A 113,088-nucleotide genomic window follows, 5' to 3' on the forward strand; every position below is an offset into this window, starting at 1 on the left:
GTCGTCGTCGCCAGCAGCGCCGCCGCCCTCGTCAGTGATCGGGCTTATAGACCCCCATCCCCGAACACGTCAACAGCAACCTTCAAAAAAACTTCCAAAATCGACAACGCACTGATTATAAACAATAATTCCAGCTGTTGATAAACTAGGTCGATTTTGATCCGCGCGGCCACGGTCTTCGGCCCGCAAATCACCGCCCATTGGTTGCACGATCTTATATCGCCACAATCTGGCAGGATTTAGGAGCGCGACAGGCGCCGAACGTCAGTCGTCGGCAACGCCAATTCGCGGGTGAAATGGCCGCGGTCTTCCCTGACACTCTGCATCAGGAATTCGCGCACCGCCCTCACCCGCGGCACGGCCACCAGATCCCTATGGCAAACCAGCCAGTAGGTGCGCTTGAGTTCGATCTCTTCCGGCAGGACGATCTCCAGGTCCTCTTCCTGCTGCGCGATGAAGTGCGGCAAGACGCAAAGACCCAGCCCCTGCCGCACCGCCTTCAGCTGCGTCAGGATGCTCGAACTCTGGAAATGGGCATGCAGGCCTGGCTGCAGCTCCCCCAGGTAATCGAGACCGGGCGCAAAGATCATGTCCTCGATATATCCGACGAAGCGGTGGGCCGCGAGGTCGTTGCGCCCGGTGATCGGCGGATGCTTCGACAGGTAGCTGCGCGCGCCATAGACATGCAGCGTATAGGGGGTCAGCACCTCGGATTGGTAAGGCCCGGCCTTCGGCGCCGTCAGCGCCACCTGGATATCCGCCTCCTTGCGCGACAGCGACATGATCTGCTGGATTGCCAGCATTTCCAGGGAGACGTTCGGATAGCGCGCCGCAAAGTCCCCCAGCCGGTCGGCCAGGAAGAAGTTTCCGAAGCCTTCGAGCGTGCTCAGCCGGACGACGCCGCGCTGTGCCGTCAGGCCGTCATTGATGTCGAGCTGCAACTGTTCGGTCTCGCGCTCGATCCGCTCGGCGGTTTCGACGAAGCGCTGGCCCATGCCGGTCAAGACGTAGCCGCGCGGATTGCGCTCGAACAGCTTGACCTTCAGCGCGAACTCCAGCCGGTCGATGCGACGCGACACCGTGGCATGGCTGGTCCTCAGGCGCCGCGCCGCCGTCGACAGCTGCCCGGTACGGGCCACCGCCAGAAAGAACTGCAGATCGTCCCAGGTGAAATTCGGATTCATGCTCACTCCCTGTCTGTCCGAAAATGAACAGATCCTGTTTTGCAATTTACGGTTCCGCACGCTTGCATCCAAGCGGTTTTTTCCCGATGGTACGTGCCAGAGCGGACATCTGAGGAGCATGTCTGGCCAAATATGAACAGAGCGAGACGAACGCCCCCGGCGGCCATCATCCGGCGCCGGAGCATTCCTGCATTCGTTCGCGACGGCTGGCGGTTTGGGAAGAGGGCATGACGCGAAGGGATGCGGCGCCGGGGCGCGGCTGAAGGAGCGATCTCGCGCAAACCCCGGATCTGAAGGGCCGAGCCGTAGATATCGAGGGAGAACCATGGACATATACGACTTCATCGTCGTCGGGGCAGGCAGCGCCGGTTGCGTGCTTGCCAACCGCCTTTCGGAAAACCCGCGGCACCGCGTGCTGCTGCTCGAAGCCGGCGGCCGCGACAACTACCACTGGATCCACATTCCCGTCGGCTATCTCTACTGCATCAACAATCCGCGTACGGACTGGTGTTTCACGACCGCAGCCGAAGAGGGCCTGAACGGCCGGGCGCTCGGCTATCCCCGCGGCAAGGTGCTCGGCGGCTGCTCGTCGATCAACGGCATGATCTATATGCGCGGCCAGGCGCACGACTACGACCACTGGCGCCAGCTCGGCTGCACCGGCTGGGGCTGGGACGACGTGCTGCCGCTCTTCAAGAAATCCGAGGACCATTATCGCGGCGCCAACGAGATGCACGGCGCCGGCGGCGAATGGCGGGTGGAAAAGGCGCGCGTGCGCTGGGACGTACTCGACGCATTCCAGAAGGCGGCAAGCGAAGCCGGCATTCCCGAGACGCCGGATTTCAACCGCGGCAGCAATGAAGGCTCCGGCTACTTCGACGTCAACCAGCGCTCCGGCATCCGTTGGAACACCGCAAAGGCGTTCCTGCGCCCCGCGCAGAAGCGTGGCAACCTTGCGGTTCTGACCAAAGCGCATGTGCGCAAGCTGATCATCGAGGGCGATCGCGTCGCCGGCGTCGAATTCCAGCACGACGGCACAGTCAAGCGCGCCTCGGCCACACGCGAGACGGTGCTTTCCGCCGGCGCGATCGGCTCACCGCACATACTAGAACTCTCCGGCATCGGTCGCGGCGACGTGCTGCAGGAAAACGGCGTCGCGCTTCGTCATGAGCGGGCCGGCGTCGGCGAGAACCTGCAGGATCATTTGCAGTTGCGCATGGCATACAAGGTGACAGGCGTACCGACGCTCAACGAAAAGGCAAACTCGCTGTTCGGCAAGGCGTCGATCGGGCTCGAATATCTCTTGAAACGATCCGGCCCGATGGCGATGGCGCCGAGCCAGCTCGGCATCTTCACCCGCTCCGGGCCGGAAAAGGAAACGCCGGATCTGCAGTATCACGTGCAGCCGGTGTCGCTCGACAAGTTCGGCGAGCCGGTTCATTCCTTCCCGGCGATCACCGCCAGTGTGTGCAACCTTCGTCCGGAAAGCCGCGGTTCGGTGCATCTCAAAGGGCCGGACTTTGCCGCCGCACCGGACATCCGGCCGCGCTACCTGACGGCGGAGGCCGACCGAAACGTCGCTGTCAGCGCCATTCGCCTCACCCGGCAGATCGTCAGGCAACCCTCCTTCGCCCGCTTCAACCCGGTCGAGTTCAAGCCGGGGCCTTCCTACGAGACCGAGGAGGACCTGAAGCGTGCGGCCGGCGACATCGGCACGACGATCTTCCATCCGGTCGGGACCTGCCGCATGGGCGCCGACCCCGACAGCGTCGTCGATCCGGAACTGCGCCTGCGGGGGCTCAAGGGATTGCGCATCGCCGACGCTTCGGTCATGCCGACGATCACCTCGGGCAACACCAATTCACCGACGATCATGATCGCCGAAAAGGCGGCGACGATGATCCTCGCGGCCAATCGCTAGGTGTCTCGGGCAAGAGCGGGCGGCGTTCGGGCGCCCGCCGAAGATGCTGATTCCACGTCGGATTCGGTGTCGGATAACGGTAAACTGGCCGAAAAACGACGCGAAAAGCTTAAATCTCAGGCGTCGAGCCCCTATATCAGGCCCTGATGGCTCGGTTTGAGCCCAAGCAAGATTTAGGGGTTGTGATGGCAATGCAGCGATTTGGGCGTTTTGGACGAACTCTGGCAATGATGGCGATCGGCATGGTCGTCGCGCTGACCGTTGTGGACGTCGCCGAAGCGCGGCGTTCGGGTGGCGGCTTCGGTAGCCGCGGCACCCGCACCTTCTCGCAGCCGGCAACCACCAACACCGCGCCGACCAGCGCGGCACCGATCAACCGTTCGATGACGCCGCGCCAGGACGCAGGCCCCGCCGCCGCCACTCCGGCAGCCGGCCAGACGCGTCCGAACGCCGCCCAGCCGAACGCCCGTCCGGGATTCTTCAGCGGCTTTGGCGGTTCGCTGCTCGGCGGCCTGATGGTCGGTGGCCTCATCGGCATGCTGATGGGCGGCGGCTTCGGCGGCGCTGCCGGCTTCCTCGGCCTGATCGTGCAGATGCTGCTGATCGGCGGCCTGATCATGCTCGCCATGCGCTTCTTTAACCGCAACCGCCAGCGGACGGCCTATGCCGGTCCGTCCGAGCGCTCGTCGGGTCAGCAGCCTTCGAACGGCATGCCGTCGTTCAAGATCCCGAGCATCGGCGGTGGCCAGGCAAGCGGCCAGCCGCAGGCGCGGCCCCAGGCTGCCCCTCAGGCAGCGCCCGTTGCCGACGGCTCGACCGATGAGATCGGCATCCAGGGCTCCGACCTCGAGCAGTTCGAAAAGATGCTGAAGGACGTACAGGCCGCTTATGCTGCGGAAGACTACGGCACGCTGCGTCGCCTGACGACGCCGGAAGCCATGTCCTACCTCGCCGAAGAGCTCAGCGACAACGCCACGAGCGGCGTCAAGAACGATGTGCGCGATGTGCACCTGGTTCAGGGCGACGTCGCCGAGGCCTGGTCGGAAAACGGAACGGAGTTCGCGACCGTCGCCATGCGCTACGAGAGCATCGACGTCATGCGTGACCGCACCACCGGCAAGGTAATCAGCGGCGATCCGGACAATCTGACGGAAGCCGTCGAACTCTGGACCTTCGTGCGCAAGCCGGGCGCCGAATGGCAGGTTTCGGCGATCCAGGGCGTCAGCCACTGACGCGCTAAACAAAGCCTATAAGAAAGGCCCGGTCGGCATCGCCGTACCGGGCCTTTTCGTTTTCACGCGTCACACGGCGGCGGGGGCCGCAGTCGACGGCGCCAGAACACCGGCGATCAGGTCCCGCAGCCAGCGATGGGCCGGATCGCCGTCGCGCCGCCGGTGCCAGATCTGCCGGAAGGCGAAGGGTGGGATCGCGAAGGGCGGCGGGAAGATGGCAAGCTGCCCGGCCTCCCCGTCGCGGGGCAGGATACGGCGCGCGACCGTCAGCACGAGGTCGGTTCCGGCAACGAGACCCGGCGCCGCACTCCAATGGGGCAAGGCCAGCGCGATACGGCGCTTGTGCCCGATAGCCGAAAGCGCAAGGTCGATCTCGTTACCGGTATCGCCGCGCAGCGAAACGAGGATATGCGGCCGCTGCAGATAGGCGGAAAGATCCATCGTCGGTTCGCCGCCGAGGCTCGCACGGTCGGCCAAGCAGGCGAAGTGCTCCTCAAACAGCAAGGATGTTCTCAGATCCTCGGCAAGCGTCGGGAAAACCCCGAGCGCCAGATCGATCTCCCCATCGACAGCCTGCGCCATCATCACTTCGCGGCTCGCCTGGCTGACAATGAGATCGACGTTGGGCGCCTGCCGGCGCAGCACTGCCGTCAGTTGCGGCAGCAGCACAAGTGCTGCGTAGTCGGACATCGCCAGCCGGAAGACATGGCGCGCGCGCGCCGGATCGAACGGCTGAGACCCCATGAGCTGACGCATATGCGCGAGCGCTTCGGCAAGCTGCGGCGCGATCTCCAGCGCCCGCACCGTCGGCTCGAGCTTGCCGCCGTGGCGCACCAGCAACGGGTCGTCGAACAGTGCGCGCAACCGCGCCAGCGCATGGCTGACGGCAGGCTGGCTCTTGTTCAGCCGGAGAGCCGCGCGCGAGACATGGCGCTCCGCCAGGAGGGCGTCGAGCACCACGAGCAGGTTCAGGTCGATAGCGCCAAGATTATTCATCGCACGAATATAGCACGTGCAAAATCGGAATTTCCATTCTCCAAACAAATGAAAGAGGATCACGGCAACAAAAGGAAAAAACAATGCCCAATCTCTCCTCCCTCCTGTTGCTTGCCGTGGCGATCTTCGCCGGCGCCGTCGTCCCCCTCCAGGCCGGCGCCAATGCCAACCTTGGCCGCCTCCTCGGCCATCCGCTCTGGGCGACGGTTGTCTCGCTCGGCGCCAGCCTCGCGCTCATCCTGCCGATGCTGATTGCCTTCCGGGCGCCGTTGCCCAACCTGGCTGTGGCATTCAAGGGTCCGTGGTGGATCTGGATCGGCGGCCTCGCCGGCGTGATCTACATTACCGCGGCCCTCCTCCTTGCGCCGAAGCTCGGCGCGGCAAGCTTCATTGTTGCCGTCATTGCCGGCCAGATGGTCGTTTCCATGCTGATCGACCACTACGGCCTGATGGGTTTTCCGCAAAAGCCAGTCAATGCGGCGCGGCTGACCGGCCTGTTCTTCATCGTCGGCGGCATGCTGATCACGCAGATCGCCAATGTCACGCCGGCCTTGGCCAACGCACCGCGATAGCGCAGAGCCGCCTATCCATCGCGGCAGCCATCACCATGAAGGCTGCCGCTTGTCACCTGATAAGCGCCCATGGTAGATGGCGGGCCATGTCGAGCGAACCCCATTTGATGGCCTGATTAGCCCCGCAAGGCGGGGCTTGCATCTGTGAGCCCAGAACCGTCCGCCTCTCGCGCGGGCTTATCCTGTTCGCGTCGATCTCATCAAACCTGCCAATGCAGCAGACCCGAGATCGATGGCGTCTCATCGGGCTCTCCTATGGAAAATTCCAATCTTTGGTACGATGCCGCCTTCCGGCGCATCAGCATTGTCCTCACCGTCGATTCCTTCTGCTCCTGGATGCTCGTCGCCGCGTTGCCGCTCGTCGTCGCAGCGCGTTTCGGCGCCGGTGCGGAACTGGTCGGCAGTCTTGCCTTGCGCCTGCTGCCGAGCCTCCTGCTTGCGCCGATCGTCGCCGCGCTCCTGCGGCGGAGCGGCCCTAGGCTTCCGGTGCTATACTCCCTGTTGGTGACCGCCGTCGCCATTCCCGGCCTTTCATTCGCGCCGGACGCGATGACTGTGCAGATGACCGTGTTGGTCATCGGCGCTGCGGATGCGGTGATCACGCCGGGCCTCCTGATGCTGCGCGCCGCCGTCGTTCCCGCCGGTCGCAACATGGAGGCCAATACCGCCTTCCAGGCGATCGACCGCTTCGGCAAGATTTTCGGACCGCCGGCAGCGGGTCTCGCAGCCGCCTCCATCTCGATCGAGGCAACGCTTACTGCGCTGGCGCTCGCCCAGATCGCGGCGGCCCTTCTGCTCGTGCTTCAACCAAGTGACAGGCAGGAGCAAGAGAACGCGGCCCCCTCGCACGCTTCGGGCTTCGGACGGGAAATCCTTGCGATGTTCCGCGAAAACCCCGTGCTCTGGGCCTTGCTGCTACCGGCCTTCGGCTACATGATCTCGCTCGGGGCGCTGCAGCCGTTCCTGTTCTGGCTCAATCGTGACCAGTTTCATCTGGGTCCCGAGATGTGGACCTTGCTGCTGGCGGCGCAGGGTGCCGGCGCCCTGATGGGCGCCATCGTCTCGCATCGATTGGCAGGGGCTTTGGCCAGCACGCAGGCGCTGCTTCGCGCCTATCTCATCTCCAGCCTGCTCGAGGGCCTTTCGACCTTCGCGCTGATTTTCGCGCCCAACTATCTGGTCGCGAGCGCACTGCTGATCGTCGGTGGCATACCGGAGATGATCGCCTTCGCCACCTACTTTACCCTCGTGCAGCGCTGCCTGCCTCTGGAGCGCCAGGCCGTGTTTTACGCCGTCAGCTTGCCACTCATGGATGCCTGCTTGATCGCCGGCATCGTCTCGGGAGCCTTGTATACCAGCGATCTGGTGACGCTCGGGCAGTTCTGGCTCTTTGCCAGCGCCTGCGCCGTGCTGCCGGTTTTGCCTTTCCTTGCGTGGCGCGGGTCCGCGACCAACCGTTAGAGCCGTCTCCCCGCGGGAAAAAGATCAACGCCAGCCGTAACTTACGGCTGGCGCGTTTCACTTTGACTGGCCATACTCGCACCGGGCTATAAAGGGGTATTGCATGCAGGACCGGTTGTTCATCGACGGAAAATGGGAAAAACCGCGCCGCGGCGGCACGCTCGACGTGATCGATCCGGCGACGGAAGAGGTCATCCATCGTGCACCTGCCGCAACCTACGAAGACGTGGACCGGGCCACAAAGGCTGCCCGCATCGCCTTCGACAGCGGTCCCTGGCCGAAACTGTCGGGAACCGAGCGCGCCGCCTATCTTCGCGCGATCGCTGCCAAGATCGAAGAGAAGCGCCACTCGCTGGCCCGGCTCGAAGTCGCCGACAACGGCAAGCCGCTGCCGGAAGCATTGTGGGACATCGACGATGCCGCAGGCTGCTTCCGCTATTATGCCGGGCTCGCCGAGGAACTGGACGCCAACCCGGAGGAGGCGATCACCGTCGGCGACAGCCGCTTCACGTCACGCGCCGTGCGCGAACCGCTGGGCGTCGTCGGCGCGATCACACCCTGGAACTATCCGCTGCTGATGGTGTCGTGGAAGGTGGCGCCGGCGCTCGCCGCCGGCTGCACCATCGTGCTCAAACCGTCGGAGTTGACACCGCTGACAGCGCTTGAGCTCGGCGTCATCGCCGAGGAGGTCGGGCTGCCGGCCGGCGTACTCAACATCCTCACCGGCACCGGCCAGGACGCCGGCCAGCCGCTGACCGAGCATCCGCTGGTCGACAAGCTCGCCTTCACCGGCTCCGTGGTCACCGGTCGCAAGGTAATGATGGCCGGCGCCCAGGACATCAAGAATGTCAGCCTCGAACTCGGTGGCAAGTCGCCCTTCGTCGTCTTCGCCGACAGCGATATCGACAAGGCCGTCGAATGGATCATGTTCGGCATCTTCTGGAACCAGGGCCAGGTCTGCTCGGCGACCTCACGCGTGCTTGTCGAGGAGACGATCTACGAGACCGTCGTCAAGCGCCTCTGCGAGGAGGCAGCGAAAATCACCATCGGCAACGGCATCGATGACGGCACCCTGCTCGGGCCGATCGTCTCCAAGGGCCAGTACGACAAGATCATGGGCGCGATCGACCGCGCCCGCCAGGACGGCGCCACCGTGGCTGCCGGCGGAGGCCGCCCGGCCGGCCTCAACAGCGGCTACTTCATTGAGCCGACGGTGCTGACCGATATGCGCGAGGACAGCTACGTCTGGCGCGAGGAGATCTTCGGCCCGGTGGTCTGCGTCAAGCCGTTTGGCGAAGAGGCAGACGCGATCCGCATGGCCAACGACAGCCGCTTCGGTCTTGCAGCCGCCGTCATGTCGGCCGACAGGGACCGCTGCGAGCGCGTCGCCCGGGCTTTTCGCGCCGGCATCGTCTGGATCAACTGCTCGCAGCCGACCTTCACCGAAGCGCCCTGGGGCGGCTACAAACAATCGGGCATCGGCCGCGAACTCGGCCGCTGGGGCCTTTCGAACTATCTGGAGACCAAGCAGATTACCAGTTTCGACGCCGACGAGCCTTGGGGCTGGTACATCAAGGGATAGTGCCGATCGAGGGTGGAGGTACCAGCGTCAAATTCCCTTCATGCGGCTGTGAAATAAGCCGACTAACGATGGCATCACGCAAAGCTGTCGTTGAGCACACGGAATCCGGAGGGTCAGATGAACAGGTCGAACGACGAGATCGAAACGCAGGACTGGCTGGAAGCGGAACTGGCCGACACGCTCGACGAGGATTACGAACTCGAGCTTTCCGAGCCGGCGCTGTCGGAAGAAATCCGCAAGATCTACCGCAAGAACCATCCGCCATCGATCCCGCGCATCGACTACTTTCGCTCTCTACTCAGACTGCAATCAGAACTGATCAAGCTGCAGGACTGGGTGGTCCACCACAAGGAAAAGGTGGTGGTGATCTTTGAGGGCCGCGATTCCGCCGGCAAGGGCGGCGTCATCAAGCGCATTACCCAGCGGCTCAATCCTCGCGTCGTGCGCGTCGTCGCACTGCCGGCCCCGTCCGACCGCGAAAAGACGCAATGGTACTTCCAGCGCTACGTGCCGCACCTGCCGGCCGGTGGCGAGATCGTGCTCTTCGACCGCTCCTGGTACAACCGCTCCGGCGTCGAGCGCGTCATGGGCTTTGCCACCGAAAATCAGGTCGAGCAGTTCTTCGACGACGTGCCGGAATTCGAGCGCATGTTGGTTCGCTCCGGCATCCGTCTGGTCAAATACTGGTTCTCGATCACCGACGAGGAGCAGCAGATGCGCTTCCTCGTGCGCATCCATGATCCGCTGAAGCAGTGGAAGCTCTCGCCCATGGACCTGCAGTCGCGGGTGCGCTGGGAAGCCTATACCAAGGCGAAGGAAGAGACCTTTGCCCGCACCAACATTCCTGAAGCGCCCTGGCATATCGTTGAAGGCAACGACAAGAAGCGTGCCCGGCTGAACTGTATCGACCATCTGTTGGCGCAGATCCCCTACGAGGATGTGCCGCACGAGGAAATCTCGCTGCCGGAACGCGTCTTCAACCCGGACTACGAGCGCAAGGTGCTGCCGCCGGAACTCTACGTGCCGTCCAAATACTGACGCGCGCGAGCAACTGCCCGCGTCGGCCGCAGTTGAAAGCGGGGCGGCATCCGCCCGCCTCGCTTGCAATATCCCCGCGAAAATCAGAGATTGCCGTGAAACGCCAGTTTCATGGACATCGCATGAGCCCGAAAGAACGTTCCTTCCTCACCCGTGTTCGCCAAGTGCTGCCAGAGCTGCATCCGGCCGAGCGGCGGCTGGGCGATTTCCTCTGCGATTTTCCAGGCGAGGTCGCCAGCTACTCCGCCCAGGAACTGGCGGCGCTGGCGCATGTGTCGAAGGCGACGGTGTCGCGCTTCATCCAGCGGCTCGGCTACGACAATTACGAGGAAGCGCGCCGGCATGCCCGCGCCGACAAGCAGACGGGGTCGCGCCTGTTTCTCGCGACCGCCACCGACAGCGGCGGCGAGCAGTCGCTCACCTCGCACGTGGCGCAGGGCGTCGCCAATATCGAAGCGACGTTCCTCGCCATTTCCGAAACCCAGGTGACGGCGGCCGCCACCGCCATCCTCGGCGCCCGCAAGGTCTGGGTTATCGGCTTTCGCGCCAGCCATTCCTTCGCCACCTATCTGCAATGGCAGATGACCCAGGTGGTCGAGCACATATCGGCCATCCCCGGTGGCGGCCAGACGCTCGGCGAGCATCTGGTCAGCATCGGCAGCGACGACGTCGTGATCCTTTTCGGCCTGCGCCGGCGCGTCACCTTGATCGAACCGATCCTCGCGCAGCTCGAAAAATCGGGCGCACGGCTGCTCTACATCACCGACGAAGGCGTTCCCTTCCTCAACCAGGCGGAATGGCACTTCCGCTGCCAGACGCTGGCGCCGGGGCCTCTGTTCAACCATGTCTCGGTGATGGCGCTCTGCCATCTGCTCACCACCCGATGCATCGAAATCGCCGGCCCCGCCGGCCGAAACCGCCTGCGCGGCATCGAGGCGATCAACGACGCACTCGACGAACTGTGAGCGCCGATTGGGCATTTGCCTGAAACAGCAGAACATTTCTCAAGCAGACGAAATCTGAGTTTCAACCGCTCGTTCGAGCGCAATCTGTCGCCAAGCGTTTGACGATAAATGAGAAACTGCCGTTTCTCATAGAATGGCATGAAATCTGCTTTCCCTAACCTGGGTTGCGAGCGGCCATTTCCTTTCGCAGCGCGTCATAGAATCTCCTATGAAACTGTGATTTCATAATGTAGATTTCATGAAACTGAGTTTTCACATTTTCACGTTGTTAAGCCATAAAGGGGAACGAACCATGGCAGCGGAAAATATGGTACCGTCCGGCAGGTCATCGCCGGTCATCAGACAGTTGGAATCAGCCTTCACCAAGATCGGCGTCACCGGCGCCCACAAGCAGATCCTCGCCCTCGTGCTCATCGGCTGCCTGTTCGACAGTTTCGAGCAGAACACCATCGGCGTCGCCGGCCCGATCCTGAAAGAACATTGGGGCCTGACCGGCACCGACATCGGCTTCCTCAACACCATCACCTTCGGCAGCGCAGCGATCGGCCGCCTGCTTTCCGGCATTCTTGGCGACCGCTACGGCCGCCGCGTGATGCTGACCATCAACCTCCTGCTCTTCACCATCGGCTCGGCCGCCTGCGCCATGGCGCCGAATTTCGCCACGCTCTGCTTCGCTCGCGCCATCGTCGGTTTCGGCGTCGGCGGTGAGATCTCGACGGCCGTCACCATGCTGTCGGAATTCTGCTCGCCGAAATTCCGCGGCACCGCAGCCGGCCTCGTCAATGTCGGCGCCGGCGGCTTTGGCAACTTCCTCGCACCCGCCTTCGGACTGATGATCTTCACCCTCTTCCCGGGTGAAAACAGCTGGCGCTGGCTGTTTGCCTCGCTCGCCTTGCCGGCGCTGCTCGTCGTCTTCTACCGCCGCTTCGTGCCGGAGACCCCGCGCTTCCTGGCATCGCAAGGCAAGATCGACGAAGCCAACAAGGTGCTTTCCATCCTTGCCTCCGGCTCGTTGCGCCCGCGCAATCTCAAGGTCCAGGAGTACCTCACCAAGGATCACCTGAAGGACGAAGAGCCAGCCAAGAGCGACTGGAAGGAACTCTTCCGTGCGCCCTTCATCGGCCGCACCATTCCCGTCGCCATCGCCATCCTGATGAGCTACGGCGCCCAGCTTTCGGTGCTGACGCTGATGCCGATCATCTTCGTCTCCATGGGCTACACGCTGCAGGGCAGCCTGCTCTACAGCATGATCATCCAGAGCGGCAGCGTGCTCGGCGCCATCGCCGCCTCGATGTTCGGCTACTACTTCCCGCGCAAGAAGGTGCTGACGCTGGGTGCGGTCTTCGCCTGCCTCGCGGCAGTCTCGATCGCCTATCTCGGCACCAACATCTATCTGGTGCTGATGTTCGGCGCGATCTTCCAGTTCTTCGTGCTGCTGCTCAACACCTCGATCTGGATCTATGCGCCGGAACTCTTCCCGACCCGCATCCGTGCCTTCGGCGTGGCGCTGATCCTGGCTACCGGCTCGGCCGCAGGGTCCTTCGTCCCCACCATCGCCGGCGCCCTCTTCGACGTCTACGGCATGGTCGGTGTCTTCGGTCTTGCCGCCGGCATGTATGCGGTCTTCGCCTTCTGCATCCAGCTCGGCCCCGAGACCTACGGCATGTCGATGGAAGACCTCACCCAGCCTGCCGATGCCGACCTGGCGAAGGCTGACACTTCTGAAATCAAAGTCGGCGTGGAACTGAGAACGTGAGCGCACATATCCTTCTGATCAACCCGAACAGTTCGCGTGCCACCAGCGACATGATGGTCGCCATCGCACGCCGGGCAGCATCAGGACGCATGGCCGTGGCAGTTGCCACGGCCATGCGGAACCCGCCGATGATCGTCACTCCGGAGCAGCTGGATGCGTCCGCTGCCGAGGTCGTCGAGATCGGCGAGAAGCATGAAGCCGGATGCCTCGGCATCGTCGTCAGCGCGTTTGGCGATCCCGGCCTTGCCGCGCTCAAGCATCGGCTCGAAATCCCCGTCATCGGTATCTGTGAGGCCTCGATGATCGAGGCCTCACAGGGTGGCCGCAAGTTCGGTGTCGCCACCACGACGCCGGAACTGATCCAGGCGATCGACGACCGCGCCCGCGATCTCGGCGTCTGGGAGCAATATACCGGCATCCGCTGCACTTCGGGCGACCCGCTGGCGCTCTCCGCCCACCCGGACCGGCTGCTTTCGGCCCTCGGCGAGGCGGTCCGCCAATGCATCGAGCTCGACGGCGCCGACGCCGTCATCATCGGCGGCGGCCCGCTCGGCCAGGCGGCCGACGCGCTCCAGCCGATGTTCTCCACGCCGATCATCGCGCCCATTCCCAGCGCGATCGGCCGCATGCTCGACCTGATGCAGGTCGCCGCCTGACAGGCATTCCTCCTCGCAGACACCCAAAAGGAGTATGGATCGGGCGGCGCTAATGCCTGTTTCCGCCGGCCGCCCTGTGGTATTTTCGCCCTTCCTACTTGGCGAGACCGAAGCTGGGGCGGAGGTTACGCGATGAAATCTCTCTTTGCTTCGCTGGCCGCGGTGGCGTTCTTCGCCGCGGCGGCGAACGCGGGTCCCTTGCATGACGCGGCACGGGACGGCGACACGGAACGTGTCAAACAGTTGCTCGATCAGGGAACCGACATCACCGAGCCCGATGCGGCCGGTGAGCCGGCACTGTTGATTGCCGCTCTCAAGGGGCGCGCCGAGGTCGTCGCCCTTCTCATCGACCGTGGCAACGACATCGAGATCCGCAACAAGGGCGGTCTCACCGCACTGCATGCCGCGGCCTATGGCGGCAATCTCGAAACCGTCAAACTGCTCGTCGCCAAGGGTGCTGCAGTCAACGACGTCTCCAATTTCTACAAGATGTCGCCGCTGCACGCGGCAGCCGAAGAGGGCCACGCCGAGGTGGTCGCCTTTCTGCTCGCCAACAAGGCCGACATCGAAGCCAAGGAGCGCAACGGCTACACGCCGCTCACCCAAGCCGGCTGGCGATCCTATTGGCCGGCCGCCGAACTTCTGCTGAAGGCCGGCGCCACCTGCCAGAAGGCCGAACTGGTCGGCGACTGGCTCTACGGCGAATGCACGAAACGGCAATAGATCAGATCCGGAAACGGAGGATACGGCATGTCTCGACACTCCATACGATTTGCAATCGCGGCGACGGCGGTCCTGCTTGGGTCCGCCATGCCGTCGCTGGCGGAAGAGCCCGTCAACACCGGCTACTTCGGTGACGTCGCGATCAAAGGCTACGATCCCGTCGCCTATTTCACCGAGAACAAGGCTGTCGAAGGATCGCCCGAGTTCAGCTACCGCTGGCTCGGCGCGACCTGGCAGTTTGCCAGCGCCGAACATCGCGACCAGTTCATTAAGGAGCCCACCCGCTACGCACCGCAATATGGCGGTTACTGCGCCGATGGCGTTTCCTTCGGTACGGTCACGACCAACATCGACCCGAAGGCGTGGCGCATTATCGAGGACAAGCTCTATCTCAGCTACGATCCCGGTGCGGCCGACGGGCTGGTGAAGAACCCGAACAAGGTGGTCGATTCGCGCAAGCACTGGTCCGAGGTCGAGCAGACGCTGCTCACCGAAAAGGCGAACATCAACTGGACCAAGCCTTCGCGCTGATCCGGCCGCCCGCTGGACGACAACAGCGATCACTTCTCGATCGAGAAGAATTTTAGCGCCTGCGGCGTGACGTTGATGTAGTCCGCCGTGCGCTCACCCTTGGCGGTGTTGCGGTAAACGTAGCCGCAGACCATGCGGTCGAGAAAATAGCCGTCGTATTTCTCGCAGAGCTGGTTGCCCTTCACTTCGATGCGTCCGGTGATGTTGGTGTTGCTGGTCCGATAGGCGGTATTGCCGTCCTTGTCGAAGAACTGCGCGAAGCTCGTGCCGTTCTTGTGGACCCCGACCCAGGACTTGTCGGTGGTCAGTTGCTTCAGTTCTGCCGGACCGAGCCGATCGCTGGCAGCGCCGACAAAACCGAAAGGCCATTCCGGGATGCCGGCGACGCGCAGGCCGAAGAGATGGCGGTAAAGATCCTCCTCGCGCCAGTAGTCGTAGAGATAGCCGTAGTAGGTAAGGTTGGTATCGGGGAAGAGCTTCAGCAGCTCCGCCGCCTCGGCCGCTGCACTCTTCTGGTCGCCGCGCTGGGCATAGGCGGAAGCCAGATATTCGCGCACGCCTTCCGCCTTCGGCAGCGACTGGCTGGCCGCCTCGATCAACGGGATCGCCCGCTCCAGGCGGCGCGCCGTGTAATAGACAATGCCGGCCAGAAGCTGCAGGCTCGAGGACGGCGACGGATCGAGCCGCAAGGCCCGATCGATATCCTCGATCGCCTGCGCGTGCTCGCCGGTCTGGGCAAGTATCAGCGCCAGATTGGCCAGGGCCTCCGCATCGTTCGGCTGGGCGGAGACGGCCCGGAGTGCCGATTCCTTTGCCTCCAGGGCGCGGCCGTCGACGAGCTGCAGCAGCGCCAGGACCGTATGGGCGCGGGCATTGTTGGCGTCGAGCTTCAAGGCCTGGCCCGCCGCGTCATAGGCGATCTTGCGCGCCACGGCCGCCGACCAGAGATAGTTGTAGTCGTTTCGCCAGACGTCGACGGCGACACGCGCGATGCCGGCATGCGCGTCGGCGAAATCCGGATCGAGATCGATCGCCCGCTGATAGTAGGACAGCGTCTGGCGATAGGTGTCGACATCGCGCCAGATCAGGCCCTGCTGTTCCGCCCGCATGTAGTTGTCATAGGCTTCCAGATTGTCGGTCGGGATGCGTGCCAGCTGGTCGCGTTCGCCATCGCTGAGTTTGACCTCGAGCGCTGCGATGATCTTGCCGATCACGTCGTCCTGAACCGCGAACAAGTCGGCATACTGCCGGTCGTAACGTTCCGCCCACAGCGAAAGACCGCTCATCGCATCGATGAGCTTGACGTTGATGCGCAGCCGCTGATCGGCCCTCTGCAGCGTGCCCTCCAGCACGTAGTGCACGCCGAGTTCGGCAGCCACGTCCTGGATCTTGTCGGCACTGCCCTTCAGCGCAAACACCGAATGACGGGCGATGACGAAGAGGCCGGACACCTTCGACAGCTCGGTGATGAGATCGTCGGTCAGCCCCTCGGCCAGATGGTCGTGATCACTGTCGCCGCTGACATTGATGAAGGGCAGAACGGCGACGGATGGCTGGTCCGGCAAGGGATAGGCGAAGCGCTGCGCTGGCCCTTGCGGCGCAATCAACGTCCAAGGCTGCCACCAGCCAACAGCCGCCGCCAGCGCAAGCACCGCCAGAGCGATCACTACGCTCTTCAACCGAGCAGTGTTGCGCCCATTCTGCGCGACGATCGTCTTGCCAGCGGCATCGGGATCAAGAAGCACGCGATAGACACGGATCGGTTCGGCGAGCCCCTTGACCGTCTGCGCCCCGAGCGACGCGAAACCGGCCTTCAGCTTCGAACCCACCTGGTCATAGGCCGTGCCCGAGATGGCAATGCCGCCCGGCTCGGCGAGCCCCTGCACCCGGTCGGCAATGTTGACGCCGTCGCCGTGGATGTCGTCCCCCTCGACGATGATGTCGCCGAGATTGATGCCGATGCGGAAATCCAGCCTCTCGCCGTTCGCCGCCTTTTCGGCTTCTGCCGCCGCCTTGCGCTTCTGGATTTCGATCGCGCATTGCGTCGCATCGACGACGCTGCGGAACTCGACCAGCAAGCCATCGCCCATCGTCTTCACCAGCCGTCCATGATGTTCGCGAAAGAGGGGTTCAAGGATCGTGTTGAGGTCGGACTGGAATCGCAGACGCGTCCCTTCCTCGTCCAGCCGGCTCAGGCGGCTGTAACCGACGACATCCGCGATCAGGACGGCAGCGAGACGGCGCTCCATCGACGGGCTCTCAACGTGCGATGTACTCCAGCCCTTGATGTTACCGCAGCTTGGCAAACGGCGCCATCATGCCGAGAGGGTGTTCGAAACCGCCAGTGTCCGTAACCGTTACGTACTTGCGTGAACCTTCTGCCGGGCCCGACATAGGCAGCAGAGAGCCGACGGCCCGCCATCGCGCCATGGCGGGCGACGTCACGCTTTGCGCGACAGGCGCGTCCGTTTCCTGTCGCAACACCTGAAGGGAACCGTCGATGTCCAGCATCTTCCGCCGAACCGCCCTCTCCGCGTTTCTCCTGCCCTTCGTGGCTGCGCCCTCGATCGCGGCGGATCTAGTGCCGGTCGGCGTCGACAACTTCGTTCGCGCCGAAAGCGACATGTACGCGGCCGGCATGGTCAAGGAAGGCGGCCTTGGCAAGCTGCTGCACCGGCGAGAGCCGGCTTCCATCGACAACCAAACCGTCATCCGCCTCAACCGCGACACGCTCTATTCGTCGGCCGTCTTCGATCTCGACGCCGGCCCGGTGACCATCACGCTACCGGATGCGGGCAAGCGTTTCATGTCTATGCAGGTGATCAACGAGGATCACTATGTGCCCGAAGTCGTCTACGGCGCCGGCGAAACCATGCTGACGAAGGAAAAGGTCGGCACGCGCTACGTCGTCGTCGGTATCCGCACGCTCGTCGATCCGGCCAGCCCCAAGGACATCGCCGCAGTCCACGCCCTGCAGGACGCCATCAAGGTCAGCCAGCAAGCAGCCGGCAGTTTCGAAATTCCGGCCTTTGATCCGGCGAGCCAGAAGAAGGTGCGCGAGGCACTGCTGGTGCTCGGCTCGACCATGCCGGACTTCAAGAAGGCCTTCGGCACCAAGCAAGAGGTCGACCCGATCCGCCACCTGATCGGCACGGCGACCGGCTGGGGTGGCAATCCGGACAAGGACGCGACCTACTTGAACGTCACGCCCGCCAAGAACGACGGCAAGACCATCTACAAGCTCCACGTCAAGGACGTGCCTGTCGACGCCTTCTGGTCGGTGAGCGTCTATGATGCCCAAGGGTTCTACGAAAAGAACCCCTACGACGCCTATACGATCAACAACATCACCGCCAAGAAAACGGATGATGGCAGTGTCGCGATCCAGTTCGGCGGCTGCGACGGCAAGATCGCCAATTGCCTGCCGGTGGTGGAGGGATGGAACTATACGGTGCGGCTCTACCGCCCGCGCCAGGCGATTCTCGACGGATCCTGGCAGTTTCCGGAGCCGCAGCCGGTGAACTAAGCGCGCCGCGCCAAGCAGGGAGACGGGCCCGTGGAATTCCAGGATGACGACCTCGCGAAGTTTGCCGAGAACGGCGCACTTCCCCTGCCCGCTGCCACCGTCGAGGGCCATGTCGAGCGCGAGGGTGCCCGCATCTGGTATGCCACCTATGGCTCCGGCAAGCCGGTGGTTCTCTTGCATGGCGGCCTCGGCCACAGCGGCAACTGGGGTTATCAGATCCCCGCGCTGCTTGATGCCGGCCACCGCGCCGTCCTGATCGACAGCCGCGGCCATGGCCGCAGTACGCGCGACGCCCGGCCCTATACCTATGAACTGATGGCGGCGGACGTGCTCGCCGTCATGGACCGGCTGAAGCTTCCGGAGGCAGCCTTTGCCGGCTGGAGCGACGGCGCCTGCATCGCGCTGGTGCTGGCGTCGAAAGCACCGGAACGGGCGAGTGGCGTCTTTTTCTTTGCCTGCAACATGGACCCGAGCGGCACCAGGGAGATCGAACCGAGCCCGATCCTCGACCGCTGCTTCGGGCGGCATTCCAGCGACTACAGGCAACTGTCTTCAACGCCGGACGATTTCGGCGCCTTCGTCGATGCCGTCAGCGCAATGCAGAAGACAGAGCCGAACTATACGGCTGACGATCTCGACAAGATCCGCGTGCCGGTGGTGATCGTTCAGAGCGAAAATGACGAATTCATCAAGGGCGAACACGCGGACTATCTCGCCCACAGCATTCCCGGCGCGGCATTCATCCTGCTTGATGGCGTCAGCCACTTTGCGCCGCTGCAGCGACCGGACCGCTTCAATGCGGCGCTCACGGCCTTCCTTGCCGCGCTGGACGATCAGCCCGAAGGCAACGAACAGCATCGGTTATGACGAGCCTGGATCGGCTCGTCATCATTTCATGCGAACGTTACTCGGCCGCTTCCGTTTCCGGCATCGGCACATAGTTGAGGATCGGCGACAGCCAGCGTTCGACCTCGCGCACCGGCATGCGCTTACGCTCGGCATAATCCTCGACCTGATCGCGCTCGACCTTGGCGACACCGAAGTAATAGGCTTCCGGATGGCCGATATAGAGCCCCGATACCGACGACCCCGGCCACATCGCATAACTCTCGGTCAGGCTGACGCCGATTGCGGCATCGGCATCGAGCAGCCGGAAGAGCGTCGCCTTTTCCGTATGGTCAGGCTGGGCCGGATAGCCGGGCGCCGGGCGGATGCCGGCATAGGGTTCGCCGATCAGTTCGACGGGCGTAAATGTCTCGTCAGCCGCATAGCCCCAGAGTTCCCTGCGCACATACTCGTGCATGCGCTCGGCGAAGGCTTCGGCAAACCGGTCCGCCAGCGCCTTCACCAGGATCGACGAATAATCGTCGTTGGCCCGCTCGAAGCGCTCGGCAATTGCGACCTCCTCGATACCGGCCGTCACGACGAAGCCGCCGACATAGTCGTTGGAGCCGCTATCGGCAGGCGCGACGAAATCGGAGAGCGCCACGTTCGCGCGACCGTCGCGCTTCGAAAGCTGCTGGCGCAGCGTGAAGAAGGTCGCAAGCTCAGCCGTGCGGTCTTCGCCGGTAAAGAGCCGGATGTCGTCGCCGACCGTGCCGGCCGGCCAGAAACCGACGACCGCCTTCGGCGCGAACCATTTTTCGTCGATGATCTTCTTGAGCATCGCCTGCGCGTCGTCGAAGAGCTGCCGGGCGGCCGCCCCTTGCGCCTCGTCGTCGAGGATCTTCGGATAGACGCCCTTCAGCTCCCAGGTCTGGAAGAACGGCGTCCAGTCGATATAGCGGGCGAGTTCGGCGAGATCCCAGCTCTCGAACACGCGGGTGCCGAGGAAAGACGGGGCTTTCGCCTGGTAGCTCGACCAGTCGATCCGATGCTGGTTGGCGCGCGCCTGCGATAGCGGCAGGCGGCGTTTTTCCGCCTCGTTGCGCGCATGGGCGTCGGCAACCTTGCGGTACTCGGCTCGCACCGTCTCCATGTAGCTGTCGCGCGCTTCCGGCGACAGCAGGCTGGAAACGACGCCGACGGCGCGGCTCGCGTCGGTGACGTAAACCGTCTGGCCGCGGTCGTAGCGCGGATTGATCTTGACCGCCGTGTGCACGCGGCTGGTGGTTGCGCCGCCGATCAGAAGCGGCACGTCGAAACCTTCGCGCTCAAGTTCGGAGGCGACATGCACCATCTCGTCGAGCGACGGGGTGATCAGACCCGAAAGGCCGATGATGTCGACCTTCTGCTCGCGGGCCACTTCAAGGATCTTGGCAGACGGCACCATGACACCGAGATCGATGATCTCGTAGTTGTTGCAGGCGAGCACGACGCCGACGATGTTTTTGCCGATGTCGTGCACGTCGCCCTTGACGGTCGCCATCAGGATCTTGCCGGCGCTCTGGCGCGCCTCGCCGCCATTGGCAAGCTTCTCCGCCTCCATGTGCGGCAACAGAACGGCAACCGCCTGCTTCATGACGCGCGCGGATTTCACCACCTGTGGCAGGAACATCTTGCCGGAGCCAAAGAGATCACCGACGACGTTCATGCCAGCCATCAGCGGGCCTTCGATGACGTGCAGCGGCCGCGCGGCGGTTAGACGTGCTTCTTCCGTATCGGCCTCGATGTACTCGGTGATGCCGTTGACGAGCGCGTGTTCGAGACGCTTCTCCACCGACCATTCGCGCCAGGAGAGATCCTTCTCTCGGCCTTGAGCCCCGCCCTGGCCGCGATAGCGCTCGGCGAGCTCAAGCATGCGCTCGGTCGAATCGGCGCGGCGGTTGAGCACGACGTCCTCGCAGGCCTCACGCAGGTCCGGGTCGATCGCGTCGTAGACGGCCAGCTGGCCGGCATTGACGATGCCCATGTCCATGCCCGCCTGGATGGCGTGGTAGAGAAACACCGCGTGCATCGCCTCACGCACCGGTTCGTTGCCGCGGAACGAGAAGGAGAGGTTCGAGACGCCGCCCGACACATGCACATGCGGCAGCATCTTGATGATCTCGCGCGTCGCCTCGATGAAGTCGACGCCGTAGTTGTTATGCTCCTCGATACCCGTCGCCACCGCGAAGATGTTCGGGTCGAAGATGATGTCCTCGGGCGGGAAGCCCGCCTGTTCGGTCAGAAGCTTGTAGGCGCGGGTGCAAATCTCGACCTTGCGCGCCTGGGTGTCGGCCTGGCCGACTTCGTCGAAGGCCATGATGACCACGGCGGCGCCATAGGCGCGGCAGAGCCTGGCGTGGTGCAGGAACGCCTCTTCGCCTTCCTTCATCGAGATGGAATTGACCAGCGGCTTGCCCTGAACGCACTTCAGGCCCGCCTCGATCACCTCCCATTTCGACGAATCGATCATCACGGGAACGCGGGCGATATCCGGCTCGGAGGCGACGAGGTTCAGGAACTCGACCATCGCCTGCTTTGAATCGATCAGGCCCTCGTCCATGTTGATGTCGATGATCTGGGCGCCGTTCGCGACTTGGTCACGCGCGACATCGAGGGCTGCCGAATAGTCGCCTGCGGTGATCAGCTTGCGGAACTTGGCCGAGCCGGTGACGTTGGTGCGCTCGCCGACATTGACGAAGGGAATGTCCGACGTCAGCGTGAAGGGCTCAAGGCCGGATAAGCGCATCAAGGGCTCGACCTTGGGGATCTCGCGCGGCGGATGCTTGGCAACCGCCCTGGCGATCGCGCTGATATGGGCCGGCGTCGAGCCGCAGCAGCCGCCGACGATGTTCAAGAGCCCGTCGCGGGCAAACGCTTCCACCTGCGCCGCCATTTGCTCGGGCGTCTCGTCATACTGGCCGAATTCGTTCGGCAGGCCCGCATTGGGATAGGCGCAGACGAAGGTATCGGCAACGCCCGAGAGCTCGTCGATATGGGCGCGCATGGCATTGGCGCCGAGCGCGCAGTTGAGCCCGATGGTGAAGGGTTCGGCGTGGCGCACGGAGTGCCAAAACGCGGTCGGCGTCTGGCCCGACAGCGTGCGGCCCGAGAGATCGGTGATCGTGCCGGAGATCATGACCGGCAGATCGATACCCTTTTCGACAAAGACTTCCTTGGTCGCGAAGATCGCCGCCTTCGCATTCAGCGTGTCGAAGATCGTCTCGATCAGGATGATGTCGGCGCCCCCGTCGATCAGACCGCGGATCTGTTCGGCATAGGCGATGCGCAAATCGTCGAAGGTGACGGCGCGATAGCCGGGATTGTTGACGTCGGGCGAAATCGACGCCGTGCGGTTCGTCGGCCCGAGTGCGCCGGCAACGAAGCGGCGGCGGCCGTCTTCGGCCTCGGCGCGCTTGGCGGCGCGGCGCGCCAGCCGGGCGCCGTCGCGGTTGAGCTCATAGACCATGTCCTCCATGCCGTAATCGGCCTGGGCGATGCGGGTCGAGGAGAAGGTGTTCGTTTCGAGGATATCGGCGCCCGCGATCGCATAGGCGTAGTGGATGTCCTCGATCGCCTTCGGCTGGGTCAGCGTCAGAAGGTCGTTGTTGCCCTGCTGGTGACAGGCGCAGCCGCCGAATCGGTCGCCCCGGAAATGCTGTTCGATGAAGCCGAGCTGCTGGATCTCCGTGCCCATCGCGCCATCCATGATCAGGATGCGTTCACGCGCAGCCTGGGCCAGCGCCCGCTTGATCTCGGAGCCATCCGGCTTGGAGGAAACATCGCCGAAAAGGGCGTCGATGGCGGACATGGGAAATCTCCCGTTCTGAAAACGACAAACACGAAGCCAAGTCAATCACATAAAGATATCTTTATGTCAACATATGCAGCAATCACATTTCCCCCTCGGAGCAAAGAAAATGGCCCGCCGCAATTGCGACGAGCCATAACAAGAGCGGATACTATGGATCGGCAAATCAGAGCCGGGCCAGGCAGTCCTCGGTTTCATAAATGGCGCAAAGGATGTGGTAGAAGCTGCTCGCCGGCGCCGGCTCCTCGACGAAGCTGCCGTCGGCCTGCTGCTTGTCGCGCCAAAGGCCCGCAACCGGCGTCGCCAGGAACGTCTGGAGGGCCGCCGCTGCCCGCGCGGCCGAAGCAAGATAACGCTCGCGCTCGGCACCGTTCGTGAGTGCGGCAAAGCGGACGGCCGCCTTTAGCCACTCGGTCTGCGGCCAAAGCCGCGCGATCGGATCGGCGACCGACAGGTCGTCGAGAAGCGTCATGATCGCAACGTTGCGGTTCGCACAGATGCCATGGGCCTCGCCGATATCGAATAGCCGCCGCGCCTTGACGATCGCCTCTGCGCTGCCGCGGCGTTCCGCCCAGCGCAAAAGCAGCCAGGCCCATTCGAACAGATGACCGGGCTCGACGATCCGGCCCTTGTCGCCGGCCATCGGCGCCCAGTCGTTGTCGAAGAACTCGCGCAGCACCCCGCTTTCGGCATCGATGAAATAATCCATCGCCAGATGTGCAATTTCGTCGGCGAGGTTTGCCCAGCCCACCCGATCGAAGCCCTCGACGGTCTCGCTCGCCAGGCACGCTTCGAAGAGGTGCATATGCGGATTGGAGCAGAGCGGCAGGCGCGGAGGATTGTCTTCCTCGAAGCCGGCGACCGGATGCTTGACGTACGCCTCTATCCGCGCGCGAAGGTCATTGCTGCGCTCGATCATCTCGGCCTTGCGGGCCGGCACGACCTCGCCCAGATAGGCGAAGGCGAGCAGCGCGAAGGCCTGGTTGTAGAGGTCGAAGGACGGATCGAGAAGATTGCCGTCGGCATCGGCGAGCGCAGCGTAAAAGCCGCTCGACTGCTTGAAAACGCGATCGAAATAGGCAAGCCCGCCTTCGGCGGCACTACGCCAGTCGCCTGTCCAGCCGCGCCGGCCGGCCTCGGCGAAGCAGTAGACTTGCCGGGGCTGAACGCGCGCACGCCGGTTGGCGCGGGTCGGCCCGCCCGCCATATCAATCGTCTCGACGAAACCGCCTGAATGATCCACGCCCTTGTCGCGCCAGAGCGGCAGGGCCTTGTCTGCCAGCCAATCCGACAGCACGCGTGATTGCGAAAGAATATCCAATGCCAATTCTCAGTCCTCGAGCTTCAATGCGCCGTGATCCTTGCCGAGCAAGACCGAGAGCGCTTCGACCACCATGTTGTGGTCCTCGCGTTGCGGCAGGCCGGATACGGTGACGGCACCGATACAGCCGGTGCCCTTGACGACGATCGGGAAGCTGCCGCCATGCGCCGCATAATCGGCATCGGCCAATCCGAGCTTTGCCTGCAGATTGGTCTGTGCCTTGGCAAGCTCGCGGCCGGTGGCGTAGCTGCTCTTGAACAGCCGGAACACGGTGTTGCGCTTGCGGCGCACCCAGTTCGGATTGTCAGGCGTCGCCCCGTCGAGCGCGGCATAAAACACCTGCATCGAGAAGAGCGTGATGTCGATGACGACGCCAAGCTTGCGCTCGGCCGCCATCTTGCGCAGCAGCGTGCCAAGCTCCCAGGCCGTATCGAGATCAAAGCGCTCGAACTGCAATTCCTGTTCCTGCCGCGCGATGCGGGCGAGGTCCTTGTCGATATTCATGGGGTTTTAGTCCTTCCAGAGCCAGGCCGCGCCGCGCACGCCGGAGCTGTCGCCGTGCAGGGCCTTGCGAATGGGCGTTTCGAACGTATCGCCGAAGAGATAATTGACCACGCGCGGCGGAACGTCCTGATAGATCTCGTCGACATTCGACATGCCGCCACCGAGCACGTAGACGTCCGGGTCGACGATATTGGTCAGCAGCGCCAGGCTGCGCGCCAGCCGGTCGACGAAGCGCTCATAGACGCCTGTCGCAACCGGGTCGCCCGCCCGCTTTGCCTCGATGATGTCGCGCCCGCGCTTTTCAATACCGGTCGTGAGCCGGTAGTCGAGTTCGACGCCGGTACCGCAGGCATACATGTCGAGGCAGCCGTGCTTGCCGCACCAGCATTTGTGGCCGGGATATTCGTCCTTCGTCATCCAGGGCAGCGGATAATGGCCGATCTCGGCGGCAACGCCCTGGTAGCCGGCATGCACCTTCTTGTCGATCGCAAGGCCGCCGCCATGGCCGGTACCGACGATGACGCCGAAGACCACATGCTCGTTCTTGCCGGCACCGTCGACCGCCTCCGAGACCGCCAGGCAATTGGCGTCGTTGGCAAGCCGGACCGGGCGGCCAAGCGCCGTTTCGAGGTCGCGACCGAGCGGCTTGCCATTGATCAGCACCGCATTGGAATTGCGCACGATACCGGTGCGCGGATTGGGGCTGCCGGGAATGCCGATGCCGATCGAGCCCTGTTCTCCCGCCGTCTGTTCGGCGGCGGCAACGAGATCAAGAACGGCGCGAATGCAATCGTCATAGCCGCTGGTCGGGGTCGAGACGCGATGACGGGCGCGCGTTTCGCCATCGCGGCCGAGCGCGATGACTTCCATTTTCGTGCCGCCCCAATCTATTCCGATGAACATATCTGGATCAGGTCTCTGATGAAGGTCTCAATGGGGAGCGCCAGCTTCCTCGGGCCAGCGCACGCCTTGCTTAGCATTCGGAAGACGTGGAAGACCAGCCCCCGTTTCATCGTCGTTTTCAAGCCTGCCGATCCGTGGCAACACCCCGCCCCGACGAGACGAGGCCGCCCGCATTTCCTCGGGCATGCACGCAAAAACACTTGGCGAAGAGCCCTTGCTTTTGTATGGGTGCTATCCAAGTGGTCCCGTAGCTCAGCAGGATAGAGCACCAGATTCCTAATCTGGGGGTCCCGCGTTCGAATCGCGGCGGGATCACCATTCTCCAATACCCCTGTTAATCGAACTGGACGCGGCGCGCGCCGTGCTGACGCCGTGGATGACATTAAAGCTACCGCCTGCGGAGAAAACACGGTCCAGCTGCTTGTGACCTATATGGAAATGCTCGAACGCCCGGCGGGCGACGCGTTTCCGGCACCGATCGCGCACGCGGTGGTTACGTCCGAACGTCCGGATGCCGCCGCGTTTCTTTCGCTCTATCGCGCCGTCGGCGAACCATTGCGCTGGGATCAGCGACTACGCATGCCAACAGCCGATCTCGACGATTTTCTCGGCAGCACCTCCACGAGCCTCTACATCCTCCGGCTGGACGACCGCGCGGTCGGGCTTTGCGAATTCGACCGCGCCGATACCAAGGATGTCGAACTCACCCATTTCGGCCTGATCCCGGACGTTTACGGCCAAAGGCTGGGGCCATTTCTCCTCGACAATGCGCTACGCGCGGTCTGGAACCGTGGTGCAAACCGGATCTGGTTGCATACGGACGAATGGGATCATCCGAAGGCGCAGGCGACCTATCGTCGGGCCGGTTTCAGCATCTTCGCGCAAAAACTCGAAGAGATCGTGCCCTAGCGCGTGCTCACCGAAGCGGCTGCCACGCCGGGCCGCGCCAGGCTTTGAGTTCCTGCAGAAACACCTGCAGCCGTGATGGCAGGAAGCGCCGCGTCGGATAGACCGCGTGCACGAAAACATCCGGCGCCGACCATCCCGGAAGGACGCGCACGAGCTTACCGCTCGCAAGCAGGCTGTCGCAGAAGATCGGCGGCAACCGGCCTATGCCGTGGCCACGCTCGGTCATGGCGCTCGCCGACTGGATGTCATGGACCGACACCGCTCCGCTCACACGCAGGCTGGCCGTTTCGCCACCTTTGACCAGATGCCATTCTGCCTCGTTGCCCCGCGCATTGACCAGAACGCAGCGATGGCCGCTCAGGTCTTCGGGGCGCGATGGGGTGCCCTGTTGGTCGAGATAGTCGGGCGCGGCCACCAGGAAGTGGGTGCTTCGGCCCAGGCGCTGCGCGACAAGCGACGAATCGCGCAATTCGCCGAACCGCACCGCGACGTCGATGTTTTCGGCAACGAGGTCCATGAACATGTTGGTGACGAGCAGATCGACCTCGATCTCGGGATAGGTCTTCAGGAATGCGGACAGGAAATCAAAGAAAGGCGGCTGCCCGAGGGTCATGGGAACGGTGACCCGCAGCAACCCCTCCGGCCTTCTCTGCGCCTCGCTCAGCACCCGCTCCGCATCGCGAAGCTGCTTCAGCGGTTCGCCGCATTCCGCATAATAGGCGCGGCCCTGCGCCGTGAGACTGAGCTTGCGCGTCGTGCGCTGGATGAGCGTGACGCCCAGTTGCTCCTCAAGGGCCGTGACCTTGCGGCTGACGGTGGAGACCGGCATGCCGAGCGAACGTGCCGCCCGGCTGAAACTCTCGAATTGGGCCACGGCGGCAAAGACCGCGATGTCATTCAGATCGACCATGCGATGATTTTTGCATCACTGGAAAAGTAATTCCAGATATTTCCGTCTAATCGCACAATCCGGCGGCAGCCATATTGAACTCACCGAAACCGTCCAACCACGGAGAGATCAGATGACAAACAAAGTCGCCATCATCACCGGTGCATCCCAGGGCATCGGCGCGGGCCTCACAAACGCTTTTCTGGCAGAGGGCTATAGCGTCGTCGCAACCTCGCGCAATGTCAGCCGATCGCGCGAAATCACCGAATCGGACCGGCTGGCGCGGGTCGACGGCGATATCGCCGATCCGGAGACGGCGAAACGCGTGGTCGAAACGGCGATCGACCGCTTCGGCTCGATCGACGCGCTGGTCAACAATGCCGGCATCTTCTTTACCAAGCCCTTCGTCGACTACACCACTGACGACTACCGGCACCTGAGTGCCACCAACATCGAGGGGTTCCTCCACACGACCCAACTCGTCATCAAGCAAATGCTGGCCCAGAAAAGAGGCGGCAGCATCGTCAGCATCACGACGCCGCTTGCCGATCGCCCGATCGCAGGCATGAACGCTTCGGTCGCCATGCTGACCAAGGGCGGCATCAACGCCATCTCGAAGAACATCGCCATGGAATACGCAAGGGACGGAATTCGCGTCAACGTCGTCGCGCCCGGTGTCGTCGACACGCCGCTTCACAAGGACAATCCACGGGATTTCCTCAACACGCTTTCGCCGATGCACAGCATCTCCAGCGTCGAAGAGATCGTGGATGCCGTCCTGTTCCTGACCCGGGCTCCACGCATCACCGGGGAGGTGCTGAACGTCGACGGCGGCGCGCATCTGGGCAAATGGTAAAGCGGCAGCACCCGCCGCTGGCGCAGAGCGGCGCAGGGGAAAAGAAACGCGCTGACGTCATGCGCCTGTCACGAACCCCAGCTAAACAACACTCACATCTTCCTGATGACCACGGATGAACTGGCATCGACGGAAGGTGATGAGGAAGGTCGGGTTTGCCCCGGCCTTTTTTGTTGGGCCGGGTTTTGCTCCATCAGTCATGATCGCAAGATTGCCTTGCCGAAGCCGCCTGCTTGACAGGAGATGCAGTCTGCCTGACGGTGCGCGCATGACGGGAGGACACCATGGGTAAGCTTCTGCAAATCATCGGCATCGTCATCATCCTGGCCGCACTGGCCGCTGCGATCGCGCTACTCGCTACCGATCCGGCAACGGCGCAGCTTCGAGCGCTGGTCGTGCTTCCCTGGGCTTTGAGTGCGATCCTGAGCGGCATCCTTCTCGCGGCGTTCGGCTCGATGCTGCGGCAGCTCAGCGCAATCCGCGCCGCCACCGAGCATCAGGCCGCCCTGTTCCAGGCCATCCTTGATCGCAGAGCGCCGACCGCCGCGCAATAAGCGCTGCTATTCCGCGTTCGGTCCACCGAAACCTGATGATTTCAATCATCGGGCCTGCATACGCGCAGGCGATGACCATCGGGATCAAGCGCCACGAAGGTGCGGCCGAAGACCGCCGTCTTCAGCCCCTGCTCGATCGTGATCCCTTTGCTGCGCCACTCCGCATAAAGGCGCTCGACCTCAGCATCGTCCTTGACCATGAAGGCGATTTCCGAGCGATGACCAGTACCGGACGAGACGAAATCCCGCGCGCCGGTGGACCAGAGACTGAACGTCAGCCCGTTTTCGAGTTTGAAGGCCACATAGGCCGGGAAGGAAGCAACGGGTTCGCGTCCAAGGAGGCCGGTATAGAACGCGGCACTTCCAGCCGGGTCTTCGACATAGAGCAGGATGAGGTTCGGTGACAGCATCGTCGGGTCTCCTTTTCGATGCCCGGACCCTAGGCGCTGCCGCTGTCAGATCCTGTCAGCATCGACCAGACAGCCAAAGGCCGCCGGGTCTTGCGATCCGGCGGCCTTTGGCTGGAAGGCGGCACGTCAGAAGACGGCCAGGTATTTCAACAGAGAGATGATGCCGATGATGATGACGATGATCTGCACGATCTGCTTGGCACGCGCGTCGAGCGGCAGCCGCTGGACGAGATAGAGCACCAGCACGATGACGAGGAACGTAATCAGGATTCCGATAAGCAGCCCCATGGATCAACTCCCTTTTCACAACAACAGCGCGACAGCGCCGGAATTGTAACTATGAAGCGAGGGCAAAAGTTCCGACTTTCACCACAACTTCTTGCACCGGTCGCGATAAAGACCCGGCAAGAACGGGAGGAACAAGCGGCGCCTCGTCAGGACGCCGGCTTGCAGGCGATGCCCTGATCCTGGTCACCTTTCGTCGCGTCGAAAAGCGTCGCCTCCTCGCCCTTCGTCCACCAGACATATTGTCCGCCGGCATATTTGGCCCCGGACGCGGCAATCACGTTGGATGCGACGACGAACGTGCCGTCGATGGTGAAGGTCACCAGCGAAACCGGGCCGGCGTTGATGTACTCCGCCTCGATCGCCTTGCCGCCGCAATCATAGCGGACCGATTGCCGATCGACCGTGTCGGCTCCCGGAATGCGGATCGTCACGTCGGAGCCTTCCGAAGCTGCCGTCATCGATGCCAGCTTCACGGCAGTGCCACCACCCGCCTTGCCAAGCACGAGCTTCGATCCTTCCACCGACCAGGAAAGCTCTGAACGCAGCGATTCCAGGAACTTCTGCTCCTGCGTCATCACCGCGGGCACGCACATCTTGCGCGTCGTGGCGGCGGGACCGAAGGTGACCTTGGAGCCCGAGAGGCTGAAGGTTCCGGTGAAATGGTTGCAGCCTGCCATGCCGCCATAGGTGCCGTCTTCGCGGATTTCGAGCGTCGATTGCAGGTCGTCGATCACGCCGCCACCGCCGATGTCCTCGGCAAGCCAGGTGCCGACGAGCTGCTGCGGCACGTTCTCGGCCGCGACCGGCTGCATCGAGGCCATCTCGATCGCCACGCAGGCGCAGGAAACGGCGGTCATGACTTTCAGCATCGCGAACTCCTTCGGCCCCGACTCAAGGCACCTGATTCTTAGCCCGCGGACGAGACGGAATGAAGACCGCGCCCTTGTTGCCGGCGGATTTCGCCTGTAGAGCCTAGCAAACAACATAAAAAACTCGGATCGATCTCGTGCAGATCATGCGCCCGCGGCGAAGGCTCAGCCGGGCATCCCGTCCGAAAAGAAGAACATGGGTATTGGCATGGCATCCCGCGACAGTGCGAAGCGCCGACTGACGATCCTCGGCTCGACCGGCTCGATCGGCACCAACACGCTCGACGTCATCGAGCGCCTTGGCGGCCGCGAGCACTTCGACGTCGTCGCAGTCACCGGCAACGGCAACATTCCCCTGCTTGCCGAGCAGGCCGTGAAGGCCGGCGCCGAACTCGCCGTCACTGCCAACGACAGCCAGTATGAAAATCTGAAAGCGGCGCTTGCCGGCACCGGCATCCAAGTTGCCGCCGGCAAGAGCGGCCTGATCGAGGCGGCCGAGCGCAATGCCGATTGGGTGATGGCCGCGATCGTCGGCAATGCCGGCCTCGCCCCGACGCTTGCTGCCGCCCGCCGCGGCGCCGACATCGCGCTCGCCAACAAGGAGTGCCTGGTTTCCGCCGGCAGCCTGTTCATCGACGCGGTCAAAAAAGGCGGCGGTCAGCTGCTGCCGGTCGACAGCGAACACAACGCCATCTTCCAGGTTCTGGAAGAACATCAGCGCCATGCGGTCGAACGCATCATCCTGACGGCTTCGGGCGGCCCCTTCCGCACCAAGTCGCTTGAGGAGATGCGGCATGTGACGGCTGACGTCGCGCGCGCCCACCCCAACTGGTCGATGGGCCTGAAGATCTCGATCGACAGCGCCTCGATGTTCAACAAGGCGCTGGAGATGATCGAGGCGAAGCACCTCTTCGCACTCAAACCCGAGCAGGTCGAGGTGATCGTGCATCCGCAGTCGGTGATCCACTCGATGGTCGGTTACACCGACGGATCGGTGCTGGCCCAGCTCGGCTGCCCGGACATGCGCACCGCCATCGGTTATGCGCTCTCCTATCCGAGCCGTTGCAGCCTACCGATCGAGCGGCTCGATTTCGCCAAGCTGTCACGCCTCGATTTCGAGGCGCCGGACGAAGTCCGCTTCCCGGCGATCCGGCTTGCCCGCCGGGCTATGGTCGAGGGTGGCGTGCAGGGCGCGGTGCTCAATGGTGCCAAGGAAACGGCGCTCGACGCCTTCATCGCCGGCCGCACCGGCTTTCTCGCCATGGCGGAGATCGTCGAAAAGGTGATGGACAAGCTTACGGACCTGCCGGGCGCCACGACGATGGACGACGTCTTTGCCGCCGACGAAAAAGCCCGGCACTTGGCGGCCGGGCTGCTTCAGTAATTCGGAGCTTTCCAACCGGCGCGCATGGCGCCGGCAAAAATGGCCTTACGCGACAGCGCGAGCCAGCGCACAGCGCGACCACAGCGAATGCAGCGCGCCGACGAGATGGTCGATGTCGGCGTCCGAATGCAGCGGCGTCGGCGTGATGCGCAGGCGCTCGGTCTTCTTCGGCACCGTCGGATAGTTGATCGGCTGGACGTAAACGCCGAAGTTGTCGAGCAAGAGGTCGGAGATCCACTTGCACTTGGCGGCATCGCCCACCATGACCGGCACGATATGGCTCGGGTTCGGCATGTGCGGAATGCCGCGCTGGTCGAGCAGCGAGCGCAGACGACGCACGCGCTCCTGGTGCGCGAAGCGTTCGACCTGGCTTTCCTTCAGGTGACGGATCGAGGCAAGCGCACCGGCGGCGAGCGTCGGCGGCAGGGCCGTCGTGAAGATGAAGCCGGATGCGAACGAGCGGATGAAATCGCAAAGTGCTGCCGAGCCGGTGATGTAGCCGCCCATGACGCCGAAGGCCTTGCCGAGCGTGCCTTCGATCACCGTCAGGCGGTGCATCAGGCCTTCGCGCTCGGCAATGCCGCCGCCGCGCGGACCGTACATGCCGACGGCATGCACTTCGTCGAGATAGGTCATGGCGCCGTACTTGTCGGCGAGGTCGCAGAATTCCTTGATCGGCGCGATGTCGCCGTCCATCGAATAAACGGATTCGAAGGCGATCAGCTTCGGCGCGCGCGGATCGGCTGCGGCGAGCTTGGCTTCGAGGTCAGCGACCGAATTGTGCTTGAAGATGACGCGTTCGCACTTGGAGTGACGGATCCCCTCGATCATCGAAGCGTGATTCCCGGCGTCCGAGAAGACGATGACGCCAGGAATCTTCGAACAGAGCGTGCCGAGCGCTGCCCAGTTGGACACGTAGCCCGAGGTGAACAGAAGCGCCGATTCCTTGCCGTGCAGGTCCGCGAGCTCGCGCTCGAGCAGGACGTGGTAATGGTTGGTACCGGAGATGTTGCGGGTGCCGCCGGCGCCGGCGCCGCATTCGTCGATGGCGCGCTTCATCGCCTCGGTGACGACGGAATGCTGGCCCATGCCGAGATAGTCGTTCGAACACCAGACGGTGACGTCCTGAACGCCTTGAGCCGTGTGGCGCGCGGCCTTCGGAAATTGGCCGCGATGACGCGCGAGGTCTGCGAAAACCCGGTAGCGGCCTTCCTGATGCAGCCCGTCCAGCTCGTTCTTAAAGAAATTTTCGAAATCCATCATTTTCTCCAGTGCCCGGCCGCTTTTCTTCAATCAAAGCGACCTGGGGTCAACCTCGGAATGCCCGGCATCTGCCAACTGCGGCAAAAGGCCCTTGAAGCGCTGCCTGCCCAGTAAGTGCATCCGAGATGATCTAGCATTTTTGAGCCTGAGCATCTTCGCTGCTTTCACTGAAACCGTTTCAACGGGAACAGCCCTAGTTTTGAAACATTCCAAAGAAAGCCTTAGTGCATGTTCATCACGTCAAGCTTGATCGAAGTCAAGCAAGGATGAAAAAAGGACGGCCGAGGCCGCCCTTTTTCGCTGTTTGTGTGGCGGCAAAGGCCGGTCATGCCGCAGCCACGGCGCGTTTGGCCATGACCTTCACCAGGTTGGCGCGATAGGCCGCATCCGCGTGAAGGTCGGAGAGCAGGTCCGACGCGCTGACATTGATGCCAGCGAGCGCGTCCGGCGACCAGTTGGCGGAAAGTGCGGCCTCCATCTCCGCCTGACGGAAAACGCCGTCTGCGCCCGCACCGGTGACCGCGACCCGGACCTCGCCATTGTCGCGCTTGGCGACGAAGACACCGGTCATCGCATAGCGCGAGGCCGGATTGGCGAACTTCTGGTAGGCGGCCTTGGTAGGCGCATCGAAGGTAACGGCGACGACGATCTCGCTGTCTTCCAGCGCCGTTTCGAACAGGCCGGTGAAGAAATCGTCAGCCGCGATCTCCCGCCGGTTGGTGACGATCGTCGCCCCGAGCCCGAGCATCGCCGCCGGATAGTCGGCGGCCGGGTCGTTGTTGGCGATCGATCCGCCGATCGTGCCCATATGGCGCACATGCGGATCGCCGATATGGCTGGCGAGACTGCAGATTGCCGGACAGACGGCTTTGAGTGCTGCCGACGACGCCACCTCATAATGGGTGGTCGCAGCCCCGATCCGCACCGATCGGCCGTTGACCGAGATGCCCTGCATCTCGGCGATATGGCGAAGGTCGATCAGGTCGCTCGGCGACGCCAACCGCTGTTTCATCGTCGGGATCAGCGTCATGCCGCCGGAGACATATTTGCCTTCGCCGGCCGCTTCCATTCGGCTGGCGGCATCCTGAACCGAGGACGCCCGGTGATATTGGGTCTCGTACATGAGTGTCCTCCTCAGTTGGCCGCGTTTGCCGCCGCCCACACCTTGTGCGATGTTGCCGGCATGGTGAGCGCGTTGTTGCCGATGGCGTCGGTGATGGCGTTGATCAGTGCCGGTGGCGAGCCGATCGCACCGGCCTCGCCGCAGCCCTTGATGCCCAGCGGATTGTTCGGGCAGGGCGTGTTCGAGGTCGAGACCTGGAACGACGGCAGGTCGTCGGCGCGCGGCATGGCGTAGTCCATGTAGCTCGCCGTCAGCAGTTGGCCCGAGGCATCGTAGTGCACGCCTTCGAGCAGCGCCTGGCCGATGCCCTGCGCGAGCCCGCCATGTACCTGTCCCTCGACGATCATCGGGTTGATGATGTTGCCGAAGTCGTCGGCCGCGACGAACTGGATGATCTTGGTTCGGCCCGTTTCCGGGTCGACCTCTACCTCGCAGATGTAGCAGCCGGCCGGGAAGGTGAAGTTGGCCGGGTCGTAGAAGGCCCCTTCCTTCAGCCCCGGCTCCATGCCGGCAGGCAGATTGTGGGCGGTATAGGCGGCAAGCGCCATCTGGAACCAGGGCACCGCCTTGTCGGTGCCGGCGACCTTCAGCTCGCCGTTCTCGATGACGATGTCGCTCTCGTCCGCCTCCATCAGATGGGCGGCGATCTTCTTCGCTTTGGCTTCGACCTTGTCGAGCGCCTTGACGACAGCCGACATGCCGACGGCACCGGAACGCGAACCATAGGTGCCCATTCCCATCTGTACCTTGTCGGTGTCGCCATGCACGATGTTGACGCTGTCGAGCGGCACGCCGAAGCGTTCGGCGACGAGCTGGGCAAAGGTCGTCTCGTGGCCCTGGCCATGGCTGTGCGAACCGGTCAGCACCTCGATCGTGCCGACGGCATTGACGCGCACCTCGGCCGATTCCCAAAGGCCGACGCCGGCGCCGAGCGACCCCACCGCTGCCGACGGTGCGATGCCGCAGGCCTCGATGTAGCAGCTCATGCCGATGCCGCGCTTCATGCCGCGGCCGGCCGCTTCCGCCCTGCGGGCGGCAAAGCCGTTCCAGTCGGCCGCCTTCATCGCCGCTTCGAGCGAAGCGTCGTAGTCGCCGGCGTCATAGTTCATGATCACAGGCGTCTGGTGCGGGAAGGAGCGGATGAAATTGACCCGCCGCAATTCGGCAGGCGAGACGCCGAGTTCGCGCGCGGCCGTCTCCATCGTGCGTTCCAGGAGATAGGTCGCCTCCGGCCGCCCGGCGCCCCGATAGGCGTCGACCGGCGCCGTGTTGGTGTAGACCGTGCGCACATTCGCGTGGATCGCAGGGATATCGTACTGCCCTGACAGCAGCGTCGCATAGAGATAGGTCGGCACCGCCGAGGAGAACAGCGACATATAGGCGCCGAGATTGGCGACCGTGTCGACCTTCAGCCCGATGATGCGGTTGTTCGCGTCGAAGGCCATCTTCACCTTCGACACATGGTCGCGGCCATGCGCATCGGTCAGGAACGCTTCGGTGCGGTCCGACGTCCATTTGACCGGTACGCCGGTGCGCTTCGACGCCCAGAGACAGACGATCTCCTCCGGATAGATGTAGATCTTCGAGCCGAAGCCGCCGCCGACATCGGGCGCGATCACCCTCAGCTTGTTTTCCGGCGCGACATTGTAGAAGGCGCTCATCACCAGCCGCGCCACATGCGGGTTCTGGCTGGTCGTGTAGCAGGTGTAGTGATCGTCGCCGGCGTCGTAGATGCCGAGCGCCGCGCGCGGCTCCATCGGGTTGGGCGACAGCCGGTTGTTGTGGATGGTGATCTCGGTGACGTGCGCCGCCGCGCCGATCGCCTTGTCGGTTGCCGCTTCGTCGCCGATCTGCCAGTCGAAGATCAGATTGTTCGGCGCTTCCGGATGAAGCTGCGGCTGTCCTGCCTCCAACGCCTTCGACGCATCGATGACGACGGCAAGCTCCTGGTACTCGACGACAACGGCCTCGGCCGCGTCACGCGCCTCGGCGACGCTGTCGGCAACGACGATCGCCACGGCATCGCCGACATAGCGCACGGTCTCGTGCGCGAGCGGCCGCCAGGCGCCCATCTTCATCGGCGATCCGTCCTTGGAATGGATCATCCAGCCGCAGATCAGGTTGCCGATACCGTCGGCGAGCAGCTGCTTGCCGTCGAGCACGCCGATCACACCCGGCATGCCCTTGGCCGCCGACGCGTCTATCTTCACGATCTTCGCATGCGCGTGCGGGCTGCGCACGAAGACTGCATATTTCATTCCCGGCACGGACATGTCGTCCGTATAGCGGCCCTTGCCGGTCAGGAACCGTTTGTCCTCCTTGCGCGCCACGCGCGCGCCAATGCCTTCAACGCCCATTGCCTATCTCCTCCCGAGAATCCAGCGACAGTCCCGACGGCCATGCGTCGGTCCTGGGTGACATGCGTCAGGGGCGAGGTCCCGCCCCTCGATCTACCGCTATTCTGCGGCCACGCGGGCGCCGCTCATCTCGGCGGCGGCGGCAAGGATCGCTTTCACGATGTTGTGGTAACCGGTGCAGCGACAGATGTTGCCTTCGAGCTCGGCGCGCACCGTCGCTTCGTCCAGCTGTCCCTGGTGCCTGCGGATCATGTCGACGGCGGTCATCACCATGCCGGGCGTACAGAAGCCGCATTGCAGGCCGTGATTGGCCTTGAAGGCCGCCTGCACCGGATGCAGCTCGCCGTCGGCCGCCAAGCCTTCGATGGTGGTGATCGTGGAGCCTGCCGCCTGGGCGGCGAGGATGGAACAGCTCTTGACCGATTTTCCGTCCATATGGATGACGCAGGCGCCGCATTGCGAGGTGTCGCAGCCGACATGGGTGCCGGTCAGTCCAAGATTTTCGCGTATGAATTGCACCAGCAATGTGCGGTCGTCGCAATGACCGCTCACCTGACGGCCGTTGACCGTCATTGTTACTTTCGCCATTTCGCTCCTCCGGGGTCGGTCAATGCCAACACGAGCGCGGCCGGAAAGTCGGGTGAGATGGTTCACGCGACTAAGGTACGCGCCAACTGATATCGATGCCCTTCGCCCACGGATCCGCTCCTCCGGATTTTGCAGGCTTGTTTGTATCATTTGTCTTTTTTTGGAATGCCGCAACTGCCCCCGCCCGCCGGACGACAAAATTTTTCTACACCGGTTGTATCGCGGGGAACTGAGCCTTCATGTCCCGTTCAGGAACGATATCATTATCTTGCCGCCAGGAAGAAACCGCAGCGCTCCCGTAGACTTTCGATGGGGACCGCGTATTTTCCGAACCGCAAGTTCAGGTGGAGCGGGATGTTCCCGGCTCCGCCATCATCCACGGGACGGACTGAGCGCAAGGCTTGAGATCCGTAGAGATCGGAGAGAACAACATGAAGAAAGCCATCGCACTTGTGCTGGTCGCCCTGGCGGTCGCAAGCTGCACCCAGACGGAAAAAGGCGCCGGCATCGGTGCCGTTTCCGGCGCGATCATCGGCGGCGCTGTCACCGGCGACGTCCGTGGCGCAGCGGTCGGCGCGGCCATCGGCGGCGTATCCGGCGCGGTCATCGGCAACGTCACCGAACAGCCGGGCCAGTGCTACTACCGCGACCGCTACGGCCGCCGCTACATCGACTCCTGCCCGCGCTAAGGCGCAGCAAGAAGATCGTCCTCGGCGTCGCGCAAGCGCGTCGACGGAATGGTTCCCCCTCATGGCAATCGCCCTGAGGGGGTTTTTCGTTGCAGCAGGCAGCGAGAAAAACGATGCACGCCTGACCAAAATGACAGGGCGCGCGCAAACCGGGTGGCTCTGCGTCACGCAATTCCGTTTCGTGGCCTCGACCTATCATGATCGAGGCTTCCCATGTCGAAACCAGAAAACACGCCCCTTCCCCCGGCTTTCAAGCGGATCGGCTGGTCCAACCTCTTTGCGCAATTTTCGGAGCAGATGGCGCTGGCCGCCGCTCCTCTGGCCGCCGTGCTTCTGCTCGCCGCAGGCCCTGCGGAAACCGGCTGGCTGCAGATGGCGCAGACGCTGCCGTTCCTGCTGCTCTCCATTCCAGCCGGTCTCGTTGCCGACCGCGCATCGCGGCGCGGGCTGATGGTCAGCTCGGAAATGCTGCGCGCGCTGTCGCTGGTTGCCACGCTGTTGCTCATGCTCAGCGGCCTGCTGTCGCTGCCGTTGCTGGCCGTCATGGGCTTCGTCGGCGCCATCGGCACGGTCTGCTACAATGTCGCCGCACCTGCCTTGATCCCGGCGATCGTTCCGCGTGCGCAACTGGCCGATGCCAACCGCTGGATGGAGCTTGCCCGCAGCCTCGCCTATTCGGGCGGCCCGGCGATCGGCGGCGCGATCGTCGCATGGACGGGCGCATCGCTCGCCTATGTCGCCGCCACCTCCCTGTCGCTTCTCTCCGTCGTCCTGCTCGCCGGCCTTGGCGATCACCACCAGCCGAGCAGCCCCAAGCGCAAGCTTCTCCAGGATCTCGCCGAAGGTGCCCGTTTCCTTGCCGGCCACGCGCTATTGAGGCCCATTCTGGTGACCGCCATCGTCTTCAACACGGCCTGGTTCGTGCTGCAGGCGGTCTACGTCGCCTATGCCATTCAGACCCTTGGCCTGACGGCGACCGGTGTCGGGGTCACGCTCGGCATCTATGGTGCCGGCATGATGATCGGCGCCTTCGCAGCACCCGCCATTGCGCGCCATATTCCTTTCGGCGTGATGATCGCCCTTGGCCCGCTGGGCGGGCTGACTGCCGCGGCCGTCATGCTCTCCACCATCTGGGTTCCATCCGGCGTCCTTGCGGCCTTGAGCTTCTTCCTGTTTGGCGCCGGCCCGGTGCTCTGGTCGATCGCCACCCTCACCTTGCGACAGGCCGTCACGCCCAATGCGATGCTCGGGCGCGTCTCGGCCTTCATCACCACCGCCACCTTCGGCGCGCGCCCGATCGGCGCGGCGCTCGGCGCCGTCGTCGCCACGCGCTTCGGCGTCGAGGCATGCCTCGCCGTCGCAGCCGTCGGCTTCCTGGTCCAGTTCCTCGTGATCATCGCTTCCGCCGTGCCGCAGCTGCGGGAACTGCCCGAAGCAGCCTAGCAATATGGCACCTCGGTCGAGGCCTGTGGCTCCGGCGAAGGCCGGGCGCTTACCTGGTTGTCGGCACCGCAGAGCCGGCGGTTGTGCTGCGCCGACAACATTTCCGCGCTTTTTCGACGAAATCGACACCGAAATTCGGCATCAGGGGTGGATGCAACGGATCGTCATCGTTAACAGATGGAAAACCTTAGGCATGCAATAGTGACCCGGCCGCATAAGCAGGCAGTTTGTATTGGGTCGCCTGAAGACGGGATGCGGAAGCGAATGTCCCCACCACGGTCGAGTATTGCGTACTGGAAGGCAGCGACTGCGCTTGCTGTTGCCTTTACGTGCGCGCTCGGCCCGCTTTCCGCCGAGAAGGCCTATGCCTTCAAGCTCTTCGGCATGAAGTTTTTCGAGAGCGACGAGGAAGAAGCGCCGGTCATCGACCCGGTCAACTATACCCTCACCTTCGACGCCGGCACCGACGACGACGAACTGAAGGAAGCGCTGGAAAACAGCTCGCAGCTCGTGCAGGGCCAGGAAAAGCCGGTCTCCGGCGATCTTGGGCTCGCCATCCGGGCCCGCGACGACCGCGACCGACTGCTGGCCGCACTCTACGAAAAGGCCCGCTACGGCGGCACCATCGCGATCCGCGTCAACGGCCAGGACATCGACAGCCTGCCGCCGGATCCGTCTTTCCCGGATGGCAAGCCTATCCCGGTTACCGTCACCGTGACGCCGGGCCCGGTCTTCAACGTCGGTTCCGTCAGGTTCGAAGGCGACGCGGCTGGCTTCAGTCCTGCCGATTACGGCCTGCCCGCCGGCGCACGCGCCGATTCCACCCTGATCATCAAGGCCGGCGAAAAGGTCGTGAACGACCTGCGCGAGCAGGGCCGGCCGATGGCCAAGCTCACCGAACGCAGCGCGGTCGCCAACCACGCCAATTCGACCGTCGACATCGTAATCGGCGCCAGCGGCGGCCCCGTCGCCCCGGTCGGCGAGGTCACCGTCGGCGGGACGAAGACCGTCGATCCCGGTTTCGTGCGCGACTATTCGCGCCTCAACGAGGGCCGTCCCTATTCGCCGGAGGACATCCGCAAGGCCTCCGAGCGGCTGCGCCAGCTCGGTGTCTTTTCGAGCGTGACCATCAAGGAAGCCAACACGCTTTCGCCAGACGGGTCGATCCCGATGAAGATCGAGGTCTCCGAAGGCAAGCACAAGTACTTCGGCTTCGGCGCCCAGGTTTCGACGACCGACGGCCTTGGGCTTTCGGGCTATTGGGGGCACCGCAATCTTTTCGGCCGCGCCGAATCGCTGCGCATCGAGGGCTCGGTCGACCGCATCGGCGAGACCAAGGAGCTGGACAAGCTCGACTATTCGGTCGGCATCCTCTTTGCAAAGCCGGGCGCCTTCGGCCCCGCCTCGACCTTTACCGCCAGCCTCAAGGCCAACATCCAGGACCCGGACGCCTATCGCGCCAAGATCCTGACGGGTGCCGCCGGCGCGACCTTCGAACTCTCGCCGACCGACACCTTCTCCGGCGGCGGCGAATTGAGCTGGGCCAACATAGACGACGCCTTCGGCTCGAATTCCTATCTGACGGCCGCGGTCCCGCTCGAATATGTGCGCGATACCCGCAACGACAAGCTGAACGCGACCGAAGGCTATCGGGCGATGATCAACGCCAAGCCGAGCTACGAGATCAAAGGGCAGACCTTCTTCTCGTCCTTCGAAGCGTCGGCGTCCGGCTACCATGCGCTCGGCGACGAGAAGCGCTTCGTGCTTGCCGGCAAGATCGGCGCCGGCGTGCTCGTCGGCGGCAGCGGGCTCGAGGACATCCCGGCCAACCGTCGCTTCTATCTCGGCGGTGGCGGCTCGGTGCGCGGCTATTCCTACCAGGAGATCGGCCCGCGCAATTCCGACGACCGCGAGACCGGCGGGCGCTCCTATGTCAACGCCTCGCTCGAAGCCCGCATCGCGGTCACCGACACCATCGGCGTCGTGCCTTTCATCGACGCAGGTACCGTCTCGGCGAAGACGACACCCGATTTCTCCGACATTCGCGCCGGCGCCGGCATCGGCCTGCGCTATGCCACGCCCTTCGGTCCGATCCGTCTCGACTTCGCCGTACCGCTCAACAAATATCCGAACGGAACGAAATACGGCATCTATGCCGGCATCGGCCAATCCTTCTGATCCAGGCCGTTTCTCCCGCAGGAATCGGCAAATCGCCGTCATTGCGCGATAGTTTCTCCCCGCGGCGATTCCGCTGCCGCGCAACTTGCGTTATGGGTAGATCATGAATCAGGTCGTCCGTTTCCTTCGCACGACGCTGCGCTATGGCCTTCGTGTGCTTGGCGTGCTTGCGGTCGTTGCCCTTCTTCTCGTCGCCTTCGTGGGCTTCACCACACCCGGCGCCCGGCTCGTCGCCTGGGCAATCGAGAAATATGCGGCAACCCCCGACCAGATCGTGCGGATCGCCGATCCGAGCGCGCTTTTGACCGGCAAGTTCACGGCCGGAAGCATCACGCTGTTCGATGGCGAGGGCATCTATGCCGAAGTGCGCGACGTCAATCTCGACTGGTCGCCCGCCGCCCTCCTCACCTTCCGCTTCGAAGCCGCAGCGCTCTCGGCCGGCTCGATCCGCGTCGAGCGCCTGCCGATCCCCTCCACCGAGACCAAGGAAGTCCGCTCGACCTTTGCGCTTCCCGTCGATGTGAAGATCGACGCGATTGATCTCAAGGAGATCATTATCGGCAAGGCGATCGCCGGCGAGGACCAGTTCCTGACCGCCAGCGGCAAGGTGAACGCGACCAACGAAAGCATCGCCCTTCAGCTTGCGGCCGCCCAGCGCGACCGGCCGGAAGCACGCGCGGTCGCCGATATCGTCTTCAATCCGGCGGGCAACGAGCTGAAGCTTGAAGCGACCGTGGACGAGCCGAACAACGGCGTGCTGGCAAAGCTGCTTCGCCTGCCGAACGAGCCCTCGGTCAACATCAAGCTGACCGGTGAAGGCCCGCTTTCCGACTGGAGCGGCAGCGCTACGGCAGCACTCGACGGCAGCGAAATTCTCAAGCTCGACGGTCGCCACGTCCAGACGCCTGACGGAATGCACCGGCTGACGGTCGACGGTGGCGGCGGCTTCGGCTCGCTGATGCCGCCGGCGCTGCGCCCGATGTTCGAGGGTGAGACCAAGATCGACATCGCCGCCGCGTTCAACGACCAGGGGCTGGTTCAGGCCGACAAGGCTCATGTGACGACCGGCGCGCTCTCCTTTGCCGCTTTCGGAACCTACGACAGCAAGGGCGAGAACAACCTCAAGGCCAGACTTGCCGGCACCAACGGCCCGGTCGACTTCCGCTGGCCGCTGCAGAAGGGTGAGGCACAAGCCAAGATCAATGCCGTCGACTTCTCGCTCATCGGCGACGCGCAAGCCGCGATCCTCGATCTCGCCGCAGACGTCACCTCCGTGGCGCTGCCGGACGTGGCGCTCGGCGCAGTCAAGCTCTCGGCGCGCAGCGACGGTTTCAATGTCCAGGCGCAATCCGGTCTGGTGAAGGCGGCAATCGAAGTGGGCGAAGCCGGCTTCAACGATGCAAACCTCGCCCGCCTGGTGCAGGTGCCGATGAAGATCGACGCCAACCTGTCCGTGACGAAGGAAAACATCGCCTTCAATCCGGTAACGATCGAAAGCCCCGGCGTTGGCGGCTCGCTCACCGGCGCCTTCTATCGCGACGAGAATACCGTTTCCGCCGCCTTCAAGCTCTTTGCCGTTCCGGGCGCGCTGCCGCCGGCAGCCGCAGCGAAGTTCGACGGCACGATCGCACTCTCGGGCGAGGTGAAGACGGCAAGCGACGGCGGCGTCACCGTGGAGGGCATCGAGCTCAAGTCGGGCACGATCGAGGCGGCCGGCACCGTGGCGCTCGCGCAGAGCAACCTGACGGCCGATCTCAAGGGCACCCTGCCCGATCTCGGCAAGGTGCTTGACGATGCCAAGGGCAAGGCCGAATTCACTGCCGCCGTGACCGGCCCGCTCGCCGAACTCGGCATCAAGGCCGAGCTGACCTCGAGCGGCGCGACACTGGCCGGGCGCACGCTCAGCGACCTCAACATCAAGGCCGACGCCAACGCCAACCCATCGAGCCCGCAGGCAAGCCTGACGGCAACCGGTGCGCTCGACGGCCAGGCGATCGACGTCAAGGCCGACGTCGTCTCGAAGGATGGCCAGACCGCAATCCCGGTGCTCGAAGCCAGGATCGGCGAGAACAAGCTGACCGGGGCGATCAGCTTCACCCCCGATTTCAAGCCGGACGGCACGGTCCGATTCGACCTGCCCGATCTCGGCCTGCTTGCCGCCATGGCCGGGCAGAAGGCATCCGGCGACCTCAACGGTTCCGCTGCCATCAAGACCGCAAACGGCATCACCTCCGTCGTCGTCAAGGCCGGCGGCAGCGGCATCAAACGCGATCAGCTGACGATTTCCAAGCCGACCGCCGACATCACCATCGCCGACCTTGCGGCCCTTGCGATCAAAGGCAGCATCCGCGCCGAAACCGTGGCGCAGGGCGAAAACCGTGTTTCCGGACTTGCCGTCGATTTCGAGCAACAGGCCGGCCGCACCGGCTTTTCCGCCGACGGCAAATATGACGGCGGTCCGCTGACGGTGAAGGGTGACCTTGCCAGCGCCAAGGGCCGCACGGAAATCCGCCTCGCATCCTTTGGCGCAACGCCGAAAGGCATTGCCCTGAAACTGGCGCAGCCGACGGTGATCGCCATCGAAAACGGCACCGTCCGTCTCAACGCGCTGACGATCCAGGCGTCGAAAGGCACGATCGCCGTCAACGGCACCGCTGGCGAAAAGCTCGACATCACGGCGAAGCTCAACGCCCTGCCCGCAGCACTGGTCAACGCCTTTGCACCGGACCTCGGCGCCGAGGGCACGATCGCCGGCACCGTCGATGTCGAGGGCGCCGCGTCTGCGCCGGTCGTCGCCTACGATCTCAAATGGTCGGGCGCCTCGCTCGCAGCAGCTCGCACGGCCGGCGTTGCGGCCTTTGACGTGACGGCGGACGGCAAGTTCGCCAACAACAAGGTGACGCTGGATACGACGCTTTCGGGCGCCGGCGGCCTTTCCTTCAAGGGCGGCGGCAATCTCGATATCGGCGGCAACATGCCGATCGCGATGAAGTTCAATGGCAACGTCCCCTTCGCGCTCATCGCCAACCTGATGGCGGAAAAGGGCTTCACACTGACAGGCCAGGCGAATGTCGATGTGGCGATTTCCGGTTCCGCCAAAGCGCCGCAGATCGCCGGCACGATCGCCACGTCAGGTGGGCGCCTCGTCGACGTGCGCCGCAACCTTGCGCTCAACGACCTGACCGCCAACGTCGCGCTCGACGGCAAGCAGGCGACGATCTCCAGGCTCTCGGCCAATCTCGCGACCGGTGGCTCGGTCGAAGCCAGCGGCACCGTCGGCACCGTGCCGGGCTCAGGCTTCCCGGCCAACCTGACGATCAAGCTGAACAACGCGACCTATGTCGACGGCACGCTGTTCAACGCCAATGTCGCCGGCGAGATGACGCTGACCGGCCCCCTGGTCGCGACCCCGACGCTCGGCGGCAAGGTGACGATCCGCAAGGCCTCGATCACCATTCCCGAGAAGCTGCCGACATCGCTGTCGGCGATCGACATCAAGCACAAGAATGCGCCGCCCAAGGTGCAGAAGATGGTCAAGGACCTGCGCAAGGACGAAGTGCCAGCCGCCGGGGCCAATGCCAGCGGCGTCATCGCCTTCGATCTCGGCGTCAATGCGCACCAGATCTTCGTGCGCGGCCGCGGCATCGACGCGGAACTCGGCGGCGACCTGACGATCCGCGGCACCGCGGTGCAACCGGTCATTTCCGGTGGCTTCGAGATGCGCCGCGGGCGGCTTGAAATCCTCGGCAAGCGCCTGACCTTCACCGACGGCAATATCGGCTTTGGCGGCGACCTGATCCCGACGCTCGACCTCAAGGCGACGTCCAGCGTCGGCGCGACCACCATCACCGTCTCGGTTGCAGGCCTCGCCAACAATCCGCAGATCGCCTTCTCGTCCTCCCCGGCCCTGCCGCAGGACGAAATCCTGGCGCAGCTGATCTTCAACCGGTCGCTGTCGAACCTCTCGGCCTTCCAGATCGCGCAGCTCGCCTCCGCCGTCAGCCAGCTTGCCGGTGGTGGTTCGACCTCGCTGCTCGACGGCCTGCGCAACAAGCTCGGCGTCGACGATCTCGACGTCACCACCGACGAGAATGGCGGCGCGTCCGTGCGCGCCGGCAAGTATCTCAACGACCGCACCTATATCGAGCTGCAGCAGGGCTCCGATTCCGCCTCCAGCAAGGCGGTCATCAATCTCGATGTCGGCAAGGGCGTGAAGCTCAAGGGCTCGGCCGCCGGCGACGGTTCGGCCTCGGGCGGTGTCTTCTTCGAAAAGGAATATTGAGCAGCGCCCGGCGAAAATACGCCTGACCTGCTCAGCAGTGAGCATGAGAAGGCCCGCGGATCCGGTCGCGATCCGCGGGCTCATCTCTCTTCACGAAGACCGCCTCGACGGCGAGGTCCGCCGCAATCCTTCAAATGCACCAGCCGCGTTTCGAGCTTGGGCTCTGCCGCATGTCATCAGCGCAGAACCGCGCGCATTCCTGCACGACCTGTTTCAGGCCCAGCCGTTCTCGGGAACGAAGGAGGCTTCGCGGCGCGGGCGCGTCTGCTCGTAGCGGTTCCATGCGACGGCATCAGGCGACAGGCCGGTCATCTCGGTCTTTCGGGCAAGCGCGACGAGTTCGTCGATAGAGAGGGCATCGCCGCGTTCGATCTTCCGGAGCGCCGCGTCGATCAAGGACAGGCCGTGTTCGACACGGTCGCGCAGGTCCAAGAATGCCGATTGCTGGACGGCAAGCGTTTGCCCGAGGGCCGGCGCGGTACCGGCGAGCATTTCGGTAATCCGTGTGAGACTGAGGCCAAGCCGCCGCAGCGCCAGGATTTCGGTCAGCCGCGCGATTTCGACCGCACCATAGAGCCGCCACTTCTTTTCCGTCCGCCGCGGCGAGATCAGGCCGCGATCCTCATAGACCTTGAGAGCGCGGATGGTTAGGCCAAGGCGGTCGGCGCATTCGGCAGCCGACAGCAGTTCATCGTGGTTCACGCCCATGAGCACCTCTTCGAAACACATTCAAAAGAGGTGACTTTGCCGTCAGCCTGAGCGGGCTTTGCGAAGTTTTGATGGAGATTTGGCGAAGACGCACCATGAAAGGCGATTTGCCGTCTCGCGCCGTCGAAACTTCCAGGATCACTCCGTGGAATTGCCACTTTGCCGAACCTACATCGGTGTCGGCGCGCGACCGCACGCCCCATTTGTTTCATTCCTTTTTCAGGTGATTGCCTTGCCCTCTTCTTTTCCGCATCCCGAACTGCCCGCCCAATTCCACCCCTTCGTCGCCGGCTATCAGTGGAACCGTGATCTGCTCGGGCAATCCGACTCGAGCATCTTTCTCCTCAAGGCGCCCGATCGTCCCATGCTGGTTCTGAAGCTCGAGGAAGCCGGCCCGTTCAACGAGTTCGTCGACGAGGCGGCGCGGCTTGATTGGCTGGCATCAAAGGACGTGCCTTGCCCCCGGGTGATCGCCCGCGCCTTCGGCGCGGAAACCAACTGGCTGCTGCTGCAGGCCGTGGAAGGGACAGACCTCGCCTCCACGACATTGTCGCCCAAGGACCAGATCGTCATCCTTGCCGACGCCCTGAAGCGACTGCATGCGCTGGATATCGCCACCTGCCCCTTCGATCATCGGATCGAAAAGCGCGTCGCCATCGCGAAAGCACGCACCCAGGCCGGCGTGATCGACGAGAGCGACTTCGACGAAACGCGGCTCGGCCGCACGGCGGCGGATCTCTTTGCCGAACTGCAGGCGCGCATGCCCCAAGCCGGCAAGCTCGTCGTCACCCATGGCGACGCCTGCCTGCCGAACATCATCGAGAAGAACGGCCGGTTTTCCGGCTTCATCGATTGCAGCCGGCTGGGCGTCGCCGACCCCTATCAGGACATCGCACTCGCCTGCCGCAGCGTCGCCTACAATCTCGGCGAGGAATGGGTTCAACCGTTTCTGACCCGCTACGGTATCGACAAGGACGATTCCGAGAAACGCGACTTCTACTGCCTGCTCGACGAGTTCTTCTGATCGCGTAGCCATCAAAGCATATGCTCAGGCAGCGAAAGGCCCGCAACGCCTCAGGCGGCGTTGCGGGCCTCGATGCTCAGGTCGACGATATCGGCATCTTCCATGGCGTTGAACAACGCCCAGATATGGCCGAAGGGATCAATGAAGGCGCCGACGCGATCGCCCGTCGACAAGGTTTCGGCCGCATTGCGAAGGCTTGCTCCGGCGCCGATCGCCCGGCCGATGACGCGATCGACGTCGCGCACATGCAGTTCCAGGATCACCGCCGTCGTGCCGAGCGCATGCGGCGAGCGCGGCCCGCCAAGCTTGGGCTCGGCATCGCGGCGCGGGTTGGCCCCGGCAATCCGAAACACCGATTCCCCGATCCTCAAGTCCGCACTCGTCAGAATGCCGCTTGGCCATTCATGCCGCTGCAGCAGTTCGGCACCGAGCGCTTCGCGATAGAAGGCGATGGCGCGATCCTCGTCGCCATGCCTGACGAACAGCTTCACACAGATCTGCCGATCGGCAAGCCTGCCGCCATTGGCAACCATGACATCCTCCATCTTGGGTGAGGCGGCCATCATAGCGGAACACGAGAACAAATCAAGAACAATTCGACTCCGAGAGGCATTTTCCTCGCCGGTTCGAGCCGCCCGCAACGTTCAGAATGCGCCGGTCATCTTGCTGGTTTTCAACAGAATATTCGTCTCCGTGACGGTGATGCCGTCGATCAGACGGATGCGCCGCAGCGTCTCGTCGAAGGAGACGAGATCGCGGTCCTGAAGCTCGGCGATAAAATCCCAGCGGCCATTGGTGCTGTGCAGCGCGCGCACCTGCGGCAGGCCGCGCAACTGCTCGGCAACACGGTCGGCCATCTTGCCGTGCACCTCGATCATGACCACGGCACGAACGCCCGAAGCCGGAATTTCCGCACCGGTACGGATGGTAAAAGCGGCGATCGTGCCGTTCGCGACCAGCCTGTCGATGCGGGCAGTGACCGTCGCCCGCGACACGCCCGTCATTTCCGATAGCGTCGAAACGGGAATGCGCGCATTCTGCCGCAGCGCGCTGATGAGCGCCTGGTCGAGATCATCCATTGCCTGTCACTTTGTAAAATGGGGCTTATCAATCTGTCGAATTTAGCTCACTAATCGGCAGTTTTCCATCTTTTTGCTGACGCCCATTTTCGCCATAATCCACACATCCCGAACGGGATCACATGGGAATTATCTTGAGAAGGAATCGGGCGGACATGACGACCATCACGCTGATCGGCGCACCCATCGAGGAAGGTTCTGGACGGCGCGGCGCGGCCATGGGCCCGACGGCCCTGCGTATCGCCGGGATCGACACGGTGCTGCGCGACCTCGGCCATACGGTTCACGACGAAGGCGACGTCAAGCCGCTGCCGGCCCGCGACCTTGCCAACCATCCGGGCGCCAACAACCTGCAGATCGTCGCAGCCTTCGCCCGTGCGCTGCATGATTCCGTGCACGACACCGTGCGCAAGGGCCACTTCCCGATCATCCTGGGTGGCGACCACGCGCTTTCCATGGGCAGCGTCTCCGGCATGGCGCGCTACGCCGCCGACGTCGGCCGACCGCTCTTCGTGCTCTGGCTCGACGCCCATGCCGACTTCAACTCGCCGTCGACCTCGCCCTCCGGCAACATGCACGGCATGCCCGTGGCCTTCTTCTGCGGCCAGGCGGAATTTGCCCCGATCCTGCCGTCCGACCGTCCGCTCGTCGACCCAACCAAGGTCTTCCAGGTCGGCATCCGCTCGGTCGACGACCGCGAGCGTGAAGAGATCGCCGAGCATGGCGTCCGCGTTTATGACATGCGCGCCGTCGACGAACTCGGCATGGCCCATATCATGCGCCAGATCCTCGAAGAGGTTCGCGCCGCCAACGGCCTGCTGCATGTCAGCCTCGACGTCGACTTCATGGATCCGGACCTTGCGCCCGGCGTCGGCACCACCGTCCCCGGCGGCGCCACTTTCCGCGAAGCGCACCTGATCATGGAAATGCTCTGGGAAAGCGGGCTTGTTTCCTCGCTCGACGTCGTCGAGCTCAACCCCTTCCTCGACGACCGCGGCAAGAGCGCGCGCGTCCTGGTCGAACTGACGGCAAGCCTCTTCGGCCGCCGCGTTCTCGACCGGCCGACCCGCAGCGCCTGAGAAGAAAGACAAACGGAGGACGATATATGAACACGACGGCAGCCCTGATCGAAACCGAATACCGGCTCGGCGCCCATAACTACAAACCGCTCGACGTGGTGCTCTCGCGCGGCGAAGGCGTCTATGTCTGGGACATGGAGGGCAATCGCTACCTCGATTGTCTCTCGGCCTACTCCGCCGTGAACCAGGGCCACTGCCACCCGAAGATCCTGCAGGCGATGATGGAGCAGGCGCAGAAGCTGACGCTGACCTCCCGCGCCTTCCGCAACGACCAGCTGGCGCATTTCTACGAAGAGATCGCAGCGCTCACCGGCTCGCACAAGGTGCTGCCGATGAACTCGGGCGCGGAAGCCGTCGAGACCGCCGTCAAGGCGGTGCGCAAGTGGGGCTATGAGGTCAAGGGCGTGGCCGAGAACAAGGCCGAGATCATCGTCTGCTCCAACAACTTCCACGGCCGCACCATGGGCATCGTCGGCTTCTCCACCGACCCGGACGCCCGCACGGGCTTCGGCCCGTTCGCGCCCGGCTTCCGCGTCGTGCCTTTCGGTGACATCGACGCCTTCCGCGCGGCGATCAACGAAAACACCGTCGCCTTCCTCGTCGAGCCGATCCAGGGCGAAGCCGGCGTCATCGTACCGCCGGTCGGCTACTTCACGACGGTACGCGAACTCTGCACCAAGCACGGCATCACGCTGATACTCGACGAGATCCAGACCGGTCTCGGCCGCACCGGCAAGCTGCTTGCCGAAGAGCATGAGGCGATCGAAGCCGACGTGACGCTGATCGGCAAGGCTCTATCAGGCGGTTTCTACCCGGTTTCGGCCGTGCTTTCGAATTCCGAAGTGCTCGGCGTCCTGAAGCCCGGCCAACACGGCTCGACCTTCGGCGGCAATCCGCTCGCCTGCGCCATTGCCCGTGCCGCGCTGAAGGCGCTGACGGAAGAAGGCATGATCGAGAACTCGGCGAAAATGGGCGAGCGCTTCCAGAAGGGCCTCACCGACATCCGTTCCAACATCATCAAGGAAGTGCGCGGTCGCGGCCTGATGCTGGCCGTGGAGCTGGTGCCGGAAGCCGGCGGCGCCCGCAAGTATTGCGAAGCGCTGAAAGGGCTCGGAATCCTCGCCAAGGACACCCACGGCGACACCATCCGCATCGCGCCCCCGCTCGTCATCACTGCCGAGCAGGTGGATTGGGCGGTCGAACAGTTCGCCAAGGTTCTCGCTTCCGCCTGATCGTCGTGGATCCGACACCTTCAATCGCGCCCCGGCTTCAACCGGGGCGCAATGTCTTTAAGCTCTTGCAAAAGCAAGTCTTAACGAATCCCGGCCTATAGTCCTTTCCCAAAGCGCAAAGCGGTTCCTCCGCGCATGATGCAGCTGCGCCCTGCCGGATGTAATCGGCGGACTGGAAGGATCTCTCCTTTATGGACCATTGGCCGCGCATCACGCGCCGTCAGCCATGCGGAGAGATCTGGAGTTTGGCGATGTCGCGCCCAGAGGCGTCGACCGGAAAGCTGGAAGGACCTTCGATGACAAGCACACTCAGGACGGCCGGGTTCGACGGCGAGACGCTGGAAATCATTGCGTTCCGCCTCCACGATCAGGAATTCTGCGTCAAGACGACGACGATCCGTGAAATCCGCGGCTGGGCGCCCTCGACGCCCATCCCGCATTCGCCGCCGGAAGTGATCGGCGTCATGAACCTGCGCGGCACGGTGATCCCGATCATCGACCTCGCCCACAAGCTCGGCATGAAATCGACCACCGCCAACGAGCGCAGCGCCATCGTCGTCGCCGAAGTGCACAACATGGTGATCGGCCTCGTCGTCGACCGCGTGTCGGACATTCTCACGGTCCAGGGCAGCCAAGTGCAGCCGGTGCCGGAAGTCACGGCCTCCTTCGACAAGAGCTTCGCCGAAGGCATCATTGCCAACGAAACCGGCATGATCTGCTTCCTGAACCTCGCCCGCATGTTCAAGGAACGCGAGGTCGAGGAACTGGCCGCCTAAAGCAACAGGTCATCGATATTCAAGGCCGTCCGGCGTCTCGTCGGGCGGCTTTTTTGTTGGTTATTTGCTCAACCAGAGGGCAATACTTTAGAAAAACAGGAGAAACTAATTCAACTAAAATTGGGATCTACGAGTTCTTACAACTGAAATTTGATAGTTGCTATTTTAACACCTGCTTAATAGTCCTATCACTAACCTAGATTGTATAAACACGGCGCCTGGGCATGAAGCCCGACAGTTCGAACTCTCCTCACGAAGTACGAATTCGCTGACCCGGTGGGCCGGCGCGGGACGACCAGACATTTTTCGGCAGGCCGGCATTTGTCTTAGTCCGGGAGTTGCGCCGCTTCGGCCCCGCAAACCCTGTCAAAGAAGGCACGAAGCCCCCGGCTTGAGCCAACAAAACGAGAAGAGGGTTAAAATGTTCGCTCTCGGAAAAATTGCAGACGCGAACCAGATCATCGCCGCGCTCTCGAAGTCGCAGGCCATCATCCAGTTCGACCTGACCGGCAAGATCCTGACTGCCAATGAGAATTTCTGCCAGGCTCTTGGTTACAGCCTCAACGAAATCGTCGGCCAGCACCACCGCATGTTCTGCTCCGCCGACTACGCCCAGACGCAGGAATATCGCGACTTTTGGGCCCGGCTCGGCCGCGGCGAATTCGACGTCAATGCCTACAAGCGTGTCGCCAAGGGCGGCCGCGAAATCTGGATCCAGGCGACCTACAACCCGGTGCTTCGCAACGGCAAGCCCTACAAGGTGGTCAAGTTCGCCAGCGACATCACCGCCGCCAAGGCAAGGGCCACGGAAGATGCCGGCAAGCTCGACGCGATCTCCCGCTCACAGGCCGTGATCGAGTTCACGCCATCGGGCGAGATCCTGACCGCCAACGAAAACTTCTGCGCCGCGCTCGGCTACAGCCTGCAGGAAATCCAGGGCAAGCACCACAGCATGTTCTGCGAGCCGAACTATGCCCGCACCGCCGAATATGCCGACTTCTGGAAACGGCTCGCCGCCGGCGAGTTCTTCTCCAACGAGTTCGTGCGCTACGGCAAGGGTGGCAAGGAAATCTGGATCCAGGCGGCCTATAACCCGATCCGCGACTTCAGCGGCAAGGTCTACAAGGTCGTCAAGTTCGCGACCGATGTCAGCGAGCGCATGAGCGCCATCAACAGCCTCGGCGCGGGCCTGCGGGCGCTCGCCGAAGGCGATCTGACGCGAAACCTCGACACGCCCTTCGTGCCGAGCATGGAAGCGGTGCGCACAGACTTCAACGACGCGACCGCCAAGCTGCGCGGGGCGATGCGGACCGTCGGCGACAATGCCAGCGCGATCGCCTCCGGTGCCCGCGAAATCCGGGCCGCCGCCGACGACCTGTCGAAGCGCACCGAACAGCAGGCCGCTTCCGTGGAAGAGACCGCCGCAGCGCTCGACGAGATTACCACGACCGTCTCGGACTCCAGCCGCCGCGCCGAGGAGGCGGGGGGCCTGGTCGCCAAGACCAAGGCCGGTGCCGAACGCTCCGGCAATGTGGTCAAGAGCGCGATCGGCGCGATGGACCAGATCGAACAGTCGTCCCGCGAAATTTCCAACATCATCGGCGTGATCGACGACATCGCCTTCCAGACGAACCTTTTGGCGCTGAACGCCGGTGTCGAAGCGGCCAGAGCCGGTGAGGCCGGCAAGGGCTTCGCCGTTGTCGCCCAGGAAGTGCGCGAACTGGCGCAGCGCTCGGCCAGTGCCGCCAAGGACATCAAGGCGCTGATCGGCACCTCCACCGAACACGTCAAGAACGGCGTGTCGCTGGTCGGCCAGACCGGGGCGGCGCTCGAAGAAATCCTCGTCCAGGTCCAGGAGATCAACGCCAACGTCTCGGCGATCGTCGAAGCCGCCCGCGAACAATCGACCGGTCTCAAGGAGATCAACCAGGCGGTCAACTCGATGGACCAGGCGACCCAGCAGAACGCCGCCATGGTCGAGGAAAGCACGGCGGCCAGCCACGCCATGGCCCGCGAGGCGGAAGCGCTGCACGAACTGCTCCGCCAGTTCCGCTACGGCGAGCAGGCCCAGGTCGTCGATGCAAACCGCCATATCGAAGATCGCGCGCAGCCGTCACGCCTGCACGCCACCGCCCGCGCCTTACGCGGCGGCCAACGAACGAGCCTCGCTGCGGCACCGGCCGCGGATGGCTGGCAGAATTTCTGAGCGCACATCCCTGCACCCCGCGCTCGGGAATGGGGAAGGCGGCGACCGGTAGCCGCCTTCCCTTAAATCTTTTCGGAAGAGTACCCGCTTGGGAAAACGCGCTGTCGATGAGCGCGCAGAAGCTCTGGCGGGTAAAGGAGACAGTCTAAGCCGCTTCCGGACGCTTGATCTTTGCGGCCGCCTCCAGCACCAGCGGCGTCAGGCCTTCGCCGCCCTTGTCGATATGCTCGAACAGTTTGCGCCGCATGCGCGGCTCCCAATACTTGTTGATATGGGTGGCAACGCCTTGGGCGGCCTCGCTCTCGGGCTGGCTCTTGAAGAAGGTGGCGATCTGGTTCGCCATGTAGATCAGCTTGGTGTTGGTATTGTCATGCGACATCGACGGCAGCTCCGGACTTGATGCGTTCGGCATGGGTGAAAATCTCGAACTCGTCGCCGCGCACGAGCGCAATCAGCGTCATGCCTGCAGCTTCGGCCGTGCGGATGGCGAGCGCCGTCGGCGCCGAGATGGCAATGATCACGGGGCTGCCGACGACCGCCGTCTTCTGCACCATCTCGACGGAGACACGGCTGGTGACGACGACAGCGCCCTCGCTTCCCTTGAAACCAGCGCGTGCCGAAGCACCGATCAACTTGTCGAGCGCATTGTGGCGGCCGACATCCTCGCGCACGGCAATCAGCCCGCGGCCAGGCACATAGAAAGCGGCACCGTGCACGGCCCGCGTCTCGAAATGGAGCGGCTGCTGACCGTTAAGCAGCGACACGGCCGAAACCACGTCCTCCTGCGACAGCGTCAATCTCGAACGAGAAACGTCCGGCGTCGGCCGTACCGCCTGCTCGATCGATTCGATGCCGCAAAGACCGCAACCGACCGGCCCCGCCATGTGCCGTCGGCGCTGGCGCAGCATGTCGTTCTCTTCGTCCTGAAGCACAATCTGCAGGTCGATACCGAGATTGCCGGCGACCGTCTCCGAGACGATCTCCACCGTTTCGATCTGACCGGGATCGGTGATGATGCCCTCGGTCAGGCTGAAGCCGACGGCGAAATCCTCGAGATCGCCGGGTGTCGCCATCATCACCGCATGGGTCGAGCCGCCATAGCTGAACGCGACCGGCGTCTCCTCCGGCACGGCCCGCGCGCCGCCCCGGAGCGCGCCGTTGCGGCGGGCGGCCTCGGGAACGGTCTTGGATGTCTTAAATGTCGCCATGATCGATCGCAGTGCGGGCCATCACTCGGCCGCCTCCAGCTTGCCGGAAATCCGGCGCGACTGGCGGGCCTGCTCGTCATAGTCCACCTGCCAGTCCGAAGGACCGTTCGACGGCATCACCTGCACTGCCGTCACCTTGTATTCCGGGCAGTTGGTCGCCCAGTCGGAGAAGTCGGTCGTGATGACGTTCGCCTGCGTCGATGGATGGTGGAAGGTGGTGTAGACGACGCCGGGCGCGACGCGATCGGTGATCAGCGAGCGAAGCGTCGTCTCGCCGGCACGGCTTGCCAGCCTGATCCAGTCGCCGTCACGGATGCCGCGCTGTTCGGCGTCGTGCGGATGGATCTCCAGCCGGTCTTCCGCATGCCAGACGACGTTGTCGGTGCGCCGCGTCTGGGCGCCGACATTGTACTGGCTGAGGATACGGCCGGTGGTCAAAAGCAGCGGGAAACGTGGGCCGGTGCGTTCGTCCGTCGCCACATATTCGGTGCGAATGAACTTGCCCTTGCCACGCACGAAGCCGTCGACATGCATGATCGGCGAACCCTCGGGATGTGCCTCGTTGCAGGGCCACTGCACCGAGCCCATTTTCTCGAGATAGTCGTAGGAGACGAGCGCGAAGCTCGGCGTCGTCGCGGCGATCTCGTCCATGATTTCCGACGGATGACGATAGTTCCAGTTGAGGCCCATGGTCTGCGCCAGCTTCTGCGTGACCTCCCAGTCGGCATAGCCGTTCTTCGGCGTCATCACCTTGCGCACCCGGTTGATGCGGCGCTCGGCATTGGTGAAGGTGCCGTCCTTCTCAAGGAAGGTCGAGCCCGGCAGGAAGACATGCGCATAGTTGGCGGTCTCGTTGAGGAACAGGTCGTGCACGACGACGCATTCCATCGCAGCGAGGCCGGCGGCCACATGCTTGGTGTCCGGATCCGACTGCAGGATGTCCTCGCCCTGGATGTAGAGGGCCTTGAACGTGCCGTCGACGGCGGCATCGAGCATGTTGGGGATGCGCAAGCCGGGCTCGTTGGAGATCTCGACGCCCCAGAGCTTCTCGAAGGTTTCGCGCGTCGCATCGTCCGACACGTGGCGATAGCCCGGCAGTTCGTGCGGGAAAGAGCCCATGTCGCAGGAGCCCTGCACGTTGTTCTGGCCACGCAGCGGGTTCACGCCGACGCCCGGCCGGCCGATATTGCCGGTGACCATGGCGAGGTTGGCAATCGCCATGACCGTCGTCGAGCCCTGGCTGTGCTCGGTGACCCCGAGGCCGTAGTAGATCGCGCCATTGCCGCCGGTGGCGTAGAGCCTTGCGGCGCCACGCACCAGGTCGGCCGGTACGCCGGTATAGGCCTCGGTCGCCTCGGGGCTATGGTAGGGCTCGGCGACGAAGGCGGCCCAATCCTCGTATTCCGACCAGTCGCAGCGCTCGCGGATGAACTTCTCGTTGGCGAGGCCTTCGGTGACGATCACATGGGCGATCGAGGTCAGGATGGCGACATTGGTGCCGGGCTGCAGCGGCAAGTGATAGGCCGCCTCCACATGCGGCGAGCGCACGATGTCGGTGCGGCGCGGATCGATGACGATCAGCTTGGCGCCTTCGCGTAAGCGCTTCTTCAGTCGCGACCCGAAGACCGGATGGCCGTCGGTCGGGTTGGCGCCGATGATGACGGCGACGTCGGTGAACTCGACTGAATCGAAGTTCTGCGTACCGGCAGAGGTGCCGAAGGCCTGGCCGAGGCCGTAGCCTGTCGGCGAGTGGCAGACGCGGGCGCAGGTGTCGACGTTGTTGTTGCCGAAGCCGGCGCGCACCAGCTTCTGCACCAGATAGGTCTCTTCATTGGTGCAGCGCGACGAGGTGATGCCGCCAACGGAATCGCGACCGTACTGATACTGGATCCGCCGGAACTCGGAAGCCACATGCGCATAGGCCTCCTCCCAGGTAACCTCGCGCCAGGGATCGGAGATCTTCTCGCGGATCATCGGGTTGAGGATGCGGTCCTTGTGGTTGGAATAGCCATAGGCGAAGCGGCCCTTGACGCAGGAGTGGCCGCGGTTCGCCTGGCCGTCCTTCCACGGCACCATGCGCACCAGCTCTTCGCCGCGCATCTCCGCCTTGAACGAGCAGCCGACGCCGCAATAGGCGCAGGTCGTCACCTCGGAATGTTCCGGCTGGCCGATCTCGATCACGGACTTTTCGGTGAGCGTCGCGGTCGGGCAGGCCTGCACGCAGGCGCCGCAGGAGACGCATTCAGACGACAGGAAGTCTTCCGCCATGCCGGCCGAAACGCGGCTGTCGAAGCCACGGCCGCCGATCGTCAGCGCGAAGGTACCCTGCACTTCCTCGCAGGCGCGCACACAGCGCGAACAGACGATGCATTTTGCCGGATCATAGGTGAAATAGGGATTGGACTCGTCCTTCGGCATCCACTTGGCGTTGATCTCGCCATTGTTGCGCGCCGTGACGTGGTTCTCGCCCTCATAGCCGTAGCGCACGTCGCGAAGACCCACGGCACCGGCCATGTCCTGCAGCTCGCAATCGCCATTGGCAGCACAGGTCAGACAGTCGAGCGGGTGATCGGAGATGTAGAGCTCCATCACCCCGCGCCGCACATCCTTCAGCCGCGGCGTCTGGGTGGAGACCTCGATGCCGGCCGCAACGGGCGTCGTGCAGGACGCCGGCATGCCGTTGCGCCCCTTGATCTCGACCAGACAGAGCCGGCAGGAGCCGAAGGCGTCCATCATGTCGGAAGCGCAGAGTTTTGGCACCTCGATGCCCGCATCCATCGCCGCCCGCATGATCGAAGTGCCCTCGGGCACCGTGACCTCGCGGCCGTCGATCGTCAGCGTCACCAGCTTTTCGGACTTGGAAGCAGGAGTGCCGTAGTCGATTTCATGAATGAGAGACATGGTCTTCCTCCTCACTCCGCCGCTTCAACGCGCGGTGCCGGCTGAAAATCATCCGGGAAATGGGTCATCGCGCTCATGACGGGATAGGGCGTGAACCCGCCCAGCGCACAGAGCGAACCGTACTTCATCGTGTTGCAGAGATCGGCGAGCAGCTCGCGGTTCTTCTCCGGCTCGATGCCGGCGGCGATCCTGTCGGCGACCTCGACACCGCGGGTCGAACCGATGCGGCAGGGCGTGCACTTGCCGCAGCTTTCAACCGCACAGAACTCCATCGCGAAACGGGCTTGGTTGAGCATGTCGACCGTATCGTCGAAAACGACGATGCCGGCGTGGCCGATGAGGCCGTCGCGCGCGGCAAAAGCCTCATAGTCGAACGGCGTGTCGAACAGGGCGCGCGGGAAATAGGCGCCGAGCGGACCGCCGACCTGCACGGCCTTCACCGGCCGGCCGCTCGCCGTGCCGCCGCCGATGTGATCGACGATCTCGCCGAGCGCCAGGCCGAAGGCGGTCTCAAAGAGGCCGGCATGCTTGACGTTGCCGGCGATCTGGATCGGGATCGTGCCGCGCGACCGGCCCATGCCGAAGTCGCGGTAATAGGCAGCGCCCTTGTCCATGATGATGGGGACGGAGGCGAGCGAGATCACGTTGTTGATCACGGTCGGACAGTCGAACAGGCCCTTATGGGCCGGAAGCGGCGGCTTGGCGCGCACGATGCCGCGCTTGCCTTCGAGGCTGTTCAGAAGCGCCGTTTCCTCGCCGCAGACATAGGCGCCGGCACCCTCGCGCACTTCCATGTCGAAGGCACGGCCCGAGCCGAGCACCGAAGGCCCGAGCACACCGGCCTTGCGGGCGATCTCGATCGCCGCGGCCATCGCCGCGATCGCATGCGGGTATTCGGAGCGGGTATAAATGAAGCCCTTGGTGGCGCCGGTCGCAATGCCGGCGATCGCCATGCCCTCGATCAGGACGAAGGGATCGCCTTCCATGATCATCCGGTCGGCAAAGGTGCCGCTGTCGCCTTCGTCGGCGTTGCAGACGATGTATTTGCGCGCGCCCGCCGCATCGAGAACGGTCTTCCATTTGATGCCGGTCGGAAAGCCCGCGCCGCCGCGGCCGCGAAGGCCGCTCTCAGTCACTTGCGCGACGATGTCCTGCGGCGCCATCGCAATGGCGTTGCGCAGGCCTGCGAGCCCGCCATGGGCCTGGTAATCGTCGAGCGACAGCGGATCGATGATGCCGCAGCGCGCAAAAGTCAGACGCGTCTGCTGCTTGAGGAAGGGGATCTCCTCGGTCTTCCCGAGACAGAGTGCATGATCACCGCCCTCGAGCAGGCCGGCATCGAGCAGCGAGGGAACGTCACGTGCCTTGACCGGGCCATAGGCCACGCGGCCGCCATCGGTTTCCACCTCGACCAGCGGTTCCAGCCAATGCATGCCGCGCGAACCGTTGCGCACGATCACCGCGTCAAGGCCGCGGGCTGCGACCGCCTCGCTCATCGCCTTTACGACCTTCTCGGCGCCGAGCGCGATCGCTGCCGCATCGCGCGGGATGTAGATCTTCACCGTCATCGCCGCGCCTCCTGAACAAGTGCTTCGAGGTCAGTGGCGTCGACCCGGGCATGCACCTCTCCGTCCAGCATGGCGGAGGGTGCACAGGAACAGAGCCCGAGACAGTAGACCGGCTCCAGCGTCACGGCTCCGTCAGGCGTCGTCTGGTGAAAATCGATACCGAGCAGCCGCTTGGCGCGTTCGGCAAGCGCGTCGCCGCCCATCGACTGGCAAGCCTCGGCGCGACAGAGCTTCAGCACGTGGCGCCCGGCCGGGCGCTCGCGGAAATCATGGTAGAAGCTCATGACGCCGTAGACTTCGGCGCGCGAGAGGTTGAGTTCGCGGGCAATCACCGGAAGACATTCCTGCGGCACATAGCCGAACTCTTCCTGCAGCTCATGCAGGATCGGCAGCAAGGGCCCTTCGAGCCTCTTCAGCTCCTCGACGATGGCGAGCGTGGTCTCCGCGATATCGGCACGCGGCTGATGGATGTTCAACGGGAGCCCTCCCGGCTCAAGGGCGAGACGGCAGCACCCGAAACGGGCGACCGGCCCAGCCGACATTTCACTTCTGGCGAAGGCCGTTCCTCGGCGGTCTCCGGCCATGATCAAAAAGCTTCGCGCTTATGGCCGCATGGGTCAATAAGGCTGTTCCGTCGGTCGATAGAAAAAATCTATTGAACCTGATTTCGCTCGCCGAGAATGCGTGCTTCGTGCAGCAAAGCTGAGACCAGCGGCGTAAACGGCTCACGATGCGTCGCAACCAGACCGACCGTGTGACGGGCGTCCGGATCGACGATCGGGATCATCCGGATATCTTCGTGAAAACCGAATGATTTCGCGACGTTGAACGGCATGATACTGGCCCATCGACCGGTGCGCACATGGGAAAAAAGCACGATCATCGAGTTCGATTCGAGCGTCGGCTTGGCGACGGCGCCAGCCTCCGAAAAATGCTGGTTGATGATGCGCCGGTTCTGCATATCGGCCGTCAATAGACAAAGCCGAACGTCGCTAACCTCTTTCCACGTCACGCTTTCCCGCTCCGAAAGCGGCGTTCCGGCGGCGGTGACGAGGTGATAGCGCTCGACCTGGAGCGGAACGCTGGTCACCCGGCCGAGCGGCTCGTTCTCCAGATAGGTGAGCCCCGCATCGATCTCGAGATTTTCGAGCAACGCCAGGATCTGCACCGATGTCGTCGACAGCACGGAAAAGGTGACATCAGGGTGCTTTTCCTGGAAAGGTGCTGTGATCATCGGCACCATGGCAAGCGTCGTCGGCACCGCGGCCAGTCGGATATGCCCGGAAAGACCCTTGCGCGCCGCCCGCATCTCCTCGCGCATGGTGCGGGCATCGCCGACGATGCGGCGCGCCCATTCGAGCACGCGCTGCCCCTCGGGCGTCAGGCCCTGAAAGCGCGATCCGCGGCTGACGAGCATGACGCCGAGCTGGTCCTCGAGCTGGCGAATGGCCGCCGACAGCGTCGGCTGCGTCACGCCGCACTCCTCCGCCGCCCGGCCAAAGTGCCGTTCGCGTGCAAGGACGAGGAACATTTCCAGCTTGTCGATCATGGCTACCCTTTGAGGACTGGTCTGGCCCTCCCCCTGCGGTCAAGGTCGAATGAATACGGTGCGGCTTGTCTCTGCTCTCCGCCTATAAGAGCCTGCAAGAGAAGGTGTCGGCAGGTGGATGCGGGGCAAATGCTGATCCCCTGTTCACACGATCAATTGCCCGCCATTCACTTCCAGCACCTGGCCGGTGATGTAGCCCGACAAGGCATGCGAGGCGAGGAAGAGATAGGCCGGTGCGCAGTCTTCCGCCGTGCCGAGCCGGCCGAGCGGAATGGTCTTTCGCGTCGCCTCCAGTTTCTCTGCCGACGAGTAGCGCTCGTGGAAGTCGGTGGTGATCGTGCCGGGCGAAACGCAGTTGACCCGGATGCCCTCAGGCGCAAGTTCCCGCGCCAAGGCCTTGGAATAGGTGGAGACGAAGGCCTTCGTCGCCGAGTAGATCGACGACCCGGCGCTGCCGCCGGTCAGTGCCGAGATCGACACGGTGTTGACGATCGCCGGATGCGTGCCCTTGCGCAACAGCGGCAGCATCGCCCGCGTCATCTCGACGACGGCGGTCTGGTTGAGCTGGACGACGGTCTGGTACTGCTCGTCGGTCAGCTCCGCCGCCGGGAAGCGGCCAACCATGGTTCCGGCATTGTTGATCAGGATATCGACACTCTCGAACCGGCTGCGCACCACATCGGCCAGCCCCTCGACACCATCCGGCGCGAGAAAGTCCGCTGTCGCCACATGGGCCCGGCCTTCCGTCGCCGCCGTTTCGAGAAAATCGGGCAGGTCGCCGATCGACCGGCCGGCATGGACGAGCACATGCGCGCCGCAATCCAGGAACTGGCGGGCAACCTCCAGCCCGATGCCGCGCCCGGCACCGGTGATCACGACGGTCATGCCCTTGAACAAGGCCGGATGAAACATGTCTTTCCCCTCTTCACTCCTGAGGCAGGGTCGCCTATCGCCGTAGCGAATGCAACGCGCGCCGACACCCTGGCCTCGCTGCGAAAGCGATTTCGTCGCAAACGCCGAATCTGAAATTGCATGGCTTTCGTTTTTGCATATTATGAAACAAAACGAAAATGGGGAGGACGGAATGTATTTGACCGGTCGGCAGGAGGAGATCCTGGAACTGGCAAAAAGCGAGGGACGGGTGCTGGTCGAGGAACTGGCGCAGCGCTTTTCCGTCACGCCGCAAACCATCCGAAAGGACCTGAACGATCTCTGCGACGCCAAGATCCTGAACCGCATTCATGGCGGTGCGATCTTCCCGAGCGGCAAGGAAAACGTCAAATACGACGCCCGCCGCCAGATCGCGGCACCGGAGAAACAGGCGATCGGCAAGGCCGCCGCCGAGCTCATCCCCGACAACGCGTCGCTTTTCATCAACATCGGCACGACGACCGAAGCCGTGGGCGAGGCCCTGCTCGACCACAAGGAACTGATGGTCATCACCAACAACATCAATGTCGCCAACCGCTTACGCGTCTTCCCCTCGATCGAGGTGGTGATCACCGGCGGCGTCGTCCGCGGCTCGGACGGCGGCATCGTCGGCGAGGCCGCCGTCGACTTCATCAAGCAGTTCAAGGTCGACTTCGCTGTCATCGGCGCCTCGGCGATCGACCATGACGGTGCGCTTCTCGATTTCGATTTTCGCGAAGTGAAAGTCGCCCAGGCGATCATCGCCAATGCCCGCCATGTCATCCTGGTTTCCGACTCGACCAAGTTCGAAAGAACCGCGCCTGTTCGCATCGGCCATATCTCGCAGGTTCAGACCTTCATCACCGATCGCTGTACGCTCGAAAATGTCAGGAAAATCTGTGTCGAACAGGATGTTCGCCTGATCGAAACCGACGCCTGAAGCCGGAGATTTAGACACCCCTTAAGATTCGCAGTGCATTCGTTTGACATTCGATATGTTTTCGTTTTAACTGATTTCACTTTCGCTGATGCATCAATTTGTGCATCGCGAAATGTGGAGGGGAAACAGCAGTGTCAGAGCAGGCAATCTACGACGTCTTCGTCATCGGCGGCGGCATCAACGGATGCGGCATCGCGCGCGACGCGGTCGGCCGTGGATACTCGGTCGCCTTGGCCGAAATGAACGACTTCGCCTCCGGCACGTCCTCCGGCTCCACCAAGCTCATTCACGGCGGCCTGCGCTACCTCGAACATTACGAATTCCGCCTCGTGCGCGAAGCGCTGATGGAGCGCGAAGTGCTCTGGGCGATGGCGCCGCACGTCATCTGGCCGATGCGCTTCGTACTGCCCTATCACAAGGGCGGCCTGCGCCCGGCCTGGCTCATCCGCCTCGGCCTCTTCCTTTATGACCATATCGGCGGCCGCAAGCTGCTGCCGGCAACGGCGACGCTGGACATGAACCGCGATCCCGCCGGCAAGCCGCTGAAGCGCCTGTTCAACAAGGCGTTCGAATATTCCGACGGCTGGGTCAACGACGCCCGCCTGGTGGTGCTCAACGCCCGCGACGCTGCCGATCGCGGCGCCGTCATCATGGCGCGCACCCGCGTCGTCTCGGCACGGCGCGACGGCGCCCTCTGGACGATCGAAACCGAAAACCAGGCAACCGGCGAACGCAAGACGCTCAAGGCCCGCATGCTCATCAACGCTGCCGGCCCGTGGGTCGACGCGGTTCTCTCGGGCGCGCTCGGCAAGAACGACGTGCACAATGTCCGCCTCGTGCAGGGCAGCCATATCGTTGTGAAAAAGAAGTTCGACGATCCGCGCGCCTACTTCTTCCAGAACCCGGATGGCCGCATCATGTTCGCCATCCCTTACGAAGAAGATTTCACGCTGATCGGCACCACCGACCGCGACTATACCGGCAACCCGGCCGATGTCCGCATCAGCGACACAGAGGTCGATTATCTCTGCCAGGCAGCGAGCGAATATTTCCTCGAGCCGGTGACGAAGGACGATATCGTCTGGACCTATTCGGCCGTTCGCCCGCTCTACGACGACGGCGCCAGCAAGGCGCAGGAAGCAACGCGCGACTACGTGCTTCGGGTCGAGGGCGACAAGGGTGCGGCACCGCTGCTCAACGTCTTCGGCGGCAAGCTCACGACCTATCGCCGTCTCGGCGAGTCCGCCCTCGAAAAGATCGGCGAGGCGATCGGCGTCAAGGGGTCGAAATGGACGGCCGGCTCCAGGCTTCCGGGCGGTGATTTTCCTGCCCAGGGCTACGGCGACGAAGTCGCAAGACTGCAGAAGCAATATCCCTTCCTTGCGCGCCAGCATGCGCGTCGCCTCGTGCGCCTCTATGGCACGCGCGCCGCAGCGCTGCTCGGTTCGGCGTCGAACGAGGCCGCTCTTGGCCACCATTTCGGGGCCGATCTCTACGAGGCCGAGGTCAAGTGGCTGATGACGCAGGAATGGGCACGGCACGCCGAGGACGTGCTGTGGCGGCGAACGAAGCTGGGATTGAAGCTGACGCCGGGCGAGGCGGTAGCGCTGGAGGAATACATGCGGGGCGCGGCCAACGCAGCCGCCTGAGAACGCTCGCATGCAATGCATTTCCACGGGCGCGCGCGTCCGGAAATGCAGAAGACCGATGAGATAGAGCGTTTCCGCGCTGGGGTGGAAAACGCTCGGACTGCCTTAAGGCTGGGTGGAGAATTCAATGCTTGAAATGAAGAAGATATCCAAGGTCGTGGGCGGGGAGACGCACATCTACCCGACCGACCTGGTGCTGGAGAGGGGGTCGCTGAACGTTCTGCTCGGCCCGACCCTTTCCGGCAAGACGTCGCTGATGCGGCTGATGGCCGGCCTCGACAAGCCCGCCTCCGGTTCGCTGCTTTTCGACGGTGCCGACGTCACCGGCCTGCCGGTGCAGAAGCGCTCGGTCGCCATGGTCTACCAGCAGTTCATCAATTATCCGGCGATGACGGTCTATGAGAACATCGCCTCGCCGATGCGCATCAGCGGCGCCGACGCCGCCACGATCGACCGCGAAGTGCGCAAGGCCGCCGATCTCTTGAAGCTGACGCCCTATCTCGACCGCACGCCCTTGAACCTCTCGGGCGGCCAGCAGCAGCGCACGGCACTTGCGCGCGCCATCGTCAAGAATGCCGATCTCGTGCTGCTCGACGAACCGCTCGCCAACCTCGACTACAAGCTGCGCGAGGAACTGCGTGAAGAACTGCCGAAGATCTTCGCCGCCTCCGGCGCGATCTTCGTCTACGCGACCACCGAGCCCTCGGAAGCACTGCTGCTCGGCGGCAATACGGCTGCCATGAGCCAGGGCCGCATTACCCAGTTCGACAGGACGATCGACGTCTATCGCCGCCCGGTCGACCTGATCACCGCCCGCACCTTCGCCGATCCGCCGCTCAACTGCATCGAACTGGTCAAGTCGGGCGCGGCCTTCACGCTCGACGGCAAGCCAGTGCTGACGGTGCCCACGCATCTGGCTGGCATCGCCGACGGTCCCTGCACGGTCGCGTTCCAGCCGCACCACATTTCATTCGACCGCCCGCACGGCGGCGGCGACGCGCTCACCGTCAAGACGGCGATCTCCGAGATCGCCGGCTCCGAAAGCTTCATTCACGTCGGCTTTGCCAATGCGCGCTGGGTGATGCTGGCGCCGGGCATTCACGACATCGAACCCGACGCGACCCTGGATGTCTTCGTCGATACCCGCCACCTCATGGCCTTCGGGCCGGACGGACGCGCCATCGGCGGCGCGGCCTAAAGGGGGCGCTGGGAGGAAAACATGGCACGCATCAATCTCAACCATATCCGCCACGCCTATGGCGCCAAGCCGAAGTCGGAAAACGACTACGCGCTGAAGGAAGTGCACCACGAGTGGAACGACGGCGGCGCTTATGCGCTGCTCGGGCCCTCCGGCTGTGGCAAGACCACGCTGCTCAACATCATCTCCGGCCTGATCAACCCGTCCGAAGGCGAGATCCTCTTCGACGGCAAGGACGTGACGCATCTGTCGACCCAGGAACGCAACATCGCCCAGGTGTTCCAGTTCCCGGTCATCTACGACACGATGACGGTCTACGACAATCTGGCCTTCCCGTTGCGCAACCGGCATGTGCCGGAGGCCGAGGTCGACCGCCGCGTCAAGGAAACGATCGAAATGATCGGCCTTGGCGGCTGGGCGAAGAAGACGGCTCGCGGGCTTACCGCCGACCAGAAGCAGAAGATCTCGCTCGGCCGCGGCCTCGTGCGCAACGACGTCAGCGCCATCCTGTTCGACGAGCCGCTGACGGTCATCGATCCGGAAATGAAGTGGGTGCTGCGCTCGCAGATCAAGCGGCTGCACAAGCAGTTCGGCTTCACCATGGTCTACGTCACCCACGACCAGACCGAGGCGCTCACCTTCGCCGACAAGGTCGTCGTCATGTATGACGGCCAGATCGTGCAGATCGGCACGCCGGCCGAACTCTTCGAGCGTCCCCGCCACACCTTCGTCGGCTACTTCATCGGCTCGCCGGGCATGAACGTGCTGCCGGTCAAGCTCGACGGCAACACCGCAACGGTCGGCGGCGAGCAGCTGGGCCTCACCTTCCAGCCCACGGTCAAGGCCGGGGCCAAGACCGAGCTCGGCATCCGTCCGGAATTCGTCTCGCTCGGCCGCGAGGGCATGCCCGTCTCGATCACCAAGGTCGAGGATATCGGTCGCCACAAGATCGTGCGCGCCCGTTTCGCCGACCAGCCGATCTCGATCATCGTCGACGAGGACGGCGAGATTCCCGCCGAACCGCGCGTCACCTTCGATCCGAAAGCCATCAACATCTACGCCGATTCCTGGCGCGTCGGCGAGGAGGCCTGACCATGGAGAAAACCTGGAACAACAAGGCCTGGTTCATGGTGCTGCCGGTCCTCGTGCTGGTCGCCTTCTCGGCCGTCATCCCGCTGATGACCGTCGTCAACTATTCGGTCCAGGACACCTTCGGCAACAACCAGTTCTTCTGGGCGGGCACCGACTGGTACGTGCAGGTGCTGACGTCGGACCGCTTCTGGGACGCGCTCACCCGCAACCTGATCTTTTCGGCGATCATTCTGGCGATCGAGATCCCGCTCGGCATCATCATCGCGCTCAACATGCCGAAAAAGGGCCTCGGCGTACCGGTCTGCCTCGTGCTGATGGCGCTGCCGCTCTTGATACCGTGGAACGTCGTCGGCACCATCTGGCAGGTCTTCGGCCGCGTCGACATCGGCTTGCTCGGCCGCACGCTCGAAGCGATCGGCATCAACTACAATTACGTGCAGAACCCCGTTGCCGCCTGGGTGACGCTGATCGTCATGGACGTCTGGCACTGGACGAGCCTCGTCGTGCTGCTCTGCTATGCCGGGCTCGTCTCGATCCCCGACGCCTATTACCAGGCGGCCAAGATCGACGGCGCCTCGCGCTGGTCGGTCTTCCGCTACATCCAGCTGCCGAAGATGAAGCGCGTTCTGCTGATCGCCTTCCTGCTGCGGTTCATGGATAGCTTCATGATCTACACCGAGCCCTTCGTCGTCACCGGCGGCGGCCCGGGCAACTCGACCACCTTCCTGTCGATCGACCTCGTCAAGACGGCCATCGGCCAGTTCGACCTCGGTCCGGCGGCAGCGCTATCGATCATCTACTTCCTCATCATCCTGCTGCTCTCGTGGATCTTCTACACCGTGATGACCACGAGCGACGCGCAGGGCTGACAAAGGCGGGAGGAGAAACAAAATGCAAAAACAACCACTTACCGAACGCCTTTCCTGGCTGGTGCCGACGATCTACATCGTCTTCCTGCTCCTGCCGATCTACTGGCTCGTCAACATGAGCTTCAAGGAAACGAGCGAGATCCTCAGCACCTTCTCGCTCTGGCCGGTCAATCCGACGCTCCGGAACTATGAGGTGATCTTCACCGATCCGTCCTGGTACAACGGCTATATCAACTCGATCATCTACGTCGTCATGAACACGGTGATCTCGGTGACGGCGGCACTGCCGGCGGCCTACGCCTTCTCGCGCTACCGCTTCCTCGGCGACAAGCACCTGTTCTTCTGGCTCTTGACCAACCGCATGGCGCCGCCGGCCGTCTTCGCCCTGCCCTTCTTCCAGCTCTATTCGGCCTTCGGCCTGATCGACACGCACATCGCAGTGGCGCTTGCGCACTGCCTGTTCAACGTGCCGCTCGCCGTCTGGATCCTGGAAGGCTTCATGTCGGGCGTACCGAAGGAGATCGACGAAACCGCCTATATCGACGGTTACTCGTTCCCGCGCTTCTTCGTGAAGATCTTCATGCCGCTGATCGCGTCCGGCATCGGTGTCGCCGCCTTCTTCTGCTTCATGTTCTCCTGGGTCGAACTGTTGCTAGCCCGCACGCTGACGACCACGGACGCCAAGCCGATCGCCGCCACCATGACCCGCACGGTTTCCGCCTCCGGTCTCGACTGGGGCGTGCTCGCCGCTGCCGGCGTGCTCACCATCATTCCGGGCGCGCTGGTGATCTATTTCGTTCGCAACTACATCGCCAAGGGCTTTGCCCTGGGGAGGGTATGATGACCGCTCAACCCATTCGCAAGGCCCGTTGGCAACTGCCGTTTGCCGCCGTTCTCGTCGTTTACGCCGCCGTTGCGGGGCTGCTCTTCAGCATGCTGCCGATCAAGGACGGCGCGCGCGACTGGTTCGCGCCGCTCATAGCCGGTGGCTGGATGGCCTGGTCGTTTCCGTCGGCCATGTTCTTCCTCACCATCTTCGCGCTGCTGTCGATGATGGCGGTCTGGGAATATGCCTCGCCCGGTGGCAACCCGCGCGTCGGCATCCTGCGCTTCGAGACGACACGCGGCGATCGCCTCTTCGTGTCGCTGCTCGGCAGCGCCTTCATTCACCTCGCATGGCTCGGCTTCGTCGGCGGGCAGAACCTGTGGTGGGCGCTCGCGCTCTCCCTGGTCTATGCCGTCGGCGTCTTCCGCTACGTCTGAGGCGAACCGATTTGAGGGGCCGCTAAACCAGCGACCCCTCGAAAGCCAAAGAACCGCATTCGCAAACCTAAGGGAGGGAATTATGCGACGGCATCTTTTGACTACGACGGCAGCTATGCTGCTGGCATTCACCGGCACCGCATTCGCCGGCATGGACGAAGCCAAGAAGTTCCTCGACACCGAAATCGGCGACATGTCCTCGCTCGACCGCGCGGCGCAGGAAGCCGAAATGCAGTGGTTCGTCGATGCGGCGAAGCCTTTTGCCGGCATGGAAATCAAGGTCGTTTCCGAAACGATCACCACCCATGAATACGAATCGAAGACGCTCGCCAAGGCCTTCTCCGACATCACCGGCATCAAGATCACCCACGACCTGATCGGCGAAGGCGACGTCGTCGAAAAGCTGCAGACGCAGATGCAGTCGGGCGAAAACGTCTATGACGCCTATATCAACGACTCGGATCTGATCGGTACCCATTGGCGCTACCAGCAGGCCCGCAGCCTGACCGACTTCATGGCCAATGAAGGCAAGGACGTCACCAACCCGAACCTCGACATCGACGACTTCATCGGCAAGTCCTTCACGACAGCACCTGACGGTAAGCTCTACCAGCTGCCCGACCAGCAGTTCGCGAACCTCTACTGGTTCCGCTACGACTGGTTCAACGACGAGAAGAACAAGGCGGACTTCAAGGCGAAGTACGGCTACGACCTCGGCGTTCCGGTCAACTGGTCCGCTTACGAAGACATCGCCGAGTTCTTCACCGGTCGCGAAGTCGACGGCAAGAAGGTCTATGGCCACATGGACTACGGCAAGAAGGACCCGTCGCTCGGCTGGCGCTTCACCGACGCCTGGCTGTCGATGGCCGGCAACGGCGACAAGGGCATTCCGAACGGCAAGCCGGTCGACGAATGGGGCATCAAGGTCGACGAGAATTCGCGTCCGGTCGGCTCCTGCGTTGCCCGCGGTGGCGACACCAACGGCCCGGCTGCCGTCTACTCCATCCAGAAGTACCTCGACTGGATGAAGGCTTACGCTCCGGCTGCCGCCCAGGGCATGACCTTCTCGGAATCCGGCCCGGTCCCGTCGCAGGGCGAAGTCGCCCAGCAGATGTTCACCTACACGGCGTTCACCGCCGACTTCGTGAAGCCCGGTCTGCCGGTTGTCAACGAGGACGGCACGCCGAAGTGGCGTTTTGCTCCAAGCCCGCATGGCGTCTACTGGAAGGACGGCATGAAGCTCGGTTACCAGGACGCCGGTTCCTGGACGCTTCTGAAGTCCACGCCTGACGATCGCGCCAAGGCCGCCTGGCTCTATGCGCAGTTCGTGACCTCGAAGACCGTCGACGTGAAGAAGAGCCATGTCGGCCTCACCTTCATCCGCCAGTCGACGCTGGACCACAAGAGCTTCACGGACCGCGCTCCGAAGCTCGGCGGTCTGATCGAGTTCTACCGTTCGCCGGCCCGCCTGCAGTGGTCGCCGACCGGTACGAACGTTCCTGACTATCCGAAGCTGGCGCAGCTGTGGTGGCAGGCGATCGGCGATGCATCCTCGGGTGCCAAGACCGCTCAGGAAGCCATGGACTCGCTGTGCGCCGAGCAGGAGAAGGTTCTCTCCCGTCTCGAACGCTCGGGCGTTCAGGGCGACATCGGTCCGAAGCTCGCCGAAGAGCACGATCTCGAGTACTGGAACAAGGACGCCGTTTCCAAGGGCAACCTCGCTCCGCAGCTGAAGATCGAGAACGAGAAGGAAAAGCCGCAGACCGTCAACTACGACGACCTGGTCAAGAGCTGGCAGAAGTAACAGGAAGGCCGCCCCAACCGGGCGGCCTTTTCCTTTCAGGAGATGCGGCACCGGGGTCGGCAACGGCCCCGGTATTTCTTTGCCGGCTGCCGGGGGACGCCGACCACGCCTACATGTGGGCAAGCCGCAGGCGCCCGGACTTCTCTAACCGGCGCTTGTCGAAGATTGCCCTGATCGCCCGCGTCGAGCCGTCATCCATCCGCACGCTCATATCCATGTAGAGATGCTCGTCGACGATCGTGATGCGGATGTCGAAAGGCTTGCCGCGATAAAGGCTGGCGCCATCCTCGTTCCAGCGACCGATGCCGTCGGCACTCGAACCCTCGACCCGACCGAGATGGGTCACCGCGAACCATCCGTCCCTGCCCGTCACCTTGAGAACGGGGCCGTTCCGCCGGATCTCGACCGAGCAGCTCTCGCAGTCACCGGCGCCGGAGACCACCTGCTGCCATTGCCCCTGGAAGCTCACGCCGCTCGCCCCGGCAACCGCCGGCCAGAGAACGATCAGCAGCGCGAGAAGCGCACGACCGGGAGATGAAAAGGCCAATCTGCAAGATTTCATCGGCATGATCCCAAACGAACCGTGGCGGAACCTTCGCACCCGGCGCGACGAACCATCGTCGTTTCGCATTGCAGCAACGTTGCATCGTTGCTAGGATCACCTCGTTCTTCGCCATGCCTTGGGGCTTTCTTCGGCACGACCTGCCCGGTCGGAGCCGTTCGACGGTCAAATCCGGACCTTTCCCGCCCCAATCATCCCTCGACAATTTCCCCCGGAATCCGGAAAGTGTTTTCGTTCCGGCAAGACTTGCGACATTCTGTCTCGACAACCGAAGATAGCGGTTCCCCTGTTGGAGGACGGGGGGCCGGACTGGTCGATGCAATGGGAGGAGGAACCATGAGCGACGTTTCCAGCATACATCCCGTGGACGAAAGGCTGCCCGTGGGCAGGCTTGCGACCCTCGGGTTACAGCATGTCCTTGTCATGTATGGCGGCGCCGTCGCGGTGCCTCTGATCGTCGGGCGCGCCTTGCAGCTCAGCCCTCAGGACGTCGCTTTTCTGATTTCGGCCGATCTTTTCGTTTGCGGCCTCGTCACCATCATCCAGTCGCTGGGCGTCGGCCGCAGCATCGGCATCCGGCTTCCGGTCATGATGGGCGTCACCTTCGCCTCGGTCGGCCCGATGGTATCGATGGCAGCGATGACGCCCGGACAGGAGGGTGCCCGGATGATCTTCGGCGCGATCATCGGCGCCGGCCTCGTCGCGCTGCTGCTTGCGCCGGTCATGGGCCGGCTCCTGAGGTTCTTCCCCCCTGTGGTCACCGGCACGATCATTCTCGTCATCGGCGTTTCGCTGATGCGCGTCGGCGTGAACTGGATCTTCGGCAATCCCTTCGGCCCGACTGCACCCAAGCTCGTCGATCCGACCCATGCGGAATGGCTGGCGGAGCTCAAGAAGGCCGCAGCCACCGGCGGCCCGGCGGTTCCGGACGGCCTGGTGCTTGGCGCCAGCGTCCCGAACCCGCTCTACGCCGAGCCGAGCCACATTGCGCTTGCCGGCTTCGTGCTCCTCTCCATTCTCGTGATTGCCCGCTTCGGCCGCGGATTGATCAGCAACATCGCGGTACTGACCGGCGTCGTCGTCGGCTGCGTCGTCGCCGCAGCACTCGGCATGATGCATTTCGACCGGGTGGCCGATGCCGGCTGGTTTGCCGTCGTCACCCCGCTGCGCTTCGGCATGCCGATCTTCGATCCGGTGCTGATCGCCACCATGTCGCTGGTGATGATCGTTGTGATGATCGAATCGACCGGCATGTTCCTGGCACTCGGCGAAATCACCAACCGCGAAGTCTCGCGGCAGCAGTTGACGGCAGGCCTTAGGGTCGATGGCCTCGGCACCATGATCGGCGGCCTGTTCAACACCTTCCCCTATACGAGCTTCTCGCAGAATGTCGGCCTTGTCGGCGTCACAGGCGTCAAGAGCCGCTACGTCTGCGTGATGGGGGGCGTCATCATGATCGCGCTCGGCCTGATCCCGAAGATGGGCGCACTCGTCGAAGCGGTTCCGACCTTCGTGCTCGGCGGCGCCGGCCTGGTCATGTTCGGCATGGTCGCGGCCACCGGCGTGCGCATCCTGTCGACCGTCGATTTCAAGTCGTCGCGCAACAACCTGTTCGTGGTCGCCGTCTCGGTCGGCTTCGGCCTGATCCCGCTGATCGCGCCGAACTTCCTGATCTGGCTGCCGCATGCCATCCACCCGATCATCGAGTCCGGCATCGTGCTTGCTTCGATCTCGGCCGTCGTACTCAATGCCTTCTTCAACGGCCTCAGCTTCGAAAGCACAGCCAGCGTCAACGCTGCCAAGCTTGCCGACAGCCATTGAGCCAACCGCAATCGCGTACCCCCGGCTTTCGCACGAAAGCCGGGGGTACGCTTTTCACACGGCAAGATCCCGATACTTCGACCACCAACGAAGCATCCGCCGCCAGCGTCGCGCTAGAACGATGGCAACAATGACGACGCAAGGATGCGACCCCGATGGCCAAGACCAACCTTTCTCTCGAACTCCTGTTGCTTCTGGCGCTCGCAACGCTCTGGGGCGCCTCCTACACCTTCATCAAGATCGGCATCGAGACCATTCCGCCGGTGACGCTGATTGCGGCCCGCACCCTGATTGCCGGCACGCTTCTGCTTGCCGTTCTGCGCTGGCGCGGCCTAAGCCTGCCGCGTGACGCGGCAACCTGGCGGCGCTTCCTGTTCCAGGCCTGCCTCAACAGCGTCGTGCCCTTCACGCTGATCGCCTGGGCCGAGCAGACGATCGATGCCGGCATCGCCTCGATCCTCAATGCGACGACGCCGATCTTTGCCTTCCTGATGACGGCGCTGATCACCCGCCACGAGGCGGTCACGGCCCGCAAGCTGGTCGGCATCGTTGCCGGCATGACCGGCATCAGCCTGATCATCGGCATGGAGGCCTTCGGCGGACTCGGCGAACAGTTGCTGCCGCAGCTCGCCGTCGTGCTCGCCACCGTCTGCTACGCGGGCGCCGCCATCTTCGGTCGCGGCTTCAAGGGGCTCGATCCGATGATGCCCGCCGCCGGATCGTTGATTGCCGGTGCTGCGCTGCTGATCCCGGTAAGCCTCGTCGTCGACAGGCCCTGGACGCTGTCACCATCGGCGGAGTCGTTGCTGGCGCTCGTCGGCCTCGCCGTCTTCTCGACCGCCCTTGCCTTTGCCATCTACTTCCGGCTGATCCAGACGCTGGGCTCGGTCGGCGCCACGGCCCAGGCCTATCTGCGCGTGCCGATCGGCGTTGCAATCGGTGCGCTCTTTCTCGAAGAACGGCTGTCGGACACCGCCTGGATCGGCCTTGGCTGCGTCATCGTCGGGGTCGCAGCCATGACCATCCCGGCACGGCGACGCGCCGCCGCGATCGCCGACCGCGGCTGAGCCCACTTACGGATAAAGAGAAGAGATCGCGCGCCGTTTGGCGCGCCATTGCCGAGGCCTCAGTCCTTGCGCTTGCGGCAGTAGAGTTCCAGCCGGTGACGCACGAGGTCATAGCCGAGTTCGGCGGCGATTTCCGCCTGAAGCTGCTCGATCTTGTCGGAGCGGAACTCTATCACCGCGCCGGTGTCGATATCGATCAGGTGGTCATGATGCGGCGCGTCGGCGGTCTCGAAGCGAGCGGTCGCACTCTCGAAGGCATGGCGCTGTACCACGCCCTGTTGCTCAAGCGCAGACAAGGTCCGGTAGACCGTCGACAGCGAGACGGTGGCGTCGATTTCCTTCGCCCGGCGATGCAGTTCGTTTGCATCCGGATGGTCTTCTGCGGTGGCGAGGATCTTCAGGATTGCGGCACGCTGGCGCGTCACGCGCACGCCGCCATCCCGCAACACGCCTTCCAGTTCTTCGACACGATTCTTGTTCTGTTTCATGGCCGTACACTAGCCAAGGGCACGGCCTTTGAAAATAGCCAGTTGCGAATGCTTCTCATTTGCATTGACTTATGCAAATCATTCCCCTACTCCTGTGAGCATCAACATCTGGGAGTAGAGAATGATCGATCAGACGAGGCGCGCGATCCTGGCGGCAATGACGGCCGTCGCAGCCATTGCGCTCGTTCCAGGCGCCGCTTACGCGCAGGAGAAATTCAAGGCCGTGACGACCTTCACGGTCATTGCCGACATGGCAAAGAATGTCGCAGGCGACGCAGCCATCGTCGAATCGATCACCAAGCCGGGCGCCGAGATCCACAACTACCAGCCGACGCCGCGCGATATCCTGAAGGCGCATGACGCCAAGCTGATCCTCTGGAACGGCCTGAACCTGGAGCGCTGGTTCGAAAAGTTCTTCCAGAACTTCGACGATGTTCCCGGCGTCGTCGTCTCGACCGGCATCGACCCCATGGGCATTGCCGAGGGCCCCTATTCCGGCAAGCCCAATCCGCATGCCTGGATGTCGCCATCGGCCGCGTTGATCTATGTCGACAACATCCGCGACGCCTTCGTGAAGTACGACCCTGATAATGCCGAAACCTACAAGGCCAACGCCGAGGCCTACAAGCAGAAGATCGAGGCGACCATCGCGCCGATCCGCGCCGAGATCGCCAAGATCCCCGAGGACAAGCGCTGGCTGGTCTCGAGCGAAGGCGCCTTCAGCTACCTGATCCGCGATTTCGGCATGAAGGAACTCTATCTCTGGCCGATCAACGCCGACCAGCAGGGCACTCCGCAGCAGGTCCGCAAGGTGATCGACGCCGTCCGCGCCAATCATATCCCGGTCGTCTTCTCCGAAAGCACGATTTCGCCTGATCCGGCAGAGCAAGTGGCGCGCGAGACCGGTGCAAAATACGGCGGCGTGCTTTACGTTGATTCCCTGAGCGAAGCGGATGGCCCGGTTCCAACCTATGTCGACCTGCTGCGCGTCACATCTGAAACCATCGCCAAGGGTCTTGCACAATGAACCTTCAGGTGAAGACGCGCTCCGGCCCGGCACCCTCTTCCGGCGAGCAAGGAAGCGGCATCCGCGTTGCCGGCGCCACCGTCACCTACCGCAACGGCCTGCGGGCGCTTCGTGACGCCAGCTTCGAGATCCCGACCGGCACGATCACCGCGCTCGTCGGCGTCAACGGCAGCGGCAAGTCGACACTGTTCAAGGCGATCATGGGCTTTGCCCGCCTGTCGCGCGGCGAGATCGCGATCCTCGGTCTTTCCGTGCCGGAAGCGCTGAAGAAAAACCTCGTCGCCTATGTGCCCCAGGCCGAAGAAGTCGACTGGAACTTCCCGGTGCTGGTCGAAGACGTCGTCATGATGGGCCGCTATGGCCACATGAACATGCTGCGCATCCCGAAGAAGATCGACCACGAGGCGGTCGAGGCAGCCCTTGCCCGCGTCGGCATGAGCGACTACCGCAAGCGCCAGATCGGCGAACTCTCCGGCGGCCAGAAGAAGCGCGTCTTTCTCGCGCGCGCCCTTGCCCAGGACGGCAAGGTCATCCTGCTCGACGAGCCCTTCACCGGTGTCGACGTCAAGACCGAGGACGCGATCATCCGGCTGCTCATCGGGCTTCGCGACGAGGGCCGGGTCATGCTGGTCTCGACCCACAATCTCGGCAGCGTGCCGGAATTCTGCGACCGCACCGTGCTGCTGAAAAACACCGTGCTCGCCTACGGCCCGACCGAGACGACCTTTACCCGCGAAAACCTCGAACTCGCCTTTGGCGGCGTGCTCCGGCACTTCGTGCTCGGTGGTGAAAACCTGCACGACGACGCCGATCCCCGCCAGCTTGCCGTCATCACCGACGACGAGCGTCCGCTCGTCATGTATGGCGACAAGGACCGCATGGTGGCGCAGCCGGCCAAACCCGAGACCAACGGGGAACAGAACGGCAAATGACCGCCACGCTTCTCGAACCCTTCACCTACGGCTACATGCTCAACGCCATGTGGGTGAGCGCGCTGGTCGGCGGCGTCTGCGCCTTCCTGTCCTCCTATCTGATGCTCAAGGGCTGGTCGCTGATCGGGGACGCGCTCTCGCATTCGATCGTGCCCGGCGTCGCCGGCGCCTACATGCTCGGCCTGCCCTTCTCGCTCGGCGCCTTCTTCTCCGGGGCGCTCGCCGCCGGCGCCATGCTCTTCCTCAACCAGCGCACAAGGCTTAAGGAAGACACGATCATCGGCCTCATCTTCACCTCCTTCTTCGGCCTCGGCCTGTTCATGGTCTCGCTGTCGCCGACCTCGGTGAACATCCAGACGATCGTGCTCGGCAATATCCTGGCGATCACGCCGGCCGACACGCTGCAGCTGGCGATCATCGGCATCGTCTCGCTGATCATCCTGACGGCCAAGTGGAAGGACCTGATGGTCACCTTCTTCGACGAGAGCCATGCCCGTTCGATCGGCATCCCGACGACCTACCTCAAGGTCCTGTTCTTCACGCTGCTTTCGGCCTGCACGGTCGCGGCGCTGCAGACCGTCGGCGCCTTCCTCGTCATCGCCATGGTGGTGACGCCGGGGGCCACCGCCTATCTGCTGACGGACCGTTTCCCGCGGCTGATCCTGATCAGCGTGGCCATCGGCACGCTGACGAGCTTCTTCGGCGCCTATTTCAGCTATTTCCTCGATGGCGCCACCGGTGGCATCATCATCGTGCTGCAGACGCTGATCTTCCTGACGGCCTTCGTCTTTGCCCCGAAACACGGGCTTCTCGCCGCGCGCCGGCGTGGCGCCGAACCGGCGGAGGCTGGCCGATGATCTCGCTCGACATGATGCTTGCCGTGTTCGAATTCGAGTTCATGCGCAACGCGCTTCTGATCTCGGTGCTGGTGGCGATCCCAACCGCGATGCTCTCCTGCTTCCTGGTGCTGAAGGGCTGGTCGCTGATGGGCGATGCGATCTCGCACGCCGTCTTTCCCGGCGTGGTGATCTCCTACATCGTCGGCCTGCCGCTCGCCGTCGGCGCCTTTGCCGCCGGCATGTCCTGCGCGCTTCTGACCGGCTATCTCAAGGAGAACAGCCGCATCAAGCAGGATACGGTCATGGGCGTGGTCTTTTCCGGCATGTTCGGTTTCGGCCTGGTGCTCTACACCAAGATCCAGAGCGACGTGCACCTCGATCACATCCTCTTCGGCGACATGCTCGGCATTGGTTGGCCCGACATTGTCGAGACCGGCGTGATCGCGCTGGTGGCCGCCGGCATCCTCGCGGTCAAGTGGCGGGATTTCCTGCTGCATGCCTTCGACCCGGCCCAGGCCAAGGCCGTCGGCCTGCCCGTCAACTGGCTGCACTATGGGCTGTTGGCGATCCTGTCGCTGACGATCGTCGGCGCGCTGAAGGCGGTGGGGCTGATCCTCGCCATCGCCATGCTGATCGCGCCGGGCGCCATCGCCTTCCTGATCACCCGGACCATGGGCATGATGCTCATCGTCGCCGTGCTGGTCGCGATGACGGCGTCGTTTACCGGCGTCTACCTGTCCTTCTTCATCGACAGCGCGCCGGCGCCGACCATCGTGCTCCTGATGACCGCGATGTTCCTGATGGCCTTCGCCTGGTCGTCCTGGCGGACCTACCGCAACGAAGCCCGGCGCGTCGCGGCCGAATGAAAAGGAGGCTCCCGTTGCGGGGGGCCTCCTTGCCTTTTCTCAGTGGCTCGGATGCAGCGCGTCGTTGAGATACATGCAGGTCAGCATGGTGAAGATATAGGCCTGGATCAGCGCCATCAGCAGCTCCAGCCCCGTCAGCGCCACCGTCATCAGCAGCGGCATGATCGCCGCGAGAATGCCGAGCGCGCCGAAGCCGCTCAGGCCCACGACGAAACCGGCGAAAACCTTGAGAGTGATGTGGCCGGCGAGCATGACCGCGAACAGACGCACCGAGTGGCTGACCGGGCGCGACAGGTAGGACACCACCTCGATCGGGATGATGATCGGCGCCAGGATCAGCGGCACGCCTGAGGGCATGAACAGCCTGAGAAAGCCGAGACCGTGCCGGTAGAGGCCGTAGAGCGTGACCGTCAGGAACACCAGCATCGCCAGTGCGAAGGTGACGGCGATATGGCTCATCACCGTGAAGGCATAGGGGAACATGCCGATCAAATTGGCGGTAAGGATGAACATGAACAGCGAGAATACCAGCGGGAAGAAGCGCATACCCTTCTCGCCGGCATTGTCGCGCAATGTCTTTGCCGCAAACTCAAAGAGGATTTCGGCCGCCGACTGCGCCCGGTTCGGCACGAGGCCGCGTCTCCTGGTCGACAGGATCAGGAAGAGGCTGGCGATCGCGATCGTCAGCACCATATAGGCGGCCGAGTTGGTAAAGCTGATCTGGTGGCCGCCGACTTCGGCGATCGGGAAGAGCGACTTGATCTCAAATTGTTCGATGGGTCCGGCCATCATCAACCTCGTGCGTTGGTGACGAAACGTCGGCGGCGCGCGCGGGCGGCCACCTGCACGCTTCAATATGTTGGGAAAGCGATCGGCGGCCGGGATCGTTCCACGAAACGATGGCTTCGGGCGGGGTGATCGGGCTGCTCGATGAAGGAAATGGTCACGCGGGCGTGCCGCGGGCTACGGGGCTGCATGGTACGATCGTCTCCAATATCTCGGTCGAGATAATGGGGCCGTCCCCAGGCGAAACACCGACGCGGGTCGTCCCGCGTGCGCCTGACCTAGAGGCAATTTGCGCCGGGGTCAAGTCGGCGCCCGGCCGGGGCGCAACCGGTCTCAACCGTGGCGACGGTGATCCGCAAGCACCTCGTCGATCACCACGCGCTGCTTTGCCTTTTCGCTCGCCGGCGCGCCAGCCATGCCGGCAAGCACGATCAGCGCCTTCCACAGCGTCCAGCCGCGGCCCCGCGCCCAGGCGCCGTGATCGAGAGCCATGCCGTCGCGGAAGACCTCGCGGCTCTCGCCGCCGAAAAACGTCCAGGCAATCGCCAGATCGCAGGCGGGATCCCCGACGCCGGACGTGCCGAAGTCGATGACGCCGCTCAGGCTGCCCTTCTCGATCAGCAGGTTGCCCCAGGCGATATCGCCGTGAAACCAGACGGGCGGTCCCGCGAAAGGTGCGGCAAGTGCGGCGTCCCAGACCTCCCCTGCCGCCATCGTGTCCACATCGCCCGCAAGCAGCGTAAGCGCCTGGCGCGTCTGCGCGTCGTAGAAGGCGGGCGGTCCGCCGCGATGGAAATTGTGATCGCCGGGCACGGGCCCGCCAGTGGCATCCGCTTGCATCAGCGCGCGCAGGAACCGTGTCAGGTCCTTCGCCACCTGCCCGACATCATCGACCCGCTCCACAGCCAGTGTGTCCCCGGGGAGATAACGATACACCGACCAGGGCCAGGGAAAACCTTCTCCCGGCACGCCCTTGCCGAGAGGCACAGGAATGGGCAGCGGCAGTTGCGGCGCCAGCAGCGGCAGCCAGCGATGTTCCTTTTCCACCTGCAGAACGTAGTGCTCGGCGCTCGGCAACCGGACGGTCATCCGGTCGCCGAGGCGAAACGTCCTGTTGTCCCAGCCGCCCGGTTCGATCGGTCGTATGTCGAGGTCCGACCATTGCGGAAACTGCGCCGCGAGTAGCCGGCGCACCAGTGCTACGTCGATCGACGGCATTGCGGATGTCGGCACTGTCATCACGAACATGCGCTCCGGTTTGAATGTCTGCGGACGCTAGTTAGGCAATCACTTCCGGATTTCAACTTTTTAGTTCACGCCGGCGATCGTTCACCGGCGCGTTGTGCCGGGATGCAACAGTCGCCTCGCGGTTATCGGCGGTTGCATATTGCCGCCGCGACGGATTTCGAGGATGAAGAAGGCTTGGACATCTTGCTAGCCTGAGATCATGGAAACCCGGCAGACCGACCGCCCTTCGCTGGAGGCCCCGCAACTCATCGCCCATCATCGGGCGAGCGAGGCTGCATGAGCACGGCCAAAGGCAAGACGCCCGCCGGCAAGCCGGCCCGCAGCACCGGTCTGCGCTTCTTCATCGTGGCCCTGCTGCTGATCGTCACCGCCATCGTCGCGACGGCCCTGCTCGCCAACGAGCAACGCAATCTGAAGAAGGTTCTGCTCGCACTCGGCCTGCCGACGACCTTTCTCGAAAGAGGGAGACCAGACGAGACGACGGCCACGAAGCGCGAGAGGCGCGTGCCGCCGCGCATTGCCTTGCCCGCCTGGACCTTCCAGGACCTGCAGACGCCGGAGCAGCAGTTCCTGCGCGTCATCCGCAGCGACCCAAAGGCGCTTTGCGACGAGTTGCGGGAAGCCGGGTTTCGGGAACTCGAATGGAAATCGAGCGCCGGCGAACGGGCCCAGTGGGAATGCTCCTCGCTGATTTCCTTGCCCCGGCCGGGCGAAGACAAACCCTCGTCGATCTTCATCTTCGTCAAGGGCAGCGGCGAGGACGAAATCTCGTCGTTCCGCGTCAAGCTCAACATCGAGCGCCAGGAGGACAGCCAGGCGGTGACGACGGCGGCAGCGCGGGCGGCATCCGTCTTCCTCGATCACGTGCGCTGGGCGGACGCGGCCAGCGTCACCTTGCAGATCCAGGCGCTGAGGGAATTCGACCTCAAGCGCTTTGGCAGTCGCATTCAGCTCAAGCGTGAATCCGACGAGGAGACGCAGCGCTACAATTTCCTCGCCAACCAGTCCGCCCGTGCCCGCCCGAAGAGCATTGCCGAGCAATATTTCGATCGCAGCAAGTGGCTCGCCTATGGCGATGGCGGCCTGCGCAGTTTCGTTCGGGGACCGAGTGCCTGGAACACCCCGGCCAAGGTGCCGGACGGAACGGGCACGGGCAAAGAGGAATCCGCACCGGCCGCCAGCCCGCCCTGATGATCGCGCCGCCTGTCGCTCGAACCGAAAGATGGTCTAGCGGTCGATCCGCGTCGAGAGAATGATCGACGACAGCGTTCGGTCTACGCCGTCGATCTCGCCGATGCGATCGATCAGCAGGTCGAGTTCGCTGATCGACGTCGCGGCAACGACGGCAATCAGGTCGAAGCTGCCGCTGACCGAATGCAGCGTCTGGATTTCCCGGATGGCGCTCAGCTCCGGGGTCACGCGCGAGAGCGCCCGCGGCGCAATGGTGATCAGCACATGCGCCTTGACCAGCCCCTTCTCGTAACTCTCCGACAGGCGCACGCCATAGCCGGCAATGATACCTTCGCGCTCCAGCCGCTCGATACGGGCCTGCACCGTCGTGCGCGACAGGCCGAGCCTTCGGGCAATCGTCGCCGTCGGCATGCGGGCGTTTTCGCTCAAGATGGCGAGAAGCTCGCGATCCTTGTCCGTGATCTGCATTTCGTCGGTCCAGTTGGGCAATTTGCCGAATTTATATAGGCGATTTAGTCACATCAGCGCTTCAAATCAACTGCCCCTCCCACGACAATAGAGACACAAACAGTTCTCATGCCCTGGGGGAAAGAATGAAGAATATCGTCGTCATCGGAGCAGGCAAGATCGGCTCCACTATCGCTCGCATGCTGGCCCACACCGGCGACTACAGCGTCTGCGTCGCCGACCGCGCCGCCGAGCAGCTGGAGCAGGTCGAAAAGCATGCCGCAATCACGACGGCGACCGTCGACATCGGCGACAAGAAGGCGCTCGTCGCGCTTCTCTCCGGCAAGTTCGCGGTTCTGAGCGCGGCTCCGTTCCACCTGACGGTCGCAATCGCCGAAGCCGCTGCCGAAGCCGGCATCCACTACCTCGACCTCACCGAAGACGTCGAATCCACCCGCCAGGTCAAGGCGATCGCCGCCAAGGCGAACACCGCCTTCATCCCGCAGTGCGGCCTCGCACCGGGCTTCATCTCGATCGTCGCCAACGACCTCGCCAGCCGCTTCCAGACGCTGGAAAGCGTGCGCATGCGCGTCGGCGCCCTGCCGCAGTACCCGTCGAACGCGCTCAACTACAACCTCACCTGGAGCACCGACGGCGTCATCAACGAATACATCGAGCCCTGCGAAGCGATCGTTGAGAGCAACCTGATCGAAGTGCCGGCTATGGAAGAGCGCGAAGAATTCTCGCTCGACGGCGTTACCTACGAAGCCTTCAACACCTCGGGCGGCCTCGGCACCCTCTGCGAAACGCTGAAGGGCAAGGTCCGCACGCTGAACTACAAGACGATCCGCTACCCGGGTCACGCCGCCATCATGAAGGCGCTCCTCAACGACCTCGGCCTGCGTCACCGTCGCGAAGTCCTCAAGGACATCTTCGAAAATTCGCTGCCGACCACCACCCAGGACGTCGTCGTGATCTTCGTCACCGTTTCGGGCTTCCGCGACGGTCGCCTGATCCAGGAAACCTACGCCAACAAGGTCTATAGCGGCGTCGTTGCCGGTCGCATGCAGAGCGGCATCCAGATCACCACCGCCGGCAGCATCTGCGCCGTGCTCGATCTGCTTGCCGAAGGCAAGATCGCCCAGAAGGGTTTCGTTCGTCAGGAAGACATCGGCCTCGACACCTTCCTCGCAAACCGCTTCGGCCATTACTACGCCCAGAAGGGCGAGAGCGCGCGCGTCGCCGGCTGAGCCAATCAGTCCTGATGCGCCGACTTCAATGCCCGGGTTTCGCCCGGGCATTTTTCGTTTCGCCGTCCAGCAACGACGAAGCGCTTAGTTGCGGCCGAATTCGTCCTCGATGCGGACGGTGTCGTCGTCGCCGAGATAGGAACCGGTCTGCACCTCGATCAGCTCCAGCGGGATTTTGCCCGGATTGTGCAGCCGGTGCACCGTGCCCTGCGGAATGAACACCGACTCGTTCTCGTGGAGCAGCCGCGTCTCGCCACCCATGGTGATCTCCGCCGTGCCGCGCACGACGACCCAGTGCTCCGCACGGTGATGGTGCTTCTGCAGCGAGATCTTCTTGCCGGGCGTCACGCGTAGGCGTTTCACCGAGAAGCGCTCACCGTCGGACAGTGCGGCCACCGCGCCCCAGGGACGGTAGGAGGTCGGATGCACTTCCGTCAGCGCCGCGGTTTTGGGAGAACGCGCGAGCGCCTTGACGATATGGCCGACGCTCTGGCTGTCGTCCAGCCGCCCGACATAGACGGCGTCCTCGCCGGCAATGACGGCCACGTCTTCCAGACCCTGGACCGCCAGGTGAATGTCGCGCGACAGCACCAGCGAATTGCGGGTGTTCGAAACCGTCGCCCGGTCCGTGACGACATTGCCGTCGGCATCCTTGCGTCCGGTCTTCCACACCGCATCCCAGCTTCCGAGATCCGACCAGGGGAAGGAAGACGGCACAACGGCGGCATGTTCGGTCTTTTCGAACACCGCGTAGTCGATTGAAATATCAGGTGCTGCAGCAAAGCTCTCGCCGTGCAGCCGGGTGAAGTCGAGATCCCTGTAGGCACCTTCGACGGCGGCCTTGGCTGCGTCGAAGACTTCGGGCGCAAAACGCTTCAACTCGTCGAGAAAGAGCGCCACCGGCAGCATGAACAGGCCGGAGTTCCAGAGGTAGCGCCCGGTCGCGATCATCGCCTCGGCTTTCGCCCGATCCGGCTTCTCGACGAAGCGCGCCACCCGGTTCGCGCCTTCGGCCAGTTCGTCGCCGCATTCGATATAGCCGTAGCCGGTGGCCGGTTCGGTCGGGGTGATGCCGAAGGTCACCAGCTCTCCCCGCTGAGCGGCCGCCTGCGCTCTCAGGATGCAGTCCTCGTAGAGGACGCCGGCGTCGATCTCGTGATCGGAGGCGAGCACCTGCATGATCGCGCCTTCGTCGTAACGGCCAAGCACTGCGAAGGCGGCGGCGGCAAGGGCCGGTGCGGTGTTGCGCGCCACCGGCTCCAGGAGAATGTCGCCGAGCTCGGCCTCGATCGTGCGCGCCTGCTCGGCGACGATGAAGCGAAAGTCGCTGTTGGTGACGACGATCGCAGGCTCGTATCGCGTTCGGTCGCCCACACGCTCGAGCGTCTGCTGGAACAGCGATCGCTCGGAAAGGATCTGCAGGAACTGCTTTGGCGCGGCGGAGCGGGAAAGCGGCCACAGTCGGGTGCCCTTTCCACCGGCCATGATGACAGGAACAATCTTCGACGTCATGCCAGCGGTCTTTCCTCGTGGGCTGCGTGGTCATCGATGAATACAGGATCGACGGTGAAGAATAGCTAAAGTCGCCGACGGGAGCCACCAGCCGCGTTGCAGCGGGAGCGGCCCGGATGAACGCATAAAAAAACCCCGCTCGAAGGCGGGGCTTTGTTTCTGCGCTTCACCCTTCCGGGTGTCCCTTTCAGGCCGGGATGACGATCTCGCCGAGCTTCGTCAGTTCCGCGACGAACTGCTCCAGACGGGTCTTCTTCTCGTCACCGGCGCCTTCCAGCTCGGCGCGAACCGCGTCGATACGGCTTTCGAGAGCCGTGCGGTCGAGTTCATCGACATGAACGGCGGATTCGGCGAGCAGCGTGCAGCCGGTCGGCAGGATGTCGGCAAAGCCGCCAAACACCGCAAAGCGCTCCGTCTTGCCGTCGGCCAGCTTCACCGTGACCACGCCGGGCTTCACCGTCGTCATCGTCGGCGCGTGATTGGCCATCACGGTCATCTCGCCCTCGGTCGCCGGAATGACGACTTCCGTCACCTTTTCGGAGACGAGCAGGCGCTCGGGGGAAACAAGCTCAAAGTTGAAATCGGCCATGACCATTCACTTCTTGTGGGCGCGCCACCTGAGAGGCGGCTGTGCATGTCTTCCCTATCCTTGCGAAAGGACAGGATGAAAGCCTCGGCGCTTGTGCAGCGCCGAGGCTTAACAGTGCTATCAAGCGGCTTCAGCAGCCAGCTTCTTGGCCTTTTCAATCGCTTCTTCGATCGAGCCAACCATGTAGAAGGCAGCTTCCGGCAGGTGGTCGTACTCGCCGTTGACCAGGCCCTTGAAGCCCTTGATCGTGTCTTCGAGAGCGACGAGCTTGCCCGGCGAACCGGTGAAGACTTCGGCGACGAAGAACGGCTGCGACAGGAAGCGTTCGATCTTGCGAGCGCGGGCAACGGCCAGCTTGTCTTCTTCAGACAGTTCGTCCATGCCCAGGATGGCGATGATGTCCTGGAGAGCCTTGTAGCGCTGCAGGGTCGTCTGCACCTTACGCGACACTTCGTAGTGCTCTTCGCCGACGATCATCGGGTCGAGCATGCGCGAGGTCGAGTCGAGCGGGTCAACGGCCGGGTAGATACCCTTTTCGGCGATCGAGCGCGACAGAACGGTCGTTGCGTCCAGGTGGGCGAACGACGTTGCCGGCGCCGGGTCGGTCAAATCGTCGGCCGGAACGTAGATGGCCTGAACCGAGGTGATCGAGCCCTTGGTCGTGGTGGTGATGCGTTCCTGCATCTGACCCATGTCGGTCGCCAGCGTCGGCTGGTAACCCACGGCCGAAGGAATACGGCCGAGCAGAGCCGACACTTCGGAGCCTGCCTGGGTGAAGCGGAAGATGTTATCGACGAAGAACAGAACGTCCTGGCCCTTGTCGCGGAAGTCTTCAGCGATCGTCAGACCGGTCAGAGCGACGCGAGCGCGGGCACCCGGCGGTTCGTTCATCTGGCCGTATACGAGGGCAGCCTTGGAGCCTGCGCCACCGCCGTGCTTGTTAACGCCGGACTCGATCATTTCGTGGTAAAGGTCGTTGCCTTCGCGGGTACGTTCACCCACGCCTGCGAACACCGAGTAACCACCGTGCGCCTTGGCGACGTTGTTGATCAGTTCCATGATGAGAACGGTCTTGCCGACGCCTGCACCGCCGAAGAGGCCGATCTTGCCGCCCTTTGCGTAAGGAGCGAGAAGGTCGACGACCTTGATGCCGGTCACGAGGATCTGCGCTTCCGTCGACTGCTCGACGTAGGACGGCGCTTCCTGGTGGATGGCGCGCTTGCCGGAGGTGACGAGCGGACCGGCTTCGTCAACCGGCTCGCCGATGACGTTCATGATGCGGCCGAGCGTTTCGTCGCCAACCGGAACCGTGATCGGTGCGCCGGTGTCGGTAACCGACTGGCCGCGAACCAGACCTTCGGTCGAGTCCATGGCAATCGTGCGAACGGAGTTTTCGCCGAGGTGCTGTGCGACTTCGAGAACGAGGCGGTTACCGTTGTTGTCGGTCTCCAGCGCGTTCAGGATCTGCGGAAGCTGGCCTTCGTCGAACGCGACGTCGACGACGGCGCCGATGACCTGCGTTACGCGACCGACAGCGCCGGTTGCGGCTGCTGCTGCGGTCTTGGCGGAAGCTGCCTTCCTCGGTGCAGCGGGCTTCTTCTCCGCTGCGGTTTCTTTCGGGGTAGCTGCCTTAGCCATAATCCTTACCCTCTTCTCGTGACCTTAGAGCGCTTCCGCGCCCGAGATGATTTCAATGAGTTCCTTGGTGATCTGAGCCTGGCGCTGACGGTTGTAGTTCAGCGTCAGCTTGTTGATCATCTCACCAGCATTGCGCGTCGCGTTATCCATCGCGCTCATCTTGGCGCCCATTTCGCCTGCGACGTTCTCGAGCAAGGCCCGGAAGATCTGCACCGAAATGTTGCGCGGAATGAGATCGCTGAGGATCGCGCCCGCGTCCGGCTCATATTCGTAGACAGCCGAAGCATCCGATGCTTCCGCTGCGACCGGGCCGGCCGAAGCGGGGATCAGCTGCTGAGCCGTCGGAATCTGGGCGATAACGGACTTGAACTCAGAATAGAACAGCGTGCAGACATCGAACTCGCCCTTTTCGAAGAGCGCGATGACCTTGTGGCCAATCTGGTCGGCGTTTTCAAAGCCGATCTTCTTGACCTCACGCAGGTCGACACGATCGATGATCAGCGACGCGTATTCGCGGCGCAGAATATCGAAGCCCTTCTTGCCGACGCAGATGATCTTGACCGTCTTGCCGGCTGCAAGCAGCTTGCGAACGTGGTCGCGGGCATGACGGGCGATCTGCGAGTTGAAGCCGCCGCAAAGGCCGCGTTCAGCCGTGCAGACGACCAGAAGGTGCGTATCGTCCTTGCCGGTTCCGGTCATCAGCGCAGGCGCGCTGTCGTCCGCGCCAACCGCCTGGGCGATGTTGGCGAGAACGGCAGCCATACGCTGCGAGTAAGGCCGGGCGGCCTCAGCCGCCTCCTGCGCACGCCGAAGCTTCGCCGCGGCGACCATTTTCATCGCCTTGGTGATCTTCTGCGTCGCCTTGACGGAGGCGATCCGGTTCTTCAGATCCTTAAGTGAAGGCATCCGTTATCCGTCCTAACTGAAATCCGCTCAGGCGAAAGACTTGGCGAAGCTGTCGATTGCAGCCTTCAGCTTGCCCTTGACGTCGTCGGAGATCGCCTTGTCCTTGCGGATGGTTTCCAGGATGTCCTTGCCTTCCGAACGCATGTACGAAAGCAGGCCCTGCTCGAACTTGCCGACCTGGTTGACCGGCAGCTTGTCGAGGTAACCGTTGACACCTGCGAAGATGACAGCGACCTGCTCTTCCGTCTTCAGCGGCGAGAACTGCGGCTGCTTCAGGAGTTCGGTCAGGCGGGCACCGCGGTTCAGCAGGCGCTGCGTAGCGGCATCGAGGTCCGAGCCGAACTGCGCGAAGGCGGCCATTTCGCGATACTGGGCGAGTTCGCCCTTGATCGAGCCGGCAACCTGCTTCATCGCCTTGATCTGCGCGGCCGAGCCAACGCGGGAAACCGACAGACCGACGTTAACGGCCGGACGGATGCCCTGGTAGAACAGGTCGGTTTCAAGGAAGATCTGGCCGTCGGTGATCGAGATCACGTTGGTCGGGATGAACGCCGAAACGTCGTTGCCCTGCGTTTCGATGACCGGCAGAGCCGTCAGCGAGCCAGCGCCCATGTCGTCGTTCAGCTTTGCAGCGCGCTCGAGCAGGCGGGAGTGCAGGTAGAAAACGTCGCCCGGGTAAGCTTCGCGGCCCGGCGGGCGACGCAGCAGCAGCGACATCTGACGGTAGGCAACGGCCTGCTTGGACAGGTCGTCGTAGCCGATGAGAGCGTGCTTGCCGTTGTCACGGAAGTATTCGCCCATCGCGCAGCCGGCGAACGGTGCGAGGTACTGCATCGGAGCCGGATCGGAAGCCGTTGCAGCAACGATGATCGAGTACTGCAGGGCGCCGCGCTCTTCCAGAACCTTCACGAACTGGGCAACCGTCGAACGCTTCTGGCCGATTGCGACGTATACGCAATACAGCTTGTCACCATCCGGACCATTGTCGTGAATGGCCTTCTGGTTGAGGATCGTGTCGAGGATGATCGCGGTCTTGCCGGTCTGGCGGTCGCCGATGACGAGCTCGCGCTGGCCACGGCCAACCGGGATCAGAGCGTCGATGGCCTTGAGGCCGGTCGACATCGGCTCATGAACCGACTTGCGCGGAATGATGCCCGGAGCCTTGACGTCAACGCGTGCGCGCTGCTTGGCGTTGATCGGGCCCTTGCCGTCGATCGGGTTGCCGAGCGCGTCGACGACGCGACCGAGCAGCTCCGGACCAACCGGAACGTCCACGATGGCGCCAGTCCGCTTGACGGTGTCGCCTTCCTTGATGTCACGGTCCGAACCGAAAATAACGACACCGACGTTGTCGGCTTCGAGGTTCAGCGCCATGCCGCGAATTCCACCCGGGAATTCGACCATTTCGCCTGCCTGGACATTGTCGAGGCCGTAGACGCGGGCAATACCGTCACCGACGGAAAGCACCTGACCGACTTCGGAGACTTCTGCTTCCTGGCCGAAATTTTTGATCTGATCTTTAAGAATTGCGGAAATTTCCGCGGCGCGGATATCCATCAGCCGACCTCTTTCAGTGCAAGCTTAAGGCTAGAGAGTTTGGTGCGAAGGGAAGTGTCAATCTGGCGGGACCCGACCTTGACGATCAGACCTCCAAGAATAGACGGGTCGACGGTGACGTTGACCGCCACGTCTTTGCCGGTGACGCTCTTCAGCGTCGCCTTCAATTCAGTTTCCTGCGCTGCGGAGAGCGCATGGGCCGACGTGACGTCGGCGGAAATTTCGCCACGATGGCGCGCGGCGATCAGGCGGAACGCCTTGATCATGCCCGGCAGCGCGAAGAGGCGGCGATTGCGGGCAACGACCTTGAGGAAGTTGCCGACGAGCCCGGAGATGCCAGCTTTCGCTGCGACAGCCGAAATGGCCTTGAACTGGTCGTCTGCAGAAAAGACCGGGCTGGCGATCAGCCGCTTCAGATCGTCGCTACCGTCGATCAGGGTCTGGACGCGGGTGAGATCCGCACCGACTGCCTCGACCGAACCGGCGCTGAGCGCGAGTTCAAAAAGCGAGGACGCATATCTTTCTGCAACACCGGAAATAAGCTGGGATGTGTCTGCCACGGGCACAAGCTTCTCTCAATTTCATCCAAGAACCGTGCTGGCGGTGGGCCGTCAACTTAAGCTCTTGAATTTGCTGCAATAATTTGCAGGATATCGAGGCCTGGCGACCCACTTCCCCCGCAATTCGCGGTTCGTCTAGCATAGGATGTTTGGACTCGCAACACGCGAACGGCAGGAATGCGGCATAAGTCGGCCACCTTTGGCCGAATTTTGCCGTAAATTCGGTCCTGCGCTGTGAATCGCGGGGATGCCCGCAATCGCGATCAGATCATGCCGAAGACATAGCCGAGCGGAAGGATGGCGAGCGCCGCCTGAACGATGAGCGCCGCCCAGTTGTAGAGCGTGCTGCCATTGTCGCTCATCATGGAGAGGATTCGGCCGAAGGCGGCAAGCGCAAAGGCAGCCCCGACAGCCAGATAAACCATCGGCTGGGCGAGCAGAATGGCGGCAAGGCCGAGTCCCAGATGCATGCCGCCCATGGTCGAGCGCGCCTCGGCAAGGCCTCCCCGCCGTCCCTCGGCAATGCCGATGCCGGCCAAGCGAAAGGTCAGCCGCGGAGCAAACAGCATGACGACGCCGATCAGCGCTGCCGCCGCCGCCGCACAGAAGGCGAGGAACTCGCCGGTTTCCGTCGGAATATAAAACTCCATGCCCGTTCCCGCAGATGAGCCCGTTGTCATGCCGCCCCGTCGTCGGCCGGAGCGATGCGTCCCTGACCTCTAGCGCATGTCGTCCCGGTTGTGAATCGCCCACGGCCTCTTCAATGCGGCGATCACAGGAAACTTGAACTACAGGAAGCTTTGGGGATCGATGTCGAGCTGGACGCTGATCGAGCCGCGCTCCTTGGGGCCGGCGGCGATCATCGCCTTGACGAAGGCCTGCATGTCGCTGTTGCGCCGGCCATGCACCAGCAGCCGGAAGCGATGCCGCCCGCGCACCAGCGCCAGCGGCGCCTCGGCTGGACCGAGGATGGAAATGCCATCCGTCCGTGGCGCTGCCATCCGCAAGCCGCGCGCATGGCCCTCGGCATCCTGCCGGGTGTCGGCCGAAACGATCAGCGAAGCGAGCCGGCCGAACGGCGGCAGCAGCGCCTTTTCGCGCTCGGCGATCTCGCGGTCGTAGAAGGCGTCGGCATCGCCCGACACGATCGCCTGCATCACCGGATGCTGCGGCTGATAGGTCTGCAGCAACCCTAGGCTCTTGAGACCCGTTCGGCCCGCACGACCCGTCACCTGCGAGAGCAGCTGGAAGGTCCGCTCCGCCGCGCGCGGGTCGCCGTTCGCAAGACCCAGATCCGCATCGACGATGCCGACCAGTGTCATCAGCGGAAAGTTATGGCCCTTGGCGACCAGTTGCGTGCCGATGACGATATCGGCCTCGCCACGCGTGATGGCTTCAAGCTCCAGCCTCAGCCGTTTGACGCCCATCAGGTCGGAAGAAAGCACGATCGTGCGCGCCTCGGGGAAATGCCGCTCCACCTCTTCGGCGATGCGTTCGACCCCCGGCCCGCAGGCGACCAGATGATCGAGCGTGCCGCATTCCGGGCAGGCTTCCGGCGTGCGCTCGGAATAGCCGCACTGGTGGCACTGGATCTGCCCGCGGAAGCGATGCTCGACCAGCCAGCTCGAACAATCCGGGCACTGGAAGCGATGGCCGCAGACGCGGCACAGCGTCAGCGGCGCATAGCCGCGACGATTGAGGAACAGCAGTGCCTGTTCGCCACGCTCGATCGCCTTGCCGACCTGGTTCAAGAGCACCGGCGAGAGAAACCCGCCGCGTGCCGGCGGATGCTGGCGCATGTCGACGACGCCGAGCCGCGGCAGCGCCGCATCGCCGAAACGGGTCGGCAGGTGGATCGGCTTGTAGCGCCCGACGTCGCCATTGACCCGGCTTTCGAGCGACGGCGTCGCCGAGACGAGCACGACGGGAAAGCCGGTGATACGACCACGAACGACCGCCATGTCGCGCGCATTGTAGAAGACGCGATCTTCCTGCTTGTAGGCAGGGTCGTGCTCTTCGTCGACAATGATGAGACCCAGCTCCTCGAAGGGCAGGAACAGCGCCGAACGGGCGCCGGCAACGACGCGGACTGTTCCGGTCGTCACCTGGCGCCAGACCTTTTCACGGGTGCGGGGAGCCAAGTCCGAATGCCACTCGGCGGGCTTTGAGCCAAAACGATCCTGGAAGCGTTCAAGGAAGCTCGACGTCAGCGCGATTTCCGGAAGCAGGATCAGCACCTGCTTGCCCGCCCGAAGTGTCGCAGCGATCGCCTCGAAATAGACCTCGGTCTTGCCGGATCCGGTGATGCCGTCGATCAGCGATACCGAGAAACCGCCCTCCTCGACCGCTGCCAGCAGATCGGCCGCTGCATCCTTCTGCGGGCCTTCGAGCCGGGGGGCGGTAAAATCGGGATCCGGCAGGGCGACGACCGGCGGCGGCGCCATGAAGACGGTCTCGAAGACGCCTTGCTGGGTCAGCCCTTCGATCACGCTCGACGACGTGCCGGCGGCATGCGCCAGCCCCGAGCGTGTCCAGGAAAAGCCGTCGCTGGCGGCGGCGATCACCCGTTCGCGCGCCGCCGTCATGCGCTCCGGCCGCATCTCGGTGAGACGCAGCGCCTCCACCATCGGTTCCGGATCGAACGCGGCGGGTGCGCGGAGCGCCATCCGCGCGACCAGCCCCGGCGGCGTGACGGTATAGGCGGCCACCCAATCGAGAAAGGTCCGCATTTCGCGCGTCAGCGGCGGGCAGTCGAAAGCCTTCTCGATCGTCTTGAGTTTCTTGGCGTCGACGCTCCCGTCATCCTCGCCATCCCAGACCACGCCGACGACGAGGCGGGGGCCGAGCGGCACCTGCACGATCGAGCCCGGCTCGACCGCCATGCCGTCGGGAACCGCATAGGAATAGGCTTTCGGCGCCGGCATGGGCACCAGGACCGGCACGACGCGACGGGCCGAAACGGGCCCGAGCAAATCGCCGAATAAATCGGTTGAATCGCGAGTCATTTTGCCGTGACCTTGCCACGTGTTTCGGTTAAAGAAAACTGCGCTGCGAACCGCAGCCTTGCAGGCCGCAGGGTTTGTCACGGTTCCACCAGAGTTTCAACGCGCGCGATCTCTGCCAACGGAATTCCTCCCCGGTAGATATGCGCCGAACGGCAATCGTGCCCCAAGGGAGTGACCCCATGAAATTTTTCGTTGATACCGCCGACGTCAAGGAAATCCGCGAGCTGAACGATCTCGGCCTTCTCGATGGCGTCACCACCAACCCGTCGCTGATCCTGAAGTCGGGCCGCGACATCACCGAAGTCACCAAGGAAATTTGCTCGATCGTCGAAGGTCCGGTTTCGGCTGAAGTGACCGCGACCGAATACGCCGAGATGATGAAGGAAGCGGCCGTTCTCGCGAAGATCGCCGACAACATCTGCATCAAGCTGCCGCTGACGCTCGACGGCCTGAAGGCCTGCAAGGCGCTGACCTCGGACGGCCACGAGACCAACGTGACCCTGTGCTTCTCGGCCAACCAGGCACTGCTTGCGGCAAAGGCCGGCGCCACCTTCATCTCGCCCTTCGTCGGCCGTCTCGACGACATCGCCTTCGACGGCATGGACCTGATCCGCGAGATCCGCCACATCTACGACAACTACGGCTACGAGACCGAAATCCTCGCGGCTTCGATCCGCACGGTCAACCACGTCAAGGAAGCCGCCCTCATCGGCGCCGACGTCGTCACCGCGCCGCCGGCAACGCTGAAGGCGCTGGTCAAGCACCCGCTGACCGACAAGGGCCTCGAAACCTTCCTGGCCGACTGGGCCAAGACCGGCCAGAAGATCGCCTGATTGTTTCGGGAATGAACAAGAAAACCCCGCAGCGATGCGGGGTTTTTTGTTGCCTACTCGTCGTCGTCCATCAGCCCTGTCAGCCGCATGCCGTCGATCCAGGTGGCGCTGTCCTTGCGGATCACCCGGCGCGGACGGATACCTGAGCGCTGGCGCACTTCTTCCGCCAGTCTTTCCGAATGGGTGACGATCCAGATCTGGCTCTCCCTGGAAGCGCTGACGATCATGTCGGCAAGCGCCGGCAACATGTCCGGATGCAGACTCGTCTCCGGCTCGTTGAGCGCAATGAAGCGCGGCCGGCGGTAGGAGAGCAGTGCGGCCGCGAGCGCCAGAAAACGCATCTGCCCGTCGGAAAGCTCACGCGGCGAAAACGGCCGGCTGGGAAAATCCGGAAAGACCAGCGAGAACTCGGCAAACTGCCCGGGCTCGGGAACATCGAGATAGGCACCGCCGAAAGCGTCGGCCACCGCCCGGTCGAGGTCGACCGTATCCTCGCGCGTGTGGCGGAGCGTGGCGAACACCGCCGCCATGTTGACGCCCGTCTCGTCGAGCATTGGCGCCGTCACCGCAAGGCAGGGCAGCCGCAGCGGCGAATCGCGGTCGGTGCGGAAGCCGTGAAAGAAGCGCCACTGCTCGACCGCACGGCGGAAAGTGCCGACCTCAGGGTAGTGTCCGGCGTCGCCGAGCAGCGAGATCGCCGTCTCGGACGTCAGCGCCTGCTCCGGATAGTCCTCCATCCGCCCGCGTTCGCCGCGCACGAAGATGCCGGGGCCGGAGCGTTTCATCATCGTCACCGGCCGGCGACCGGTTTCTACCGTCAGCTCCTCTTCCTTCACTTGCGGCTCATAGGCGAAACCGGCGGCGGGCAGGGGCGGACGCAGCCCGGCCTCGATGCGATAGCGGAAGGTGATCGCCCGTTCCTCGTCCAGAAGCTCGGTTTCCAGCCTTATGCGGACCGGCTTGTCGGCGCGCCGACGGCCGCTCCAGAGCGCCGAGGACATACCGCCCTCCTCGGCAATCTCACGCGCCAGCGTGCCGCGCGTGGCGGCTTGCACGAGTTGAAGCGCGCGATAGAGATTGGACTTTCCGACGCCGTTTTCGCCGATGAACAGGTTGACCCCGGTCAGATCCATACGGATCGACTTCAGCGAACGGTAGTTTTCCGCGAACATGGATTGAAGCTGCATGGCTCAGACCTAGCCGATCCGCCGCGCGGGGTGAAGCCCGCCAGCTTTTTCGTGAACCATGACGGTCGCTAGAGCGCGGCCGCCGTTTGCAGCCGAGGCTTGAACGCCGCGTCGGCATCCATCGCCAGATCGAAGACAGTGTGCCGTTCGAGCGCCTTCGTCACCTCGCCAGCTTCCCCTTCCAGTGCTTCGGGCGGGATCATGTTGCCGATGCGAAAATCGAAGAGATCGCCCTTCTTGTTCAGCAGTTCGTGGAACACGGTCATGTCGCGCAGTTCGGTCGACCATTTGGCGAACCAGTAGAACAGGCCGGAATTGCGGGCGCTCATATGCACCGGCAGGATCGGCAGGCCGTATTTGCGCGCAAAGCCCACGGCCGACGTCTTCCATGGCCGCTCGTTGAGGCAGCCATCGGCCCAATAGGCGATGCGCCCGGAAGGAAAGAGCACGGTCGCCTTGCCCTCGCCGATCGCCCGGTTGGTGACCTGCAGCGTCTCGCGCGCCTTCAGCTTGCTCTTGTGTTCCTCACGCCATTCGACCGGAATGACCATCTCGACGAAACGCGGATTGACGCGAATGGCGTCACGATTGGCGAAGAACATCATGTCCGGCCGCCGGCTCTTCAAGAGATCGAAGACGGCAATGCCGTCGGCGATGCCGGTCGGGTGGTTGCTGACGAGCAGGAAGCCACCCTTGGCAGGAATGCGCTCGGCCCGGTCGACCCGCACCTCCAGCGAGAGCAGCGAACTCAGATGCTCGAAGGCCTGAAAACCCGGCATGTTGGCAACCGCGTCGGCAAACTCGTGCGCCTTGCGGTAATTCAGCAGCGTATAGAGAAAAGGCCGCATGAGCGGCCAGAGAGGGCTCTTGACGATCCGCTGACCACGCTCCGCAATCAGGGTGTCGACGATGTGGCCAGGCTGCCCCTGGGAGACCAGGGCGATCACTTCAGCAAAATGCGCGATTCCGTTCACCGAATCCCGTCCCGCCATAGTCCGATCCGTTTGTTTGCGGCTGACCATCGCAATTCTATATGATCGAAGAATGACAAATTCCAAGGGTGCATTAGCAAAAACCTAAGACGCGTCAGGGCATTGTCGCGGGCGGACCATCAATGGAAAGCGACAATGAACGAGCTCCTCGTCATCGGCCATCCGGAGCTTCTTGCCGAGCGTCAGCGCTGGCTTGACGGGCTCATGCGGGAGCGCCGCCTCTCCGACAACACCGTCGAGGCCTATGAGCGCGACACCCGGCAATTCCTGACGTTTCTCACCGGCCATCTCGCCGGGCCGCCGCGGCTTTCCGACATCCGTACACTGAGGCCGGCCGACCTTCGCGGCTTCCTCGCCCAGCGTCGCAAGGGCGGCGCCGGCGCCCGCACGCTCGGCCGCGGGCTGGCCGGGCTTCGCTCTTTCCTGCGCTATCTCGAGCGCAACGGCCTTGCCAATGCGGCCGGTGCGGCCGCGGTGCGCTCGCCCAAACAGCCTAAATCCCTGCCGAAGCCGCTCACCGACCGTGACGCGCTGACTGTCGTAACGTCGCAGGCGCAGCTTGCCGAGGAGCCCTGGATCGCCGCGCGCAACGCAGCGGTGCTGACCTTGCTCTACGGCTGCGGCCTGCGCATTTCCGAGGCGCTCGGCCTCACGCCGTCGGAATTTGCCGGCATGCCCACGTCGCTGCGCATCGTCGGCAAGGGCGACAAGACGCGCATCGTGCCGCTGATCGAAGCGGCGCGTGAGGCCGTCGCCACCTACTTGAAGCTCTGCCCCTACCCGATCGCCGCGGATGCGCCGCTGTTCCTCGGCGCGCGCGGTGCCAAGCTGCAGCCGGCGATCATCCAGCGTGAAATGCAGAAGCTGCGCGGCGCGCTCGGGCTGCCCGAGACCGCAACGCCACATGCGCTGCGCCACTCCTTCGCCACCCATCTGCTGGCCGGCGGCGGCGATCTCAGGACCATTCAGGAACTGCTCGGCCATGCCAGCCTGTCGACCACCCAGGTCTATACCGGCGTCGATTCGGCGCGGCTTCTGGAGATCTACGACCGCGCCCACCCACGCGCCTGATTTTCGGCGAAAGGATGCATTAACCATGCCCGTTAGGGAAGCCGTGACCGGCCCGGGCCTAGGGTCGGGTATCGACCATGCGACTGTCAGGGAAGAACGATGACCGCCTTTGCGAGACCTCAGCAAAATCTGCCGCGGCACCTGCTTGCGCGGCTCGCCGACGGCGCACTTTGGCTGGTCGCCCTGCTGCATGTCCTGCTCGCCGCCTGCCTCATCGTCGCTCTCGCCTTTGTCGCTGAGGCCGATGCCGCAGAGGTGGAATGCGGCGGCACGAACGTTCTGACCGCGCTTGCAAAATCCGATCCGACGAAACTGGCCGCGCTCGAAGCGGAAGCCGCCGCCATCCCGAACAGCAAGGGCATCTTCTGGAAGATTGAGAAGGACGGTGTCGCGCCGTCCTGGCTGCTCGGCACGATGCACGTCACCGATCCGCGCGTGCTGGCCCTGCCGACCGAGGCGCCCGCCGCCTTCGAGGCAGCCTCGACCGTCATCGTCGAATCGGACGAGATCATCGACGAGAAGAAGTCGGCCGCCGCGATCCTGATGCGTCCCGATCTCACCATGCTTCCCGACAACAAGACGATCGCAGACTTCCTGAAGCCCGACGACCGCGAACAGCTCGAAACGGGCCTCAAGGCACGCGGCATTCCGTTGCCCCTGGTTTCACGCATGAAACCCTGGATGATCGCGAGCTTCGTCGCGCTGCCCGCCTGCGAAATGAGCCGCAAGGCCGCGGGCGCCTCCTTCCTCGACAAGAAGATCGCCGAGGATGCGGTCAGTCAGGGCAAGACGCTGAAGGGCCTGGAAACCCTGGTCGAACAGCTCGCCGCCATGGACTCGCTGCCGACCGAACTGCACCTGCGCGCCCTCATCGAGACGCTCGCGCTCGGAAAGACCATCGACGACGTCTTCGCGACGATGACCGATCTCTATCTCTCCGGCGACACCGGCATGATCATGCCGATGATGAAAGCCGTGTCGGACAAGAGCGCCGAGGATTTCGGCTATGCCGACTTCGAGCAGCGCATCATCGTCGACCGCAACAAAACCATGGCGACACGCGCCCAACCGATCCTGAAGGATGGCGGCGCCTTCATGGCCGTCGGCGCACTTCACCTGCCGGGCAAGGAAGGCCTGGTCGAACTGCTGCGCGCCCAGGGCTTTACGGTCACGCGCGCCAACTGACGGGTAGGCCGGCAACGGACGCCGCCGGCACATTGCCCCCGCCTCAGTCCTGCGCACCGGCGCGCGAAGCGACCTCGGCTGCCCCCGCGTTGGCACCATCGCCCTCAATCCGCGACAGGCCGCGATAGCCCCAGAACGCAGCGCCAAGGATCAGGACACCAGCGGCGAGCGCAATGGTGAAGCCGGCCTGAACGCCGAAGCGCGCGACCACGCCCCCTGACACCGCGGCACCCGCCGCAACCCCGATCCCGAGGCCCGTGGTCAACCAGGTCAGCCCTTCTGTCAGCTTCGATGGCGGCACGGCGGTTTCGCCGATGCTCAAGGCGACGATCATCGTCGGCGCAAAGAACACGCCCGAAACGAACATCATCGTCGCAAGGCTGCCGATCCCGCCGGCAAAGAGCAACGGCAATGTGGTAGCGGCCGTCATGCCCGCCCCGATCAGGAACAGCTTCGCCAAAGGCAGGCCGATCCTGATGGCGCCGAACGCCAGGCCGGCGATGCAGGAACCGAGCGCATAGACGGAGAGCACGAGGCTCGCTGCCGCCGGTCGCCCTTCGGCCTCGGCAAAGGCGACGCTGACCACGTCGATCGTGCCGACGATCACGCCCATGCCGGCAAGCGCGACGATCAGGACGCGCAGCGCAGGGTAGCGAAGGACCGAACCGGGCGCCATCGTCTCCGCCGGCTTGACCGGTGGCTCGGTGCCCTTCTGCAGCACGAAGGCGGTGACCCCGATAGCGAGGCACGCGGCGGCGGCCAGCGGCCCGGCCTCGGGAAACAGGCCGACGCTTAAGCCCACTGCGATGGGCGGGCCGACGATGAAGCAGATCTCGTCGAAGACCGATTCGAGCGAAAAGGCGGTCTTGAGCTCCGGGCGACCGCGATAGAGCTCGGTCCACCGCGCCCGGGTCATCGCCGACATGCTCGGCGTGCACCCGGCAATTACTGCAAAGACGAAGAGCGTCCAGTCCGGCGCTCGCCAATGGGTCGAGGCGAGGAGGGCCGACGTGCCGAGAAGGCTGAGCGCTGCGGCAACCGGCAGCACGCGGCTCTGGCCGAAGCGATCGACGAGTCGGGAAACCTGCGGCGCCAGCAGCGCCGAGGCCAGCGTGAAGGCGGCGGCCACACCGCCGGCCAGGCCGTAGCTGCCGCGGGACTGGGCGAGCATGGTGATGATGCCGATGCCCATCATCGACAGCGGCAGGCGTGACACCAATCCCGCCAGGGTGAAGCCCACGGTGCCTTTGGCGGCAAAGATCTGTGCGTAGGGATTGGCCATGGAAGCTCCTGCAATGGGTGTTTTAGCGCCGTCGCATTAACATACGCAGCGTATGCAAGTGATATTGACATACGTCACGCATGTCAATTAGCATACGCACCGTATGCAAAAGGAGTTACCGATGACGAGGCGCGCGCGCAGCGACATGATCGCGGAAACGAAGGCAAAGCTGATCGCCGCTGCCCGGGAAGCGTTCACCCGAAGCGGCTACGCGGAGACGTCGATGGACGATTTCACCGCCGCCGCCGGGCTCACGCGCGGCGCGCTCTATCATCACTTCGGCGACAAGAAGGGCCTGCTGCGTGCGGTCGTGGAGACCCTGGACGGCGAGATGGATACACGGCTCGACGCAGCCTCCGCGACCCCGGACCCGTGGGACGGTTTCGTGCGCCGCTGCAGGCTCTATCTGGAGATGGCGCTCGAGCCGGAAATCCGGCAGATCGTCTTGAAGGATGCCCCGGCCGTACTCGGCGCAAGCATGTTGGAACCGAGCCGGCGCCAATGCCTCACGTCGCTTGCCGCCAGGCTTTCGGCGATGATGGCCGCCGGTGTCGTGCGGAAAGGAGACACGGAGACGTTGGCGCGGCTGATCAATGGCGCGCTCACCGACGCGGCGCTCTGGATTGCCGAGGCGGACGATCCGGCCCTGCGCCTCACCAGCGCACGCGACAATCTCGACCTGCTTTTGTCCGGGCTGAGAACCGAAATCCGGGCTTAGGGACCTGCCACCCGCGAAAGAAGTGTCGGCACGATCGCCTTGTGAAACGGCGTAACGGCCATGAGGTAAACCCGTCCGAGCGTGTTGTGCCTGCGCACGAGCGTGGTGACGCCGACGATCTGGTTGACCGCTGATCCCGCCCTGACATCGACGACGATGCGGAAATCGAGATGCTTGTCGTCGAAGCCGAGCACCACTTCGTCATCGCTCTTCGATACGACCGGAAACGCACCGATCAGTCCCAGGCGGCTGGAGGGCGCCGCCGACTTCAGGCCGACGACCGAGACGATGCGGTTGCGCAGGCCCAGCAGCACGCGGACCCACCGCGGCGACCGGCCAAGCGAACGTTCGGCGGCTTCCGCCGCAGTCACGCCCTTGCCGTCAAGCGCAAGCTCGAAGCGGTCGGCCCAGTCGGCATCCGGTAGGTGCCGGCTCGGCAACGATATGGCCACGGCTCTCGGTTTCATCTTTCCTCCTGACGCGCGCGTCGTCTGTCCTTGCGGACATGATTGCGCCCTCCCCCGTGCCTGGACAGAAGACCGCTTGTCACAGCCCTCGGGCCAATCGTCACATCCCCTCGTCCAGAGCCCCCGCACTCCGCCCCTTCCCTTCGCTCCGGCAAGCTGCATAACTCAGGCGGAACGCTGCAAATCTGGAGATGGACAATGGAAACCAGCTACGACACACGCGAACTCGAAATGGTCGTGCTGATGACGCCGGATATGGCGAACTTCAGCGGCAAGGTCCATGGCGGCGCGCTGCTCAACCTCCTCGATCGCGTGGCCTTCTCCTGTGCCTCGCGCTATTCGCAGCAATATGCCGTGACGCTCTCGGTCGACCAGGTCACCTTCCGCCAGCCGATCCATGTCGGCGAGCTCGTCACCTTCCGTGCAGCCGTCAACAATGCCGGCCGCACTTCGATGGAAATCGGCATCCGGGTCGAGGCCGAAAACATCCGCAGCGGCGAGCGCCGCCACACCAATTCCTGCTATTTTACCATGGTCGCCGTCGATGCCGACGGCAGCCCGACGCCTGTCCCTGCCCTTGTCACCGACACAGCCGACCGCAAACGCCGGCAGCGCGCTGCCGAGGCACGGCGCAGCCTGAGGCGCGAGTTCGAGGAGCGCTTCCATGCCCTCAGGTCCGCTTCGGAAGAATGATACGGTCGCTTGCGAACAGGACTGCCGATGGCGACAATGTCAGCGGGCGCCGACGCCACTGAGTGAGCAATGGCCACAAGGGGCAGCCGGCACGCACGAAACGCGCCGGGAACAAGGGGCCGCGTGATCGCAGCCCCCTGCATGTTCCTTACATGTGGATCGGCTTGAAGAACGTCGACAGCGCCGCTTCCTTGACCGCTTCCGACATGGTCGGGTGTGCGTGGCAGGTGCGGCCGAGGTCTTCCGACGAACCGCCGAACTCCATCAGCACGGCGATCTCGTGGATCATCTCGCCGGCGCCGAAGCCGACGATATGGCCGCCGAGCACCCGGTCGGTTTCCTTGTCGGCGAGGATCTTGACGAAACCGTCGGTCACCTGCATCGCCCGTGCGCGGCCGTTGGCCGTGAACGGGAACTTGCCGACCTTGTAGGCAACGCCCGCGGCCTTCAGCTCTTCCTCGGTCTTGCCGACGGAGGCGACTTCCGGCTGGGTGTAGACGACCCCGGGGATCACGTCATAGTTCACGTGACCCGCCTGACCGGCGAGGATTTCAGCAACGGCGACACCTTCGTCCTCGGCCTTGTGGGCGAGCATCGGGCCGCGCACGACGTCGCCGATCGCGTAGATGCCGGCAACGCTCGTCTGGAAGTGGTTGTCGATCTCGACACGACCGCGCTGGTCCATGACGACGCCGGCCGTATCGAGGCCGAGGCCATCGGTGTAGGGGCGGCGGCCGGTGGCGATCAGCACCACGTCGGCATCGAGCGTCACGGCGTCACCGCCCTTGACCGGCTCGAAGGTCACCTTGGCGCCCTTGCCGTCCTTGACGACGCCGGTCACCTTGGCGCCGAGCTTGAAGTCCATGCCCTGCTTGGCCAGCATGCGCTGGAACTGCTTGGAGACTTCGCCGTCCATGCCGCCGAGGATCGAATCGAGATACTCGACAACGGTGACCTTGGCGCCGAGACGGGCCCAGACCGAGCCGAGTTCGAGACCGATGACACCGCCGCCGACGACGATCATGTTGGCCGGAACCTTTTCGAGCGCGATGCCGCCGGTGGACGAGATGATGACCTTCTCGTCGATGTCGACCTTGACGCCCGGGATGCCGGCAACGTCGGAGCCGGTGGCGATCACGATGTTCTTGGTTTCGAGGATCTGTTCCTCGCCCTTGTCGTTGGTGACGGAGACCTTGCCCTGGCCGAGCACCTTGCCGGTGCCCTGGATGCCGTCGATCTTGTTCTTCTTGAACAGGAACGAGACGCCGTCGACGTTGGCCTTAACGGTCGCGTCCTTGTGCGCCATCATCTTTTCGAGGTTCAGCTTCGGTGCTGCGACTTCGACACCAAGTGCATCGACGCCGTGAGCGACCTGATGGAACACCTCGGAGGCATGCAGAAGCGCCTTCGACGGGATGCAGCCGATGTTGAGGCAGGTGCCGCCGTAGGTGGCGCGCTTCTCGACGACGCCGACCTTCAGGCCGAGCTGAGCCGCCTTGATGGCGCAGACATAGCCGCCCGGGCCGCTGCCGATAACGATGAGATCATAAGCCATTAGAATATCCTTCCTTCAGGACGGTTACCGTCCGCCGCTGACATTGAGAATTGCCCCCGTCACATAAGTCGCCTTATCCGACAGGAGGTAGAGAACCGCGTCAGCGACTTCCTCGGCCGTGCCGGGTCGCTGAACGGGAATGGTGGAGGCAAGATCACGCGCCCGGTCCGGCAGACCGCCGGAGGCATGGATCTCGGTATCGATGATGCCGGGGCGGATCGCGTTGACGCGGATGCCCTCGGTCGCGACCTCGCGTGCAAGGCCAATGGTAAGCGTGTCGATCGCGCCCTTTGAGGCGGCGTAGTCGACATATTGTCCTGGCGAGCCGAGCGTGGCGGCAACCGAGGAGATGTTGACGATGACGCCGCCGTGATGCCCGTAACGTGTCGACATGCGCCGGACGGCCTCCGCCGCACAGCGGATGGAACCGGTGACGTTGATGCGGAACATGCGTTCGAGCCGCTCGGGCGACATTTCGTCGACCCGTTCGGTCGGGCCGACAATGCCGGCATTGTTGACGAGACCGTCCAGCCGACCGAAGGCGGCATCGACAGCCGCAAAGATCGCCTGGATATCCGCCTCGGAGCCGACATCGCCCTGAACCGCGATCGCCGTGCCGCCGGCCCGCTCTATCGCGCCGACGACCGCATCGGCCGCATCGCGGTTCGACGCGTAATTGACGGCGACCCGCCAGCCCGCTTTTGCGGCGCCAAGGCAGATCGCCGCGCCGATGCCGCGGCTGCCGCCGGTCACAAGGAGAACAGGGCCAGCGCTCATGCGGCGCATCCCTTGAAGGTGGAGGCGTCCCAGCTGTCGGCCTCGGCCTTGCCCTTGCCCCATGCGGTCGACGCGCGAAGAGACGGGCCGAAATCGGGAAGCAGCAGTTGCTCGGCCGCTGTCTCGGTCTCCTGCGGGATCTCGCTGATCGCGCCGGCCTTGTCGAGCGCGTAGACGACACCCTGCCACACCGTGCAGGCACGCAGCTCCTCGCCGGTCGCATCCCCCTCCGGGCAATTGTGCATGATCAGCCCGGTCGCCCGTTCCGGCTCGCCCGCCGGCATCACGACGCCATCGAGCAGCAGGCCGGGCTTCAGCACCGCCACCTTGAAGTGGTTGCTGGTCGCCGCACTCGCCGATCCGACCGGCTCGAAGCGCAGTTCATAGCCCCCATCGCGGTCGCCGTAGATCGCGTGCGACTGCTTGCAGTCGGCGGCGATCGCCGGCGCAGCAAAGACAAGGCCGAACAGGGCTGAAAGGAGACGACCGGAGAGCATGATCAGACAGCCTTCTCCGTTGCAAGCTTGAGGCCGAGCGCGATGAACACCACGCCGCTGGCGCGGTCGATCCACTTGCTGGCGCGAGTGAAGGCGGCGCGCATGCGCGGCGTCGTCATGAACATGCTGACGCCGACGAACCACGCGATCAGGCAGATTGCCATGACAAGGCCGTATCCGAACTTGATCATCATCGGCGTATGGGCGTGAACGACCGTCGAGAAGATCGACAGGAAGAAGAACACCGGCTTGGGGTTGAGCGCGTTGGCGGCAAAGCCGAGGCCGAAGGCCTTGGCCGCCGACTGGCCCTTGATCGACCCGTTGCCTTCCGTGTGGTCGACCTTGATCTCCGTCTGGCCGGCGCGCAGCGCCTTGATGCCGATATAGATCAGGTAAGCGACACCGCACCATTTGACGATGTTGAACAGATAGATCGACTGCGAAATGATCAGCCCGAGGCCGAGGATCGTGTAGGTCACATGGAACATCAGCGACGTGCCGATGCCGAAGGACGTGATGATCGCCGGGCGGCGGCCATGCACGATCGACTGGCGCATGACCATGGCAAGGTCCGCGCCGGGGGAGACGATGGCGAAGGCGAAGATCGCCATCAGCGATGCGAGTTCGAAGAAATACTGGCTCATGGGTTTGCGACCGGTGCGTTGAAGGCCCAGACGTGGCCGAAGGGATCCTTTATGCGCGCGTAGCGTGCGTGCCAGAAGGTATCCTGCGGCTCCAGAACTGTCGATGCCCCGGCGGCCATCGCCCGGTCGTAGGCAGAGTCGACGTCGGCCGGCTTCGCCAGGTTGATGCTGATCGCAACGCCGGTGCCACCGATCGTGTTGGGCGACAGCACGCTGCCGCCGAATTCGGGGAACTCGTCGTGCAGCATCACTTCGCCGCCGTAGATCGCCAGATTGGCGTGCATGACGCGCTTGCCGTCCTCGGCCATCGCGTGGAAGGTGTTCACCGCACCGAGCGCCTTCTCGTAAAAAGCGATCGCAGCAAGCCCGTCCTTGACGCAGATATGCGCCTGGATCGGCGGAACGTCGGGTCCGAATGCCATGCCGGTCTCCTCTTGCCTTGTCGCCGGGATGCTATGCCATGAGCCGGACGACCATCAACACAAGCGCGATGATCGACACGAACCAGACGAGGGTACGCAAGACCGGAATACCGGCCACGTAGAGAACGGTGTAAACCACCCGCGCCAGAAGCCAGGTCGCCGCGCCGATGGCGCCAAGACCACCGGTCTTGCCGGTCACCGCCAGCGCAAGGGCCAGAGCGACGAAGGCCGGATAGGTCTCCAGCATGTTGTGAAGCGAGCGCAGCAGACGACCGGACACCACGCTCTTGGGCGCCCGTTGCTCGTCGCGCGGGCCGAGCAGGTATCTGATCGTGAAATCGCCGGACAGATCGAGCGACAGCGCCTGCACCAGGATATGCGCGATCAGGAATACCACGCTCCAGCCAAGCACCCAGATTTCAGTCGACGCTGCAGCGGCTTCCATCATCCCTCGCAATCGCAGGAGCGGTTCGGATCGGCATCAGCGGCCCCGAGGGCCACTCTCCCCGGCCAGGCCGCAGAGACAGACTTCGCCGCGCGTGCTTGCACACGGCGATCGGCGGGGGCGCCAAAGGGCCCCCGCCGTTTCCGGATGTTAGAGATCGAGAACCAGACGTTCCGGATCTTCCAGGCTTTCCTTGACGCGGACGAGGAAGGTCACGGCTTCCTTGCCGTCGACGATGCGGTGATCGTAGGAGAGCGCGAGGTACATCATCGGACGGATGACGACCTGGCCGCCGATGGCGACCGGACGCTCCTGGATCTTGTGCATGCCGAGGATGCCCGACTGCGGCGCGTTGAGGATCGGCGAGGACATCAGCGAACCGTAGACACCACCGTTGGAGATGGTGAAGGTGCCGCCCTGCATGTCGGCCATCGACAGTGCGCCGTCACGGGCAGCCTTGCCGAGACGGCCGATGTCCTTTTCGACCTCGGCGATCGACATCTGGTCGGCATCGCGAACGATCGGAACGACAAGACCCTTGTCCGTGCCGACGGCGACGCCGATGTGGCAGTAGTTCTTGTAGATGATGTCGGTGCCGTCGATCTCGGCGTTGACGGCCGGGATTTCCTTCAGCGCGTGGGTGACGGCCTTGGTGAAGAAGCCCATGAAGCCGAGCTTCACGCCGTGCTTCTTTTCAAAGATGTCCTTGTACTTGTTGCGCAGCGACATGACGGCGCTCATGTCCACCTCGTTGTAGGTGGTGAGCATGGCGGCAGTGTTCTGCGCGTCCTTGAGGCGGCGGGCGATCGTCTGGCGCAGGCGGGTCATCTTGACGCGCTCTTCGCGAACGACGTCTTCCGCCGTCGAAGGTGCACGGGCCTGGACCTTGGCCGGCTCGGACGCGGCCGGGGTCGAGATGCCCTTGGCAACGGCAGCAAGCACGTCGCCCTTCAGCACCTGGCCACGCTTGCCGGAACCGTCGACCTGGTCGGCCGAGAGGTTGTTTTCGGCAAGCAGCTTGCCGGCCGACGGTGCCGGTGGCATCGACGAGGCGGCCGGTGCTGCAACAGCAGCCGGGGCAGCCGGAGCGGCAGCAGCCGGCTCGGCCTTCTTTTCAGCGGCAGCGGCCGGAGCGGCAGCAACGGCGCCGGCGGCACCTGCAGCGATCTGGCCGAGCAGCGCGCCGAGACCGACGGTCTCGCCGGCCTGCGCGACGATTTCCGAGAGCGTGCCTGCGGCCGGCGCCGGAACTTCGATCGTCACCTTGTCGGTTTCGAGTTCGAGCAGGGGTTCATCGGCCTTGATGGCGTCGCCGACCTTCTTGAACCAGGTGCCGACGGTCGCTTCGCTGACGGATTCGCCAAGGGTGGGAACGCGGATTTCTGTTGCCATGATTTTTGTTCCGTTGATCAGATATCTGTTTCTATTGGCTCAGAGCGAGGGGAGCATCAGCCCCCCAGCGCGTCCTCGAGGAAGGCGGCAAGCTGCGCCTGGTGCTTCGACATCAGGCCCGTCGCCGGCGATGCGGCGGCCGGACGGCCGGTGTAGCGCACGCGCTGATACTTGGCGTCGATATGGGCGAGAACCCATTCCAGGTACGGGTCGATGAACGACCAGCCGCCCATGTTCTTCGGCTCTTCCTGGCACCAGACCATCTCCGCGTTGCGGAAGCGGCTGAGCTCGTTGATGAGCGCCTTGGCCGGGAACGGATAGAGCTGTTCGACGCGCAGCAGGTAGATGTCGTCGATGCCGCGCTTTTCGCGTTCTTCGAGCAGGTCGTAGTAGACCTTGCCCGAGCAGAGCACGACGCGACGGATCTTGGAATCCTTCTGCAGCTTGATCGGGCCGTCCTTGATCACCTCGGCATCGTCCCACAGCAGGCGGTGGAACGAGCTCTCGCCGGCCATTTCCGACAGGCTGGAGACCGCACGCTTGTGACGCAGCAACGACTTCGGCGTCATCAGGATCAGCGGCTTGCGGAAGTCGCGCTTCACCTGGCGGCGCAGGATGTGGAAGTAGTTCGCCGGCGTCGTGACGTTGGCGACCTGCATGTTGTCTTCGGCGCAAAGCTGCAGGAAGCGCTCGAGGCGGGCCGACGAGTGCTCCGGACCCTGGCCCTCATAGCCGTGCGGCAGCAGGCAGACGAGACCCGACATGCGCAGCCACTTGCGTTCGCCCGACGAGATGAACTGGTCGAAGACGACCTGCGCACCGTTGGCGAAGTCGCCGAACTGGGCTTCCCAGAGGGTCAGCGCGTTCGGACGAGCGAGCGAGTAGCCGTATTCGAAGCCGAGAACCGCCTCTTCCGAAAGCATCGAGTTGATGACTTCGTAACGCGCTTGGGTCGGCGACAGGTTGGCGAGCGGGATGTAACGCTCTTCGGACTGCTGATCGTAGAGAACCGAGTGACGCTGCGAGAAGGTGCCGCGTTCGCAGTCTTGACCCGACAGGCGGATCTTGGTGCCCTCGACGCAGAGCGTGCCGAAAGCGAGCGCTTCAGCCATAGCCCAGTCGACGCCTTCGCCGGTCTGGATCATGTTGGCGCGGTTTTCCATGAAGCGCTGGATCGTGCGGTGCGCGTTGAAGCCTGCCGGGATCTCGGAGATCTTCCGGCCGACTTCCTTCAGCTGCTTCATCGGTACCGAGGTCTTGCCGCGGCGCTGTTCGTCCTGGTTGTCGGCCGAGCGCAGACCAGACCAGGCACCATCGAGCCAGTCGGCCTTGTTCGGCTTGTAGGACTGGCCGGCCTCGAACTCCTGCTCGAGGTGGGCGCGCCAGTCGGCCTTCATCTTCTCGACTTCGCCTTCGGAGATCAGGCCTTCGGCGATCAGTCGGTCCGAATAGAGCTGGACGACGGTCTTGTGGCCGCGGATGACCTTGTACATCTTCGGCTGCGTGAACGCCGGCTCGTCGCCTTCGTTGTGGCCGAAGCGGCGGTAGCAGAACATGTCGATGACGACAGGCTTGTGGAACTTCATCCGGAATTCGGTGGCGATCTTGGCCGCGTAGACAACCGCTTCCGGATCGTCGCCGTTGACGTGGAAGATCGGCGCTTCGATCATCTTGGCAACGTCGGACGGATAGGGCGACGAGCGCGAGAAGGCCGGATTGGTGGTAAAGCCGATCTGGTTGTTGATGATGAAGTGGACCGTACCGGCAACGCGGTGGCCGCGCAGACCGGAAAGCCCGAGGATTTCGGCAATGACGCCCTGGCCGGCGAAGGCCGCGTCGCCGTGCAGCAGCAGCGGCATGACCTTGGAGCGTTCGCGCAGCGGAATGATGTCGCCTTCGAACACGGTCGCCATCTGGTCCTGCTTGGCGCGGGCCTTGCCCATGACAACAGGGTTGACGATTTCGAGGTGCGACGGGTTTGCCGTCAGCGACAGGTGAACCTTGTTGCCGTCGAATTCGCGGTCCGAGGACGCACCGAGGTGGTACTTCACGTCGCCCGAACCTTCGACGTCGTCAGGTGCGTAGGAGCCGCCCTTGAACTCGTGGAAGATGGCGCGGTGGGGCTTTGCCATGACCTGGGAAAGCACGTTCAGACGGCCGCGGTGGGCCATGCCGAGAACGATTTCCTTGAGGCCTTCCTGGCCGCCGCGCTTGATGATCTGCTCGAGCGCCGGGATGAGCGATTCGCCGCCGTCGAGACCAAAGCGCTTGGTGCCCTTGTACTTGACGTCGATGAATTGCTCGAAGCCTTCCGACTCGATCAGCTTCTGCAGGATCGCCTTCTTGCCTTCGGGGGTGAAGTCGACGCCCTTGTCCGGACCTTCGATGCGCTCCTGGATCCAGCCCTTCTCTTCCGGGTTGGACATGTGCATGAACTCGACGCCGATCGTCGAGCAGTAGGTGCGCTCGAGGATTTCGACCATCTCGCGAACGGTCGCGTATTCGAGGCCGAGCACGTTGTCGATGAAGATCTTGCGGTCGAGATCCTTGTCCTCGAAACCGTAGTTCGACGGCGACAGCTCGTTGTAATCCTCAACCGCGGCAGCAAGGCCGAGCGGGTCAAGCTTGGCATGCAGGTGGCCGCGGGCGCGGTAGGCGCGGATCATCATGATGGCGCGGACGGAATCGCGCGTCGCCTGGTGGATGTCGGCGGCGCTGGCAACGGTACCGGTGGCGGCAGCCGTTTCCTCAACCTTCGCCTTGACCTTCTTCTCGATGACCTTTTCGACCGTGCCCCAGTCGCCGTCGAGCGCCGAGACCAGTTCGCCATTGGCCGGGATCGGCCAGTTGTTCTTTTTCCAGGAGGCGCCCTTGGCTGCCTTCACCACATCTTCCGGCCGGTCGGCGAGCGCCTTGAAGAAGGCCTGCCATTCGGCCGACACGGACGCCGGGTCCGCCTCGTAGCGTGCATGGAGCTGCTCGATATAGGCGGCGTTGGCGCCGTCCAGAAACGAAGTGAGCTGGAATTGCTCGTTGGCCTCTTGCCTTGTCATGGTCTCACGCGGACTGATCTGTCCGCCTCCTGACTGAAGTTGGGTTGCCGGGTATCCCGGTCGTTCATGTTCGTTCGGCGCGTCCGGGCGCCGGGCCTTTTTCCTACGATGCCGCGCATCCTCGAGGACGCGCCGGGTCACCGTGGCAGTCATTGCCGCATGTCCTGATCTTCAATCAGCCAAGGAAACAAGCGGACTGCAAATTGACCGGGCCGGATCACTCCGCCCCGGTCAGAAGTCTTGCGATCAGCCCTTGAGGACTTCGACGAGCGTCTTGCCGAGACGAGCCGGCGAAGGCGACACGCGGATGCCTGCCTGCTCCATCGCTGCAATCTTGGATTCCGCATCGCCCTTGCCGCCGGAAACGACAGCGCCGGCGTGACCCATGGTGCGGCCCTTCGGCGCGGTACGGCCCGCGATGAAGCCGGCCATCGGCTTCTTGCGGCCCTTCTTGGCTTCGTCGATGAGGAACTGTGCAGCATCCTCTTCGGCCGAGCCGCCGATTTCGCCGATCATGATGATCGAGGTCGTGGCTTCGTCGGCCAGGAACATCTCGAGCACGTCGATGAACTCGGTGCCCTTGACCGGGTCGCCGCCGATGCCGACAGCCGTCGTCTGGCCGAGGCCTTCGTTGGAGGTCTGGAACACGGCTTCATAGGTCAGCGTGCCGGAGCGCGAGACGATACCGACCGAACCCTTGCGGAAGATCGAGCCCGGCATGATGCCGATCTTGCATTCTTCCGGCGTCAGGATACCGGGGCAGTTCGGGCCGAGCAGGCGCGACTTGGAGCGGTCGAGGCGAGCCTTGACGCGCACCATGTCGGCAACCGGGATGCCTTCGGTGATGCAGGTGATGAACGGGATTTCCGCATCGATCGCCTCGATGATCGCGTCCGCGGCACCTGCCGGCGGAACGTAGATCACGGATGCGTCCGCACCGGTCTTTTCACGGCCTTCGGCAACCGAGGCGAAGATCGGCAGGGTTTCGCCCTTGGAACCGGTCCAGGTTTCGCCGCCCTTCTTCGGGTGAATGCCGCCGACCATCTGCGTGCCGTAATAGGCAAGCGCCTGTTCGGTATGGAAGGTGCCGGTCTTGCCGGTCAGGCCCTGAACGAGGACCTTGGTGTTCTTGTTAACGAGAATCGACATGAGGTGGTCCTTCAGTTAGCCGTTGATCGCGGCGACGATCTTCTTGGCAGCATCGTCCAGATCGTCGGCGGCGGTGATCGCCAGGCCGGATTCGTTCAGGATCTTCTTGCCAAGCTCGACATTCGTGCCTTCGAGACGAACGACCAGCGGAACCTTGAGGCCGACTTCCTGCACGGCCGCAACGACGCCTTCAGCGATGACATCGCACTTCATGATGCCGCCGAAGATATTGACGAGGATGCCCTCGACCTTCGGGTCGGCCGTGATGATCTTGAAGGCTGCCGCAACCTTCTCCTTGCCGGCGCCGCCGCCGACGTCGCAGAAGTTCGCCGGCTCCTTGCCGTAGAGCTTGATGATGTCCATCGTCGCCATGGCGAGGCCGGCGCCGTTGACCATGCAGCCGATGTTGCCGTCGAGCGCGACATAGGCGAGATCCCACTTCGAGGCCTCGATTTCCTTGGCGTCTTCTTCGGTTTCGTCGCGCAGCGCCTTGATGTCGTCGTGGCGGAACAGCGCGTTGCCGTCGAACGAGACCTTGGCGTCGAGAACGCGCATGCGGCCGTTCTTCATGACGATCAGCGGGTTGATCTCGAGCAGGCTCATGTCCTTCTCGACAAAGGCCTTGTAGAGGATCGGGAAGAGCTTTTCGGCGTCGGCCTTGGCTTCGCCTTCGAGCTTCAGGGCAGCCGTGAGCTTGGCGAGATCAGCGGCGGTGACGCCGGCTTCCGGGTTGATCGCGACGTTGACGATCTTTTCCGGCGTGTCATGCGCAACAGCCTCGATGTCCATGCCGCCTTCCGTCGAAACGACGAAGGCAACCTGGCCGACCGAGCGGTCGACGAGCAGCGACAGATAGAGTTCGCGGTCGATGTCGGCGCCGTCCTCGATGTAGAGGCGGTTCACCTGCTTGCCGGCCGGGCCGGTCTGGGCGGTGACGAGCGTGTTGCCGAGCATTTCCTTGGCATGAGCCTTGGCTTCGTCGATCGAGAAGGCAAGACGAACGCCGCCCTTGGCATCGGCGGACAGTTCCTTGAACTTGCCCTTGCCGCGGCCGCCGGCATGGATCTGGCTCTTGACCACGTAGAGCGGGCCCGGGAGCGACTTTGCAGCGGCTTCAGCTTCGTCAGCCGAGAAGATCGCGACACCTTCCGCGACCGGTGCGCCGTAGCTCTTCAGGAGAGCCTTGGCCTGGTATTCATGAATGTTCATGGTGTTTTTCCTGTCTGGAGCATTGTGCGGGCAGGTGGGGCACCTACCCGCACCAATGCGGCAAAAACAAAGAGGCCGAGCGGCGACGGAGCGTCCGCTCAGCGGGACGCGATTACTGCTTCAGGCTCGGCGCAATGCCGATGCAGGCTTCGCAAAGACCGGCGACCGAAGCGACGGACTTGTCGAACGCTTCCTTCTCGGCCTTGTTGAGATCGATTTCGATGATGCGCTCGACGCCGCCGGCGCCGATGACGGTCGGAACGCCGACATACATGTCCTTGACGCCGTACTGGCCGGTCAGGTGCGCAGCGCAAGGCAGAACGCGCTTCTTGTCCTTGAGGTAGGCCTCAGCCATTTCGATCGCCGAAGCGGCCGGTGCGTAGTAGGCCGAACCGGTCTTGAGCAGACCGACGATTTCGGCACCGCCGTCACGGGTGCGCTGGATGATTTCTTCCAGGCGCTCCTTGGTGACCCAGCCCATCTGCACGAGGTCGGTCAGCGGAATGCCGGCAACCGTCGAGTAGCGGGCGAGCGGCACCATGGT

The 113,088-nt window shown here is 63.6% G+C and carries 101 protein-coding genes and 1 tRNA gene (1 of these 102 only partly in view); 48 read left to right on the top strand and 54 right to left on the bottom strand.

The annotated features are described in order from the left end of the window. Nucleotides 1-239: 239 nt before the first annotated feature. Nucleotides 240-1,184, bottom strand: a complete 945-nt coding sequence (locus tag ACIQUG_RS28950; protein WP_402325710.1) for a LysR family transcriptional regulator — start codon at nt 1,182-1,184, stop codon at nt 240-242. 325 nt (nt 1,185-1,509) lie between these two features. Between ACIQUG_RS28950 and ACIQUG_RS28955 the strand changes: the two genes are divergently transcribed. Then, on the top strand, nt 1,510-3,105 hold the full coding sequence (locus ACIQUG_RS28955; RefSeq protein ID WP_402325711.1) for a GMC family oxidoreductase: 1,596 nt from the start codon (nt 1,510-1,512) through the stop codon (nt 3,103-3,105). A 230-nt stretch (nt 3,106-3,335) separates the two neighbouring features. Continuing rightward, entirely contained in the window at nt 3,336-4,337 is a 1,002-nt protein-coding gene (locus ACIQUG_RS28960) for a Tim44 domain-containing protein (RefSeq protein WP_402326055.1), read from the top strand. A 69-nt stretch (nt 4,338-4,406) separates the two neighbouring features. On the opposite strand, the gene ACIQUG_RS28965 is transcribed toward ACIQUG_RS28960, so the two are convergent. Next, the gene (locus ACIQUG_RS28965) at nt 4,407-5,333 is read right to left on the bottom strand and encodes a LysR substrate-binding domain-containing protein (RefSeq protein WP_402325712.1); all 927 of its coding nucleotides are present in this window, start codon (nt 5,331-5,333) and stop codon (nt 4,407-4,409) included. Nucleotides 5,334-5,416: 83 nt separating this feature from the next. Here ACIQUG_RS28965 and ACIQUG_RS28970 point away from each other — a divergent pair, with 83 nt between their 5' ends. From ACIQUG_RS28970 to ACIQUG_RS29010, 9 genes are all read left to right on the top strand, one after another. Beyond that, nucleotides 5,417-5,905, top strand: coding sequence for a DMT family transporter (locus tag ACIQUG_RS28970; RefSeq protein WP_402325713.1), 489 nt, complete (start codon nt 5,417-5,419; stop codon nt 5,903-5,905). A 255-nt stretch (nt 5,906-6,160) separates the two neighbouring features. After that, nucleotides 6,161-7,366, top strand: a complete 1,206-nt coding sequence (locus ACIQUG_RS28975) for an MFS transporter (RefSeq protein ID WP_402325714.1) — start codon at nt 6,161-6,163, stop codon at nt 7,364-7,366. Between the two features lie 103 nt (nt 7,367-7,469). After that, nucleotides 7,470-8,948, top strand: a complete 1,479-nt coding sequence (locus ACIQUG_RS28980) for an aldehyde dehydrogenase family protein (RefSeq protein ID WP_402325715.1) — start codon at nt 7,470-7,472, stop codon at nt 8,946-8,948. A 117-nt stretch (nt 8,949-9,065) separates the two neighbouring features. Next, nucleotides 9,066-9,986 carry a polyphosphate kinase 2 gene (gene ppk2 / locus ACIQUG_RS28985; protein WP_043619495.1) on the top strand — a complete coding sequence of 307 codons (921 nt, stop codon included), beginning with the start codon at nt 9,066-9,068 and terminating at the stop codon, nt 9,984-9,986. 122 nt (nt 9,987-10,108) lie between these two features. Further along, entirely contained in the window at nt 10,109-10,951 is an 843-nt protein-coding gene (locus ACIQUG_RS28990) for a MurR/RpiR family transcriptional regulator (protein WP_402325716.1), read from the top strand. Between the two features lie 292 nt (nt 10,952-11,243). Then, nucleotides 11,244-12,707 carry an MFS transporter gene (locus tag ACIQUG_RS28995; protein ID WP_043619493.1) on the top strand — a complete coding sequence of 488 codons (1,464 nt, stop codon included), beginning with the start codon at nt 11,244-11,246 and terminating at the stop codon, nt 12,705-12,707. After that, nucleotides 12,704-13,363: an aspartate/glutamate racemase family protein gene (locus ACIQUG_RS29000; RefSeq protein ID WP_402325717.1), complete on the top strand. Its 660-nt coding sequence runs from the start codon at nt 12,704-12,706 to the stop codon at nt 13,361-13,363. Before ACIQUG_RS28995 ends, ACIQUG_RS29000 begins: the two co-directional genes overlap by 4 nt. A gap of 132 nt (nt 13,364-13,495) precedes the next feature. Beyond that, a complete protein-coding gene (locus ACIQUG_RS29005; protein WP_043614832.1) occupies nt 13,496-14,086 on the top strand; it encodes an ankyrin repeat domain-containing protein in 591 nt (196 codons plus the stop codon). Nucleotides 14,087-14,113: 27 nt separating this feature from the next. Further along, on the top strand, nt 14,114-14,617 hold the full coding sequence (locus tag ACIQUG_RS29010) for a YHS domain-containing (seleno)protein (protein ID WP_402325718.1): 504 nt from the start codon (nt 14,114-14,116) through the stop codon (nt 14,615-14,617). Between the two features lie 29 nt (nt 14,618-14,646). Here ACIQUG_RS29010 and ACIQUG_RS29015 read toward each other — a convergent pair whose 3' ends face one another. Together ACIQUG_RS29015 and ACIQUG_RS29020 are read right to left on the bottom strand one after the other, a co-directional pair. Next, nucleotides 14,647-16,866 carry an adenylate/guanylate cyclase domain-containing protein gene (locus tag ACIQUG_RS29015; RefSeq protein WP_402325719.1) on the bottom strand — a complete coding sequence of 740 codons (2,220 nt, stop codon included), beginning with the start codon at nt 16,864-16,866 and terminating at the stop codon, nt 14,647-14,649. Nucleotides 16,867-16,906: 40 nt separating this feature from the next. Next, the gene (locus ACIQUG_RS29020) at nt 16,907-17,128 is read right to left on the bottom strand and encodes a hypothetical protein (RefSeq protein WP_402325720.1); all 222 of its coding nucleotides are present in this window, start codon (nt 17,126-17,128) and stop codon (nt 16,907-16,909) included. Here ACIQUG_RS29020 and ACIQUG_RS29025 point away from each other — a divergent pair. Continuing rightward, nucleotides 17,118-18,143 carry a DUF1254 domain-containing protein gene (locus tag ACIQUG_RS29025; protein ID WP_402325721.1) on the top strand — a complete coding sequence of 342 codons (1,026 nt, stop codon included), beginning with the start codon at nt 17,118-17,120 and terminating at the stop codon, nt 18,141-18,143. The genes ACIQUG_RS29020 and ACIQUG_RS29025 overlap by 11 nt on opposite strands. A 30-nt stretch (nt 18,144-18,173) precedes the next feature. Then, nucleotides 18,174-19,010, top strand: a complete 837-nt coding sequence (locus ACIQUG_RS29030; protein WP_402325723.1) for an alpha/beta fold hydrolase — start codon at nt 18,174-18,176, stop codon at nt 19,008-19,010. A gap of 37 nt (nt 19,011-19,047) precedes the next feature. Here the strand turns inward: ACIQUG_RS29030 and metH are convergent, their stop codons facing one another. The 4 genes from metH to ACIQUG_RS29050 all read right to left on the bottom strand — a co-directional run bounded on the left by metH (nt 19,048) and on the right by ACIQUG_RS29050 (nt 25,546). Further along, on the bottom strand, nt 19,048-22,818 hold the full coding sequence (gene metH, locus ACIQUG_RS29035; protein WP_402325724.1) for a methionine synthase: 3,771 nt from the start codon (nt 22,816-22,818) through the stop codon (nt 19,048-19,050). Between the two features lie 166 nt (nt 22,819-22,984). Next, on the bottom strand, nt 22,985-24,139 hold the full coding sequence (locus ACIQUG_RS29040; protein WP_402326056.1) for an AGE family epimerase/isomerase: 1,155 nt from the start codon (nt 24,137-24,139) through the stop codon (nt 22,985-22,987). Nucleotides 24,140-24,148: 9 nt separating this feature from the next. Then, complete coding sequence (locus ACIQUG_RS29045) at nt 24,149-24,643, bottom strand: heme-degrading domain-containing protein (protein ID WP_402325725.1); 495 nt, start codon at nt 24,641-24,643, stop codon at nt 24,149-24,151. 6 nt (nt 24,644-24,649) lie between these two features. Next, nucleotides 24,650-25,546 carry an ROK family protein gene (locus tag ACIQUG_RS29050; protein WP_402325726.1) on the bottom strand — a complete coding sequence of 299 codons (897 nt, stop codon included), beginning with the start codon at nt 25,544-25,546 and terminating at the stop codon, nt 24,650-24,652. Between the two features lie 241 nt (nt 25,547-25,787). Between ACIQUG_RS29050 and ACIQUG_RS29055 the strand changes: the two genes are divergently transcribed. Both ACIQUG_RS29055 and ACIQUG_RS29060 read left to right on the top strand, forming a co-directional pair. Then, a tRNA-Arg gene (locus tag ACIQUG_RS29055) sits at nt 25,788-25,864 on the top strand. 54 nt (nt 25,865-25,918) lie between these two features. Beyond that, nucleotides 25,919-26,455, top strand: coding sequence for a GNAT family N-acetyltransferase (locus ACIQUG_RS29060; protein WP_402325727.1), 537 nt, complete (start codon nt 25,919-25,921; stop codon nt 26,453-26,455). 7 nt (nt 26,456-26,462) lie between these two features. Here the strand turns inward: ACIQUG_RS29060 and ACIQUG_RS29065 are convergent, their stop codons facing one another. Then, nucleotides 26,463-27,365 carry a LysR family transcriptional regulator gene (locus ACIQUG_RS29065; protein ID WP_402325728.1) on the bottom strand — a complete coding sequence of 301 codons (903 nt, stop codon included), beginning with the start codon at nt 27,363-27,365 and terminating at the stop codon, nt 26,463-26,465. A 112-nt stretch (nt 27,366-27,477) separates the two neighbouring features. On the opposite strand from ACIQUG_RS29065, the gene ACIQUG_RS29070 reads away from it, so the two are divergent. Both ACIQUG_RS29070 and ACIQUG_RS29075 read left to right on the top strand, forming a co-directional pair. Beyond that, entirely contained in the window at nt 27,478-28,200 is a 723-nt protein-coding gene (locus ACIQUG_RS29070; RefSeq protein ID WP_402325729.1) for an SDR family NAD(P)-dependent oxidoreductase, read from the top strand. A gap of 284 nt (nt 28,201-28,484) precedes the next feature. Further along, nucleotides 28,485-28,754: a hypothetical protein gene (locus tag ACIQUG_RS29075; RefSeq protein ID WP_043614800.1), complete on the top strand. Its 270-nt coding sequence runs from the start codon at nt 28,485-28,487 to the stop codon at nt 28,752-28,754. 41 nt (nt 28,755-28,795) lie between these two features. Here ACIQUG_RS29075 and ACIQUG_RS29080 read toward each other — a convergent pair whose 3' ends face one another. The 3 genes from ACIQUG_RS29080 to ACIQUG_RS29090 form a co-directional block, all read right to left on the bottom strand. Further along, nucleotides 28,796-29,164: a VOC family protein gene (locus tag ACIQUG_RS29080; RefSeq protein ID WP_402325730.1), complete on the bottom strand. Its 369-nt coding sequence runs from the start codon at nt 29,162-29,164 to the stop codon at nt 28,796-28,798. Nucleotides 29,165-29,290: 126 nt separating this feature from the next. Beyond that, nucleotides 29,291-29,452: a Thivi_2564 family membrane protein gene (locus tag ACIQUG_RS29085; RefSeq protein WP_089044368.1), complete on the bottom strand. Its 162-nt coding sequence runs from the start codon at nt 29,450-29,452 to the stop codon at nt 29,291-29,293. Between the two features lie 146 nt (nt 29,453-29,598). Beyond that, nucleotides 29,599-30,321 (bottom strand): META domain-containing protein, encoded by a 723-nt coding sequence (locus ACIQUG_RS29090; RefSeq protein ID WP_402325733.1) that lies wholly within the window; start codon nt 30,319-30,321, stop codon nt 29,599-29,601. Between the two features lie 208 nt (nt 30,322-30,529). Between ACIQUG_RS29090 and dxr the strand changes: the two genes are divergently transcribed. Beyond that, on the top strand, nt 30,530-31,705 hold the full coding sequence (dxr, locus tag ACIQUG_RS29095; protein ID WP_402325734.1) for a 1-deoxy-D-xylulose-5-phosphate reductoisomerase: 1,176 nt from the start codon (nt 30,530-30,532) through the stop codon (nt 31,703-31,705). Nucleotides 31,706-31,750: 45 nt separating this feature from the next. Here dxr and hemA read toward each other — a convergent pair whose 3' ends face one another. The 4 genes from hemA to ACIQUG_RS29115 form a co-directional block, all read right to left on the bottom strand. Beyond that, nucleotides 31,751-32,965, bottom strand: a complete 1,215-nt coding sequence (hemA, locus tag ACIQUG_RS29100; RefSeq protein ID WP_043614792.1) for a 5-aminolevulinate synthase — start codon at nt 32,963-32,965, stop codon at nt 31,751-31,753. A gap of 328 nt (nt 32,966-33,293) precedes the next feature. Then, the gene (locus ACIQUG_RS29105; protein ID WP_402325735.1) at nt 33,294-34,091 is read right to left on the bottom strand and encodes an FAD binding domain-containing protein; all 798 of its coding nucleotides are present in this window, start codon (nt 34,089-34,091) and stop codon (nt 33,294-33,296) included. 11 nt (nt 34,092-34,102) lie between these two features. Next, nucleotides 34,103-36,448, bottom strand: coding sequence for a xanthine dehydrogenase family protein molybdopterin-binding subunit (locus tag ACIQUG_RS29110; RefSeq protein ID WP_402325736.1), 2,346 nt, complete (start codon nt 36,446-36,448; stop codon nt 34,103-34,105). Nucleotides 36,449-36,547: 99 nt separating this feature from the next. Further along, complete coding sequence (locus tag ACIQUG_RS29115) at nt 36,548-37,036, bottom strand: (2Fe-2S)-binding protein (protein ID WP_034802397.1); 489 nt, start codon at nt 37,034-37,036, stop codon at nt 36,548-36,550. A 431-nt stretch (nt 37,037-37,467) separates the two neighbouring features. On the opposite strand from ACIQUG_RS29115, the gene ACIQUG_RS29120 reads away from it, so the two are divergent. The 4 genes from ACIQUG_RS29120 (at nt 37,468) to ACIQUG_RS29135 (ending at nt 45,628) form a co-directional block, all read left to right on the top strand. Continuing rightward, complete coding sequence (locus ACIQUG_RS29120; protein WP_034802400.1) at nt 37,468-37,725, top strand: glycine zipper domain-containing protein; 258 nt, start codon at nt 37,468-37,470, stop codon at nt 37,723-37,725. Nucleotides 37,726-37,938: 213 nt separating this feature from the next. Then, nucleotides 37,939-39,168, top strand: coding sequence for an MFS transporter (locus tag ACIQUG_RS29125; protein ID WP_402325738.1), 1,230 nt, complete (start codon nt 37,939-37,941; stop codon nt 39,166-39,168). A gap of 264 nt (nt 39,169-39,432) precedes the next feature. Next, nucleotides 39,433-41,346, top strand: coding sequence for an autotransporter assembly complex family protein (locus ACIQUG_RS29130; protein ID WP_402325739.1), 1,914 nt, complete (start codon nt 39,433-39,435; stop codon nt 41,344-41,346). A 103-nt stretch (nt 41,347-41,449) separates the two neighbouring features. Next, on the top strand, nt 41,450-45,628 hold the full coding sequence (locus ACIQUG_RS29135) for a translocation/assembly module TamB domain-containing protein (RefSeq protein WP_402325740.1): 4,179 nt from the start codon (nt 41,450-41,452) through the stop codon (nt 45,626-45,628). Nucleotides 45,629-45,841: 213 nt separating this feature from the next. Here the strand turns inward: ACIQUG_RS29135 and ACIQUG_RS29140 are convergent, their stop codons facing one another. Then, nucleotides 45,842-46,336, bottom strand: coding sequence for a MerR family transcriptional regulator (locus ACIQUG_RS29140; RefSeq protein ID WP_402325742.1), 495 nt, complete (start codon nt 46,334-46,336; stop codon nt 45,842-45,844). 232 nt (nt 46,337-46,568) lie between these two features. Here ACIQUG_RS29140 and ACIQUG_RS29145 point away from each other — a divergent pair, with 232 nt between their 5' ends. Further along, nucleotides 46,569-47,360: an APH(3') family aminoglycoside O-phosphotransferase gene (locus ACIQUG_RS29145; protein WP_402325743.1), complete on the top strand. Its 792-nt coding sequence runs from the start codon at nt 46,569-46,571 to the stop codon at nt 47,358-47,360. A gap of 50 nt (nt 47,361-47,410) precedes the next feature. Here the strand turns inward: ACIQUG_RS29145 and ACIQUG_RS29150 are convergent, their stop codons facing one another. Then, nucleotides 47,411-47,893 (bottom strand): VOC family protein, encoded by a 483-nt coding sequence (locus tag ACIQUG_RS29150; RefSeq protein ID WP_043614772.1) that lies wholly within the window; start codon nt 47,891-47,893, stop codon nt 47,411-47,413. Between the two features lie 111 nt (nt 47,894-48,004). Then, nucleotides 48,005-48,439, bottom strand: a complete 435-nt coding sequence (locus ACIQUG_RS29155) for an Lrp/AsnC family transcriptional regulator (protein ID WP_402325744.1) — start codon at nt 48,437-48,439, stop codon at nt 48,005-48,007. A 155-nt stretch (nt 48,440-48,594) separates the two neighbouring features. On the opposite strand from ACIQUG_RS29155, the gene rocF reads away from it, so the two are divergent. The 4 genes from rocF (at nt 48,595) to ACIQUG_RS29175 (ending at nt 53,732) form a co-directional block, all read left to right on the top strand. Then, a complete protein-coding gene (gene rocF / locus ACIQUG_RS29160) occupies nt 48,595-49,518 on the top strand; it encodes an arginase (protein WP_043614767.1) in 924 nt (307 codons plus the stop codon). 26 nt (nt 49,519-49,544) lie between these two features. Next, a complete protein-coding gene (gene rocD, locus ACIQUG_RS29165) occupies nt 49,545-50,750 on the top strand; it encodes an ornithine--oxo-acid transaminase (protein ID WP_043614764.1) in 1,206 nt (401 codons plus the stop codon). 296 nt (nt 50,751-51,046) lie between these two features. Further along, nucleotides 51,047-51,526, top strand: a complete 480-nt coding sequence (locus tag ACIQUG_RS29170; RefSeq protein ID WP_034803080.1) for a chemotaxis protein CheW — start codon at nt 51,047-51,049, stop codon at nt 51,524-51,526. Nucleotides 51,527-51,947: 421 nt separating this feature from the next. Further along, nucleotides 51,948-53,732, top strand: coding sequence for a methyl-accepting chemotaxis protein (locus tag ACIQUG_RS29175; protein WP_402325747.1), 1,785 nt, complete (start codon nt 51,948-51,950; stop codon nt 53,730-53,732). Between the two features lie 145 nt (nt 53,733-53,877). Here ACIQUG_RS29175 and ACIQUG_RS29180 read toward each other — a convergent pair whose 3' ends face one another. From ACIQUG_RS29180 to ACIQUG_RS29210, 7 genes are all read right to left on the bottom strand, one after another. After that, nucleotides 53,878-54,111, bottom strand: a complete 234-nt coding sequence (locus tag ACIQUG_RS29180; protein ID WP_402325748.1) for a formate dehydrogenase subunit delta — start codon at nt 54,109-54,111, stop codon at nt 53,878-53,880. Then, nucleotides 54,101-54,940 carry a formate dehydrogenase accessory sulfurtransferase FdhD gene (fdhD, locus tag ACIQUG_RS29185; protein WP_402325749.1) on the bottom strand — a complete coding sequence of 280 codons (840 nt, stop codon included), beginning with the start codon at nt 54,938-54,940 and terminating at the stop codon, nt 54,101-54,103. Before fdhD ends, ACIQUG_RS29180 begins: the two co-directional genes overlap by 11 nt. Nucleotides 54,941-54,961: 21 nt before the next feature. Further along, nucleotides 54,962-57,841: a formate dehydrogenase subunit alpha gene (fdhF, locus tag ACIQUG_RS29190; protein ID WP_402325751.1), complete on the bottom strand. Its 2,880-nt coding sequence runs from the start codon at nt 57,839-57,841 to the stop codon at nt 54,962-54,964. An 11-nt stretch (nt 57,842-57,852) separates the two neighbouring features. After that, entirely contained in the window at nt 57,853-59,409 is a 1,557-nt protein-coding gene (locus ACIQUG_RS29195) for a formate dehydrogenase beta subunit (protein WP_402325753.1), read from the bottom strand. Continuing rightward, nucleotides 59,406-59,885 (bottom strand): formate dehydrogenase subunit gamma, encoded by a 480-nt coding sequence (locus ACIQUG_RS29200; protein ID WP_402325754.1) that lies wholly within the window; start codon nt 59,883-59,885, stop codon nt 59,406-59,408. The genes ACIQUG_RS29195 and ACIQUG_RS29200 overlap by 4 nt, the downstream gene beginning before the upstream one ends. A gap of 176 nt (nt 59,886-60,061) precedes the next feature. Then, complete coding sequence (locus ACIQUG_RS29205; protein ID WP_043626325.1) at nt 60,062-60,958, bottom strand: LysR family transcriptional regulator; 897 nt, start codon at nt 60,956-60,958, stop codon at nt 60,062-60,064. Between the two features lie 144 nt (nt 60,959-61,102). After that, on the bottom strand, nt 61,103-61,870 hold the full coding sequence (locus tag ACIQUG_RS29210) for an SDR family NAD(P)-dependent oxidoreductase (RefSeq protein ID WP_402325755.1): 768 nt from the start codon (nt 61,868-61,870) through the stop codon (nt 61,103-61,105). A gap of 172 nt (nt 61,871-62,042) precedes the next feature. Here ACIQUG_RS29210 and ACIQUG_RS29215 point away from each other — a divergent pair, with 172 nt between their 5' ends. The 8 genes from ACIQUG_RS29215 to ACIQUG_RS29250 all read left to right on the top strand — a co-directional run bounded on the left by ACIQUG_RS29215 (nt 62,043) and on the right by ACIQUG_RS29250 (nt 70,682). Then, complete coding sequence (locus ACIQUG_RS29215) at nt 62,043-62,807, top strand: DeoR/GlpR family DNA-binding transcription regulator (protein ID WP_034802440.1); 765 nt, start codon at nt 62,043-62,045, stop codon at nt 62,805-62,807. Nucleotides 62,808-62,938: 131 nt separating this feature from the next. Then, on the top strand, nt 62,939-64,456 hold the full coding sequence (gene glpD, locus ACIQUG_RS29220) for a glycerol-3-phosphate dehydrogenase (protein WP_402325756.1): 1,518 nt from the start codon (nt 62,939-62,941) through the stop codon (nt 64,454-64,456). Between the two features lie 127 nt (nt 64,457-64,583). Continuing rightward, nucleotides 64,584-65,654, top strand: coding sequence for an ABC transporter ATP-binding protein (locus tag ACIQUG_RS29225; RefSeq protein WP_402325758.1), 1,071 nt, complete (start codon nt 64,584-64,586; stop codon nt 65,652-65,654). 21 nt (nt 65,655-65,675) lie between these two features. Further along, a complete protein-coding gene (locus tag ACIQUG_RS29230) occupies nt 65,676-66,746 on the top strand; it encodes an ABC transporter ATP-binding protein (RefSeq protein WP_402325760.1) in 1,071 nt (356 codons plus the stop codon). A gap of 2 nt (nt 66,747-66,748) precedes the next feature. Continuing rightward, nucleotides 66,749-67,615: a carbohydrate ABC transporter permease gene (locus tag ACIQUG_RS29235; protein ID WP_402325761.1), complete on the top strand. Its 867-nt coding sequence runs from the start codon at nt 66,749-66,751 to the stop codon at nt 67,613-67,615. 22 nt (nt 67,616-67,637) lie between these two features. Next, nucleotides 67,638-68,456, top strand: coding sequence for a carbohydrate ABC transporter permease (locus ACIQUG_RS29240; RefSeq protein WP_043619107.1), 819 nt, complete (start codon nt 67,638-67,640; stop codon nt 68,454-68,456). After that, complete coding sequence (locus ACIQUG_RS29245; RefSeq protein ID WP_402325762.1) at nt 68,456-68,878, top strand: DUF2160 domain-containing protein; 423 nt, start codon at nt 68,456-68,458, stop codon at nt 68,876-68,878. Before ACIQUG_RS29240 ends, ACIQUG_RS29245 begins: the two co-directional genes overlap by 1 nt. 82 nt (nt 68,879-68,960) lie before the next feature. Continuing rightward, on the top strand, nt 68,961-70,682 hold the full coding sequence (locus ACIQUG_RS29250; RefSeq protein WP_327497821.1) for an ABC transporter substrate-binding protein: 1,722 nt from the start codon (nt 68,961-68,963) through the stop codon (nt 70,680-70,682). 109 nt (nt 70,683-70,791) lie between these two features. Here ACIQUG_RS29250 and ACIQUG_RS29255 read toward each other — a convergent pair whose 3' ends face one another. Next, nucleotides 70,792-71,244 carry a hypothetical protein gene (locus ACIQUG_RS29255; RefSeq protein WP_402325765.1) on the bottom strand — a complete coding sequence of 151 codons (453 nt, stop codon included), beginning with the start codon at nt 71,242-71,244 and terminating at the stop codon, nt 70,792-70,794. A 336-nt stretch (nt 71,245-71,580) separates the two neighbouring features. Between ACIQUG_RS29255 and ACIQUG_RS29260 the strand changes: the two genes are divergently transcribed. Beyond that, nucleotides 71,581-73,065 carry a nucleobase:cation symporter-2 family protein gene (locus tag ACIQUG_RS29260; protein ID WP_192450949.1) on the top strand — a complete coding sequence of 495 codons (1,485 nt, stop codon included), beginning with the start codon at nt 71,581-71,583 and terminating at the stop codon, nt 73,063-73,065. A 155-nt stretch (nt 73,066-73,220) separates the two neighbouring features. Then, a complete protein-coding gene (locus ACIQUG_RS29265; protein ID WP_402325767.1) occupies nt 73,221-74,132 on the top strand; it encodes a DMT family transporter in 912 nt (303 codons plus the stop codon). 59 nt (nt 74,133-74,191) lie between these two features. Here ACIQUG_RS29265 and ACIQUG_RS29270 read toward each other — a convergent pair whose 3' ends face one another. Further along, on the bottom strand, nt 74,192-74,620 hold the full coding sequence (locus tag ACIQUG_RS29270; RefSeq protein WP_034802472.1) for a Fur family transcriptional regulator: 429 nt from the start codon (nt 74,618-74,620) through the stop codon (nt 74,192-74,194). A gap of 121 nt (nt 74,621-74,741) precedes the next feature. Here ACIQUG_RS29270 and ACIQUG_RS29275 point away from each other — a divergent pair, with 121 nt between their 5' ends. The 4 genes from ACIQUG_RS29275 to ACIQUG_RS29290 are packed head-to-tail and all read left to right on the top strand — an operon-like array spanning nt 74,742 to nt 78,284. Beyond that, a complete protein-coding gene (locus ACIQUG_RS29275; RefSeq protein WP_192450951.1) occupies nt 74,742-75,647 on the top strand; it encodes a metal ABC transporter substrate-binding protein in 906 nt (301 codons plus the stop codon). Further along, on the top strand, nt 75,644-76,579 hold the full coding sequence (locus ACIQUG_RS29280; protein ID WP_402325769.1) for a manganese/iron ABC transporter ATP-binding protein: 936 nt from the start codon (nt 75,644-75,646) through the stop codon (nt 76,577-76,579). The genes ACIQUG_RS29275 and ACIQUG_RS29280 overlap by 4 nt, the downstream gene beginning before the upstream one ends. Further along, nucleotides 76,576-77,436, top strand: a complete 861-nt coding sequence (locus tag ACIQUG_RS29285; protein WP_402325770.1) for a metal ABC transporter permease — start codon at nt 76,576-76,578, stop codon at nt 77,434-77,436. The genes ACIQUG_RS29280 and ACIQUG_RS29285 overlap by 4 nt, the downstream gene beginning before the upstream one ends. Beyond that, nucleotides 77,433-78,284 (top strand): metal ABC transporter permease, encoded by an 852-nt coding sequence (locus ACIQUG_RS29290; RefSeq protein WP_402325771.1) that lies wholly within the window; start codon nt 77,433-77,435, stop codon nt 78,282-78,284. Before ACIQUG_RS29285 ends, ACIQUG_RS29290 begins: the two co-directional genes overlap by 4 nt. A gap of 39 nt (nt 78,285-78,323) precedes the next feature. On the opposite strand, the gene ACIQUG_RS29295 is transcribed toward ACIQUG_RS29290, so the two are convergent. Further along, a complete protein-coding gene (locus ACIQUG_RS29295; RefSeq protein WP_402325772.1) occupies nt 78,324-79,073 on the bottom strand; it encodes a F0F1 ATP synthase subunit A in 750 nt (249 codons plus the stop codon). Nucleotides 79,074-79,403: 330 nt separating this feature from the next. Beyond that, complete coding sequence (locus tag ACIQUG_RS29300) at nt 79,404-80,309, bottom strand: aminoglycoside phosphotransferase family protein (protein WP_402325773.1); 906 nt, start codon at nt 80,307-80,309, stop codon at nt 79,404-79,406. Between the two features lie 285 nt (nt 80,310-80,594). On the opposite strand from ACIQUG_RS29300, the gene ACIQUG_RS29305 reads away from it, so the two are divergent. Further along, nucleotides 80,595-81,509: a DUF6030 family protein gene (locus tag ACIQUG_RS29305; protein ID WP_402325774.1), complete on the top strand. Its 915-nt coding sequence runs from the start codon at nt 80,595-80,597 to the stop codon at nt 81,507-81,509. 36 nt (nt 81,510-81,545) lie between these two features. Here the strand turns inward: ACIQUG_RS29305 and ACIQUG_RS29310 are convergent, their stop codons facing one another. Beyond that, entirely contained in the window at nt 81,546-81,977 is a 432-nt protein-coding gene (locus ACIQUG_RS29310; RefSeq protein WP_043619168.1) for an Lrp/AsnC family transcriptional regulator, read from the bottom strand. A 125-nt stretch (nt 81,978-82,102) separates the two neighbouring features. On the opposite strand from ACIQUG_RS29310, the gene ACIQUG_RS29315 reads away from it, so the two are divergent. After that, nucleotides 82,103-83,206 carry a saccharopine dehydrogenase family protein gene (locus ACIQUG_RS29315; RefSeq protein WP_034802496.1) on the top strand — a complete coding sequence of 368 codons (1,104 nt, stop codon included), beginning with the start codon at nt 82,103-82,105 and terminating at the stop codon, nt 83,204-83,206. An 84-nt stretch (nt 83,207-83,290) separates the two neighbouring features. On the opposite strand, the gene ACIQUG_RS29320 is transcribed toward ACIQUG_RS29315, so the two are convergent. The 8 genes from ACIQUG_RS29320 to ACIQUG_RS29355 all read right to left on the bottom strand — a co-directional run bounded on the left by ACIQUG_RS29320 (nt 83,291) and on the right by ACIQUG_RS29355 (nt 92,973). Then, a complete protein-coding gene (locus ACIQUG_RS29320; RefSeq protein ID WP_402325776.1) occupies nt 83,291-84,718 on the bottom strand; it encodes a mannose-1-phosphate guanylyltransferase/mannose-6-phosphate isomerase in 1,428 nt (475 codons plus the stop codon). A 187-nt stretch (nt 84,719-84,905) separates the two neighbouring features. After that, entirely contained in the window at nt 84,906-85,307 is a 402-nt protein-coding gene (locus ACIQUG_RS29325; protein WP_034803086.1) for a F0F1 ATP synthase subunit epsilon, read from the bottom strand. Between the two features lie 120 nt (nt 85,308-85,427). Further along, nucleotides 85,428-86,945, bottom strand: coding sequence for a F0F1 ATP synthase subunit beta (atpD, locus tag ACIQUG_RS29330; protein ID WP_043619145.1), 1,518 nt, complete (start codon nt 86,943-86,945; stop codon nt 85,428-85,430). 24 nt (nt 86,946-86,969) lie between these two features. Continuing rightward, nucleotides 86,970-87,851, bottom strand: coding sequence for a F0F1 ATP synthase subunit gamma (locus ACIQUG_RS29335; RefSeq protein WP_043619147.1), 882 nt, complete (start codon nt 87,849-87,851; stop codon nt 86,970-86,972). A gap of 27 nt (nt 87,852-87,878) precedes the next feature. Further along, entirely contained in the window at nt 87,879-89,408 is a 1,530-nt protein-coding gene (gene atpA, locus ACIQUG_RS29340; protein WP_043619148.1) for a F0F1 ATP synthase subunit alpha, read from the bottom strand. Next, the gene (locus ACIQUG_RS29345) at nt 89,408-89,968 is read right to left on the bottom strand and encodes a F0F1 ATP synthase subunit delta (RefSeq protein WP_305728137.1); all 561 of its coding nucleotides are present in this window, start codon (nt 89,966-89,968) and stop codon (nt 89,408-89,410) included. Before ACIQUG_RS29345 ends, atpA begins: the two co-directional genes overlap by 1 nt. Before the next feature lie 263 nt (nt 89,969-90,231). Beyond that, nucleotides 90,232-90,618, bottom strand: a complete 387-nt coding sequence (locus ACIQUG_RS29350; protein ID WP_043619162.1) for a hypothetical protein — start codon at nt 90,616-90,618, stop codon at nt 90,232-90,234. Nucleotides 90,619-90,756: 138 nt separating this feature from the next. After that, complete coding sequence (locus tag ACIQUG_RS29355; RefSeq protein WP_402325777.1) at nt 90,757-92,973, bottom strand: primosomal protein N'; 2,217 nt, start codon at nt 92,971-92,973, stop codon at nt 90,757-90,759. A gap of 179 nt (nt 92,974-93,152) precedes the next feature. Here ACIQUG_RS29355 and fsa point away from each other — a divergent pair, with 179 nt between their 5' ends. After that, the gene (gene fsa, locus ACIQUG_RS29360; RefSeq protein WP_192450959.1) at nt 93,153-93,806 is read left to right on the top strand and encodes a fructose-6-phosphate aldolase; all 654 of its coding nucleotides are present in this window, start codon (nt 93,153-93,155) and stop codon (nt 93,804-93,806) included. A 53-nt stretch (nt 93,807-93,859) separates the two neighbouring features. Here the strand turns inward: fsa and ACIQUG_RS29365 are convergent, their stop codons facing one another. Both ACIQUG_RS29365 and ACIQUG_RS29370 read right to left on the bottom strand, forming a co-directional pair. Then, on the bottom strand, nt 93,860-94,993 hold the full coding sequence (locus tag ACIQUG_RS29365; protein ID WP_402325778.1) for an AAA family ATPase: 1,134 nt from the start codon (nt 94,991-94,993) through the stop codon (nt 93,860-93,862). A 68-nt stretch (nt 94,994-95,061) separates the two neighbouring features. Further along, nucleotides 95,062-95,985 carry a GNAT family N-acetyltransferase gene (locus ACIQUG_RS29370; protein ID WP_402325779.1) on the bottom strand — a complete coding sequence of 308 codons (924 nt, stop codon included), beginning with the start codon at nt 95,983-95,985 and terminating at the stop codon, nt 95,062-95,064. 135 nt (nt 95,986-96,120) lie between these two features. Here ACIQUG_RS29370 and ACIQUG_RS29375 point away from each other — a divergent pair, with 135 nt between their 5' ends. Together ACIQUG_RS29375 and ACIQUG_RS29380 are read left to right on the top strand one after the other, a co-directional pair. Beyond that, nucleotides 96,121-97,056 carry a tyrosine recombinase XerC gene (locus tag ACIQUG_RS29375; protein ID WP_402325780.1) on the top strand — a complete coding sequence of 312 codons (936 nt, stop codon included), beginning with the start codon at nt 96,121-96,123 and terminating at the stop codon, nt 97,054-97,056. Nucleotides 97,057-97,155: 99 nt separating this feature from the next. After that, the gene (locus ACIQUG_RS29380) at nt 97,156-98,241 is read left to right on the top strand and encodes a TraB/GumN family protein (RefSeq protein WP_402325781.1); all 1,086 of its coding nucleotides are present in this window, start codon (nt 97,156-97,158) and stop codon (nt 98,239-98,241) included. Nucleotides 98,242-98,284: 43 nt separating this feature from the next. Here ACIQUG_RS29380 and ACIQUG_RS29385 read toward each other — a convergent pair whose 3' ends face one another. Then, nucleotides 98,285-99,523: an MFS transporter gene (locus ACIQUG_RS29385; protein ID WP_402325783.1), complete on the bottom strand. Its 1,239-nt coding sequence runs from the start codon at nt 99,521-99,523 to the stop codon at nt 98,285-98,287. Nucleotides 99,524-99,644: 121 nt separating this feature from the next. On the opposite strand from ACIQUG_RS29385, the gene ACIQUG_RS29390 reads away from it, so the two are divergent. After that, on the top strand, nt 99,645-100,241 hold the full coding sequence (locus tag ACIQUG_RS29390; protein ID WP_402325784.1) for a TetR/AcrR family transcriptional regulator: 597 nt from the start codon (nt 99,645-99,647) through the stop codon (nt 100,239-100,241). On the opposite strand, the gene ACIQUG_RS29395 is transcribed toward ACIQUG_RS29390, so the two are convergent. Then, nucleotides 100,238-100,708, bottom strand: coding sequence for a DUF2867 domain-containing protein (locus tag ACIQUG_RS29395; protein ID WP_043613936.1), 471 nt, complete (start codon nt 100,706-100,708; stop codon nt 100,238-100,240). The two genes, ACIQUG_RS29390 and ACIQUG_RS29395, sit on opposite strands and share 4 nt — an antisense overlap. A 198-nt stretch (nt 100,709-100,906) precedes the next feature. Here ACIQUG_RS29395 and ACIQUG_RS29400 point away from each other — a divergent pair, with 198 nt between their 5' ends. Continuing rightward, entirely contained in the window at nt 100,907-101,401 is a 495-nt protein-coding gene (locus tag ACIQUG_RS29400) for an acyl-CoA thioesterase (RefSeq protein ID WP_402325786.1), read from the top strand. Nucleotides 101,402-101,549: 148 nt separating this feature from the next. Here ACIQUG_RS29400 and lpdA read toward each other — a convergent pair whose 3' ends face one another. The 11 genes from lpdA to mdh form a co-directional block, all read right to left on the bottom strand. Beyond that, nucleotides 101,550-102,956, bottom strand: coding sequence for a dihydrolipoyl dehydrogenase (gene lpdA / locus ACIQUG_RS29405; protein ID WP_402325787.1), 1,407 nt, complete (start codon nt 102,954-102,956; stop codon nt 101,550-101,552). 24 nt (nt 102,957-102,980) lie between these two features. Further along, nucleotides 102,981-103,733, bottom strand: coding sequence for an SDR family oxidoreductase (locus tag ACIQUG_RS29410; RefSeq protein ID WP_402325788.1), 753 nt, complete (start codon nt 103,731-103,733; stop codon nt 102,981-102,983). Then, a complete protein-coding gene (locus ACIQUG_RS29415) occupies nt 103,730-104,230 on the bottom strand; it encodes a hypothetical protein (protein WP_402325790.1) in 501 nt (166 codons plus the stop codon). Before ACIQUG_RS29415 ends, ACIQUG_RS29410 begins: the two co-directional genes overlap by 4 nt. 2 nt (nt 104,231-104,232) lie before the next feature. Next, entirely contained in the window at nt 104,233-104,874 is a 642-nt protein-coding gene (locus tag ACIQUG_RS29420) for a LysE family translocator (RefSeq protein WP_402325791.1), read from the bottom strand. Continuing rightward, nucleotides 104,871-105,296: a VOC family protein gene (locus ACIQUG_RS29425; protein WP_402325792.1), complete on the bottom strand. Its 426-nt coding sequence runs from the start codon at nt 105,294-105,296 to the stop codon at nt 104,871-104,873. Before ACIQUG_RS29425 ends, ACIQUG_RS29420 begins: the two co-directional genes overlap by 4 nt. A 31-nt stretch (nt 105,297-105,327) precedes the next feature. Then, nucleotides 105,328-105,741 carry an MAPEG family protein gene (locus ACIQUG_RS29430; protein ID WP_402325794.1) on the bottom strand — a complete coding sequence of 138 codons (414 nt, stop codon included), beginning with the start codon at nt 105,739-105,741 and terminating at the stop codon, nt 105,328-105,330. Between the two features lie 150 nt (nt 105,742-105,891). Continuing rightward, nucleotides 105,892-107,133, bottom strand: a complete 1,242-nt coding sequence (odhB, locus tag ACIQUG_RS29435) for a 2-oxoglutarate dehydrogenase complex dihydrolipoyllysine-residue succinyltransferase (protein WP_402325795.1) — start codon at nt 107,131-107,133, stop codon at nt 105,892-105,894. Nucleotides 107,134-107,189: 56 nt separating this feature from the next. Continuing rightward, nucleotides 107,190-110,186 (bottom strand): 2-oxoglutarate dehydrogenase E1 component, encoded by a 2,997-nt coding sequence (locus ACIQUG_RS29440; protein WP_043613956.1) that lies wholly within the window; start codon nt 110,184-110,186, stop codon nt 107,190-107,192. Between the two features lie 246 nt (nt 110,187-110,432). Then, nucleotides 110,433-111,335 (bottom strand): succinate--CoA ligase subunit alpha, encoded by a 903-nt coding sequence (sucD, locus tag ACIQUG_RS29445; protein ID WP_058321727.1) that lies wholly within the window; start codon nt 111,333-111,335, stop codon nt 110,433-110,435. 15 nt (nt 111,336-111,350) lie between these two features. Further along, nucleotides 111,351-112,544 (bottom strand): ADP-forming succinate--CoA ligase subunit beta, encoded by a 1,194-nt coding sequence (gene sucC / locus ACIQUG_RS29450; protein ID WP_034802562.1) that lies wholly within the window; start codon nt 112,542-112,544, stop codon nt 111,351-111,353. A 112-nt stretch (nt 112,545-112,656) separates the two neighbouring features. Beyond that, nucleotides 112,657-113,088: the 3' portion of a malate dehydrogenase gene (mdh, locus tag ACIQUG_RS29455; RefSeq protein WP_034802565.1), read on the bottom strand. Its footprint extends 534 nt past the window's final position; 432 of the gene's 966 nt are visible here — the last part of the coding sequence; the start codon falls outside the window, past its right edge; the stop codon is at nt 112,657-112,659.

The sequence above is a fragment of the Ensifer sp. NPDC090286 genome (assembly GCF_044769565.1).
Taxonomy (GTDB): domain Bacteria; phylum Pseudomonadota; class Alphaproteobacteria; order Rhizobiales; family Rhizobiaceae; genus Ensifer.

Excerpts from the sequence above, each read along its gene's own strand:
- ACIQUG_RS29090 (WP_402325733.1), bottom strand. The coding sequence starts at position 30,321 with ATGCTGAAAGTCATGACCGCCGTTTCCTGCGCCTGCGTGGCGATCGAG.
- atpA (WP_043619148.1), bottom strand. The coding sequence starts at position 89,408 with ATGGATATCCGCGCCGCGGAAATTTCCGCAATTCTTAAAGATCAGATC.
- ACIQUG_RS29130 (WP_402325739.1), top strand. The coding sequence starts at position 39,433 with ATGTCCCCACCACGGTCGAGTATTGCGTACTGGAAGGCAGCGACTGCG.
- ppk2 (WP_043619495.1), top strand. The coding sequence starts at position 9,066 with ATGAACAGGTCGAACGACGAGATCGAAACGCAGGACTGGCTGGAAGCG.
- ACIQUG_RS29400 (WP_402325786.1), top strand. The coding sequence starts at position 100,907 with ATGGAAACCAGCTACGACACACGCGAACTCGAAATGGTCGTGCTGATG.
- ACIQUG_RS29020 (WP_402325720.1), bottom strand. The coding sequence starts at position 17,128 with ATGCTGGACATCGACGGTTCCCTTCAGGTGTTGCGACAGGAAACGGAC.
- ACIQUG_RS29250 (WP_327497821.1), top strand. The coding sequence starts at position 68,961 with ATGCGACGGCATCTTTTGACTACGACGGCAGCTATGCTGCTGGCATTC.
- ACIQUG_RS29120 (WP_034802400.1), top strand. The coding sequence starts at position 37,468 with ATGAAGAAAGCCATCGCACTTGTGCTGGTCGCCCTGGCGGTCGCAAGC.
- ACIQUG_RS29125 (WP_402325738.1), top strand. The coding sequence starts at position 37,939 with ATGTCGAAACCAGAAAACACGCCCCTTCCCCCGGCTTTCAAGCGGATC.
- ACIQUG_RS29300 (WP_402325773.1), bottom strand. The coding sequence starts at position 80,309 with ATGACAGTGCCGACATCCGCAATGCCGTCGATCGACGTAGCACTGGTG.
- ACIQUG_RS29265 (WP_402325767.1), top strand. The coding sequence starts at position 73,221 with ATGGCCAAGACCAACCTTTCTCTCGAACTCCTGTTGCTTCTGGCGCTC.
- ACIQUG_RS29045 (WP_402325725.1), bottom strand. The coding sequence starts at position 24,643 with ATGAATATCGACAAGGACCTCGCCCGCATCGCGCGGCAGGAACAGGAA.
- ACIQUG_RS29365 (WP_402325778.1), bottom strand. The coding sequence starts at position 94,993 with ATGCAGCTTCAATCCATGTTCGCGGAAAACTACCGTTCGCTGAAGTCG.
- lpdA (WP_402325787.1), bottom strand. The coding sequence starts at position 102,956 with ATGGCTTATGATCTCATCGTTATCGGCAGCGGCCCGGGCGGCTATGTC.
- ACIQUG_RS29410 (WP_402325788.1), bottom strand. The coding sequence starts at position 103,733 with ATGAGCGCTGGCCCTGTTCTCCTTGTGACCGGCGGCAGCCGCGGCATC.
- ACIQUG_RS29310 (WP_043619168.1), bottom strand. The coding sequence starts at position 81,977 with ATGCAGATCACGGACAAGGATCGCGAGCTTCTCGCCATCTTGAGCGAA.
- ACIQUG_RS29115 (WP_034802397.1), bottom strand. The coding sequence starts at position 37,036 with ATGGCGAAAGTAACAATGACGGTCAACGGCCGTCAGGTGAGCGGTCAT.
- ACIQUG_RS29105 (WP_402325735.1), bottom strand. The coding sequence starts at position 34,091 with ATGTACGAGACCCAATATCACCGGGCGTCCTCGGTTCAGGATGCCGCC.
- ACIQUG_RS29395 (WP_043613936.1), bottom strand. The coding sequence starts at position 100,708 with ATGAAACCGAGAGCCGTGGCCATATCGTTGCCGAGCCGGCACCTACCG.
- ACIQUG_RS29140 (WP_402325742.1), bottom strand. The coding sequence starts at position 46,336 with ATGGGCGTGAACCACGATGAACTGCTGTCGGCTGCCGAATGCGCCGAC.
- ACIQUG_RS28970 (WP_402325713.1), top strand. The coding sequence starts at position 5,417 with ATGCCCAATCTCTCCTCCCTCCTGTTGCTTGCCGTGGCGATCTTCGCC.
- ACIQUG_RS29425 (WP_402325792.1), bottom strand. The coding sequence starts at position 105,296 with ATGGCATTCGGACCCGACGTTCCGCCGATCCAGGCGCATATCTGCGTC.
- ACIQUG_RS29210 (WP_402325755.1), bottom strand. The coding sequence starts at position 61,870 with ATGTTTCATCCGGCCTTGTTCAAGGGCATGACCGTCGTGATCACCGGT.
- ACIQUG_RS29195 (WP_402325753.1), bottom strand. The coding sequence starts at position 59,409 with ATGACGGTGAAGATCTACATCCCGCGCGATGCGGCAGCGATCGCGCTC.
- ACIQUG_RS29275 (WP_192450951.1), top strand. The coding sequence starts at position 74,742 with ATGATCGATCAGACGAGGCGCGCGATCCTGGCGGCAATGACGGCCGTC.
- sucD (WP_058321727.1), bottom strand. The coding sequence starts at position 111,335 with ATGTCGATTCTCGTTAACAAGAACACCAAGGTCCTCGTTCAGGGCCTG.
- ACIQUG_RS29370 (WP_402325779.1), bottom strand. The coding sequence starts at position 95,985 with ATGGCGGGACGGGATTCGGTGAACGGAATCGCGCATTTTGCTGAAGTG.
- ACIQUG_RS28990 (WP_402325716.1), top strand. The coding sequence starts at position 10,109 with ATGAGCCCGAAAGAACGTTCCTTCCTCACCCGTGTTCGCCAAGTGCTG.
- ACIQUG_RS28960 (WP_402326055.1), top strand. The coding sequence starts at position 3,336 with ATGGCGATCGGCATGGTCGTCGCGCTGACCGTTGTGGACGTCGCCGAA.
- ACIQUG_RS29315 (WP_034802496.1), top strand. The coding sequence starts at position 82,103 with ATGAAGAATATCGTCGTCATCGGAGCAGGCAAGATCGGCTCCACTATC.
- ACIQUG_RS29375 (WP_402325780.1), top strand. The coding sequence starts at position 96,121 with ATGAACGAGCTCCTCGTCATCGGCCATCCGGAGCTTCTTGCCGAGCGT.
- ACIQUG_RS29065 (WP_402325728.1), bottom strand. The coding sequence starts at position 27,365 with ATGGTCGATCTGAATGACATCGCGGTCTTTGCCGCCGTGGCCCAATTC.
- ACIQUG_RS29010 (WP_402325718.1), top strand. The coding sequence starts at position 14,114 with ATGTCTCGACACTCCATACGATTTGCAATCGCGGCGACGGCGGTCCTG.
- ACIQUG_RS29320 (WP_402325776.1), bottom strand. The coding sequence starts at position 84,718 with ATGACGTCGAAGATTGTTCCTGTCATCATGGCCGGTGGAAAGGGCACC.
- ACIQUG_RS29430 (WP_402325794.1), bottom strand. The coding sequence starts at position 105,741 with ATGGAAGCCGCTGCAGCGTCGACTGAAATCTGGGTGCTTGGCTGGAGC.
- ACIQUG_RS29335 (WP_043619147.1), bottom strand. The coding sequence starts at position 87,851 with ATGCCTTCACTTAAGGATCTGAAGAACCGGATCGCCTCCGTCAAGGCG.
- ACIQUG_RS29015 (WP_402325719.1), bottom strand. The coding sequence starts at position 16,866 with ATGGAGCGCCGTCTCGCTGCCGTCCTGATCGCGGATGTCGTCGGTTAC.
- ACIQUG_RS28980 (WP_402325715.1), top strand. The coding sequence starts at position 7,470 with ATGCAGGACCGGTTGTTCATCGACGGAAAATGGGAAAAACCGCGCCGC.
- ACIQUG_RS29180 (WP_402325748.1), bottom strand. The coding sequence starts at position 54,111 with ATGTCGCATGACAATACCAACACCAAGCTGATCTACATGGCGAACCAG.
- ACIQUG_RS29290 (WP_402325771.1), top strand. The coding sequence starts at position 77,433 with ATGATCTCGCTCGACATGATGCTTGCCGTGTTCGAATTCGAGTTCATG.
- ACIQUG_RS29070 (WP_402325729.1), top strand. The coding sequence starts at position 27,478 with ATGACAAACAAAGTCGCCATCATCACCGGTGCATCCCAGGGCATCGGC.
- ACIQUG_RS29155 (WP_402325744.1), bottom strand. The coding sequence starts at position 48,439 with ATGGATGATCTCGACCAGGCGCTCATCAGCGCGCTGCGGCAGAATGCG.
- ACIQUG_RS29110 (WP_402325736.1), bottom strand. The coding sequence starts at position 36,448 with ATGGGCGTTGAAGGCATTGGCGCGCGCGTGGCGCGCAAGGAGGACAAA.
- ACIQUG_RS29150 (WP_043614772.1), bottom strand. The coding sequence starts at position 47,893 with ATGGTTGCCAATGGCGGCAGGCTTGCCGATCGGCAGATCTGTGTGAAG.
- ACIQUG_RS29390 (WP_402325784.1), top strand. The coding sequence starts at position 99,645 with ATGACGAGGCGCGCGCGCAGCGACATGATCGCGGAAACGAAGGCAAAG.
- dxr (WP_402325734.1), top strand. The coding sequence starts at position 30,530 with ATGGCATCCCGCGACAGTGCGAAGCGCCGACTGACGATCCTCGGCTCG.
- ACIQUG_RS29245 (WP_402325762.1), top strand. The coding sequence starts at position 68,456 with ATGACCGCTCAACCCATTCGCAAGGCCCGTTGGCAACTGCCGTTTGCC.
- fsa (WP_192450959.1), top strand. The coding sequence starts at position 93,153 with ATGAAATTTTTCGTTGATACCGCCGACGTCAAGGAAATCCGCGAGCTG.
- ACIQUG_RS29135 (WP_402325740.1), top strand. The coding sequence starts at position 41,450 with ATGAATCAGGTCGTCCGTTTCCTTCGCACGACGCTGCGCTATGGCCTT.
- sucC (WP_034802562.1), bottom strand. The coding sequence starts at position 112,544 with ATGAACATTCATGAATACCAGGCCAAGGCTCTCCTGAAGAGCTACGGC.
- ACIQUG_RS29380 (WP_402325781.1), top strand. The coding sequence starts at position 97,156 with ATGACCGCCTTTGCGAGACCTCAGCAAAATCTGCCGCGGCACCTGCTT.
- ACIQUG_RS29350 (WP_043619162.1), bottom strand. The coding sequence starts at position 90,618 with ATGGAGTTTTATATTCCGACGGAAACCGGCGAGTTCCTCGCCTTCTGT.
- metH (WP_402325724.1), bottom strand. The coding sequence starts at position 22,818 with ATGTCCGCCATCGACGCCCTTTTCGGCGATGTTTCCTCCAAGCCGGAT.
- ACIQUG_RS29085 (WP_089044368.1), bottom strand. The coding sequence starts at position 29,452 with ATGGGGCTGCTTATCGGAATCCTGATTACGTTCCTCGTCATCGTGCTG.
- ACIQUG_RS29260 (WP_192450949.1), top strand. The coding sequence starts at position 71,581 with ATGAGCGACGTTTCCAGCATACATCCCGTGGACGAAAGGCTGCCCGTG.
- ACIQUG_RS28965 (WP_402325712.1), bottom strand. The coding sequence starts at position 5,333 with ATGAATAATCTTGGCGCTATCGACCTGAACCTGCTCGTGGTGCTCGAC.
- odhB (WP_402325795.1), bottom strand. The coding sequence starts at position 107,133 with ATGGCAACAGAAATCCGCGTTCCCACCCTTGGCGAATCCGTCAGCGAA.
- ACIQUG_RS29080 (WP_402325730.1), bottom strand. The coding sequence starts at position 29,164 with ATGCTGTCACCGAACCTCATCCTGCTCTATGTCGAAGACCCGGCTGGA.
- ACIQUG_RS29415 (WP_402325790.1), bottom strand. The coding sequence starts at position 104,230 with ATGCTCTCCGGTCGTCTCCTTTCAGCCCTGTTCGGCCTTGTCTTTGCT.
- rocD (WP_043614764.1), top strand. The coding sequence starts at position 49,545 with ATGAACACGACGGCAGCCCTGATCGAAACCGAATACCGGCTCGGCGCC.
- ACIQUG_RS29240 (WP_043619107.1), top strand. The coding sequence starts at position 67,638 with ATGCAAAAACAACCACTTACCGAACGCCTTTCCTGGCTGGTGCCGACG.
- atpD (WP_043619145.1), bottom strand. The coding sequence starts at position 86,945 with ATGGCTAAGGCAGCTACCCCGAAAGAAACCGCAGCGGAGAAGAAGCCC.
- ACIQUG_RS29050 (WP_402325726.1), bottom strand. The coding sequence starts at position 25,546 with ATGTTCATCGGAATAGATTGGGGCGGCACGAAAATGGAAGTCATCGCG.
- rocF (WP_043614767.1), top strand. The coding sequence starts at position 48,595 with ATGACGACCATCACGCTGATCGGCGCACCCATCGAGGAAGGTTCTGGA.
- ACIQUG_RS29170 (WP_034803080.1), top strand. The coding sequence starts at position 51,047 with ATGACAAGCACACTCAGGACGGCCGGGTTCGACGGCGAGACGCTGGAA.
- ACIQUG_RS29025 (WP_402325721.1), top strand. The coding sequence starts at position 17,118 with ATGTCCAGCATCTTCCGCCGAACCGCCCTCTCCGCGTTTCTCCTGCCC.
- ACIQUG_RS29215 (WP_034802440.1), top strand. The coding sequence starts at position 62,043 with ATGTATTTGACCGGTCGGCAGGAGGAGATCCTGGAACTGGCAAAAAGC.
- ACIQUG_RS29285 (WP_402325770.1), top strand. The coding sequence starts at position 76,576 with ATGACCGCCACGCTTCTCGAACCCTTCACCTACGGCTACATGCTCAAC.
- ACIQUG_RS29230 (WP_402325760.1), top strand. The coding sequence starts at position 65,676 with ATGGCACGCATCAATCTCAACCATATCCGCCACGCCTATGGCGCCAAG.
- ACIQUG_RS29440 (WP_043613956.1), bottom strand. The coding sequence starts at position 110,186 with ATGACAAGGCAAGAGGCCAACGAGCAATTCCAGCTCACTTCGTTTCTG.
- fdhD (WP_402325749.1), bottom strand. The coding sequence starts at position 54,940 with ATGGCGACATTTAAGACATCCAAGACCGTTCCCGAGGCCGCCCGCCGC.
- ACIQUG_RS29270 (WP_034802472.1), bottom strand. The coding sequence starts at position 74,620 with ATGAAACAGAACAAGAATCGTGTCGAAGAACTGGAAGGCGTGTTGCGG.
- ACIQUG_RS29175 (WP_402325747.1), top strand. The coding sequence starts at position 51,948 with ATGTTCGCTCTCGGAAAAATTGCAGACGCGAACCAGATCATCGCCGCG.
- ACIQUG_RS29235 (WP_402325761.1), top strand. The coding sequence starts at position 66,749 with ATGGAGAAAACCTGGAACAACAAGGCCTGGTTCATGGTGCTGCCGGTC.
- ACIQUG_RS29075 (WP_043614800.1), top strand. The coding sequence starts at position 28,485 with ATGGGTAAGCTTCTGCAAATCATCGGCATCGTCATCATCCTGGCCGCA.
- hemA (WP_043614792.1), bottom strand. The coding sequence starts at position 32,965 with ATGGATTTCGAAAATTTCTTTAAGAACGAGCTGGACGGGCTGCATCAG.
- fdhF (WP_402325751.1), bottom strand. The coding sequence starts at position 57,841 with ATGTCTCTCATTCATGAAATCGACTACGGCACTCCTGCTTCCAAGTCC.
- ACIQUG_RS29225 (WP_402325758.1), top strand. The coding sequence starts at position 64,584 with ATGCTTGAAATGAAGAAGATATCCAAGGTCGTGGGCGGGGAGACGCAC.
- ACIQUG_RS29005 (WP_043614832.1), top strand. The coding sequence starts at position 13,496 with ATGAAATCTCTCTTTGCTTCGCTGGCCGCGGTGGCGTTCTTCGCCGCG.
- ACIQUG_RS29255 (WP_402325765.1), bottom strand. The coding sequence starts at position 71,244 with ATGAAATCTTGCAGATTGGCCTTTTCATCTCCCGGTCGTGCGCTTCTC.
- ACIQUG_RS29420 (WP_402325791.1), bottom strand. The coding sequence starts at position 104,874 with ATGAGCCAGTATTTCTTCGAACTCGCATCGCTGATGGCGATCTTCGCC.
- ACIQUG_RS29295 (WP_402325772.1), bottom strand. The coding sequence starts at position 79,073 with ATGGCCGGACCCATCGAACAATTTGAGATCAAGTCGCTCTTCCCGATC.
- ACIQUG_RS28995 (WP_043619493.1), top strand. The coding sequence starts at position 11,244 with ATGGCAGCGGAAAATATGGTACCGTCCGGCAGGTCATCGCCGGTCATC.
- ACIQUG_RS28975 (WP_402325714.1), top strand. The coding sequence starts at position 6,161 with ATGGAAAATTCCAATCTTTGGTACGATGCCGCCTTCCGGCGCATCAGC.
- ACIQUG_RS29325 (WP_034803086.1), bottom strand. The coding sequence starts at position 85,307 with ATGGCCGATTTCAACTTTGAGCTTGTTTCCCCCGAGCGCCTGCTCGTC.
- ACIQUG_RS29385 (WP_402325783.1), bottom strand. The coding sequence starts at position 99,523 with ATGGCCAATCCCTACGCACAGATCTTTGCCGCCAAAGGCACCGTGGGC.
- ACIQUG_RS29205 (WP_043626325.1), bottom strand. The coding sequence starts at position 60,958 with ATGATCGACAAGCTGGAAATGTTCCTCGTCCTTGCACGCGAACGGCAC.
- ACIQUG_RS28955 (WP_402325711.1), top strand. The coding sequence starts at position 1,510 with ATGGACATATACGACTTCATCGTCGTCGGGGCAGGCAGCGCCGGTTGC.
- ACIQUG_RS29355 (WP_402325777.1), bottom strand. The coding sequence starts at position 92,973 with ATGACTCGCGATTCAACCGATTTATTCGGCGATTTGCTCGGGCCCGTT.
- ACIQUG_RS29305 (WP_402325774.1), top strand. The coding sequence starts at position 80,595 with ATGAGCACGGCCAAAGGCAAGACGCCCGCCGGCAAGCCGGCCCGCAGC.
- ACIQUG_RS28950 (WP_402325710.1), bottom strand. The coding sequence starts at position 1,184 with ATGAATCCGAATTTCACCTGGGACGATCTGCAGTTCTTTCTGGCGGTG.
- ACIQUG_RS29280 (WP_402325769.1), top strand. The coding sequence starts at position 75,644 with ATGAACCTTCAGGTGAAGACGCGCTCCGGCCCGGCACCCTCTTCCGGC.